We start from the raw sequence: 112,311 nt of genomic DNA, 5'->3' as shown, positions 1-112,311 counted from the left end.
TGCAGGTCCGCACCGACTGCCGTCCACCACGTCAATCGGTAGGAGTTACCCATGCCCGAGGCCGTCATCGTTTCCCTTGCCCGTTCCCCGATCGGTCGCGCCATGAAGGGGTCGCTGGTGGGCATGCGCCCCGACGACCTCGCCGCGCAGATGGTCCAGGCGGCCCTCGACAAGGTGCCCGCACTCGACCCGACCGACATCAACGACCTCATCCTGGGCTGCGGTCTGCCCGGCGGTGAGCAGGGCTTCAACATGGGCCGCAACGTCGCCGTCCAGCTCGGCTACGACTTCATCCCCGGCACCACCATCACCCGCTACTGTTCCTCGTCGCTGCAGACCACCCGCATGGCGCTGCACGCCATCAAGGCCGGGGAAGGCGACGTCTTCATCTCCGCCGGCGTCGAGACCGTCTCCCGGTTCGTCAAGGGCAACTCCGACTCGCTGCCCGACACCCAGAACCCGCTCTACGCCGACGCGCAGACCCGCACCGAGAAGCTCGCCCAGGGCGGCCAGCAGTGGGTCGACCCCCGCGAGGAGGGCCTGGTCCCCGACACCTACATCGCGATGGGCCAGACCGCCGAGAACGTCGCCCAGATCACCGGCATCACCCGCGAGGAGCAGGACCGCTGGGCGGTGCGCTCGCAGAACCGCGCCGAGGAGGCCATCAACAACGGGTTCTTCGCCCGCGAGATCACCCCCGTCACCCTCCCCGACGGCACCGTGGTCTCCACCGACGACGGTCCCCGCGCCGGCACCACCTACGAGGCCGTCAGCAAGCTGAAGCCGGTGTTCCGACCGGACGGCACCGTCACCGCCGGCAACGCGTGCCCGCTCAACGACGGCGCCGCCGCGCTGGTGATCATGTCCGACACCAAGGCCAAGGAACTGGGGCTGACCCCGCTCGCGCGGATCGTGTCCACCGGGGTGTCCGGTCTGTCGCCGGAGATCATGGGTCTGGGTCCGATCGAGGCGTCCAAGCGAGCCCTCGCTATCGCCGGGTTGGGGATCTCCGACATCGATCTCGTCGAGATCAACGAGGCGTTCGCGGTGCAGGTGATCGGGTCGGCGCGGGAGCTGAACATCGACGAAGACAAGCTGAACGTCTCCGGCGGCGCCATCGCATTGGGTCACCCGTTCGGCATGACCGGCGCCCGCATCACCGCCACCCTGCTGAACAACCTGACCACCCACGACAAGCAGTTCGGCCTCGAAACCATGTGCGTCGGAGGCGGTCAGGGCATGGCGATGGTCCTCGAGCGGCTGTAGGCGGCTCCGCCGCCCGTGCGCCTTTTTGGTAGCTGCAACAACCAGAAAGGCGCACGGGCGCGAAGCGCCTACGCCAGGCCCGACAGCGGCGGCGGGGTGTTCTCGTCGCGCCAGGCGATGGCCTCCTTCAACGTCGTGAGGTCGTAGTCGGGACCGCCGACACCCACAGTGAAGAGGGTGACGCCGGCGTCGACGTGGGCCGCCGCGTCGTCGGCACCCGGCCACGACGTGGAGTGCTGGATGCTGTCGGGGCTGCGTCCGGCGTCGTGTGCGTATCCCGCGAGGAGCCCCGACTTCCGTTTGTACGTGTCCATGTCGCTGAAGCTGTGCCAGATGTCGCCGTATTTGCCGACCAGCGGCAACGTCTTCTTCTCGCCGCCACCGCCGATGAGGATCGGAATGTGCCGGGTGGGTGCGGGTTCCAGCTTCCCGAACCGCGCGATGATCCGCGGCAGGTACTCGCCGAGCAGGTTCAGCCGCGACCCGGCGGTGCCGAATTCGTAGCCGTACTCGTCGTAGTCGCGCTCGAACCAGCCGCCGCCGATGCCCAGGATGAGCCGTCCGCCGCTGATGTGGTCGACGGTGCGGGCCATGTCGGCGAGGAGGTCCGGGTTGCGGTATCCGGCGCACGTGACGAGCGCGCCGATCTCCACCCGCTCCGTCTGCTCGGCGAACGCCCCGAGCATCGTCCAGCATTCGAAGTGGGCGCCGGCCGGGTCGCCGTACAGGGGGTAGAAGTGATCCCAGTTGAAGACGATGTCGACGCCGGCGTCCTCGGCCCGCAGCACCGCGTCGCGGATCAGCCCGTACTCGGGCGCATGTTGCGGCTGAAGTTGGACGCCGATGCGAACTGGACGAGTCATTCGTAGCTCCTCGGAGTTAGACGGTGGGCCCTCTCGATCCATACTGCTCGCGCGACGGCCGGGCGCACAACGAACCGCCGAACGGACCGGCGGAGCGGGCGAATGTACTGCCCGACGCCTCGGATGCGCCGAACGGTACGTTCACCCGGTTGCCGTGGAAGACTGGGCGCGTGAAGGTCACCCGGCGGCCCGACCCGCCCACCGGCTTCCGGCGGGCGTTCTTCCGCGCGCCGATCTACCTCTACCGCTGCCACCTCGGGTTCCTGCTCGGCGGCCGGTTCCTGCTCCTCGAACACGTCGGACGCAAGACCGGCGCCCGCCGGCAGGTCGTGCTCGAGGTGGTCAACCACGACGCCGTCGGCGACGGGTACGTGCTGGCGGCCGGGTTCGGTCCCAAGTCCGACTGGTACCGGAACCTGCGGGCGCAGCCGAACGCGACAGTCCAGGTGGGCCGCAGGCGACTGTCCGTGACAGCCGAATTCCTCGATCCCGACACCGGCGCGGAGTTCATGGCGCACTACGGGGCGGAGCATCCGAAACTCGGGACCCGGCTTGCCGGAGTCATGGGCTTCGACGTCGACGGCAGCGCTGCCGACTTCCGGGCGGCGGGCCGTGAGATCCGTTTCGTCAGGCTGCGTCCCCACGTCTGACGGTCCTCAGTCCCGCCGCCCCGGGCGTCAGTTCAGCCGCACCCCACCCGCGAGGAGCATGGTCCGCAGGACGAACGCCGCCTCGGGACCGATGATCTCCCCGACCAGGGTGAGGTAGCGGTCCACGTATTCCGGTCCGTGCGGCGCGACCGTCGGGCAGTCGGGATCGGACGGGTCGAGGTGGTGGGCGATCTCGTGCAGCACCACGAGTTCGCGGAACGCCCAGGCGCTCCCGTTTCGGTGTTCGGGCACCGCGATTGTCGCGCAATCGCTTTCGTAGTGCGCGGCCTTGTTGCCCGACCTCGCCCGGACGTGGATCGGGGTGGCCGCCCGCGTCCACGTGGACCGCACCCAATTCAGGGCGAGAACACGATCTACGTAGTCCTGCACCGAATCGAGCGACGCGAATTTGCGTTCCACCGGCAGCGTGACCTGCGAACCCAGGACGTCCACGGCCCGCAGGCCACGTTCGTCGGCGCGGTCGAACATGGTGCGCACCAACGCTTCCGCGTCGTACACGGCGGCGCGCTGAGTGTCGCGGGGCCGCTTCACGACGGGATCTGCCTGCGTGCGCCGGGCAGTTCGGGGGAATTGCCCAACCGGGCGGTCCGGGCGGCGCGATCCCCCGCCCGCTGTGCGCTCGACGAATGTCCTGCGGACGCCCGGCCACCCCGCCAGGTGCCGCGGGCCTGCGAGTTCTCCGAGTAGTAGTCCTTCAGCTCGAGCTGCTTGTCGCGCAGGACCAGTGCCGTCTCCGCCGACGACTCCGGCACCGACACCGCCTGCTCCTCGGCCTCCTTCTTGGCGTCGGCCAGGCGTTGCCCGATCCGCGCGGCATAGGCGAGCTGGAAGTTCAACCGGGCGGTGACGCCGGCGACGGGGCGTCGCACCCGGGTCGTAACCCGGCGGCGTCCACGCGTCTCGACCTGCGCCCGCACCGTCGTCTCGTCGCGGTGTTCGCCGGACTTGATGTAGGCGTCCGACGCCCGGACCATCTGGATCAGCAGGCTCGCGTACAGGGCCTCGCAGACGTCGATGTCGCCGGTGAACCCGTACGCGTAGATGACGGCCGACGTCTGCGCGATGTCGCACTGGACGTCGTTGGCGGCGGCGATCACCAGGAACAGCTGCGCGTACGTCCGCAGACCCTTCTTGCCGGGTTCACCGATCGTGATCAGCCGCTGCGTGGGCGTCGCCCGCTTCTCCCGGCCCGCCGCGTGGGCCCGCGCCACCGCGAGGTCGATCGAGGAGGCGGTCGCGAGCCGCTGGGCGGCGGCCATGAAGGCCTCACCCTCGTGCGGGTTGTCGGTGGATTCCGCCTGCCGGAGGAGCCCACCGATGCGGGTCAGCATCTTGTCGGAACTCACCCGGGCAGGCTATCCCCCCGTGCGCCTTTCTGGTCGTCGGCGCTACCAAAAAGGCGCACGGGCGCGAAGCGCCTACAGCCGCCCGAGGTCGTCGAGGATCAGGTTTGCGCCGGTGAGCCCGATGCCGGTGATCCACACGCGGTAGTCGGTCTGGTGGACGCCCTCGCGTCGGGACGGTCCCATCTGCCCGACGAGCGCGGGGTCGATTCCCAGGTCACCCGGTGCGGATGTGTTGGCGACGAACGCGATGTCGGAGTCGATCGTGGCGACGTTCTCGAGCGAGATCTCGGACATGTCGTTCTTCGCGTCCCACGGCTGCCCGGTGATCGTGTAGCCGGCCGCGGTCAAGACCGAACCGGAGAACGTGCCGGGACCGTGCAGGCGCAGACCGTCGTCCATGACGCGGATGACGTGTGCGGTGCGGCCCCGCGTGGTGTCGCTCAGTGCTGCGGCGCGGGCGTGGAACGCCGACAGCTCGGCCTCGGCTGCCTCCGTTTCGCCCATGGCCTCGGCGAACAGGCGCACCGTTCCCTGCCAGTCGACCGCCGGCGACACGGCGAAGACGGTGGGCGCGATCGCGGACAGCGCGTCGTACAGGTCGCCGTGCCGCTGCTTGCTGCTGAGGATGAGGTCGGGCTGCAACGCGGCGATCGCCTCGAGGTTCGGTTCGGCGATCGACCCGACGACGGTGGTGCCGTCGAGCCCGCCGCCCAGGTATGCGGGCAGCGCGTCGGCGGAGCCCGCCTGCGCCGCGCCGATCGGTGTCTTGCCGAGGGTGACGACGGTGTCGATGGGCAGGCTGTCGAGCGCGACGATCCGACTGGGCCGGGTGCTCACCGTCGTCGTCCCCATGGCGTGGGTGACGGTGCGCTGCTCCCCGTCGCTGCCCGTCGCCGCGTCGGGTCGAGCGCACGCGGCGGTGAGCGCGGCCAGCGCAGCCGCTCCCAGTCCGGCGCCGAATTCGCGTCGCGTCAGGGCGTCGACGATCTGCTGCCATTGGGCGTCGGTGACATTCGGGGAGCACGTGGCGGAGCGCATCCTGGACCTCGATCTCGAAGGGGGCAAAAGATAGGTGAAGCTAACCTTATACAGTCTGTTGCGTGAGCGTGCAGACGACGAGGTCGCCCGACGGGTGGACGCCACCGGCCTGCGCGGCGCTGTCACGGTCACTCCAGGAGCCGTTGTGCGGCACCGCGCCCCGGGTGCGCGGTTGGCTGCTGATCGAGCAACCCGGACCCTGGGGCCGCGACCGGCTCCGGCAGAGCCGCCTCGACCCGGTCCTCGGCGACGCGCTCGCCGCCCGGTGTGTCGATGCGGGGGTGCGTCCGGTGCTGATCCGCACCCGGCAGCGCCGCGACCTCACCGGCGGACGGAACGTCTACCTCGCCCGACCGGGTCGCGCCGACGGCTGGGCGGAGCGACTGCTGGTGCGCGAGGACCGGGACCTGCTGAACCTGGACCTGACCCTGTCGCCAGGCCGAGGGCAACGACTCGACGCCGCCGAATCGCTGTTCCTCGTCTGCACCCACGGCAAGAAGGATGCGTGCTGCGCGTCGTTCGGACGTCCGGTGGTGACGGGTCTCGGCCATCGCGGCGGCCGGGTCTGGGAGTCGACGCACGTCGGCGGCGACCGATTCGCCGCGACCATGGTGTGCCTGCCGTCCGGCATCTATTACGGCCGGGTCACCGCGGAGTCCGCGGAACACATTGTCGCCGAGCATGATCGAGGCCGGGTCGTGCTCGAGTACTACCGGGGCCGGTGCACCGACGACCCGGTGCTGCAGTTCGCCGAGCACACCGTCCGGGTCGAGCGCTCGCTGCTCGGCCTCGACGACGTGATCCCGTTGTCGGCGAGCCCACGACCGGACGGCGACACCGACGTCCTGGTCCGGCACCCGGGCGGCACCGACCGCGTCCGTGTGCGCACGACCCCCGCCGAGCCCCGCCTGACGGCCTGCAGCGCAGGCGTCGTCGACAGTCCGGACCGGTTCGAGGCGGCTCCGCCACCCGTGCGCACTTCTGGTAGCTAGGACAACCAGAAAGGCGCACGGGGCGCGAAGCGCCCTGTGTTCACACGGTATTCACGATCCCGTTTCATTGCGGCGTTCATCCCCAGCTGTGGAGAAACCTGTACATGAATGCGACCAACATGATTCGGACCGAGGCGAATTCGTACCGGACGCCCCCACAGGTGAGTGAGAAAGTGTGTCAACAGGTACATTCTCACGCACCTGAGCGCGGCGCCGGGTAGAAGGGACTTCGACGTTCATGGCCACAGTGACCTATGACGGTGCCACCTGCCTGTTCCCCGGCTCGGACAAGCCGGCCGTCGACACGCTCGACCTGAAGATCGAGGACGGCGAGTTCCTGGTCCTCGTCGGACCGTCCGGCTGCGGCAAGTCGACGTCGCTGCGGATGCTGGCCGGCCTGGAGGACGTCCACAGCGGGCGGATCCTCATCGGTGACCGCGACGTCACCACGCAGGAACCCAAGGAACGCGACATCGCGATGGTGTTCCAGAACTATGCGCTGTACCCGCACATGTCGGTGGCCGAGAACATGGGTTTCGCGCTCAAGCTCGCCGGTGCCGCTAAGGACGACATCCGCACACGGGTCGAGGAGACGGCGAAGCTCCTCGACCTCGAGGCGTACCTGGACCGCAAGCCGAAGGCCCTGTCCGGCGGTCAGCGGCAGCGCGTCGCGATGGGTCGCGCCATCGTCCGGCAGCCGCAGGTGTTCCTCATGGACGAGCCGTTGTCCAACCTCGACGCGAAGCTCCGGGTGCAGACGCGCACCCAGATCGCGCAGCTACAGCGTCGCCTCGAGACGACCATGGTGTACGTGACGCACGACCAGGTCGAGGCCATGACCATGGGCGACCGGGTGGCCGTGCTGAAGGACGGGGTGCTGCAGCAGTGCGCGTCGCCCCGCGACCTCTACAACCGTCCCGCGAACGTGTTCGTCGCCGGTTTCATGGGGTCGCCGTCGATGAATCTGTTCACGCTGCCGATCACCCCGGACGGGGTGCTGCTCGGCGACGCGACCATCCCGCTGCCCCGGCAGCTGCGCTCGGACAGCGACGAGCGTCAGGTGGTCGTCGGGATCCGCCCCGAGCACCTGGAACTGTCCACCACCGGCATCCCGATGGAGGTGGCGGTGGTGGAGGAACTCGGATCCGACGCCTACATCTACGGCCGCAGCACCGTCAACGGTGAGACGCAGCAGTTGGTGGCCCGCGCCGACTGGCGGAACCCGCCCCGCAAGGGTGACCTGGTGAAACTGCACGTCGACCCGACCCAGGTGCACCTGTTCTCGGCGTCCGAGGGGTACCGGCTCAGCTGATCGCGGCGGCTCCTGACCGATTCAGGTCGGGGCCAATGCCGGACTTCGGCGGTGTTCCATGCCACAGTATGTTCCGACGCCGCAGCGGTGCCTCGAGATCTCGTCGCACCGTGGCGGGGTTCATCCACATCTACCTACGGGGAGACTCCATGGTTCAGATTTCGAGAGCGGTCCGGCGCGCCGCGGTGTTTGCCACCGCTGCCTCGCTGGTCACGCTCACCGCTTGCTCGAGCGACAGCGGCAGCGACTCCACGTCGGAGAACCTCGACGGTCGCGGACCCATCACGTACGTCGAGGGCAAGGACACCACCGAGACCGGTGTCGTCCGCCAGATCATCGACGCGTGGAACGCCGAGCACCCGGACGAGCAGGTCACGTTCAAGGAGCAGTCGAACGACGCCGATCAGGCGCACGACGACCTGGTCCAGCACCTGCAGGCCAAGCAGTCCGACTACGACGTCGTCGCCCTCGACGTCCCCTGGACCGCGGAATTCGCGGCCAAGGGCTGGCTGCAGCCGCTGACCGGCGAGTTCGCGGTGGACAACACCGGAATCCTCCCCGCCACGGTCGACAGCGCCACCTACAACGGCACCCAGTACGCGGCGCCGAAGAACACCAACGGCGGCCTGCTGTACTACCGCAGCGACCTGTTGCCCGCCGCACCGAAGACATGGACTGAACTTGCCGCCGCGTGTGAGGTCGCGAAGACCAACAACATCGACTGCTACGCCGGTCAGTTCGCCCCGTACGAGGGCCTGACGGTGAACACCGCCGAGGTCATCAACGCGTACGGCGGCTCGTTCGTCGGCGAGGACGGCAAGACCCCCACCGTCGACAGCCCCGAGGCCCGCGCCGGCCTGCAGGTCCTGGTCGACAACTTCAAGAACGGCGACATCCCGGCCCAGGACACCACGTTCAAGGAGCCCGAGAGCCAGAAGGCGTTCGAGGACGGCAAGGCGCTGTTCCTGCGCAACTGGCCGTACGTGTACGGCACCGCCGACAAGGATTCGTCCGCGGTGAAGGGCAAGTTCGCGGTCGCCCCGCTGCCCGGCAAGGACGGCATCGGCGCCTCGACGCTCGGCGGCTACAACGCGGCCATCAGCGCATACTCCGAGAACAAGGCGACGGCCCGCGACTTCCTCACGTTCCTGCAGGGTGAGCAGGCGCAGCGGATCATCGCGATGGGCTCGCTGCCGCCGGTCCGCGCCGCACTGTACGACGACCCGGAGATCATCGCGGCGTACCCGTTCATGCCGACGCTGAAGGTGTCGATCGAGAACGCCGTTCCGCGTCCGGTCACGCCGTTCTACCCGGCGGTGTCGAAGGTAGTGCAGGACAACGCCTACGCTGCCATCAAGGGTGAGAAGTCGGTGGATCAGGCGATCACGGACATGCAGTCCGGCATCCAGTCCGCAGGCTCGTAGAGCATCAGGAGTGAACATGGCCGTTCCGACTGGGACCACCAGTGGAGCGCCGGCCCGTCCCGCGGCCGGGGGTTCCGACCCCGGCCGCGGTTCGCGTGAGAAGAGCGCGAACACGCGAAGCAGCGGGCTGAGCGGTCGTCGCGCGTGGCTGTTGGTGGTGCCGACCCTGGTCGTGCTGGCCGTCGTCATCGGCTACCCGGTGGTCCGGGCCGTGGTGATGTCGTTCCAGAAGGACGCGGGACTCGATCCGTCGACCGGCATGTTCGTCGAGGGCGGCTGGGCCGGACTCACCAATTACACGCACTGGATTCTTCAGCAGTGCACGTCCCCGAGCGGGGTGGCGGTCGCGTGCCCGCCCGGCACGCTCGGATCCCAGTTCTGGTCGGCGGTCGGGAACACCGCGTTCTTCACCGTCGTCACGGTGACCCTCGAGGTCGCGATCGGCCTGTGGATGGCGATCATCATGGGCAAGACGTTCAAGGGCCGCGCCCTGCTCCGCGCGGCGGTCCTGATCCCGTGGGCCATCCCGACCGCGGTCACCGCCAAGCTCTGGTACTTCATCTTCGCCTACGACGGCATCGCCAACCGCCTCCTCGGCACCGAGATCCTGTGGACGTCGGATGCCTGGCCGGCCCGATTCGCGGTGATCATCTCGGACGTCTGGAAGACCACCCCGTTCATGGCCCTGCTGATCCTCGCCGGCCTGCAGATGATCCCGCAGGACGTGTACGAGGCGGCGCGGGTCGACGGGGCCTCCGCCTGGCAGCGGTTCCGGCAGATCACGCTGCCGCTGGTGAAGCCGGCGCTGATGGTCGCGATCCTGTTCCGCACGATGGACGCCCTCCGCATGTACGACCTGCCCGCCATCCTGACCGGCGGCAACCCGGCCACCACGACGGTGTCGATCCTCGTGGTCGACCAGGTGCGGCAAGGGTTCAACAGCGCGTCCGCACTCTCGACCATCACGTTCCTCCTGATCTTCGCGGTCGCCTTCGTGCTGGTGAAATTCCTCGGCGCCAACGCCGTCGAAACTCAGGAAGCCCAGCGAAAGGGCCCGAAGCCGTGACCCACCGCGCCCCGGAGCTCGAACTCCCGAGCAAACCTCCCGCCCGCAACCGTCCGAAGCGGCTCGCGTTCAAGAACTCCCGCATCTACATCGGTGTCGCGATCATCCTGGTCTGGGGGCTCGCGCCGTTCTACTGGATGATGGTGACGGCGTTCCGCGACCCGGACTACACGTTCGACACCACCCCGTGGCCCACACACGTCACGCTCGAGAACTTCCAGAACGCACTGTCGACGAGCAGCGGCAACAACTTCACCCGGGCCGTCGTCAACAGCATGATCATCGGCGGCATCACCACCGTCATCGCGCTCGCCGTCGGCATCTTCACCGCCTACGCGCTGGCCCGCATCGAGTTCCGGTTCAAGTACGTGGTGGTCGGCATCGTGCTCGGGGCGTCGATGTTCCCCGTCGTCGCCCTGGTCACCCCGCTGTTCCAGCTGTTCACGAACATCGGCTGGATCGGCACGTACCAGGCGATGATCATCCCGAACATCTCGTTCGTCCTGCCGCTCACCATCTACACACTGACGTCGTTCTTCAAGGAACTTCCCTGGGAACTCGAGGAGGCGGCCCGTATCGACGGCGCCAGCCGCGGGCAGGCGTTCCGGCTGGTGATGCTGCCGCTCGCGGCGCCGGCCCTGTTCACGACGGCCATCCTCGCGTTCATCGCGACCGTCAACGAATACCTGCTGGCCAGCCAGCTCTCCAGCGACGCCACCGAACCCGTCACGGTCGCCATCGCCCGGTTCTCCGGCAACGACCCGCACGTCGTCCCGTACGCGGCGATCATGGCGGCCGGCACGATCGTCACCATTCCGCTGGTGATCATGGTGCTGCTGTTCCAGCGTCGCATCGTGTCGGGCCTGACGGCCGGCGGCGTGAAGAGTTAGGCGCGCTCCATGCATCCGGTGGCGAAGCGGCAGCGGCTCGAGGTTCTGATCGGGATTCTCGGGTTCTTCACGGTCATGGCGTTCGTCGCCGCGGTCGTCGAGGTCTTCCGCGGCGATCCCGGCGTCACGCCCGCGCTGGTGCTGCTCGGGTGCCTGGTGCTGTCGGGGCTGGCGATCACCGCCCGGAATCGGGTGCGCTGAAACAGTCCGGTCGGTACGGATAGTTGCTGAGCGATAGCGCGCCGCACATCACACTGACGGCCATTCACATAACATACGTACGGGTGGGTGCGACGATCCTCCGTGACCGGATAACTGACCGGGAGTGTGTAAGTGAGTTCTGGCAACGACGCGACGGACAATCGTGCCTCCGATCCGGGAGACACACCGCCCGCAGACGACGGTTCGGCCGCCACGAGCACCCCACCACCGGGCGGGACGAAGACGCCTAACCGGTGGCGCACGGTCCGCCGGGTGAGCCTGGTCGTGATCGCGTTGCTGCTGGTCATCCCGCTCGTCGTCTTCCTGGTCAGCTACATCCGGGCCGAGGTCCCGCGGCCGTCGGACATGAAGACCAACCAGGTGGCCACCGTCTTCGCCGCCGACGGCACCACCGAACTGACCAAGGTGATCCCGCCCGAGGGCAACCGCACCGAGATCGCGCTCGACGCCATTCCCCAGCACGTCCGTGACGCCGTCCTGTCGGCGGAGGACCGCAACTTCTACTCCAACCCCGGGTTCTCGGTCACCGGTTTCATGCGCGCCGCCCGCGACAACGTCCTCGGCAAGGAAAGCGCGGGTGGCGGGTCGACGATCACCCAGCAGTACGTCAAGAACGTGCTGGTCGGCGCGGACCGCAACGTGTACCGGAAGATGCGGGAACTCGTGATCTCCACCAAGATGGCCCGCGAGTGGTCGAAGGACGAGATTCTCGCCGCCTACCTCAACACCATCTACTTCGGTCGCGGCGCGTACGGCATCGAGGCGGCGTCGCGCGCGTACTTCGACAAACCGGTCGGCGACCTCACCGTGGCCGAGGGCGCGGTGCTCGCCTCGGTGATCCAGAGCCCGTCCTACCTCGACCCCGAAGCGAACCTCGACCAGCTGCAGGCGCGGTGGAACTACGTCCTCGACGGCATGGTCTCGATGGGTGTGCTCAGCCAGCAGGACCGCAGCGCCGCGGAGTTCCCGCTCACGGCGCCGTCCAACCGGCCCACCGACGCCAACTCCGCGCCCGGCCCCGACGGCCTGATCCGCAACCAGGTGCTGCGCGAGCTGTCGGATGCGGGGATCTCCGAGCAGACCCTCAACACCGAGGGCCTGCAGATCACCACCACGATCGATCCGAGGGCGCAGCAGTCCGCGATCGACGCCGTCCACGACAACCTCGAGGGTGAGGATCCCGCGCTGCGGACCGCGGTCGTGTCCATCGACCCGCGCACCGGCGGTGTGCGCGCGTACTACGGCGGCGAGGACGGCGCCGGCTTCGACTACGCGCAGGCGCCGTTGCAGACGGGGTCTTCATTCAAGGTCTTCGGACTGGCCGCCGCATTGGATCAGGGCATCCCGCTCTCGGCCCGGTTCAGCAGTGCCCCGCTGACCGTCGGCAGTGTGCAGATCGGCAACGTGGAGGGCGAGTCCTGCGGCACGTGCACCATCGCGGAAGCGACGAAGCGGTCGCTGAACACGAGCTTCTACCGGCTGATGATGTCGATGGACAACGGCCCGCAGGCCATCGCGGACGCCGCCCACAAGGCCGGGATTCCGGAATTCATCCCCGGAGTGCAGGGCAAGACGCTCAGCGAGAACGGCGGCGAACCGGAGGGCGGCATCGTCCTCGGCCAGTACCTGTCGCGGCCGATCGACATGGCGTCCGCTTATGCGACGCTCGCGGCGTCCGGCGTCTACCACCAGCCGTATTTCGTGCAGCGGGTCGTGACCGCCGACGGTGTCGTGCTCCTCGACCGGGCGCCCAGCCCCGGCGAGCAGCGACTCGACGCGGCCGTCGCCGACAACATCAGCCAGGCGCTGATGCCGATCGCCTCCTATTCGCGCGGCCACGCGCTGGCGGGGGGACGACCGTCCGCGGCGAAGACCGGCACGGCCCAACTCGGTGACACCGGTGAGAACAAGGACGCCTGGATGGTCGGGTACACACCGTCGCTGTCGACGGCGGTGTGGATCGGCAAGGCCGACGCGACCGCCATCAACAACTCCTGGGGTGGGCTGATCTACGGTTCGGGTCTGCCCTCCGACATCTGGAAAGACACGATGGACGGCGCGCTCGACGACACGGACTGGGAAGACTTCCCGTGGCCCGACCCGATCGGCGGCCAGGCCGGTGTGCCGGCGTGGAGCGGTCAAACCGCCGGCGACGGAACGGCTCCCGGCACCAGCGGGGTCGTCCCGCCGCCCGGTGCCCCCACGCCCGCACCCGTCGAGGTTCCGCCCCCGGCGGCCGTCCCGGTACCGCCCGTTCCGCCGGTGCCCGCACCCGTCCCGGCGCCCACCCAGATCGAAATCCTGCCGGGCGTCATCATCCCGCTGCCGGGTTAGCCGAGGTTCTGGAACCCGCCGCGCGGCGGAGTCCGGTGCGGCAGCACCACAACTCGCAGCGCGGCGCGGAGGCTTTCCTTCGTCTTGGCCCACGCCCTCGACTCGTCCTCGCACATGTCGGCCTCCTCGGGTTCCTCCTCGCGGGCGAGTTCGGCGTTGTGACGCCACTCGATTTCCTGCTCGGAACAGAGGCGGAGGAACTCGAGGATGGTGTCGCGGTCGCGTCCGCAGATTTCCGCGACGTCGTCGGGGTCGAGGCCGCTCTCTGAGTCGAGGTGGATCAGGGTCACGAGGGCGGCGGGGAACTCGTCCGCGCATTCGTGCTCGGCGGACGAGGTCGTGGCGTCGGGTGTGGAATTGAGTTTGCCGCCAAGCTTTTCGGCGAACGCGTCGTCGACGGTGTCCACGAAATGCTCGAACATCCGGAACACCGACACCAGGTGATCGGCGACGAACGGTGATCCGTCGACGCGCATGACGGCGACCACGTTGTCGACGATGAGCAGGAACTTGATGTCGGGCCACTGGCGGTTGAGGTCGGCGAGCGCCTCCGCTGCGCGCGTGCGGTCGCTGATCATGTGGACCACGCGGGCGAACACCTCGACGCGGGCGTCCTCCTCGATCACCCGCACATACGTGGGGAGGTCGCCGACCCAGACGAGGATGTCGCCGTCCGCGTCCTTACCCGGCGCCTGCTCGAGCATGGCCTCGACCGCGGCATCGACACGGTCGCGCAAGCCGGTGCCGTCGCGCAGCTGGGCGGGGACGTCGGCGGCGCCGAAGTCGGCGGTCTCGTCCCGGCCGCCGGTGATCGCCTTCAGGAACGAGGGATGCAGAAGGTCCCAGATCTCCCGGAACACGGTGACCGTCATCGACGCCAGCAGGGGGGCGTCCTCCCGGTCGGCGTCGAGGTAGTACGACGCGGAACCGTTGCCCTCGTCGACGTGCCCGCACAGGTCGGGGAGGTTCCAGCCGAGTTCGATCAGCCGCTCGTGCTCCTCCGCGGTGAGCGCCCGCGCCGGGTGCAGGAAGCGATTGGACGGCACCTCGCACCGCACCTTGTCGCCGGCCCAGGCGAAGAACCGCACACATGCGGCGGTCTCGACGAGGCCCTCGTCGACGCTGTCGTACTGCGACTGCAGCACCAGTTCGTCGTCGTCCTCCATCGCGTGCACGTAGCCGGTCAGACGGTCCTGGAGCTCGGTCCAGGCGTCGTCGATCTCGCGATCGAAAGTGTTGTCGGACATCACGCCTCCCTCGATGAATCCTGGGTGTCACCGTAGAGGGAGGGTCTGACAAGAAATCGAACACAAAGGCGAATGCACCTTTCGTCGCCGTGAAGACGTCGAAAGGTGCATTCGCCCTACTGCTGCTGCGCGGTGTTTACTCCGCGTCGATGATGAACGCCTCGAGCTCGGCGCGAGCCTTGTCGTCCGCCATCTGGACCGGCGGGGACTTCATCAGGTACGCGGACGCCGGGTAGACGGGTCCACCGATGCCGCGGTCCTTGGCGATCTTGGCCGCGCGGACGGCGTCGATGATGATGCCTGCCGAGTTCGGGGAGTCCCAGACCTCGAGCTTGTACTCCAGGTTCAGCGGAACGTCACCGAACGCGCGACCCTCGAGGCGGACGTACGCCCACTTGCGGTCGTCGAGCCAGCCGACGTGGTCCGACGGGCCGATGTGCACGTTGCCCGGACCGAGGTCGCGGGTCAGGTTCGACGTCACGGCCTGCGTCTTGGAGATCTTCTTCGACTCCAGGCGGTCGCGCTCGAGCATGTTCTTGAAGTCCATGTTGCCGCCGACGTTCAGCTGCATGGTGCGGTCGAGCTGCACGCCGCGGTCTTCGAAGAGCTTCGCCATCACGCGGTGGGTGATGGTGGCGCCGACCTGCGACTTGATGTCGTCACCGACGATCGGGACGCCGGCGTCCTTGAACTTCGCGGCCCACTCGGGGTCGGAGGCGATGAACACGGGCAGGGCGTTGACGAACGCGACACCCGCGTCGATGGCGCACTGGGCGTAGAACTTGTCGGCGTCCTCGGAGCCCACGGGCAGGTACGAGACCAGCACGTCGACCTTGGCGTCCTTCAGGGCCTTGACGACGTCGACGGGCTCGGCCTCGGAGATCTCGATGGTCTCGGCGTAGTACTTGCCGATGCCGTCGAGGGTGGGGCCGCGCAGCACCGGGACGTCGGCCGGCGGGACGTCGGCGATCTTGATGGTGTTGTTCTCGCTGGCGAAGATGGCCTCGGACAGGTCGAATCCGACCTTCTTGGCGTCGACGTCGAACGCGGCGACGAACTGCACGTCGCGCACGTGGTACTTGCCGAACTTGACGTGCATGAGGCCGGGAACGGTCGCCGTCTCGTCGGCGTCCTTGTAGTACTGCACGCCCTGAACCAAGGACGAGGCACAGTTCCCCACGCCCACAATGGCTACGCGCACCGCGGTGCTGTTCTCACCCATGGTCGGGTTCTCCTTCTTTCTTAGGTGTTGCTGTCGATTGCTCGGCGGCGATCAGCTCGTTGAGCCAGCGCACTTCGCGCTCACTGGATTCGAGGCCGAGCTGGTGGAGCTGCTTGGTGTAGCGATCCAGCGTGCCGCTCGCTCTGCCGATCGCGTCTCGAAGCCCCTCCCGGCGCTCCTCGACCTGGCGTCGTCTGCCTTCGAGAATCCGCATCCGCGCCTCGGCGGGGGTGCGGCTGAAGAAGGCGAGATGAACGCCGAATCCATCGTCGGTGTAGTTCTGCGGACCCGTGTCGGCGACCAGTTCCTTGAACCGCTCCTTGCCGATCGGCGTGAGCTGGTAGACGCGGCGGGCGCGACGCTTGACGGTCCCCGGAGGACCTGCGTCCTCGGCGATCAGTCCGTCTGCCTGCATGCGTCGGAGCGTCGGGTAGAGGGAACCGTAGGAGAAGGCGCGGAAAGCGCCCAGGAGTCCCGTCAACCGTTTGCGTAGCTCGTATCCGTGCATGGGTGACTCGTGGAGCAGCCCGAGAATTGCCAATTCGAGCATGTCCACCCCCTGAGTCGCCCGACCTAACCGTGTGATGCGATTCAAAACTATATCGCACCGATATATAGGACGATACGCCCGCTCGATACATGGGACAAGCCGTCGCAGGTTGTCGACCCTGGTCGGGTACCGGTGGGTGCGTCGCCGAATGTCGCACCGGTGCCGTCTGACTGAACGGATGTCACATTGGGCGACGGCGGGGGTGGTCGGGCGGTGGTCGGGTACCGGTGGCTGCGTCGCCGAATGTCACACCGGTGCCGTCTGACTGAACGGATGTCACATTGGGCGACGGCGAACCCCGGCGACGGCGAACCCCGGCGACGGCGAACGGCCGCCGGACTTTCAGTCCTCGTACGGGTAGATGTCGAACGGCTCGCCGTCGAATCCGACGACCATGTGCCCGCTGTTGCCGTCGGCGTTCTTCACGTGGATGGAGATGGTCGGCGATCCGTCGTCGGAGCCGGGTTCGTAGCGGAAGGACACGATCTCCACCGTCCCGTCGGGGACCCGCAGGGTTTCGGGTGCTCCGGCGAGGAGTCCGGCGATCGCGACCTGGTCGACGGTGCCGAGGTCGAAGGACCTCTCGTCGGCGGGGCGGCTGGAGGAGCTGCCCCAGTCGTCGAACTCGCCGTCGTAGAGGTAGGAGTCGGACTGTCTGGAGTTGCCGGAGGCCGGCCGGTCGACGACGGCGTGTTCCGGGTAGAGGCCGAGTTCGTCGGCGACGGTGTCGCCGTACTCGGCGCGGTACTCGGCGAGGAAGAAGTGCAGGCCGGCGCCGGTGGTCAGGTTCGGCACCGATTTCGACGGGCCGAGATCGCTGTTCGCGACGGCTCCGGCGATCCCGCCGACGGCGGCCGCGGCGACAACGAGGATCGCGGCGTACACCCATCGGCGGGGCGACCGGCGGCGGCGCGGCGACACGACGGGGCTGGCCGCGAGCCGGCTGGGGATCTGAAGGTCCCCGATCAGGCGTTCGAGTTCGCCGAACGTCTTCGCCCGCATCGCGGTGGAGGTGCGGGAGGCGTGTTCCGAGGCGGACAGCTGGCCGTCGGCCAGTGCGGCGTCGAGCAGCCCGCACGTGTCGGCGCGGTCGGAGTCGCGGGCGCGGATGCCGGCGAGTGGGGTCCTGGACATCTGCGTCCTATCGGCCGAAGGGGCGGACGCTGAGAGGTTCACCGGACGGGGTGAGTTCCATGTGTCCGCTCTCGCTGAACTCGTTGTTCACGTAGATCGACACGGTGGGGCCTCCGTTGTCGGTCTGGAACGAGATGTGACTGACTTTTCCGTCGGGGACATTCAGGCTCACCGGGGCGCCCGCGACCGTTCCGCCGATCCGGTCGAGGTTCAGCGTCGACAGGTCGAACACGGGGGTGTCGACCTTCCGGGTGGTCGGAGTTCCGGAGGGTGTGAACCCGCCGCGGTAGTCGTAGCTCACCATGCGGTTCGGCTCGAGTGGGAGCGCGCGTTCGAGGCTGGCGTGGCCGCCCTCGTGCAGGGTGAGGTCGTCGACGATCAGGTCGCCGAACTTGGCGCGGTACCGGTCGAGGAAGACTTTCATGCCCTCGGGGGATACGGGGTTCGGGGTCGCGACGACCACCGGTTCGACGGAATCGAAATCGACCTGCTGCGCGACGGGCGTCACGGAGGCCTCCGCGTCCTCGCCGTCGGCGAGGCCGAAGGCGCCGACCGCCGCCACGACCGCGACCGCGGCAACGGCGAGCGGGAACCAGGGCTTGGCGGTGTCGCGCGGGGGCCGTGCGTCCGGCGGTGCGTCGGCGGGCCGTTGCAGGTCGCTGACCAGAACGTCGAGGTCGGTCAGGGTGCGGGCCTCCGCGGCGAGTTCGGACATCGCGCGGTGTTCCGCCTCGTTGATCTGGCCGTCGCCGAACGCGGCATCGAGCAGTGCGGACGTGTTGGCTCGATCGACGTCTCGCGCGCGCGTGTTCGGTGGGTATCGGCTGGCCACCCGAGGATCTTAGAGCGCTGAGGGTGTGTCTCCCAATCCTCATTCGGCGCTCCTGGCGCCCAATCGCCGCCCTGCTGCGTTGTCGTCGGCGCCGATACAACCCGGTATCGGCTTCTCCTCCGCCTTGCCGGACGACGATTGTTTCGCCAGGTGCATCCGAGAGGGATTGGGAGACGCACCCTAGTTCGCGGGATTCACCTGCCACACGTCTCCGCCGAGTGTCGCCCGCAGATAGCCGCCGCCGGTCTGGGCCTTGTCGTAGACGTACACGTTGATGGTGGGTCCCTTGCCGCCGTCGGCGAGGAGGATGTGCCCGATGCTGCCGTCCGGGACGCCGATCAGCCGGGGTGCGTCGGCGATGAGCGCGACGAGTGCGGGGACGTCGACCTGCGCGAGGTCGACCTCGCCGGTTCCGGGGAGGCGCTGCGTGCGGGTGCCCGACGCCTTGAATCCGCCGCGGAAGTCGTACCGGTCGACCTTGTCGGGTGCGTCCGGGGCCGTCCGCGACAGGATCGCGTACTCGTCGTACAAGCCCAGTTCGTGGACGGTGAGGTCGCCGAACTTCTGCCGGTACTGCTCGAAGAGGGCGTAGATCCCGTCCTGGGTGAGGGGCTGCGCCGGGCCCACGATGATCGGCTCGACCGCCGGCACCGCGACCTCCGGCTGGGCCAGCGGCTTCTCGACCTGCACCGGGGCCGGTGTGACGACGGGGTCCGGGCCGTCCTGCTCGGTGACCGCGAGACCGATCGCGCCGACCGCGATCACCGCCCCGCATGCGACGGCGATCCGCAGCGCCCGGCGGGGTGTTCCCGGGGCCCGGACGGGTGCCTGTTCCGTGACGGCCGAGGGCAGCTGCAGGTCGCTGATCAGCAGATTCAGCTCGGCCAGGGTCTTCGCGGACATGGCCTGGGCGGACCGGTCGTGGTACTCGCCGGCACCGAGCTGGCCGTCGGCGTAGGCGGCGTCGAGTTGGCTGCATGCGTTGACCCGGTCGAGGTCACGTGCGCGAGTCTGCGGGGACGGTCCAGAGGCCACACCGGCATCGTAGTGCGGCAACCGTGTTTGACCAGCGTCACTCGACCGACCCCTTCTCTCCGAACGCGACGCACGTACTCTGGTCTCCGTGCGGATACAGCGGCAGGTGGTGGACTATGCGCTTCAGCGCCGGTCTCTCCTGGCCGAGGTCTACTCGGGCAGGACGGGTGTCACGGAGGTCTGTGACGCCAGCCCCTACCTGCTTCGTGCCGCAAAGTTCCACGGCAAGGGCAGTGACGTGGTGTGCCCGATCTGCCGTAAGGAGCAGTTGACTCTGGTTTCCTGGGTCTTCGGCGACAAGTTGGGCCCGGTGTCGGGTTCGGCTCGTACGGCCGAGGAGTTGGTGCGTCTTGCGTCCACTCAGGAGGAGTTCTCGGTTCACGTGGTCGAGGTGTGCCGGACGTGCAGCTGGAACCATTTGGTCCAGTCCTATGTTCTCGGTACCGTTCCCGCACCGAAACGGCCCAGGCGGTCGTCGCCACGGCCTCGGCCTCCGAGCCGTCGCACCGCGAGCGAGTAGACACACGCCCGAACACGGACGCGGGCCGAAGAATGCCCACCGACGTAACGCAGGACTGAAGCCGGTCCACAACCACTGGAGATTTGTACGTGAGTTCCCCCCGCAGCAACGCCCCGGGTGATCGACCGAACGGACCGAGACGACCGAGTGGCCCCCCGCCACAGGGGCGCCCCGGAGGTCCACCACCCCGCGGCGGACAGCCTGCGGGTGGACCTGCGCCGCGTCGGATGCCGCCCCCGCCCCCGCAGGGTGGTGGCCGTCCCCCCGGCCCGCCGCCGCGTCGTCCCGGTCCGCCGCCGCAGGGTGGTGGCCGTCCCCCGGGTCCCCCGCCGCGTCGTCCGGGTCCCCCGCCCGGACGTCCCGCCGGTGCGCCCCCGGTGGCGCGTAACCAGTCGGGCCCCGGCGGGCGCCCGCCGGGCCCGCCGCCGAACGGCCGCAAGACCGGTGGCGGCCGCGGTGGTGAACCGCCGAAGGGTGGAAAGAAGACGGCTGTGAAGAAGTCGCGGTGGAAGATCGTGCGACGGGCTGCGTACGCGTGTGTCGCGCTGGGTCTGATCATTCCGATCCTGCTGTTCATGGCCGCCTACGTCGTCCAGGACGTCCCGCGTCCCGGCGACCTCAAGACCAACCAGGTGGCCACGATCTACGCGTCCGACGGCACGTCGGTGCTGAGCAAGGTGGTGCCGCCGGAGGGCAACCGCACCGAGGTGACGCTCGACCAGATCCCGAAGCACACCCGGGACGCGGTGCTCGCTGCCGAGGACCGGGACTTCTACTCGAACCCCGGCTTCTCCATCGGTGGTTTCGCGCGTGCCGCCCGCGACAACGTCCTGGGCAAGGACAGCGCCGGTGGTGGCTCGACCATCACGCAGCAGTACGTGAAGAAGACGATGGTCGGTTCCGAGCGTTCGCTGACGCGAAAGATGAAGGAACTCGTCATCTCGTCGAAGATGGCCCGCGAGTGGACCAAGGACGACATCCTCGCCGCGTACCTGAACACCATCTACTTCGGGCGTGGTGCGTACGGCATCGCGGCCGCGTCGAAGGCGTACTTCAACAAGCCCGTCGACCAGTTGACGGTCGAGGAGAGCGCCGTGCTGGCGTCGTCGATCCAGCTGCCGTCGCTGCTCGACCCGGAGACCAACCCGGAGGGTGCGCAGGCGCGCTGGAACTACGTGCTGGACGGCATGGTGTCGGCGGGGACGCTTCAGCAGTCGGCCCGGTCGGTGATGCAGTATCCGCCGTACGTGCCGATCGCTCAGGTCGACAACGGCAACCAGGATTCCGGACCGGAGGGTCTGATCAAGAACCAGGTCCTGCGGGAGCTGGGTGAGGCGGGGATCAGCGAGCAGCTGCTCAACACCGAGGGCCTCGAGATCACCACCACGATCGACCCGGTCGCCCAGGCCGCGGCCGTGGATTCGGTCCGCTCGAACATGGAGGGTGAGCCGGAGAACCTGCGCACCGGTGTCGTGTCGGTCGACCCGAAGACCGGCGCGGTGCGGGCGTACTACGGCGGCGAGGACGGCGGCGGGTACGACTTCGCGAACGCCGGCCTGCAGACCGGTTCGTCGTTCAAGGTGTTCGGTCTCGCCGCGGCCCTCGACCAGGGCATCCCGCTGTCGCAGATGTACGACAGCTCGGAGCTCACGGTCAACGGCATCACCATCAGCAACGTCGAAGGCGAGGGCTGCGGCACCTGCACCATCGCCGAGGCCCTGAAGCGCTCGCTGAACACCAGCTTCTACCGTCAGGAACTCGAACTCGACGGCGGACCGCAGGCGATCGCCGACATGGCCCACAAGGCGGGCATCCCGAAGGAGATCCCGGGTGTCGGGCCGTCGCTGACGGAGCCGGACGGCAGTGGTCCGAACAACGGCATCGTGCTCGGCCAGTACCAGTCGCGGGTCCTCGACATGGCGTCGTCGTACGCCACGCTGGCCGCGTCGGGCACGTATCACGCCCCGCACTTCGTGCAGAAGGTCGTGAGCGCGGACGGAACCGTGCTGCTCGACCGCGGCGGCGACACCGGCGAGGAACGCATCGACAAGGACGTCGCCGACAACGTGACGTCGGCGATGGAGCCCATCGCCGGGTACTCCCGCAACCACAACCTGGCGGGCGGACGTCCGTCGGCCGCGAAGACGGGCACCGCGCAGCTCGGCGACACCGGGCAGAACAAGGACGCCTGGATGGTCGGGTACACCCCGTCGCTGTCCACGGCGGTCTGGGTGGGAACCACGGACGGTACGGCGCTGGAGAACAGCGGCGGCGCCATGATCTACGGTTCCGGTCTGCCATCCGACATCTGGAAGGACACGATGGACGGCGCCCTCGAGGGCACCGACGTCGAGAAGTTCCCGAAGCCGGGTGCCATCGGTGGCCAGTCGGGTGTCCCGGCCTATTCGGCGCCCGCACCGACCAAGACGTCGGCGCCGCCGTCGAGCACGTTCCAGTTGCCGACGGAACTCGTGCCGCCGGTGGTCGTGACGCCGTCGCCGGTGGAGATCCTGCCCGGCATCACCATCCCGATTCCGGGTCTGGCACCGCGGCAGACCACGCCGGCCCCCGCCGTGCCTGCGGAACCGGAGACGACGACACCGCCGAACGCCGGTAACGGCAACGGCCAGCAGCAGGTTCCGACCCGTTAACGGCGACCGGTAGCCTCGCGGAGTGGCCGACAACCGTGACGCGCACTCCGTCCCCGGCGCGGGCGAGACGAATTCCGTCTCGCCCGCGCCGCTGGCGAAGGATCGGCGTTCCGCGGACTGGCGGGACCTTCCCGGGCGCACCGACCCGCTGACCGCCGATCTGTCCGGCGTGATCGGTGGTCCGGTCGGGCGGCACGCCGTCGTCGGACGCAGCCGGTTCTTCACGCCGATGCGCGCCATCCTGTTGCTGGCGATCGTGTTTCTCGCGCTCGGCTGGTTCGCGAAGGCGCCGTGCATCCAGCAGGCTCCCGTCGGCGAGAACGGTGCGCTCGGGCTCGACTGGAGCGGCAGCAGGCAGTACGTCGCGATGTGCTACTCGGACACGGTGCCCCTGTACGGCGCGGAACGGTTGAACGAGGGCGCGTTCCCCTACAAGAAGTGGTGGGAGGAACAGGCCGGCAACGGCCAGATCCAGCGCCGCTACATGGAATACCCGGTGATCTCCGGCCTCTACCAGTACGGCGCGATGACGATCGCGAAGTCGTGGGACGCGGTGCGCTGGCTGCCCGGTGCCCTGCAGGTCGCGATCTACTTCAACGTCGTCGCGTTCGGTCTGGCACTGGCCTGGCTGGTCACCGTCTGGGCGAGTGCGCTGCTGGCCGGCCGCCGGATCTGGGACGCCGCGCTGATCGCCGCGTCCCCGCTCGTGATCGTGCACGCGTTCACGAACTTCGATCCGCTCGCAACGGCTTTCGCGGCGGGCGGGCTGCTGGCGTGGTCGCGGAAGCGGCCGGTGCTCGCCGGCATTCTGCTCGGGCTGGGCGGCGCCGCCAAGCTGTATCCGCTGCTCCTCCTCGGACCTCTGCTGGTGCTGTGCCTGCGCACCGGGAAGGTGCGGGACTGGTCGGTGACGGCGCTGACCGGGGTCGGCGCGTGGGTCGCGGTGAATCTGCCGATCGCCGTGCTGTTCCCGCGCGGCTGGGCCGAATTCTTCCGGCTCAATTCCGAACGCGGCGCCGACCCGGACTCCGTCTACAACGTCATCTCCTCGTTCACGGGCTGGACCGGATTCGACGGCGTCCTGTCCGCCGGTGAGGCGCCCACCGTGCTGAACGCGGTGTCGTTCCTGCTGTTCGCGCTCGTGTGCGCCGGGATCGGGTACGTCGCGCTGACGGCGCCCCGGCGGCCGCGGCTCACTCAACTGTGTTTCCTGCTGGTCGCGGGTTTCCTGCTCACCAACAAGGTGTGGAGCCCGCAGTATTCGTTGTGGCTCGTGCCGCTGGCCGTGCTCGCGTTCCCGCACCGGCGGATCCTGCTGGCCTGGATGACGATCGACGCACTCGTGTGGGTGCCGCGCATGTTCTACTACCTCGGCGTGTCGAACAAGGGGCTCCCCGAGCAGTGGTTCACCGCCGCGGTGGTGGTCCGCGACGTCGCGGTCGTGGTCATCTGTGCGCTCATCGTCCGCCAGATCTACCGGCCCGGCGAGGACCTCGTGCGGTACGGCTTCATCGACGATATGGCGGGCGGGGTGCTCGACCAGGCGCCCGATGCGCAGCCGCGGTGGCTGCCGGACTGGTTGCGTCCGCGGGTCCGGGTGGAAGCGACTCCCGCATCTGGCGTTTCGCCCTAGGGCGTCGAGAGCACCAGCGCGGCCCCGACCGCGAACACCGCGATCGAGACGCCGAGGGCGATCGCGCGGATCGACCACTGGCGGGCGTCGGCGGCGGCGCGCACCGAAAGGTCGTACTCGCCCCGCTCCCACCGCCGGTGGACGGTGAGCGACCGCAGAAGCGCGACGATGCCGAACGGCACGAACGCGATAATCGCGACGACGGCGAGCGGTAGACCGCTGGCGGGCGGCGGTGCGAGCGGCCCGCGGTAGTCCGCCCCGGTGTCCTGCTGCTGCGACGTCATGCGTTGCCTCCCCGTGGTCCTGCCCACGGCCGGTGGGCGACGACGTGGAGTATAGACCCCGTCCAGATGCCCGACTGTGCAGTGCCTTTCGGGCACCGGGTGGTTACGTCCCGGTTATCGGCCGCTGTCCGCGGCGGGGGGATGCGCCCGCGCCGCGACCCACGCCGCCACCTGGGTGCGGGACCCGACGGCCAGCTTGTCGAAGATGTGCTCGACGTGCCCGTCGACGGTGCGCCGCGAAATCACCAGGGCCTCGGCAATCTGCTTATTGCTGAGCCCCTGGGCGAGCAGTTCGGCGATCTCCTGTTCCCGCTTGGTGAGCGGCGACGGTTCGACGATGGTGGCCGGCGCGTCCTCGGTCCGGGTGCCGAGTGCGAGGTCGACGGCCTGGTCGATGGTGAGCCGGACCGCCGGCGCCGCGAGGTGGGCGAACTCGTCCGGCCCGACCTTGCCGGAGGCGACACGTTCCGACGTCAGCGAGTCGTCGGTGATCTGGGGGCCGAACGCCGCCACGGACGTGCCGAGCCGGTGCCACACACCTTTCGCGGCGCCGCACAGGGTCGCCGCCGCGCTCGCGTCGCCACTGGACGCCGCCACCCACGACAGCACCTCGATCGACAGGGCGGTGCAGATCTTGTCCTTGAAATCGCGTTGGATCCGCAGTGCCTGCCGGGCGGCGTCGACGGCGTCGTCGTGTCGGCCGAGATGGAAGTAGGCGACACTCGAAACCCACAGGGCGTAGGCCTTGTTCCACTTCTCACCGTGCGCGTCGGCCACCTCGATGACGTCGCGGCACGTCTCCAGTGCGTCGTCGAGGCGGCCGTCGTAGGTTTGCGCCATGCCCAATTCGAATGACGCGGTGAGCGCCGCCGCCGTGTCGCCGACGGCGCGTTGAACGGCGATTGAGCCGCGGAACAACGAGATGGCGTCGCCGGGACGGCCGGAGAACATCGCATGGCTGCCTGCCCAGTGGTCGGCGTTCGCGCGCAGCCGGTCGTCGCCGAGTGCCGTGGCGATCGCCGTGCATTCGTCGAGATGTTCGCGGGCGGCGTCGCGGTCACCCTGGATCAGCGCGGTCCAGGCGGTCACCCACAGCACGTCGCCCCGCTCCCGGGTGGGTTCGGTGAGCCGGTGGAGTATCCGCTCGAGCCGGTTCCGTCCGTCGGACAGATTGCCGCCGGCGATCCAGTGATACCGCAGCGCGACGGCCAGTTCCGCGGCCGCGGCCCGCTGCGAGTCGTCGCGCAGCGCCCAGTCGAGAGCGGCGACGAGGTTGGGGTGGTCGATCCGCAGTTCCGCGAGGATCTCGGATTGTCCTGGCCCGCACCAGTCGAGCGACGATCGGCGGGCGCGCGCCGAATAATGTTCGAGGTGCCGCCGGTACAATTCGTCGCGTTCGCCGTCGGCGTCGAGGAGTTCGTGCCCGTACTCCCGCACCGTCATCAGCTGGGAGTAGCGGAGTCGCTCGGTCGAACGATCCACGGTGACAAGGCTTTTTCCGACCAGCCGGTCGAGGACGTCGATGACCGGGGTGTCGGACAGCGCCCCGAATCCGCTGATCGCCTCGGCGGCCTCGAGATCGAAACTGCCGGGGAACACCGCGAGCCGCGACCACAACAGCCGCTCGGTGCCGGAGCACAGTTCGTAACTCCAGTCGATGAGGGCTCGCAGCGTCTGCTGCCGGGGCAGGGCGGCCCGATCGCCGCCGGTGAGGAGCGCGAAACGCTGATCGAGGCGTTCGACGAGTTGCGACGCGGACAACGACCGCAGCCTGACCGCGGCGAGTTCGATGGAGAGCGGGATTCCGTCGAGCTGATTGCACAGCTGCGCGACGGCGTGGGCGTTCGCGTCGGTGAGACGGAAGTCGGCGACCACGCTCTGCGCGCGTTCCACCAGCAGCGACACCGATTCGAACGGGGCGATGTCCGATGCGCGACAGTCTTCGATGTCACCCGGAGTGCTCAGCGGCGGAAGGACGTACGTGTGCTCCCCGGCGATCCCGAGCGGCTCGCGGCTCGTCGTGAGGATCCGTACCTCCGGCGCGGCGGCAAGGACGGTGCCGACGAATTCCCCTGCGGCGGCGAGCAGATGCTCACAGTTGTCGAGCACGATCAGCAGATGCCGCGACTGCAGGTGGTCGATCACCTTGTCCATGACCGCGCGGCTCGACTGGTCGGTGACGCCGAGGGCCGCGGCGGCCGCGGAGGGCAGCGCGTCGGGATCGCGAACGGATGCGAGGTCGATCCACCGGACCGAGTCGCGGAAGGCGCGCGCTGAGCGGACCGCGAGTTCCTCGGCCAGTCGCGTCTTGCCCACGCCGCCGACGCCGAGCAGCGACACGAGCCGGGACTGCTGCAGGCGGGCCCGGGCTTCCTCGATCTCGCGCCGCCTGCCGATGAAGCTGGTCATCGACCGCGTGAGTTCTCTCGAGCGAGTCAGTGGATCTCCCTCTTCCGAGCGGCCAGGTCGTGGCACGAACGTACCCCCATCGGAATGTGACGGCCAACACAGGTAACGAAGGGGGTGTTTTACCCCGTGTGGGGGTGATGTGACGTGGGTCATCGTGGTTGGCATGCCCCGGCTGGCCGCTCGAACGCAGCCGGAACCCATCGTTCACGAGGAGCTCAGCACCATGTCAAAGACCATTTCTTCCGCCGACGTCGATGTCGTCGTCGTGGGCGCCGGGTTCGCCGGCCTATACGCGCTGCGCAAGTTGCGCGACACGATGAAGCTGTCGACGCGGGTGTTCGAGGCCGGCTCGGACGTGGGCGGCACCTGGTTCTGGAATCGGTACCCGGGAGCCCGCTGCGACATCGAGAGCGTCCACTACTCGTACTCGTTCGACGAGGATCTGCAGCAGGAATGGCAGTGGAGTGAGAAGTTCGCCGGGCAACCGGAGATCCTGCGCTACCTCGAGCACGTCGCCGACCGCTTCGACCTGCGCAAGGACATCACGTTCGGCACCCGGGTGATCGGCGTGCACTGGGACGACGAGGACTCGGTGTGGACGGTGCGCACCGACGACGGCGCCGTCGTGCGGAGTCGCTTCTTCATCTCCGGGGCGGGCAACCTGTCCGTCCCCAAGACGCCGGAGTTCGGCGGCATCGACAACTTCCGCGGCGAGGTGCTGCTCACCGGCAACTGGCCGCGCGAGGGTGCCGACTTCACCGGCAAGCGGGTGGCCGTGATCGGCACCGGGGCCAGCGGAATCCAGGCGATCCCGTTCATCGCCGAGGACGCCGCCGAACTGGTGGTGTTCCAGCGCACCCCCAACTTCGCGACTCCCCTCGGCAATGGTCCGATCGACCCGCACGAGGTCGCCGAGATCAAGAGCAACTACGGCGAGGTCCGGGACGCGGCGCGCAACCACTTCCTCGGTGTCCCGTTCACTCAGGTGCAGCCGTCCGCGCTCGCCGTCGACGCCGAGGAGCGTCGCCGCACGTTCGACGAACGCTGGAACGCCGGCGGGTTCCGGCTGTTCATCGACTCCTACCAGGACATCCTGTTCGACAAGGCGGCCAACGACACGATCGCCGACTACATCCGGGAGCGCATCCACGAGCGCGTCCAGGACCCGGCGAAGGCGGCGACGCTGGCCCCGACGGGCTACGCGTACGGCACCAAGCGTCCCCCGCTCGAAACCAACTACTATGAGGCGTTCAACCGCGACTCTGTGAGCGTCGTCGACGTGAAGTCGACGCCGATCGACGAGATCACCGCGAGCGGAGTCCGGGTCGGCGACCGCGTCTACGAGGTCGACACCATCGTTCTCGCAACCGGATTCGACGCGATGACCGGTCCACTGATGGCCATGGACATCCGCGGCTGGGGCGGTCTGCCGCTGGCCGAGAAGTGGGAGCACGGACCCAAGACCTACCTCGGCATCATGGTCAACGAGTTCCCGAACCTGTTCCTCGTCACCGGGCCGCAGTCGCCGTCGGTGCTCTACAACATGCCCCTCGCCATCGAGGACCACGTCGACTTCGCCACCGACGCGATCGACCACCTGAACCGCAACGACCTCGGCGTCATCGAGCCCACCGCGCAGGCCGAAAGCGACTGGGGCGCACTGACCAACGAGATCGCGAGCCAGACCCTGCTGCCGGAGACGAACTCCTGGTACATGGGCGCCAACATCCCCGGCAAGCCCCGCGCCTGCATGGTCTATCTCGGCGGAGCCCCCACCTACCGGGCCACCTGCGAGGAGGTCGTCGCAGGCGGCTACTCCGGTTTCGCGCTCACCCCGGCGGAGGCTCGCGTCGCCTCCCCCGTGTCCTGACCCCGAACCCGACAGAGGAGACCGACATGGCACTCGATTCACGCGCAGCCGAACTGATCGCCGGACTACAGGCACAGGGGCTGAAGGCTTTCGAGCAGATGACCGTCGACGAGGCCCGTGCGGTGGTGGCGACGTTCACCGGGCTGCAGGCGCCGCCCGAACCCGTCGCCCGGGTGGAGGACGCGTCCCACGACAGCGGCGGAACGCAGATCCCGCTGCGGGTCTACGTGCCCGAAGGTCCCGCGCCGCACCCGGTGGTCCTGTACTTCCACGGCGGCGGATTCGTCGCAGGCGACCTCGACGTCGTCGACGAACCGGCCCGCGCGGTCGCGAACGGCACCGGCGCGATCGTCGTCGCCGCGACCTACCGCCGCGCACCGGAACACCGGTTTCCGGCCGCCGCCGACGACGCGTCGGCCGCCCTGCAGTGGGTGGCAGGCAATGTCGGGAACTATGGCGGTGACCCCGGCAACGTCGTCGTCATGGGTGACAGCGCCGGCGGCAACCTGGCCGCGGTCACCGCGCTGCGGGCCCGGGACGAGGGCGGGCCCGGGTTGCGGGGACAGGTACTGATCTATCCGGTGATCGATCCGCACGCGGAGTTCCCCTCCCGGCAGGAGTTCGCCGAGGGGTACCTGATCGGCGCGGGCGACCTCGACTGGTTCTGGGGCAACTACCTGTCCTCGCCAGAGGACGCGACCCATCCGTACGCCGTCCCGAGTCGCGCCGCGAGTCTCGAGGGACTGCCGCCCGCGCTCGTGCTCACCACCGAGAACGAGGTGGCCCGCGACGAGGCGGAGGCGTACGCCGGGTCGCTGCGGCAGGCGGGGGTCGACACGGACACGATCCGCTTCGACGGACTCCTCCACGGCGCGTTCTGGATGTCCGGGGCGGTTCCGCGCAGCAGCGAAATGCGCTCGGCCGTCGTCGAGTTCGTGAAGCGGGTGACGGCCACCGCCCCCGTCCGGTGACGTGACCCGGCCGCGTCAGCCCTCGACTCGCGCCTCGAGTCGGGGGCAGACCCGTGGCCACTCCTCGTCGATCATCGAGAACAGTGCGGTGTTGCGCCACGATCCGTCGCGGCGACGCCGGTGCTTGCGCAGGATGCCCTCGAACTCGGCCCCCAGCTTGGCGATGGCGCCGCGGGAATGGGCGTTGCGTTCGTCGGTGTGCCATTCGACGCGGACGGCGCCGAGGTCCTCGAACGCCCGCCGCAGCAACAGCAGTTTCGACTCCGGATTGATGAGCGTGCCCTGCGCGGAACGCGACAACCAGGTGTGCCCGATCGCGAGACTGCGATTCTTCGGGTCGATCAGATACAGCGACGTCGAACCGACGATCCGCTCGGCGGCGACGTCGATCTGCGCGTACGCCAACCGGGTCGGATCCTCGTCGGCGCTGCGGACGAACGCCGCGGCGTCGTCGCGGTCGGCGATGGCGACGGACGTCCAGTGGAAGATGCGGGGGTCGTCGACGGCGTCGAGCAGGCCGTCGACGTGCTTCTCGCCCAGCGGCTCGAGGCGTACGTGCCGTCCGGCGAGAGTGAGATGCGCGAACCAGGATTCGCTCATCGCACCGGCTCGGGAGATTTCAGCATCGGCTGCCTGCCGGACTCGGGGCCGGTACGCCCGCGGACGGGCGGTTGCCGCAGGGCGGCGCGCAGGAACACGAAGAACAGCACCACCAGCAGCCCCGCACGACCCCACACCCCGAACTTCACCAGCACCTCGAACGTCGACGCGTCCGCCTGGGCGGCGAGGGCGCCGAAGTATTTGAAGACGCCGATCCCCATCGACAGGTCCGCCACGAGGTACGCGGCGACGAGCCCCCACGGGACGCGCAGCAGCACGAAGAACGGGATGAGCCACAGCGTGTACTGCGGCGAGTGAACCTTGTGCAGCAGCAGGAAACCGCACAGCATGGCAGCGCTGACGGCGATCCACGGGTACACGCCGTCGCGGTGGAACCGCAGCCAGCCGAGCCGCAGGGCGATCGCGAACGCGACGCACACGAGCAGCGGCGACAGCAGGCTCACGGTCTGGTCGTACGCGGGCAGCGGGACGTCGTCGGCGACCGGACCGAACAGCGGACGCAGGCCCCAATACCAGATGGAGTTGGTGGTGAGGTCGGCCTGACGGTTCTCCTGGAAGGTGAACGAGGCCCGCCATCCGCTGTAGGAGATGAGGGCGAACGGCAGGTTCACCGCCACGACGGTGGTGATCGCGGCGACCGCGACCAGGACGGCGCCGCGCACGTCGTAGCGTCGTTCCGCGGTGCCGTTCCGCGTGAGGACGTATGCGATCAGCGGCAGCACGAACGCACCCGGATACAGCTTCAGGCAGAACCCGACGGCGAGGAGCACCGCCGCGAGCACCGCGCGGGTGCGCAGCGGTATGCGTTCGAGTGTCATGACGAAGATCGCGGCCACCGACGTCGCGACCACCGGCAGTTCCCAGTTGTGGAAGGCGTACAGCACCAGCGGCGGCGTCGCCGACCACAGCAGCGCCCACCAGCCGGCGAGCCGCCCCAGCATCCACGCCGTGAGCAGGCCGAACGGCGCGAGGATCAGCGCCGAGTGCAGCAGGAAGTCGGCGTCGGTGTGCGAACCGATGCCGCCGAGCCACATCAGCACGCCACTCAGCACCGGGTACTCCACGGTGCCGCCGGTGAGGACGCCGTCTGCGTTGATCCCGCCGGTGACGTACGGGAAGACGTGCAGGTTGACGTCGCGGCCGAGCCACAGGAACTGGATGTCGGAATAGCAGACCTGCGTGTCCTTGATGCGGTCGAAGATCAGGCTGCGCCCGACGCCGTCGAACGGCGCCCCGGCGCACCGCGCCTTCTGCAGGTAGCCGACGAGCATGGCGAGGCCCGCCAACCCGACGACGACCGCCGTGATCGGCGACCGCTGCCGAGCTCCGATGTGCATGAATCCACATTAGGGTGTGCGAGGGCCCGCGTGCGAAGCGGAAACGCTGCAGCGTGCGGCGGTCAGTCGTTCTTCCGGCGCAGAGCATCGGGTTTGTGGACGGCATCCCTTCCGCTCTTGTCGCTGACGACGCGGTACTGCGGGTCGTCCTCGGAGGCCCGCACGGTGCGGCCCGCCGCCTCGGTGTCCTCGGTGATCTTTTCCTCGACCTCGCCGGACGTCGTGGTGCCGTGCGTCTTCCACTCCACCTTGTCGCCCTGGCTCAACTTCTTGTCGGCTGCCATCGTGGACGCGTACCCACCCGCACCCCCGATCACACCGGCCGGCCTGATTTCGCTGGTCAGGGGCTCGTCGTGTACCCTGCAAAGGTTGCTGACGCAACGACCCTCCTGCCACGGACAGTCCGTGGCCGTTTTCACTAGTCCATAGGAGGTGATGAGGTCTTATGCGTCATTACGAATTGATGGTCATCCTTGACCCCAGCCTGGACGAGCGCACTGTTGCTCCTTCGCTGGATACGTTCCTCAATGTTGTTCGCCAGGACGGCGGCAAGATCGACAAGGTCGATGTCTGGGGTAAGCGTCGTCTCGCCTACGAGATCCTGAAGCACAGCGAAGGCATCTACGCGGTGATCGACATCAGCGCTACGCCCGCCACCGTCGCGGAGCTCGATCGTCAGCTCGGTCTGAACGAATCGGTGCTGCGTACGAAGGTTCTGCGCCACAACAAGTGATTTCTGTCGGTCACCAGCCCTAGGCTCGTGCCCAACCGAACTCCACATTCTGCAGGAGGAACCATATGGCAGGCGACACCGTCATCACCGTCATCGGAAACTTGACGGCTGATCCGGAGCTTCGATTCACCCCCGCGGGTGCCGCGGTCGCGAACTTCACTGTCGCGTCCACGCCCCGCACCTTCGACCGCCAGACCAATGAATGGAAAGACGGCGAAGCACTGTTTCTGCGTTGCAACATCTGGCGCGAGGCAGCCGAGAACGTCGCGGAGAGTTTGACCCGTGGCTCGCGAGTGATCGTGAGCGGCCGGCTCAAGCAGCGCTCCTACGAAACTCGTGAAGGTGAAAAGCGCACTGTCGTCGAGCTCGAGGTCGACGAGATCGGCCCCTCGCTGAGGTACGCCACGGCCAAGGTCAACAAGGCCAACCGTGGTGGCGGCGGCGGTGGAGGCTTCGGTTCCTCCGGCGGATCGGGCGGCGGACGTCCGCAATCCAATACCGGCGGAGATGATCCGTGGGGCAGCGCGCCGCAGGCGTCCGGCTCCTTCGGAGGCTCTGGTGGTGGGAGCGACGAACCCCCGTTCTGATCCGTACCTGATCGGAACATCCAGAAAAGAGCAAACAAATGCCGAAGCCGCCCTTGCGCGACAAGGTAATGAAGAAGAAGATCTGCATCTTCTGCAAAGAGAAGAACACGCAGATCAACTACAAGGACACGACGCTGCTGCGTAAGTACGTCAGCGACCGCGGCAAGATCCGCGCGCGCCGTGTCACCGGCAACTGCGTCCAGCACCAGCGCGACGTTGCCATTGCCGTCAAGAACTCACGTGAGGTGGCGTTGCTGCCTTACGCCACCGTGGCTCGCTAAGGAAAGGGAGGAAAGACATGAAGCTCATCCTCACCGCTGACGTGGACAACCTCGGTGCGCCTGGCGACACCGTCGAGGTCAAGGACGGCTACGGCCGCAACTACCTGCTGCCCCGCGGCCTGGCCATCGTCGCCACCCGTGGCGCCGAGAAGCAGGTCGAGGGCATCCGTCGTGCGCAGGAAGCCCGCGCCGTGCGCGGTCTCGACCACGCCAAGGAGCTCAAGGACGCCATCGAGGGCCTCGAGAGCATCTCGCTGACGGTCAAGACCGCCGGCGACTCGGGCAAGCTCTTCGGTTCGGTTACCGCCGCCGACGTCGCCGCTGCCATCAAGGCTGCCGGTGGACCCGTCGTCGACAAGCGCAGCCTGGAGCTGCCGAAGGCTCACATCAAGGCGACCGGCAAGCACGCCATCGTCGTGAACCTGCACCCCGACGTGGTTGCGAAGTTCCACCTGAACGTCGTCGGCGCCTAGTCGACAGTTCACACACAGGCCCCCCGGACGCCTCGGCGTGCGGGGGGCCTGTGCTTGTCGATCGCGGCTCACAGCCGCCTTTTCAGGCCTGGTTCTCGGGTGTTGAAGGCACGCAGTGGGACCGCTTCCAGCTGTGTCTGGAAGTTAGCCGCCCCGCCGACGATCTGTGAGGTGAATCATATTGCCACGCAGGGGCGACCAACTCAACACGCCCGAGTCGTCAACGCGAAAGACACGCCGAACGGGTTTTCATCCACAGTGGTGAGAAACCAAAAAACGCCTCTGAACTGGGTGTTTGGGATTGTGATATGCACTTATCCTCAGGTTATCCCCATGGGGTTAACACACGTACCCAGCGGTTTACACAATTTGTCCCCAGCTGTGTACACAGGCTGGTTTGAACACCGGGTAGCTAATCCCTAACGTCGTCCCGGCGTGTCTCGCGATCACGACGCCGGCTGCCACGACGTGGCTGGGAAGGTTGTCGGTGGGGGCGAGTACAAAGAGTTCGTAGCACCAACATCGGGAAGCTTTTCCCGGGGCGGCGCAACAGTGATGGGGAAGGTCGGTCGAGTGGCTGTAGTAGACGATCGGGGCCATTCCGAATACCCGGGCCCGCCCGACGCGGAGCCCGGTGAAGAGTTCGGTCGGCAGCCCCCTCAGGACATGGCGGCGGAGCAGTCGGTGCTCGGCGGCATGCTTCTCAGCAAGGACGCCATCGCAGACGTGCTCGAGGTCCTCCGTCCCGGCGACTTCTACCGTCCCGCGCATCAGTCGGTGTACGACGTGATCCTGGACCTCTACAGCCGCGGTGAGCCCGCCGACCCGGTGACGGTGTCCGCGGAACTGGATCGCCGCGGCGAACTCCGCCGCATCGGTGGTGCGCCCTATCTGGTGACGCTCACCCAGACGGTGCCCACCGCCGCCAACGCCGGCTACTACGCCGAGATCGTGGCGGAAAAGGCCATCCTGCGTCGCCTCGTCGACGCCGGCACCCGCATCGTCCAGTACGGCTACACCGGCGGCGAGGGCCAGGACGTCGCCGAGGTCGTCGACCGCGCGCAGGCCGAGATCTTCGAGGTCACCGAACGCCGCACCACCGAAGACTTCGTCCCCCTCGAGGAACTCCTGCAGCCCACGATGGACGAGATCGACTCCATCGCCAGCCGCGGTGGCATCTCCCTCGGCGTCCCCACCGGCTTCGTCGAACTCGACGAAATCACCAACGGCCTCCACCCCGGCCAGATGATCATCGTCGCGGCGCGTCCCGGTGTGGGTAAGGCGCTCGCCCTCGACACCCCCCTGGCTACGCCCACCGGCTGGACCACCATGGGCGACGTCCAGGTCGGCGACCACCTCATCGACGCCGACGGCAGGCCCACCCGCGTCGTCGCCGCCACCGACGTCATGGTCGGCCGGCCCTGCTACGAGGTGGAATTCTCCGACGGCACCGTCCTCGTCGCCGACGAGCAGCATCAGTGGCTGACGGACGTCGACGGCCGGGCCGCCGTCCGCACCACGGTTCAGATCGCCGGTTCGGTCGACCGCGGCCACCAGGTTGCGCACACGCGCGCACTGCAGCTGCCGACGTCCGCTGTGCGCGTCGATCCCTACGCCCTGGGAGCCTCGCTCCCCGTTCAGGCCGATGCCACGCGCATTCCGGCGGAACTGTTGCGCGGTTCGGTAGCCGAGCGCCGCGAGTTGCTCGCCGGGCTGCTCGATGTAGCGGGATCGGTCGCCGACGACGGCTCGGTGCTGTTCGAGACCGGCAACCTCCCGCTACCCGACGATGTCGCCGAACTCGTGGTCGGCCTGGGGTACGACTGCCGTCGTGTCGGCGGCGGTGTCACCTTCAGTGCCGACGATGAGGTGTTTCAACTTCATCGGAAAGCGATCCGGCACAAGGAGCTTCGCGGCGAGGTCGATGGCGCGCGCCGCATCGTCGCCGTCCGACCGATCGCGAGTGTCCCCGTGCGGTGCGTCGAGGTCGACAACGCCGACCACTTGTACCTCGCGGGCCGGTCGATGGTGCCCACCCACAACTCCACGCTCGGAATGGATTTCCTGCGCTCGTGCTCCGTTAAGCACGGCATGGCCAGCGTCATGTTCTCGCTGGAAATGAGCAAGACCGAGATCGTCATGCGTCTGCTGTCGGCGGAGGCGAAGATCAAACTCGGTGACATGCGCTCCGGCAAGATGACCGACGACGACTGGACGAAGCTCGCTCGCCGTATGAGCGAGATCAGTGAGGCGCCGCTGTTCATCGACGACTCGCCCAACCTCACGATGATGGAGATTCGCGCAAAAGCCAGGCGGCTCAAGCAGAAACATGACATCAAGCTGATCGTGATCGACTACCTGCAGCTGATGAGCTCCGGTAAGAAGGTCGAGTCACGTCAGCAGGAAGTCTCCGAGTTCTCCCGTAGTCTCAAGCTTCTGGCGAAGGAACTCGAAGTTCCCGTGGTCGCGATCTGCCAGCTGAACCGTGGTCCAGAACAGCGGCAGGATAAGCGCCCGCAGGTCGCTGACCTGCGCGAATCCGGCAGTCTCGAGCAGGATGCCGACATGGTGATCCTGCTTTACCGCCCCGACGCGACCGAACGCGACGACCCTCGCGGCGGTGAGGCGGACCTCATTCTCGGTAAGCACCGTAACGGTCCTACCGCGACAATCACTGTGGCGCACCAGCTTCACCTGTCCAAGTTCGTAGACATGGCGAGAGGTTAGGTAGCAGCAGCGAAAGCTAGTGCTCGCGCGGCGGTGTCACTCCTCATGGGGTGGCACCGCCGTTGTGGTTTGTGGCTGCTTGGTCCGGCGCTGTCATCGCCTAACGTTGCGCTATTTCCTTCTCCGGCTTGGGATGCCGTAATCGGCGACTCCCGCACCCTCCAGTATGTGCACAAGCTCGGAAAGGGGCTCGGCGGTGTCGCTGGTGCTGCACTTGGAGATTCCTTCCTTCGTGGCGGTGCAGAACCCTTCGTTATCGTGAGTCATTGATTGGCGAAATGTAATGCAGCCATTAGTAATTAACTGATTGGGAGTGTTGCGCGCGGGTGCTGTCCGCGACCATCTACCGTAAAAAATCTCAAAACCTGTTGCACCACTTAATTTTCGATACACTCACCCAAGTGGGTTAATCGAATCAGGGGGAGTGGTCATGGGTGGGGAATTGGGATCGATTGTAAGTGACCTATCGGAACTCGTATCGGAGGGATTGGGTACTTCGAGTCTAGCTTCAGGCATACCTTCATCTGCGCGTGTCTTGCGCGCCGACGCTGGTGGGCCCGTTGAATTAAGGGAGATCGCGTGTTCGATTGAGCCGCAATGTGTGTGGTCACTAAGTGAGGACCTGCGAATGGTCGCCAGACCTCTGGGCAAGGTTGTCCGTGCCGGAGTGGCCAATGTCCTCCGAGTGCATCTCGCGTCAGGTCGTCAGATCGAACTGTCGCGCGACCAGGAGTTCAGAACGGTGACCGGCTGGATTCCGGTGAGAAAACTGGAGATCGGTCAACGACTGGCCATACCGCGATACATACCCGAGCCGACTCGTGGGTCGCAACTCGCTGATGCTGAGATCATTCTGCTGGCGCACATGATCGGGGACGGATCATGTGTAAAGCGCCAGCCGATTCGCTATGCATCGATCGATGAACAGAATCTCGCAGCTGTGACTTCGGCGGCCACCCATTTCGGTGTCACCGCGATTCGTGACGAGTATCCAGCTGCGCGCTGTATCACGCTGCGATTGCCGGCGCCCTATAGGCTCGGGCACGGCAAGCGTAATCCCATTGCGGCCTGGCTTGATGAACTCGGACTCTTCGGGTTGCGTAGCTATGAGAAGTTCGTTCCCGAAGTGATATTCGGGCTTGGAAATGATCAAGTTGCGTTGTTCCTGAGACATCTGTGGGCGACGGATGGCTCGGTTCGGTGGGACGAGAAGGGAAATCAGGGCCGCGTGTATTATGCGTCGACGAGCCGTCGCCTGGTCGACGATGTCGCGATGCTACTGCTTCGGCTCGGCGTTCACGGACGGATCAAACGGGTCCGTAAGGCGGACTATCGCGATTGCTGGTTCTTGACGATTGACGGCGTCCAGAACCAGACACAGTTCCTCTCCGTGGCGGGCGTGCACGGCGCCAGGGGCGAAGCTGCGCGAAGGGTACTGGGTGAGCTTTTGTCGTTGGCTCCCAACACAAACGTCGATACCATACCGAAAGAGATCTGGGTGAGAGTTCGTGAGATCCTTGCCTCGCAAGGCGTCACCTATCGTGCATTCGCAGCAGCAATGAACACCAAATTCTGTGGATCGACCCTGTGGAAGCATTCCGTGAGTCGGTCCAGGCTCGCGAAGGTCGCCGAGGTGCTCGACGACGACGGCCTCAGGGTCCTCGCCACGAGCGACGTGTTCTGGGACAGAGTCGTCGACATCGTCAGCGCGGGTATTCGGGAGGTATTCACCTGCTCCGTCCTCGGCGCACACAACCTGGTCGTCGACGGCGTCGTGGTGCGGAAAATTGGGCAATAGGTCCACGCTGCGGTCGATCGCGGTTGTAAATCCCGCAGCTCGGTGTGTCACCTCTATGTTCATCCGACCTGCGTGACCGGCCGGTGACGGTAGAGCATGTTCGAGGCCGACCCGTCATTGCTGAGCTGCGAGACCGGTTGATCGATTTCTCACACGTGCGACAGCGCACGACACGCTAGTTTGGGGGCACCCCAACGTAGAGGAGAGCCCCGTGGGCAAGGTGGTCATGTACAGCTCGGTGTCGGTGGACGGCTTCGTCGCGGACGAGAATGACCAGCCCGGACCGCTGTTCGAATGGTTGTCCAGCGGTGACGTCCCGTTGGACGAGAGCGGCGAGTTAAAGGTGTCGCAGACGTCCTACGACTACACCCGGCCGTACTGGGACCAGATCGGGGTGACGATCGTGGGCCGTCACGTGTTCGACCTGACGGACGGCTGGGACGGGAAGCCTCCGGGCGGGATCGATCACGTGGTCGTCGTGACGCACCGGCCGGAGCCCGAGGGCTGGGATCCCGAGGCGCCGTTTCTCTTCGTCAACGGCGTCGAGGCAGCCGTGGCCAAAGCGCAGGAGCTTGCGGGGGACCGGGTGGTCGAGGTCGCCGCCGGCGACGTCGGTGGCCAGGTGCTTGCCGCGGGTCTGATCGACGAGGTCCGCATGGATGTCGTACCCGTCGTGTTCGGGTCCGGTAAGCGTTACTTCGGGTCGGTCCACGCGCAGCACTTGTTGGAGGGTCCGGACGTGGTGATTCAGGGCAACCGGGTGCTGCACCTGCGCTATCGGGTGCGCCGTTGACCGATACGAGCGGGTTCGCGAAGAAGTCCACTGCGAACAAGCGCGGCCAACGACCGCGGTGAGTCCCGTTGCACCGGAGGTCATCGAAGACACGGAAGTAGAGCGGTCAGGGCAGCGGATCTCGTGCAGGCGGGCGGTTGCAGCGCATGGTCCGGCGATCGGTTGTCGTGCTCAGGGTGGAGGTACCACACCGGCAGGTAGAGCCCAGTCGGGCGGGATGGTACCGGCGAGCTGGTCGAGGCGGGGATCGTTCATGGTGTTGTAGCGGTCGATCAGATCCCGGATGGGAACCTGCGTCGGCTGTGGTGACGGTGATGCCGGGTCCGGTGTGAAGGCGCCGAGAACGTCACTGGTGTGCTGGTCGGCGGTGCCGTAGGTGTTGGCCGATACCGAGAAATCGGGTCCGAAGGATGCGGAGGCGACGATGCTGGGCCCGTAGTCGGACCACCCCCACTTGGATCCGGTGACCGAAGGCAGCCTGCCGGTTCCCCAGTTCTGATGGGTGCCATCGGCAGCGATGGGAGCCGCGGTGGCCATCCAGTCCAGAATGCGGCTGTCCGGATCGGTGGTCTTTTTCGCTTCGAGGAAGGTCACGGTGTCCGCGGTGCTGGTGACCGCATTGCCCCAGAATTCGGCACCGTGGGTACTGGTGAGCCGGTACTCGGCGGCGATCGCGTCGATCGACTGCGGGTATTTGGCGTATGCCTGTGAGGCGGCGTTGTCGTCGCTGTCGCGGATCATTCGCTCGCCCAGCGCGAGGTCCTCGGGCGAGCCGTCACCGTGCCGGATCATGTAATCGGCGACATACAGTTTCACGATCGACAAACCCGGCCGAGCTTCCCCCTGATTCGCCGTCCCGACGCGGGTTCCGCTCGGAGTGTGCGCGAACGACAGCGCCGTCCGCCCGGGTACCTCCTCGATCCGGTCGGGCGTCGGTGCGGCGTGTGCCGTCATTCCGGACACGGAGGCGAGCAGCGCGGCCGCCAACAGTGTCAGCGCGGCGCGCCGCGGCCAGCGGCGGTGACACGCTGCATCAGGTGACGGCTCGATCCCGTGACGGCCCCGCCCCGGCGAGGCCGTCGATGCTGCGGTCTTCATCATTCCCGAGTACCCGGTTCGACGTCGATTCAGCCATCCGCCTCAATGTGCGGGCGGCCGTGCATTCGTGCCGAAGATGGCTCGTTGTTGCGGTGCGCATCGCACCAACGGTGGTTGCTCGGACTTGTCGACTCCGCGCGGTAGCATTTGCGCCCGACCCCAACGGACCGCGGACACCGCGTTTTCCGTGCGCGTGATCGCGGGTAGACGTCGATAATGGTCAACGAACACAGAACCGAGCCCGACCCGGACGATCCCCGTAAGCCGGAGTCGCCGGGAGATCTCACCAAGCCTTCGTGGTGGTATGTGATACGAAAGACCGCCCACGAGTTCACCCGCGACGAGTGCACCGATCTCGCTGCCGCATTGACGTACTACGCGGTGCTGTCGCTGTTTCCGGCCCTGCTCGCAATGGTGTCGCTGCTCGGTGTCTTCGGTCAGGGGCAGCGCACCACCGACACCGTTCTGCAGATCGTCGACGACCTCGGTCCGTCGTCGGCGGTCGATACTCTGCGTGACCCGATCACCCAGCTCGTCCAGACACCGTCGGCGGGTGCGGCTCTGATCCTGGGTCTTCTCGGTGCGGTGTGGTCGGCGTCCGGGTACATCGGGGCGTTCGGGCGCGCCATGAACCGCATCTACGAGGTGGAGGAAGGCCGGCCGGTCTGGAAGCTGCGGCCACTGCAGTTGCTCGTCACACTCGTCGGACTCGTCCTCGTTGCGCTCGCCGCACTGATGCTCGCGATCAGCGGACCCGTCGCGCGGTCGGTAGGCGACGCGATCGGCTTCGGCGATACCGCACTGACGGTATGGAACATCGCCCGGTGGCCGTTCATCCTCGGCGTCGTCATCGTCGCGGTTGCCATCCTCTATTACGTGACACCGAACGTGCAGCAGCCGAAGTTCCGCTGGGTGAGCGCCGGTGCCCTCGTCGGGATCGTGACGTGGATCCTGGTCTCGGTCCTGTTCGGGCTGTACGTGTCGAACTTCGGCAGCTACAACAAAACATACGGCTCGCTCGCCGGGGTCATTGTTTTTCTGCTCTGGTTGTGGATCACCAACTTGGCGTTGCTGTTCGGTGCCGAGCTGGACGCGGAACTCGAACGAGGGCGAGAGCTGCAGGCGGGACTGCCGGCGGAGAACACCATCCAACTTCCGCCCCGGGACACCAGGGTGTCGGACAAGAATACCGAGAAGTACGAGGAGTTCGTCGAGCAGGGGCGAGCGCTGCGGGCCAGCGACGGTGCGACCTCCGCTGTCGATACAGTCGACGTGGCCGACGACGTTCCCCGAACGGACAAAACCTAGCGCCGAGAGCGAGACGGCTCCCCCTCGAACGGCGCAGCGGTTCGGGTCCACCAGAGAGAGCGCCAGTCCGTAAGGGCGAACGCACGGGCCGCCTCTTCATCCCGGGGACCACAACGTTCCCGACGGGGCGCTACGGAGATGGCTGACTACCCGACCGGACGTGGACCCGGTTTTGAGGTCACCGTCGTTCGTCGGAGAAGTAAGTTTCTGGCGAATCCACTCGACACCGGGGTGTGGCTGCGCTAACGGGCACCCTCGGTGTCGTCGAAGAACGACCAGCCGTCGGTGTGTTGCACTTCCATCCGCCAGCCGAGTTCGCTGTTGTCGGCGCGGACGTCGACGAACCAGGCGTGTGCGTCTTCCGCGCTCTCGATGTCCTTGGTCTCGACGACAGTGCCGGTGGGATCGAGTACTCGATAGGTAGCCATGCCCGTTCGATTGCCCGCAAACGTGCAGTGTTAACCGTCGAGACGGGACGGCTCTGTGTCCGGTGACCGCTACGGTGGCGTGGATCCTGCCGGCGGCCGCGGGACTCGGGTGAATACCCTGCATCACTTGTTTCCGTCGTCGGGTGCGGCCGGTGCCAAAGGGTATGCGGACGGGGGCGAGCAAGCGCGAATGAAACGCGATACACGCGGACAGCCGGGCCGATTGCTGGTACATCGGATGCATGGATTCTCACCCGTGGATTGACACTCATGTCCATCTGGTCGACTTCCTGCAGCGGCCGGGGCGGATGCACTGCCGGTGAAGAAGAAATGGTCGACGGCCGAACCTGTGCGGCCGGACTACTACCTCGACGACAACGCACCGTGTCACTATCATTCGCTCACCGACGCGACGGTCCTCGATGTCCTTCCGGACCTCGAATCAAACGGCGTGCTCGAGGTCGCGCCGCTCGTCTGCGGGTTCGACCCGACCGATCTGCTGGCGATCGAGCACCTCGAGTTCGCTGGAGCCGGTCGGATCGGTGGGCCGGTGTCGGCGAGGTGATGTTCCGGCACGACGATCTCACGAACCTGACGTATGGGGATGAGGTGCCGTCACCGGATCACGTCGCGATGGACCCCGTTCTGGACTTCTGCGCGCAAAACGATGCGCCGATCTCGCTCCACCACGATTCGAGTTCCGTGAAAATGCCGGATCGGCACGAATACGCCGGAAGCCTCCAGCGTGCCCTCGAGCGTCATCCGTCGACCTCGGTGGTCTGGTGTCACGCCGGAGTGTCCCGGCAGGTCGTCCCATCCGGACAACTGGATCTGGTACGCGGGATGATCGAACGGCATCGCAATCTGACAGTCGAGTTGTCGTGGGTGCTGCTCGATCGTATCGCCGACGAGAGCAGCGCAGACAAGGACTGGGTGAGACTCGTTGCGCGACAACCGGAGCGGTTCGTGGTCGGTACCGACGCCGTGGCACGGGCCGACACGGTCGACACCCGGGGCCGGCAGATCCGAACCTTCCTCTCCGCGCTTCCGGCGAGTGCGGCGGAATGCGTGGGGTTTCGCAACGCCGAGGCCCTGTGGTTCGGATAGAGCGTTGGGATGGGCGCAGCATCGAAACCTGAGCTGGGTACACCGTCGACGCTGATAACGGGAAGGGGCATGCGTATCTGGTCTGACGGGTCGTCTCATCGGCGCGTTCAGCTGGCCGAATAGCGCACGCTGTCGTCCTCGGGTCGGAAACGGCGTGAGAAGTGCCATGTCGTCTGTCGGTGCCGCAAGCTAGCGTCGAGTGGTACCCGACAGCTGAGGAGCAGCAATGAGCGCGGTCACGATGAATCAACCACTCGGCACCCCCACCTGGATCGACCTGGGCATTCCCGACCTCGACCGGGCGATGACCTTCTACGGGTCGGTCTTCGGGTGGGCGTTCGACGTGGGTCCCGAGGAGTACGGGCGGTACACGATGTGTCTGCTCGGCGGCAAGAAGGTCGCCGCGCTGATGCCAAATGCCGACGAGAACGCCACCGAGTTCTGGTGGAACGTCTACCTGGCGACCGATGATCTCGATGCGACTCTCGCTCGCTCCGCAGATGCGGGTGGCACTCTGCTGGTGGAGCCGATGGATATCGCCGACCAGGGGCGGATGGCGATGGTGCGGGATCCGGCCGGTGCGCAGTTCGGCCTGTGGCAGGGGCGGGCGCACGTTGGCTGCGAACTGGTAAACGAGCCGAACACGTTGTTGCGCAACGACTTGGTGACACCGAATCCCGGCCCTGCGCGGGACTTCTACACGGCGGTGTTCGACTTCACGCTGGACGGGAACGACGACCTGCCCGGAGTGGACTTCACCTTTCTGCGCAGACCGGACGGGCACGAGATCGGTGGCATCGTGGGTGACCCGGCCGCCTCGGAATCCTCTTGGGGCACGCTCTTCCAGGTTGCCGATGCGGACGCGGCCGTTGCCGCAGCCCGGGCCAACGGGGGCACCGCGGAGGACCCGACGGACATGGCATACGGGCGGACCGCGGATGTCACCGATCCCTTCGGGGCAAAGTTCACGGTAGGTTCCCCGCTCCTGGGTGGGCAGGGGTAGAGGGGTCTCGGGGATGTAGCTATCCGGTTCGGAAAGTGCCGGCGCTGCTCGAAGCCTTGTGTCCGAGTGAGAAAGGACGTGCCGGTCTCTCGGTGATTCCCGAGGTGAATGGGCTCCGGGGATGCAGCAGTCGATGACAACCGTGATCTCACAGGTTATCCGCCGGGGCGTACGAGAATTCGATGAGCACGTCGCCTTGGCGCGAGAATGGCGCCGTGTCGACACGAATTCGTTCGAGACGGCATAAGTTTCGAAACTCCAAGGTGGTTCACTGCGAGTGTCGAAGTCGCTGTTCACGGCGGCCCGGCTCCCACCTGGTGAGTCGGGCTAGCGCGGATTTTATCGAGTGCGGTCGATCAGCCGATGCCGATACCGCCGCCGAACGTGACACTCAGCCAATTCAGGAACGCCTCGAAGGCGACCGCGAAGTCACCTCCTGCAGAACCCATTATCCCTTCACTCCTCTTTCCTATTGTTATTTACGGAATCACCGATCCCGCCTACTTGCATATCGCACGAAGGTGCGCCCGGCGTTTCACGAAACCGAGAACCAAATTTCTTTCGAAAGGGATGGAAAGCCAAGGACAACTGCTCAAAATCGGAATTGGACGACTGCTCAGAATTCTTCCGCACGGTGATCACCGCCGCCGACCAGGATAGGAGGTCTACCCTCAGCAAATGGGCAAGAACCTCCCCGCCGCCGAGCGCCGCGCCCAGTTGATCGAGGCGGCGTTGACGATCGCGGCCGAACATGGGGTCGCGGCGCTGACCACGCGCCCGATGGCCGCCGCGGCCGGGGTCTCCGTCGGGGTGGTGCACTACCACTTCACCGACAAGGACACGCTCCTGACCCACCTCGGCGAAACCCAGATTTTGCAGGTCAACGACGTAATGCGGGCGGCGTTCGGGCAGTACACCGGGTGGGCTGACCGGGCTCGCGGCCCTCTCGGATTTGCTGCGTGCGGGGATCCGCGGGCTGTGGCCGATCATCGAATCGACCCCCGATCGCCAATTGCTGACCTACGAGATCACCGCCCACGCATTGCGCCAACGCAGCGCCGGCAACCTGGCGGCCGGGGCGATCGCCGAGCGGCAGTACCGCACCATGGACGCCGAAACCGTCGCATTCCTCACCCTGTGCGCGAACCGATCCGGTGTCAGTGGACCACCCCGGTCGATCAGGTCGCCCGGTTCGCGCTGGCATGCATGAACGGGGTGGTGCTGCGCTGGCTGGTCGACCGGGACAGCGCCGCCGCCCTCACCGCCCTCGACGACCTCGTACAGATTCTCGCCACCGAGGCCGGTTGAGCGGACCTGGCCCACGCGATCCGATCGGTGGCCGAATGCGGGGCCACGAGGGGGCGAAAACCGGAGCGGAACTCGCTGCCGCGGTCCGTGTTGTGCCGCGGGGCAGCGTAGTTCGCGGGTACCCGAAACGGGGCGGGTTACGCCGGTTTCCTGCCAAGCCTGTGACCCTGCCGCGAGATTTCGCGCTCACACTCGCCGATGGACGGCGCGGGAGGAGCCGACAGGTTGGATCGATTCTCGGCGCGTGCCCGCACCGAATCATCCAGTCCCTTTCAGTTTCTTTGGCGGATTGAATTTCCGTCGTTTCGGGTAGTCCGCTAGCTGGAACGGAGTCCGCCCACGCGGAGTTCCGGCGACGGGCGGTAGAGAAGCGAGGAGCACCGCGATGACTACAGCAGGTGGCCCGAGCTCGAGCAGCTTGGCCGACGTCATCGACACCATTCTGGACAAAGGTCTGGTCATCGACGCCTATGTGCGGGTCTCGCTGGTCGGTATCGAACTGCTCACCATCGACGCCCGCGTGGTGGTCGCCAGCGTCGACACCTATCTTCGGTTCGCGGAGGCGGCGAACCGGCTCGCGATCGGCAGCGAACCGAAGGGTCTGACCGACCTCGTCTCCGACGTCAAGGGCAGCGGCAGCACGAAGTCCAAGACCAAGGGCATCCTCGAGGGGGTGGGAGAGACGCTCGGTGAGCTGCTCGGCGGATCGGATAGCGAACGTGAACCTGCACCCCGGCGCCGGCGAAAATGAACTCCGAGGACGACCACGGCGGCGACGGAACGGGCTGGGCGCGCCCTGTGGCCGATCGAGCGTCGCCGTCCCGGGGTGGTCGCGAGTGTCGTTACGCTGCCCGCGGCGCGCAGGTGGCGGTGCCTCGGCTGTGTCTTACTCGGCCATCTGAGGGACCGTGGCCGCGGGGTTGTGGACAGTGGTTCTGCGGGGTTGTGCCGCCAGAATAAGTGTCAGCGACAGGAGCAGCCCGGCGACGCTGACTGCGATCAGTGTCCCGTAGCCTCCGGTGTTTTCGATGAGGCGTCCGCCGATGAATGGGCCGAGTGCGAATCCGCCGCCGATGGCGATGTTCGCGAGGTTCACCAGCCGCCCGGACCGGTCCAGCCCGGAGAGGGTGGACATGATGTAGGGGAGGATGAAGGTCCAGGTGAACTTGAACAGCAGCGCGGCTACGGTGAATCGGAGGAGGCCGGGTAGTCCTGTCAGCAGGGCGACGGACAGGGTCATCGCCAGGTAGCCGACGAGGACGGTGATTCGGGTGTTCGGTCGCGATCCCAGGACGGTGGCGACGGCGGAGCCGGCGATGCCGAGGACGGTGGCGATCGACAAGATCACGCTCGAGGTTTCGGTGTCGATCATCGACGCGCCGGCGATACCGCCGATGAAGGTCCAGATTCCGCTGAGGCTGACGTAGAAGGCGAGCACCGCGATCAGGCCCAGGGCGGCTCGGAGGACGTAGTTCGGTGTGGGTCCGGTGTGTTCGTCACTGCTGTGCTCGGCGATCGTGTTGCGTTGCGGCAGGAAGCGGACGAGGGGGAGCACGGCGATCATGAGTGCGGCGAGAACCCAGTACACGATGCCGATCCCGAAGGTGCCGAAGAAGTTCGGGAGGACGGCCAGCCCGATCGCGCCGAAGGGGAGTTGCCCCATCACCCACAGTCCGTAGACGCGGTTGCGGTCCGTGGTCTGGGCGGCGAGGGACATGCACAGGACCATCAGTGATCCCCCCGCGAGGGAGGTGAGGAAGCGCACGGCGAGCAGTGTGCCACGGCGGGTGCCATGAGAAGGAGCGTGCCGACCACGGATGAGAAGAGGACGATGAGGGCCACTCGTCCGGTGGAGTTGGGGTCGGTGCTGTCGAATGGGACGCGTCGACCGTCCAGGGCCTGGGGCATCAGTTGTTCCTTTGTGAAAGGGAAGTCGGGTAGTTCCCCAGGACCCGGGATGTGGTGTGGGGAAAGGGAATCGAATGGGTTCCCGGCGTCAGCGGAGCCCGAGCTGGGTGAGGACGGTGAGTTGGTCCCAGTAGCGTCGGGTCGAGATGATTCGGCCGTTTTCGACTCGGTGGAGGTCGCAGAAGGGAACTGACAGAGTGAGTCCGGTGGGATCGATGGCGCCGTCGGGGGAGGGCATGGGGCCGGTGTGCGTGCCGACGGCGATGAATTCGGCGACGACGACGCCGTTCCCGCCGCCGAACGTCAGCTTCTCGCAACGTCCGTCGGGGAACGGGCCGTCCCAGTGTCGATAGTTGTCGGCCATGCCGAGGTGTCCGGCGTGGATCTCCCCGGTGGGCAGATTCGTCCAGGTTGCGTCCGGGGCGAAGGATGCGACCCACTCGTCGATGTCTCTGCGGTTCCAGGCGTTGTACAGGGCGTGGACGATGTCGATGTCAGAATTGGTCATGGTGGTCCTTCTCCGTTGTGCTGGCAGGGTTGTCGGATTCGAAAACGGTGCGTCCTTCGAAGATGGTGCGCAGCACCTGTGTGTCCCCGATCTGCTCGGTGGGGATCTCGAAGATGTTGCGGTCGAGCACGATCAGGTCCGCGGCCTTTCCGGTGGCGATCGTGCCCTGCATCCGGTCGCGGCCGACGACCCTCGCGCCGCCGACGGTCAGCAGCTGCACGGCGGTGGGCAGGTCGACGGACTCGTGCCCGTGTTGCAGCATGCCCTGAAGGGCCGGGAACAGATTGGGGTTCGGGGTGATGATCCAGTCGGAGCCGATCGTCATCGTGGCACCCGCATCGAGGATCCTTCGGAACTTGAAGGCCTCCCCGTGCCCGGGGAGATCGAGATGCCAGATTGCGGGCGACATCTCGGCCACGAGGTTGAGCTGGCCGAACCGCTTGTAGTCGTCGTCGTGGATGAACGGGCAGTGCGCAATTTCGTGCGCCGGGCCGTGCGGGCCGTTGGATCGGCGGACGGCCTCGAATGCGTCGAGTGCGGCGCGCACGGAACCTTCGTCGGCGCAGTGGATTTTCACCGACAGTCCGGCAGCGTCGAACCGGCTCAGGACCTCGATGAGCTGATCTTCGGCGACGAGGATGTTCGTGGCGTCGATGTTGCCGTGGGTGTCGAGGTCGGCCTGGGTCATGTGCGGCGGCAAGGGCGATCCGTCGAGCCAGATCTTGATGCGCCCGGTGTCGAGGTGCTCGCTGGCGAGGGACTCGCGCTCGGCGATGGTGCGGTCGAGTTCGGCGGTGGTGGCCATCCCGAAGCCCTCCTCCCGCCAGACCAGGTGGGCGGCGACATGCAGGTTCAGGGCGCCGGCCCGGTCGAGGTCCCGGTAGGCGGCCAAGGCCTGCGGGGACGCGGAGGCCTCCTGGACCGAGGTGATGCCGTACCGGTGGCACACCGAGGCGGCCCAGGCGACGGCGTCGCGGTAGACCTCGGCGCGGTAGTCGGGCATGGCGCGCATCACGGGCCAGCGTGCCGTCTCGACGAGTTCTCCGGTCAGCTCGTTCGTACCGGGCCGCCGGATCAACCGGCCGCCGGGCGGGTCGATCGAATCGTCGGACAGTCCGGCGATTTCGAGTGCCTTCGAGTTCACCAGGGCGTGATGAATGGTGTAGTCGTAGAGGAACACCGGCTGGTCGGGGAAGGCGTCGTCGAGGAAGGCGCGGTCCAATTCGCCTTCGGTGAATGCGGCGGGGAGGAATTCTCCGCCGACGATCCAGGGTTCGATACCGTCCTCGACCAGTTCGGCGCACCGGCAGTGGTGAAGGTCGTGCACGATCTCGGCCTGGGTGCCGCCCGATGGCAGGCGTGCCTCGTAGCGAAACTTCAGCCCACTGAACAGCAGGTGGGTGTGGGCATCGTGCAGCCCGGGCATCGCCATCCGGCCGCCGAGGTCGACGAACTCGGTCCCGTCCGGTGCGGCGGCGCGGACCTCGGCGTCGGTGCCGACGACCGTGAAGGTGCCGTTGTCGATCAGCACGGCCTCCGACCAGGGGATGGCCGGGTCGACGGTGTAGATGCGGCCATTGAGCAACGCGGTGGACATCGATTCTTCCTTCACTCGTGGAGTAGGGAGGTTGGATTGGCCTGCTCGAGGGCAGAATTGGAGCAAGGGATGAAGTCGAGGGTTCCCAACGTCCCCTGCCCTTCCCGCCGTAGATCCATAGGTATTCCTCGCCGGTGAATCGAGGGTGGTCAGGTCCGGTCCGCGGTGAGCGAGAACCGCGGATCGAAGGCGACGGTGCCCACATCGACCGCGCTGTGTCCGCCGTCGACCGGCAGTACCGCGGCGTTGACGTACGACGCCGCCGGGGAGAGCAGCCAGGCAACGGTGGCGGCCACTTCCGCGGATCGCGCCGGACGGGTCAGCGGGACGAAAGCCGAGGCGAGGGAGTACGCCTGCTCCGTGTCCAGGCCACGCTCGCCGCCGAGTTCGGCCATTTCCTCGTCGGCCATTTCCGTGCGGGTCCAGCCGGGGCACACCACGTTTGCCCGGACCCCTTGTGGTCCGTAGTCGATGGCGACGGACTGCAGCAGCATGGTCAGGCCCGCCTTGGTGGCGTTGTAGCCGCAGCTGCCGCCCGAGGCGCGCAGTGCACTGACCGAGGACACCCCGACCACCGCACCCCGGGATTCGATCAGGTGCGGAAGCGCCAGACGCAGCAGCCGGTAGGGCGCGGTGAGGTTCGTCTCGACCATGGCCGACCAGTCGGACTCGGACAACTCGGCCACCGGACCGGGCCGGACGATGCCGGCGTTGAGTACCACCCCGTCGAGGCGGCCGAAGCGGTCAACGGTGTCGTCGACCAAGGTCCGCACGGCGTCGGCGTCGGTGGTGTCGGCGATCATCGGATGGGCTCCGGAGATCTCGGCTACGCGCTCGAGGGCGTGCGCGCGGCGTCCGCAGATGACGACCGTCCACCCGGCGGCGGTCAGCGCCTGCGCGGTGGCCGCACCGATGCCACTGCCACCACCGGTGACGAGGGCGACGGCGCCACCCGTGTCGCGGGGACGGGACGCGCGATTGTCGGACATGGTGGGTGCCTTCCATGCAGTGGGAGCAGATGTGGAGTCGTCGGCGGAGTGATTCGCGATCGGGAACATCCGGTGCTGCCGTCCGGGACGGTGCCGGCGGGAGTACCGGCTCGTCGGCCGCTCCACCGAAATATCCAGTTGGATAGATGTGACCGGTGGCACAAATATGCCCGACCCTGTACAACTAGTCAAGTGGATAGATGTCGCGTGGCCGTGAGTGCAAACCGCCCAGTTGAGACCGAGGAGACATGACCGCTGTCGACCCCACCCCGACGGGAAGTTCGCCGAGGTATGGCGAGGGCCGTCGCGCGCTTCTGGCCGCCGCGGTCCACGTCGTTGCCGGCCAGGGCTTACGAAATCTGACGTACCGGGCCGTGGCCCGGGAGGCGAAGGTGACCCACGGTCTGGTCGCACACCATTTCGGCACCCGCGACGCCCTGCTCGAGGCCGCGCTGGAGTTCTCGGTGGAGAACAGTGTGGCCTCGATCAGCACCCGTCCGGGCACCGGTGACATCGACGCGATCTTTGCCGGCCTGATCCAGATGGTCGAGGAGAATCCGGACGACCAAGCGTTCCAGTACGAGCTGATCCTCGAATCACGGCGCCGCCCGGAATTGCGCCCGCACGTCGAAGCGCTCTACCGCACCTACCGAGGCGCCCTCCGCGAGGAACTGGCTTCCGGTGGAATCGACTGCGACGAGTCGATGGCACACGCGTTCATCGCGGCGGCGGACGGGCTGATCTTCCAGCAGCTCACCCTCGGCCAGTCCGACTTCAACCAGGCCGCCCTCGTGCACCTGCGCCGATTCCTGACAACACTGGCCGGGTCTGTGAGCTGATGATCAGAGGGGGCTGACCGCGCCGGCGGGCATGTGGGTGGCTTCGATGTCGAGGTTGTCGAGCAGTTCGACCATCGCCAGGAATTTCGGCAGGTTTGCCGCGTCGGCGTTGGCGGTCTTGGCAGCCTCCTCCGTTTCGTAGATCCACACGTCCACCCACCTACCGTCGGCGCGGCGCGAGCACATCGGCACCGACCACAACTTCGGGTGTGCCGCCTTGACCTCCTTGATCGCGTCCTGGCGGCGTGCGAGGAAGGTGTCGACGTCGGAGTCGGCGAGGGTGAAACGGACGATCTCTGCGCAGTAGGACATGGGTCAGTTCTCGCTTTCGAGTTCGGTGATGATCTGGCGGGCGGTCTGCATGCCGGATTCGATGGCGCCGTCGATGAAGCCGGCCCACCCGCGGGCGTAGTCGCTGCCGGCGAACCGGGTGCGCCGGGTGGTGTCGCGGGCCGCGTGGGCGACGGCGTCGAGCTGATTCGGGGCCAGCATCGGCCACGTCTCGCCGGAGAGGGGATCGGCGGTCCAGTCGTGGGAATCGACGGCGACGACCTCGAGATCGGGGCGCCACTTCCGCAGTTCGGCCTCCACGGCGCGGGGATCGTCGAGGTCGATCAGACCGGAGCGGGGGCCGAACGCGACGATCAGGCTGTCCCCGTCGAGCGGGTACTCGTACTGGACGAAGTTCAGCACCGCGTTGCTGTCGGCGAGGGCGGCGAACCTGCCGACGTCACCTTTGACCCGGATCCAGACCTTCACGCCGCTCGACGCCTGCCCCTCGGCGGCGAGCGCGGACAGACCGTGACCGAGGGCAGGGGTGACCGCGATGGTGCCCAGGATGTTCAACGGGACCGTGAGGATCACCCGTCGGCCGTGGAGGGACGTGCCGTCGCTGCAGGTGACGGTGACGCCGTCGGCGGTTTCGTCGATCCCGGTGACGGTGGTGTTCAACCGGATATCAGCGGTCGGGGCGTCGGCGGTGATGGCGTCGAGCAACGATTGGGTGCCGCCGGCGAGTTTGTAGGTGGCACACGCCTCGAACATCAGCTTCCAGTCGCCGCCGGAGAGCGCGCACCAGCGCAGTGCCTGGGTGTACGCGGCGCGGGTTGGGTCGCCGCTGAAGTTCACGGCCCACATGCCGTCGAGCAGTGCCCGCTGCTGTGGGTCGAGGTCCTGTTCGGTGATCTTCTCGGCCACGCTGATCTGATCGAGGGATTTGATCTCGTCGGACAGTGGGAAGTAGTCGTACGGTTGCGGCAGGACCCGCCGGGCGTCGGCAAGCACCGCGGTCATCGAGGCGTCGAGCAGGTCGATCATCGCGTCTGCGGTGCCGGTGTGGACTTCGTCGCCGGCCCGCCAGTAGGCGGTGTCGAGTTCGGGGCTCGCGACCAAATCCAGTCCGTAGCGGGTGATCTCGGCCCATACGTGTGGCTGGATCCAGTGCACCCAGGTGCCGCCCAGGTCCAGTTCGCGGCCGAGGGCGGTGTCGCGGGTCCAGGTGCGTCCGCCGAGCCGGTCGCGGGCCTCGAGGATGGTGGCGCCGATGCCGCGCCGGGTGAGTTCGCGGGCGGCGGTGATTCCGGCGAAGCCGCCGCCGACGATGATGACATCGGTGTCGTGGTGCATGTCGATCTCCTGAGAAGGCATGGACGTGATTGGAGAGCCGTCGGTGGCGCGGACGTCAGACCAATTGGGCTTGGAAGTTGATGCCGGGACGGATTGAAGCCCAGGTGAATCCGAGCGCTGCGCAGAGTGGGATCAGCAGCAGCAACCAGCGGGCCACTCCTCCCTGGCCGCCGAGGAGGACGTCGTAGTTGGCGACGGCGAGGTAGGCGACCACACCGAATCCCAGCAGGGCAAGTGCGGGTGCGATTCGGGTCGTCCAGATATTCGACTCGACGCGGGTCTTGGCGAAGAACACGATGATCGACGCCGAGGTGAGGGTGAGGATCGCGATCAGTGAGACGGTGCCGAGGGAGAGCAGCCAGCTGAAGGTGACCGTGATCGGGTCTGCCCCCGCCAGGGTGAAGCCGGCCAGGATGACCGCGAGGGCGAGGCCGACCGTCAGGGCCGCGGTGGCCGGGGTTCCGGTCTTCGGGTTCGCGGATCCGAGCCGGTGCGGGAGTACGTTCGCGCGTCCGAGCGCAAACAGGTAGCGGGCGAACATGTTCTGGAATCCGATGAGCATGGCGATGAAGCTGGTGACCACGAGGATTTCCATGGTCGTGGCCAGCCAGGTCCCCACCTCCTGTTCGGCGATGGTGAACACGAACCCGGCGGGGTCGGCGGTGGCCGCCTCCTGCACGGCGGCGGCGCCGACGGAGTTGCCGAGCGCCCAGGTGGTCAGGGCGTAGAAGAGTCCGATGAACGCGATCGAGTAGTACACCGCCCGCGGGATGGTGCGGTGCGGGTCCTTCGCCTCCTCGGAGAAGACGACGGTCGCCTCGAACCCGGTGAAACACGTGATGCAGAACAGGAACGCGATTCCCAGACCGGGGCCCACCAGCGCGGACGGGTCGAACGCGGCCGGCGAGTTCCCGGATATTCCACCCGAGACGATGATGACCACATCCAAGACGACGAATGCGGCGATCTCGAGGAACACCAGGAAGCCCAGGACCTTGAGGCTGAAGTCGACGCCGCGCACCGTGAGCGCGGTGACCAGGACCAGGCCTGCGAACATCCACAGCGGACTGGGGAGGTCGAGGCCGAGCTTGCCGGCGGCGAGGTCGTGGGCGAACACCGAGAACTGGGACCACAGCGCCGCCTGCAGGGCCGTGTAGGTCAGGATCGCCAACCCCGCGGCTGCGGTGGCGAGGCGGGCGCCGAACCCCTGCGCGATGTAGGCGACGAAGCCTCCGGCGTTGGTGATGTGACGACTCATCGCCACATACCCGACCGAGAACACCGCGAACAGCAGTGCGGCGAGGAGGTAGGTGGCCGGTGCTGCAACCCCGTTGGCGGAGAACACGATCGGGGAGGCGCCGACGAGGGCGGCCATCGGGGCGACAGTGGCGACGACGAAGAAGACGATGGCGCCCACGCCCAGCCGGCCCGCCCGCAGGCCGGACCGCGGCGAGCCGCCGGGGTGATCATCGGCGGGCTGTGGAGGGAGGTGGGATTGGGCCGGGTGGGGTGGGGTGGTCGACATGGGAATTCTCCACTTCGTGGTGATCGAGCGTGGCGGCGCAGTGATGCACCGGGTGGGTACCGACTACGCGGACACCTGTCCGTCGAGCAGGTCGGCGGCCGGGCCGGTCGGAGCCGGGCATGCGTCATCGACGGTGGGGGTGCGTTCGAATTCCTGGGCGTAGGAACCCATGGTGATGTTGACCAGATCGCCGGTGGGCTGGTCGATGCCGAACTGGATGCCGACGGTGCGGTAGGCGTTCAGATCGATCAGAACCATGCCCTCGACGCCGACGTTCTTCTCCAACCAGGAGAACAGGTAGGTGTTCGCGCGTAGCTTCCAGTAGGTGCAGCTGTCCGTGTCGCCGACGCCGAGTTCGGCGCCGCCGAGGCACAGCCAGGTGAACAGGTTTTCGTTGAGATAGACGTGGTCGTAGACGTCGTCGTGGCTGTAGGCGTACCGGATTCGGCGACCGATCAGCTCGTCGGTGACCGGGTGGGCCCCGGCCGCGGTGGCGTCGGTGCCGTCGATCTGGCCCTGAAACCACCGCTGCCGGGCCCGGTGCGGGGCGGGCTCGAGTCCGAGGGCGCCGAGTGCGCCGGTGACCTGGCCGCTGGTGAGATCGAGGGCGGCGCTGACCACCACCGGGTGGGTCTCGGCGTTGCGGCGGTAGTGCAGGTAGAACAGGCCGGGCTGCATCTCGAACAGTTCGTACGCTTCGGTCCCGGACCGGGTCCCGGCTGCGTCGTCGAGCGTCCAATGCAGCTCGTCGCCCTGGAAGGTCTGGGTGAGGGTGAACTGTTCGGCGGTGTCGACATAGTGGCCGACGGTGGTGAGGGCTCGGCCGTCGAGGGCGCGGCTGTAGGCGGGCCGGTATTCGTCGAAGCCGTCGGCCATTTCGCTCATGGATGCCCAGTCGTCCTTGTTCCAACTGAAGGCGGGTGCGGAAGTGGTCATGGTGTCGGTGTTCCTTGTAGATCGGGGAGCAGAGGTCATGGCGTAGGGGGAGTGTGTGGTTCAGGCGAGATTGACCCACACGCCCTTGGTTTCGGTGAATTCGTCGATGGCATCGGAGCTCATCTCACGGCCCCAGCCGCTGGCACCGAACCCGCCCCACGGGGCTGCCGGGTCGAGGAAGGGGAGCATGTTCACGAAGACCGAAGATCTCCTCCTTGGCGATGGCCATCTGGTCGGTGACCCCGGAGAAGACAGTGGGGGCGAAGAAGTTACCGGCGGCCAGCGCACCTCCGGGCCGGGATCCACCGGTGACCAGTTGTGCGCCTTCGGCTTTCCCCGCCTGTACGAGGCGTTCGACGTGCGCGACGTGCTCTGCGGAGGCGAGCGGACCGATGACCGTGTCGGGGGACAGGCCCGGACCGATCGGCAGCGCGGCGGCAGCAGCGGCGATCTTGTCGGCGAACTCGTAGACCCGCTTGGTGTCGACGAAGAACCGGGTGTAGGCGGCGCAGACCTGCCCGCTGTTGAGCAGTGCACCTTGCAGGTTGCCGGCGACGGCGGCATCGATGTCGGCGTCCCGGGCGATCACGCTCGGGGCCTTGCCTCCCAGTTCGAGGGTCACGCGTTTGAGGTTCGAGGACGCGGCCACGACGATCTTGCGGCCGACCTCGGTGGAGCCGGTGAACGAGATCTTGTTGATCTCCGGGTGTGCGCTCAGCGCGGCACCGGCCTCGGGGCCGCCGGTCAGGCAGTTCACCACCCCTGGTGGGATGCCGGCTTCGACGCACAGCCGGGCCAGCGCCACGGTGGTGAGCGGGGTCTGCTCCGCGGGCTTGAGGATGACGGTGTTCCCGCAGGCCAGCGCCGGGGCCAGCTTCCAGGCGGCGATCATCAGCGGGAAGTTCCACGGCGTGATCAGCGCACACACCCCGATCGGTTCGCGGCGGGTGTAGTGCATCGTGTTCGGGATCGAGACCGCGGAGGTGTGGCCCTCGATCTTGGTGCACCAGCCGGCGTAGTACCGGAACACCTCGGCGGCCATCGACAGGCTCACCGTCTTCGCGACCCCCAGCCGCTGACCCTGATCCCGGGTTTCCAGTTCGGCGAGTTCGTTGGCGTGCAGGTCGATCAGATCCGCGACCTTCCACAGCAGACGCGCCCGCGCCGGCGACCACGCCGAGCACCTCACCGGTCGCCGGATCGTGTGTCTTGAATTCGGCGCCGGATGCGGCGTCGATCCAGCGGCCGCCGATCAGCAGCCGTTCACGAAACTCCATCGAACATCTCCCTCGCACGGGTTGACCGCCTCCGAGTCCGTGACACCGACCCCACTGTTTGCGCAGATCGAAGCGGTATCGAGAGCCCGGAGGGATATCCCTCGTCCTGTGACTCGGATCGACCCGCGCGGCGATGCGCCCGAGTCGATCGCGACAACTATCCGGGTGGACAGTTGTGACTGACAGCACAAAGAATGCATGAAATGAGGAAACTGGTCAAGTGGTCAGCGAGAATCAACTGTGAGTGATCCAAGGCGCCCGGGTGGGTCACTCTGGGGACCCGGCGATCGACACGTGGAGTCGGAGTCCGCCGCAGCGAAGCCGGGCAGCGCAGAGGGGAATCATGCCGAAGACCACTTCCGGGACGGAGGGCGCCCGTTCGTCGCCCCGGTACGGCGAAGGACGCGCGGCCCTTCTGGCCGCGGCGGTGCACGTGGTGGCCGAGCAGGGGCTCCGGAACCTGACGTACCGGGCCGTGGCGCGCGAAGCAGGGGTGGCACACGGGTTGGTGGCTCACCATTTCGGCACCCGCGACGCGCTACTCGAAGCGGCACTCCAGTTCTCCCTGGACAACAGTGTCACGTCCATCAGCACCCGGCCCGGAAGCGGCGACCTCGACGCGATCTTCGACGGCCTGGTGGCGATGGTCGAGGCCAACCCGGACGATCAGGCCTTCCAGTTCGAACTGATCCTCGAATCCCGACGCCGTCCGGAATTGCGCCCGTACGTCGAATCGATCTACCAGGCCTACGTCGATGCCCTCCAGGCCGAACTCGACTGCGCAGGCATCGACCCCGATCCGGCTCTGAGCCACCTGATCTACACCGCCGCCGACGGCCTGGTATTCCACCAGATCACGATCGGCAGCCCCGAGCTGACCGAAAGATCACTCGCGTACTTGCGGACGCTTCTGCAGCAGCACAGATCCCAGCGCACGGCGGCCCCCTCGGTCACGCTTCCGGACTAGAGCCGATCGGGTAGGCCTCGCGGTCGGGCTGTGTGATGGAACCGCAGCGACGGTCGGCTCCGGGACCGCGAGAGGCTCAGGACGGCCCGGCTTCGGGGGCCGCGCGCGGCCGAGGAGGGCGGGCGAACACTCGGCCTCGGTCCGTGCGCGGCGGGGCGCTTCGCTGCGGCCAAGGGGTTCGAAGGCCGGAGCGGAACTCGCCGCCGCGGTCGGTGTTACGCCGCGGGCAGCGTAGTTTGCGGGTACCCGGATCAGGCCGGGTTACGCCGGTTTCTCGCCGAGCCCTTGACCCTGCTGTGAGGGTCGGCCCGGGTGACCCGGCGGCGAGGCGTAGGAATGTCGTCGGAGCGATGGCATCGCCACGTGGATCCGAGCAGGTGGCCCGATCTCGCACGGCCGGGCCGACGTCGTCGACACCATTCCGGGCAAGGGCTCGATTGAGCATCGCCGACCTGGGGTAGTCGGCGGAATGCGCCCGCACCGCGCAGGATCCGATCGCAGACCGCCGCCGGCGCCGAGGTGCACCACTTTCACTCGACAAAGGGGTTGGGCGATGACAAGCAAGGGTCAGATGGCGTTGGCCGTCGGTGCGGGATACATGCTGGGCCGCACGAAGAAGATGAAGTTGGCGTTGATGCTGGCCGCCGGCGGGGCGTCCAGACAATTTCCCTCCGGCGGGTCGTTGGGTCTTCTCAACGAGGGCCGCAAATTGCTCGCGGACTCCCCCGAGGTCGCCAAGCTCGGCAAGACGGTCCGCCACGAGCTGCTGAACGCGGCGAAGACCGCCGCGGTGACCGCGGCCAGTCAGCGCATCGACTCGCTCAACACCCGGCTGCAGTCGGACGGCGAAGACCCCGACGACAGCGAGACCGCAGGAGGAAAGAGATCCAAGCGGCATCGCGACGCGGAACCTGAAGACGACTACGAGGACGCCGAGGTCGAGTGGGAGGAATCGGACGAGGGCAAGGAACCGGACGAGGACACCGAGGAGAAGCCCCGGGCCAGGAAGCGCCCCGCCGCACGCCGCCGGTCCTCGAACAGCGGCACATCCCGGCCCCGCCGGTCCCGGTCAAACGCCAACGACGATGACGACGAACTCGCCCGGGCCCGCAGGACGCGCGCGGAGGCCAGCACCGATTCCACCCCCGTACGACGCACCGGGAAGTGATCAGCGATGACTGCGAATCTCGACAGCGCGGCGAAGAAGCTGCGCAAGAACGTATCCGGGGCATCCGGTAAGGCCGCGTCGGTCTCACCACTGCAGAAAGCGGCGCAGAGCCTGCTCGGCACCGTAACCGACAAGGCGGTCTCCACCGTCTCCGACAAGGTGCAGGGTGCCACCGGCCGTCTCAACGACTACGCCGAGGGCGGCGGCGGAAGCCTGCTGTCCGCGATCACCGGTAACGACGACGGGGACGGGAACGACGACGGCAAGTCGCCCCTCTCCGGGCTGACGGACACCGTGAAGGAGAAGGCGTCCGACCTGAAGGACAAGATCACCGGCGGCGGTGGCGGCAAGGGCAAGAAGCTCAAGCTCACCAACATCGTCGAAACGATCGATGTCGGGGTCCCGGTCCAACTGGCCTACAACCAATGGACCCAGTTCGCCGACTTCCCGTCGTTCATGAAGAAGGTCGAGCGGGTGGAGCAGGAGGCGGATGAGAAGCTCGAGTGGAAGGCTCAGATCTTCCTCTCGCACCGAACCTGGGAAGCGTCGATCATCGAGCAGGTTCCCGACGAGCGAATCGTGTGGCGATCGAAGGGCGCCAAGGGGTACATCGATGGTGCGGTGACGTTCCACGAGGTGACCCCCGATCTCACCCGCATCGTTCTGATCCTCGAGTACCACCCGAAGGGGTTGTTCGAGAGGACGGGAAACCTGTGGCGGGCGCAGGGGCGACGAGCGCGCCTGGAACTGAAGCACTTCGGACGCCACGTCATGACGCAGTCGGTCCTCCATCCCGACGAGATAGAGGGCTGGCGCGGAGAAATCCGGGACGGCAAGGTAGTCGAACCCGAGGAGTCCGAGGACTACGACGAGGAACCGGCCGAGGACGAGCCCAACGACTCCGCCGAAGACGACTCCGCCGAGTACGAGGACGAAGAGCCGGAGGGCGAGGACGAAGAGCCGGAGGGCGAGGGTGAGGAGCCGGAGGACGAGGGCGAGGAGCCCGTCGACGAAGCCGCCGAGGGCGAGAGCGGTGAGGAACCCGACGAGGCGGACCAGGAGCCCGAACGGCCGCGGCGCCGTCCCCGCAAGGCGGCCGCGAAGACGACCACGCGGTCCGCGGCGAAGAAGGCGCCTGCGCGCAGCAGGAGAGGGGCACGAGCATGACGACGGCAGGTGGGCCCAGTTCGAGCAGTCTGGCCGACGTCATCGACACCATCCTCGACAAGGGCCTCGTGATCGACGCGTACGTGCGGGTCTCGCTGGTCGGCATCGAACTGCTGACCATCGACGCCCGCGTGGTGGTCGCGAGTGTCGACACCTACCTCCGGTTCGCGGAGGCGGTGAACCGGCTCGAGATCGGTAGCGAGCCGAAGGGGCTGTCCGAAATCGTGTCGGGCGCCACCGAGGGCGGAGCCAAACACAAGACGAAGGGTGCGCTCGAGTCGGCGGGGGAGAAGCTCGGCGGCCTACTGGGCGGCGGGGAAGAAGAGGAAGAACCGGAGCGGGAACGGGTGTCGCGCAAGTCGACTCGAGGTGACAGGTGATGGCCGCATCGGAGAAGACCCCGAAATCGGAGAAGTCCGAGAAGGGGCGGACGACGGGTGTGTACGTCTACGGCATCGTCCCCGCGGACGTCGAACCCGCAGCGGACGCGACCGGTGTCGCGGACGGCACGGTGAGCGTGGTCGCGCAGGGGGAGGTCGCGGCACTGGTGAGTGAACTGTCGGTCGACCGCGCCCTCGGCAAGCCTGAGGACCTGCGGGCCCATGCGAACGTTCTGGACGGGACGGCCCGGGTGGCGCCGGTGCTGCCCCTGCGGTTCGGCGCAGTGCTCAGCGACGCCGACGCGGTGAAGGAGGAACTGTTGTCGGCGCATGCGGACGAGTTCGCGTCCGCACTCGAACAACTGGACGGGAAGGCCCAGTACGTCGTCAAGGGCCGGTACGTGGAGAAGGCGATTCTCCGGGAGATCGTCGACGAGAGCGACGAGGCGGCGAAACTGCGGGATGCGATCCGCGGCAAGTCGGAGGACGCAGGCCGCGACGCGCGGATGGCGCTGGGCGAACTGGTGAGCAATGCGATCGCCGCCAAACGCGACGAGGACACCCGCAAGACCGTGGAGGCGCTCGAGGATCTCGTCGAGTCCGTCAATGTGCGGGAACCCACGCACGAGGAGGAGGCCGTGCAGGTGGCGGTGCTCGCCGACGTCGAGCGGCAGGAAGAACTCGAAAAGGCCGTCGGACAACTCGCCGACGACTGGGACGGCCGGGTGGAGATGAAGCTGCTCGGACCTCTCGCCGCGTATGACTTCGTGGTGACGCAGAAGTCGGAGGGGTAGGGCTGACGATTCCGATATCCGCAGTCCGCGACTGGGCCCGCGCCCACGGCCTTGCCGTCTCCGATCACGGACGGCTGAGCGCCGAGGTCTGGGCGTCTTACCACGCCGCCAGCCACCCCGAGAGTTGACTCTGGGCGCTGCGCCGACCCGGCGAGCCTTCGTGTGTCGCCGAGAAAGATTCAGACGAATTCGCGGCTCCCAGCCGCAAATGTGGTGTCGTGCGGGCAACGCTGTGCCGCCACCGGCCATCTATCCCGGCCCCGAGTCCAGTTTCATTGCGACCGGGCCGCTGTCGTGCCTATGCATCATCATGTCGGCGACCGCTTTCGCGAGTTCCGCGTCGATCAAGCCTCCGGTACGGGCGATCGGAGTGGGTGCAACTGTCTCGGACTCGTTCCCGCAGCCACCTTCGATCTGGTCCGCGGGTCCGGGATCGGCACTCTCATCCGGTGCGTCGCGGCGCGGTCGTGACCGGGTCGGCCCCCAGGCCCCGCGGGCGGCGGGCGCCGCCGGACAGTGGTGGCCTCACCTGTCCGGTGTGGGCGGCAGTGAAGGCGTCCGCGAGGGTGTCGAAGGTGCGCACCTTGTCCATGCCGACCCGGGCGATGATTCGGCGCAGAGGAGCGGGTGCGGCGACGGCCAGGTGGCCCCGTTGCTCGTGGATCCGGGGGCCGGCGTCGGCGAGCGCGGTCAGGGCCGCGCATCCGACGAAAGTGGTGCCGAGCAGGTCGACGACGGCGCTGCGCCCGTGCAGCACGACCTCATCGAGGCACGCGGTGAGTATGGGTGCGGTAAGCGCGTCGACGTTACCGGTCAGGCGCAGCACGATTGGACCACCGGTGGGTTCGTCGATCTTGAGGGTGAACTGGCAGTTGTCGGTAGCGGTTCGATCCCACTCGGCGGTCTCGGACAGGCACAACCGCAGGCGTTGCGGGGTTTCGATAACGGATCGGAGGTAGGTCATGGTTACTCCCCGGGGATCGGCCGGTGAAGCGGCCAACCTCCCGCGGATAACGCGAGGAGTCGGTGCGCGCACAGCGGCCGAAGGCTGGACTGATGCGGCTGCTGGCTCAACCTGTGCCCACGACGGTAACCCCGCTGCGACTGAAACGAAACCCCGCACCGTGAGGTCGACGTTTGCTGCGGCTGTCGAGGACCGGGAGAGGTCGGCCGGCGTCCGGCCGAGGGCGGCAATCGATCGGGGTCATCATCAGATCCCGGTGTCGGGTGCGGGCGTTCAGGTCAACACCGCCGACAATTGGCTGCACTTCGTCCTCGGCCTCGGCGTGATCGCCGCCGGTATACTGTTCGGCCGCCGCACCGTCGCCAGCACGGCACCGGACGCGAGTCCGGGTATCGTCCGATAACCGTCGGCGTCGCCGCGCGGCGGTGAGCGAAGCCATGCCGGCCAGCGGGCGCCCGAGACTCACAGCCGGAAGGCATGTGTCTCGTCCTCTTCCCGACGATTCTCGGGTTACCCGCCGCTCTCTCCCTCCGAGTGGGTTCGGATGGTTCGTGGAGTTCTACTTCGTGGCGAATGTCGGGAACCGTTGAGCGGCATTACCATTCCATAGACCTTGGAGTAAAGACACCGGATCCCACCGACGTGGGGCGGATCCAGTTCCGGAGGCGCCTGTGCCACCCACGGCGGTGAGGCCGACGAGCACGAGGAGGGAGCGGTAAGAGCCGAGGACTGCGGCGGATGATGGTCGACGACGTCCGGGATGCTGTCGAGGTCGTGGTAGACCCCAGGGGTAGGTGGGTTCGTTCTTACGCGATCCGGGGCGGACGCCGTCCTCAGTGGCGCTCGCCGGTCGGGATTTCCTGGGTGCCCGGTGGTGGGGTCTCGGTGTGGGCGAGTTCGGCTACGCGGTCGGCCAGCTTACCGGTCAGCGTCGTGTCGGGTTCGGTGCTCGCGGCGTCCGCAAGCCAGGTGGTGACGGGGGTGGTCGCAGGGTCGGCGGTGTCGCTGGTCGGGGAGTGCCCCAGTTGATGTGAGGTCTCGATGTCTTCGAGGTGCTTGGCGAATGAGTCGGTGTCGAGTTGGTGGGCCGCCTTCTCGTTCAGCTCGGCGTTCTCCGCGGTAACGGTCCGAGGGGCGGACTCGGCGATGAAATCCGATGGGCGGGGGTCGTCAACGTCGCCTGCGGTGCCGGAGTCCGAGTTGCTGCGTGGTGGGGCGTCGGCGCCACGATGGGCCCGGTCCTGGTGGCCCAGAACCGTGCCGACGGCACAATCGAGCAGTTCGAGGCCGCCTCGGTACAGCCGTCGGCCCGGTGCTGTGGGCGCCAGATGTGCGATGACCTGTTCGTCGATCAGGTGCAGGGGGTATCGCACGATCGTGTACTGCACGCGCAGTACGGCCAGGGGGAGTGCGGTGATGGCGTTCATGAGGCCCCAATGTCAGGTGAAGGTCAGGACGGGCTGAGGGTCTACCGGTGCCGTGGAGCGGTCACTCCCTTCGTTCGCCGTGACGTCGAATCGGGTTGGGGCGGAGACTATCGGACATCACCCGTCGCCACCACAGGTCCAGCGGACTCGGATCCGGCCACCGGATCGGATCGTCTTCCGATCCGGCACCGGCAGCATTGCCGCTGGCGGGGTCTTCGATGCGAGGCACGATCTGCACACCCTCTCGGTCAGACGCATCCGATCGGTCGAATGCACATCTTCAATTCAGGTTCGACGTCGGCCCGCCGTTACCGTTCCTCGTCGTCGGCAATCGTTTACCCGGATCCGCGTCCGATTACCCATACCGTGATGCGAGGGCGGGCGCCGCTTGCCAGGCGCCTCGATGACGAAATCTGGCCGATAGGGTAATCGGGGCGGCACGGCGCCCGATAGTCGGAGACCCGCCGGGTCCGGCGCAGCGCATCGACGCCGAGTGCCTGCTGCAGCCGCGGCAGCGAGCATGTCCTCCTCGGCGCGGCCATCGTGGCGGAATAGGTCGGTTATCCGGGTGAAAAGTATTGGCCGGCGGGACCAGCACGCCTGGGTGTTAGCGAGTGGTGCGGGGTGGGTACTGCGTAAACGAGGTCCCCTCCCGGACTGTTCCATCCGATTCCCCTGTGTGAGGTAGTCATGTCGACTGATGCGATCGTGATTCTGAAGAATGACCACAAGGAGATCCGGAAATTGTTCCGGAATTTCCGCGGTGCGGGACCGGACGCCGAGGAAGAGAAGGGCCGCATCGTGAACAAGATCATCGAAGCGCTGACGGTGCATACCTACATCGAAAATGAGGGAATGTATCCGAAGGTGCGCGACCTCGTCCCGGATCTCGAGGACGACATCCTCGAATCCTACGAAGAACATCATGTCGCGGACATGTTGGTCGTCGAGCTGGCAGCGATGAATCCGGGGGACGAGCGGTTCGACGCGAAGACCGCCGTACTGATCGAGAACGTCGAACACCACATCGAAGAAGAGGAGCAGGAGTGGTTTCCCACGGTGCGAGAAGAGTTGGGACGGAAGAAACTCCAGGAGATCGGTGCACGGCTGCTCGAATTGAAGGAGAAGGCGCCCACCTCGCCCGCCCAACCGTCGGCGTTGAAGAAGACCGTCGACGCCGTCCTGAAGTAAGGGTGAGTGCGGACAGAAAGCAGCGGCTCATGCCTCTGGCGCAGCGGTCCCTCGATACCGCACGGACACTGGTTGTGGGGATGCCGTTTCAAGCGGCCGCCGCGTTGCGGGGCGGCTGCCGGGTTTTCCATCCGCGTGGCCTGGTGGTAACAGGGCACGTCTGCCTGGACTCGCCGCGGTAGACGCTCCACGAGAACACCGGTCGACGTGGTGGCCACACTGTCCGGGGGAGTGGGAACCCCGTCGGGAGTACCGGACGTGCTCGGCCTTGCCTTGAAGATCCCACTGGATTCACGTGAGACCGAGTGGCATCTGCTGCCGGGCAGCACCGGTACCTCGGCGGTGACCCGGATTCTCCCGTTCCCTGCACGAGGGTGGAGCAGCGCCCAGTGCAGCAGCCTGGATGCGCTGAGGCAGTCCCTCGTTGACGCGCCGCTGAGGTTCCGGCTCGACCGTGCCTACCGGCGGAGCGCCTCCTCGAGCAGGAACAGTGCATGGGCGGTGGTCGCCTCCACCACATCGCCCGGATCACCGTCGAAGTGCCGCAGTTCGGTGCGCGCCACGCCGCCGGCGACAACCCCGAACCATACTGTGCCCGGCGGTTGTCCGTCCTGAGGATCCGGTCCGCCGGCACCGGTGACCGCCACCGCCAGATCTGCGCCGAGCAGATCTGCCACCGAAGTCGCCATCGCGCGAGCACTGGGCTCGCTGACCACCGGGCCGTCGGGGACCTGCAGCAATCCATGTTTCACGGAGCTGGCATAGGCGACGATGCTGCCCCGGTACCACTCCGACGCGGACGGTGCGGCACCGAGAACGGCGGAGATCCTCCCACCGGTCAGCGATTCCGCGGTGGCGACAGTGAGTTGCCGATCGCGGGCTGTCGCCGAGATCCGTTCCGCACGCTCCTCACAGCTACTCATTCGCCGTGCCCCGGCCGATGCGGTGGAGCGTGACGGCACTCGCCGTACCGCCTGCGGGCATGATCACCAACAGCAGCACGTTGACCATCTGACCTCCACTTCATGCGGAGTGCTACCCGGCTCGCCCGGACTGTAATTCCCGTCGCGGGACACCGCTGATCTTTCATTGATCGCCGACTCCGGACGAGTGCGGCGACCTCTTCTGGGCGGCCCCGCCGGCTACGGGCTTAACCGGGGAGCCTGGCCGTCGCCGCGTCCGGACACGACGAGGGCGTGAGTATCGAAGTACCCTGCGGTGAGCGAGAGTAATCCTGTGGCGTAGCAATTGCTCCAACCTTGTGAGGGAGTCGGGTCATTACCGCCGGTTCGCCTGACTGATTGCACCGTCACCGCGTTCCGTTCCGTTCTGTTCGGCGGCGCCGGACGTCATGTCGACGAGTTCCTGTGCGAGCCGGGCGAGTTTGACGTTTCTGTGTTGTGAGCTGACGACAAGAAAATCGAAGGCGGCGTCCGCGGACACGCCCCCGGTGGCCATGACGATGCCCTTCGCTTGCTCGATGATGCTGCGAGACTCCATGGCTTTGATCAGGCCCGCGACTTCCTCACGCGCGTCCCGGCCCTCTCGTGCCAGGCGGATCGTCGACGCGATCAGGGTGGTGTACACGCCGAGCAGGGCAGCGTCGAGTTCCGAGAAGGACTGGCCGACACGACTGTAAAGATTCAGCGATCCTGTTCCGTCTCCCACCGGCAGCGGCGCACACAGAAAACTGCCCGTCTCGAACCCGGCTGTTTCCGCCGCGGAAGCGAAAGCCGGCCACCGCGCCACCACCCCGCCACCGAAATCACCGACCAGCACGGTGCCCGTGTCCGTCGCGGCAGGACCCGGCCCCTCACCGGTCCGTATCTGAGCATCCTCGAGCGTGGCGACACCAGGGTCCGTGCACGCCACCGACCCACTGCCGCCGGTGCCTGCCGGAAGAAACGCTGCGGCCACCTCCGCGCCGACGAAGGCCTCGACGGCCCATTCGGACAGGCGTTGCAGGAGAATCTGTCTGGGGACGTCTTCTTCGAGAAGCCGACGCAAGGCGTCGAGTGCCTTTTCGGCCGCCTCGATATCTGTGTCGACACTGCTGTACTCGGACACGATCTCCCCTTCCTTATTCGTTCGCCCGAATTTATATTCGTTCGCCCGAATTTATCTCTAGCAAACGCTGAAGATATTTTCGGCTCCGGCCACTCGAGTGCAAGGCTGTGTGGGCAATGCCCCGCCTGCAGTGCGCGCCCGGCTCGGCCGATCGGGGAGGCGCGAGGGCGGTTGGGTGTGCGACTGAACGTGAAGTGGCCCCGGCCTGTCCAGCGCGAGAGGGGCAGGCCGGGGCTATGGATGGACGAGGGTGAGGATCATGTGTCTGCGCGGCCCGTCCACCGGTTGTCGCCACGCGGTGGCGGGGCGTTCGGTGTGCCGATCGGCTGCCCGTTCGGGGAAAACGGAACAGGCGACACCAGAGTCGTGGGTAGCGCAGTAACTCCTCGGAGGTTGTCACGCGTGAGACATCACCTGCCTTCGATGGTTCTCCGCTGATCGTCCCTCTTCACGATGAGGTGGGGAGCGTTGAGTGGCACCCACTTCCGGGTTGGGACTCCTCCGTGGTGCGGCGGTCCCCGACTCGCGCAGCGGAGTCCTCGTGCTCCCGCCGGAGATGCGGGTTGCTGTCACGGTCGGTTCCCCGTCGATGCGGACGGGTGCGAGCGCGTCGGCGAAGATCAGGTCCACCTCGGCTGCCAGCAGTCGGTACTCGAGTGCATCCCAGAGGCATTCGCTCTGTGGCAGATCCGGTTCCACGATCAGTGTGCTGTCGTGTACGTCCACCATGGTGTTTCACCCCTCCCGTAAGTGGTGTGAGTCGGCACGGATCAGGCGTTGACAGCCTTCCGCTCCTCGGTACGGGCGATCTCGATTCTCCGGGCCTTGGCGCGTTCGGCCATCGGGATCGTCAGCCGGAGTACACCCGATTCGTAGGTCGCGGCGATCCGGTCGGTGTCGAGGTTGTCGCCGAGGAACAGCTGACGGCTGAACACTCCCCTCGGCCGCTCCGAGGCGACCATCTCCTGGCTGTCAGCGCGCCCGGGACGTTCGGCATGAACGGTCAGAACGTTGCGTTCGACATCCAACTCGACCGTGTCGGCGTCCACCCCGGGCAGGTCGAACTCGACCACGAACTGTTCGCCTTCGCGCCACGCGTCCATCGGCATTGCCGCCGGTCGTGCCGTGGTGCCGAGGATTTGCTGAGCCAGCCGGTCGAGGTCGCGGAACGGGTCAGTGCGCATCAACATTGTGTCCACCTCCAGAAACCTGAATCGTGATAGGTAACCTTCAGCAAATGCTGTAGATTCGTTATAGCAAACGCAGTAGTCCGCCGCAAGGGCTTGTGCGCACTCGATATGCAGGAAGGACGCGCGATGGTGGTCGACGACGAGTCGCGAGCACGACGGGGCGTCTACGGCATCACCGTAGCGTCCGAGCTCTCCGGATTCGGTACCCAGGCGCTGCGCTTCTACGAACAGCACGGCCTGATCACCCCGTCTCGTACCAGCGGCGGTACCCGCCGCTACAGCGACGACGATCTGGTCCGCTTGCGGCGCATTGCCGAGTTGATCACGGAGGGTGTCAACCTCACGGGTATCGCCCGGGTCCTGGACCTCGAGCACGCCAATTCCGCGCTCGCGGGCGATAACGAGCGACTCCTCGAGATCAACAACAGACTCGAGAGCGACAACGCGGAACTCAGAAAACACCGTCCGGCAGCAGTGACCGGCGATGTCAGGACGCAACGGGGAGGATGCCGGTAGAACCCGGCGACGGACGCGGGCACGGCGCCGGAGTGCAGGTCTGGGCTCCGTGAGCCGATGTCGGCGGCTCACGGAGCCCGGTTCAGCCCGACGTGCAGGGCGCGCTGAACATGTACAGATGTACCCTCAGTTGACGTGAAATACGCCGGGCAGCCTGACGGACCCACGTGATTTCACCGGGGCGGACGAGGGGAATCGGGTCTCACAGTTGCGGAGACAGAGCTCTGGGGTCATCGCAGATCTCGTTGCTGCAGTCCTTCCACACCACCGTCAGCAGGTCGGTGGTGCCGGCGGTGAACGCCGACCCGCGGGCGTGTACCCACAGCCAGTCCCCGCCGCGGTGTCGAAGCCGGAAGTAGGTGCTCCGAGAGCCTCTGCTGTGCAGGGTTTCTCGCACGAATCGGCGCCACCGTGGGGTGTCGGAGGGCAGCAGCAGCCAGTCGCACTCACCTGCGAGTTCGTCGAGGGGGTATCCGAGGAGTGCGGAGTAGGTGGGGTTGGTGAACAGCACCCGTCGCCGGTCGTCGTGGACGGTCAGCGGCAGGGGGAAGACGGTGAACAGGGCATCGAGCACCTCGGTGCGGGATGGGGCGCTCTCGACGCAGTGGAGTGGGGCCGGGGCGACGTCGTCCGCAAGTATTACTGCTGGGGGAGCGCCTGATTCGATCCCCTGAGGCGGGATGGGCGGTGTGGCATCGGCGGCACCATCTGGCTCGAGCCCGGTCAGGGTGGGGGTGGGGTGTTTGTCCACTGCGTGTGCTCCTTGTCGCCGACCGATGTTGCTCGAAGTTACGGTGTGCCCGCCGCCCGGGGTTGTCGTTGTGGTGCCGGGTTGCCATGACACGGCGGACTGGCGGGGATGGCGGATTCGCTGGTGTGCTCATCGTTGTCCGCCGCCCGGGAATGCGAGGGGAGGAGAATCTGGTGTTGTAGGGCTCTGGTGTGGCGTCTGCGGTCGTTTTCGGCAAGTCCGCCCCACGTTCCGTACGGTTCGGCGACATCCAGGGCGTACTCGCGGCATGGACCGATGACGGGGCAGTCGTGGCAGATGCGTTTGGCGTCGGCCTCGCGGCGGGCCCGGTCGTGGCCGCGTTCGCCCTCTGGGGAGAAGAAGAGCGACGCTGGGGCATTGCGGCACGCCGCCCGGATGCGCCAGTCTCCGGGGTTGTGGGCGCCGGTTGGGACGGCCCAGGGCGAATTCGCGCGGCGGGCGGCGGTGGTGCTTGCGGCACTGGCCGGTACGGGGCTCATCGGTGCGCTCATTTACTGTGTCGGGTGCTGCGGGTCCGGGTGGTGTGAGGTTCGCGGCCGCTGCGAGTGCGGACGAGGGCATGCCGCCGGCTACCCACCTGACCGCCAGCAGGTGCCCGCCGGAACCGTCACTGGACGGTGCCGGAGAGGGCCGTGAAAGAGCAGTTCAGCGGTTGTGAGTGGCCGAGGATCGGCGGATCCGCGTGAGAGGCGTCCGCGGAAGCCCGTGAACGTGCGGCGCGGAAGGCGTCGGCGAGGGTGTCGAAGCAGGGCATCGCCGCCGCGATGCCGATCCGACCCAGCATGGCGTGCACTTCCGGGGATGCGGCCATTGTCAGCCGCCGCCGTTGGGCGGTGTGGTGCACTGCTTCGATGCCGGCGCAGCCGAGGAACCGGACACCCAGCAGGTCGATGACCACATTGTGGCCAGTGTGTAGAGCCTGGTCGAGGCACGCCGTGAGCACCGGGGCGGTGACAGCGTCGAGGTCGCCGGACACGGCGACCACCACCGGACCGCCGGTGGGTTCGTCGATATCGATGCGAAATCCGCCCTCGACTTCGGCGGCGGCGTGGGGTGACTGCCAGGTATCTGACGGCGATATGTGCACGCGCTTGGGCGAGTCGACGAGGGAGCGAAAGGTGGCCATGGTGTTCCTCCGGGGTGTGACCGGCCGGAAAGCCAACCCTGGGTGGTCTCGAGTCGAAGCGAGTTGCGCCAGCCGGTGACGGACGAAGTGTCTGCCAGGCTGTGATCTCAACCTCTCCTGAGAAACATACGCCCATTCCGGCAGCGGGGCACCCGCCCGGACCAGTCGGACGTCGTGGGCGCCGCGCTTCGCTATTGCAACCCCGTCTGCGCCGACGTCACTGGCCTGCGTGTTTGCCGGAGTGTTCGCTCGGTGCGAACGCGGCCCGGTTGCTCTCTGCTGGCTGAGATCGGACGACGCCCTCGGGCAGGCTCGGTCCACGGACTGGGCACGGAGCGGGCCGCCGGGTCACAGATTGGGCAGTGCGGAGACGAGGAAGATCAGCCCGGCCGCGATGCCGCACACCCCGGCGAGCATGCCGAGCAGTGCTTCCAGGGAGGTCGACTCGTGGTCGGCGATGTCGGGATGCCGGAGGGCCAGTGCCCCGGCGACGAGGGCGGCCGCGCCGAGGGCGATGCCGAGTCCGAACATCCAGAAAGTAGCGATGGATAACGCCCCGAACATGATCGCCGCATCGGACAGGCGCGTCGCGGGGCGCGGGCGCGCAGGCGGCGGGGAAGTCCGGACGGGTTCGGCGGGAAACGAGCGGGCGGGGGTAGTCATGATCCTCCTTGATCGGACCGAAGGAATGGGGGAGCACCGACACCGCGATGACACGAAACGGCTGAAAACGCCCGGGGTCGACCCACCCTGGCGCTAATAGAGTTACTTTTCAGCCACCATGTGCTCGGCCGGATGCGGGATTGAGCCCCGAAGGTGGTTCGGGAACCTACTCTGCGCCAGAAATATTCGTGTCACTTACGCGTCGGTGTGGCAACTCTAGCACTCTCCAATTTGGAGTGCTAGCTTCGGCGCGATGGTGCAACATCTCGGCAAACTCTGGCACTGCCGGTGACCGAGTGCTAATTTCTTGTACTGCACAGTGACGGTGCTCGTCGGGGACGAGCGCAGGAGTCGAGGGAGGTGCATTGCTGTGCGCAACGACAATCGACATCAACACGAGTCCAGTGGTCCCACTACCGACGATCCGCTCGTGGTGGGCGAGCCGGTGCGCTGGCCGGATCCGAGCCCGCTGGCGAACTGGTGGCAGCAGATAGTCTTCGGCAACCGGAGGGCCGCGTGAAAACCGTGCGTGTACCGCGGGCCGTTTTCGCGTGTAGCCGCTGCGATCGGGGCTATCGATCCCGGGAGGGCGACCGACCGGGCCTGGTTGCTTCGGTGGCCCGGCTCAACGGCTGGGAGATCGGCGAGACCGTTCTGTGCCCCGGGTGCGCCTCGATCACCATCATGGCTTCCGGGGCAGCCGCGTCCGAGTCCGTGGGCGGTGTCCTGACCGGGTTTGCAGAAGTGGTGAGGTGACACCGACGGCAGCGGACGGTCGAGGCTACCGATGGCTGTGGGCGGCGCATCGGGGTCCGGACTCAGCTGTGCGAGGGGGCGGTGGGGAACAACGACGGTCCCTGTCGGTCCGGCACGTACCGTGACCACGCGTACGTGCTCTCACGAGTGTTGTTCTCGCGGTTCGGGTCCCAGTTCGATGATTTTCGCGGCGATAACGGCCACCGGGGTGTTCGACTCCTGCGACAGCGTCACCAGCATCGCGAAGGCCTGGTCTGCGCCGACGGCGAAGATCGCGATCGCGGCGTGCGCGGCCAGCACCTCGCCGATGGTGACGGACTCGGCGTCGAATGCGTGTGCCCGGATCCCGAGCACGTTCAACGCGCCGGCGACCTCGGAGTGGGTGTAGAGCCGGAACGAGACCATGCTGTGCACCCCCGCATTTACGGCGGCGCGTCAGAAACGCGGCCACCGCGGTTCGGCGGCGAGATCGTCGCTGCGGGTGACGAACCCGTCGACGGCCGCCGAGACGCACGGCCCCTCACCGAAACGGGCCTGCAGCGCATCGAGTTCGGCGGGCAGCGCCGAGGTGGACGCGTGCGAGTGATACCGGCCGTGGCCGGGGATTGTCAGGATGTCGGCGCTGTCCGCGCCCGAGATCAACTCCACGGCGGCGTCGGTGACCCCGCGCAGGGTCGACTCCGCGTCCGCCGGGGCGGTCCAGGAGCGGGCCAGCTCCGCCATCAGGGGCCCCAGGCCCTGATGATCGAACGCGTTCATCGCGGCAGGCCCTCCGTGTCGAGAGCAGTGTCGGTGCCCTCGAACGCGTCGACGACAACTCTCGTCGAGCGGGCCTGTGAAACAAGAAAACACCGAAGGCGGCATACGCCTCACCTCGAACCCTACGCCGCAATGACCGGGATGGGCGCCGACCGCGCGCCGACGCCGTCGCCGCCGCGCTCCATCACCTGAGCGGGCGCATCGACACCGAGTGATCGGCTTTGATATCGACCGGTACCGGTGTTCGAGGGACGTGCGTGCCGCGTCCTGGCAGCTGGCCGGGTTTGTCACGCTTTCGACGCGCGAGTGCCCGGTCGAGCGCCCCGGCAAGGGGAATGTCACCGACCTGGGTCAGCTGGGTGCGTGCCGACGGGTTTCGGTGTGACGGCGCGGGAAGTGGATGTCGACCGCGGGCTGCGCGAGGAGTTGTTGCCGGCGCCGCGCCGCGCGCCCCTTCGTGGCGGCGTAGCGGAGGCGATCTCGCCGTTGACCGACTGCTGCGGGTCGCCGGGCGCCGGTGGCGGCGTCGTGCCGCGGTGGCTGACCCGGGCGATCTCACGTGTGAGAAGTTCACGAAAGTAGTCGATGTTCGTGGGGGCGACCAGGCCGGGTAGGAGCAGGTCCCAGGTGGTCGTCAGCCGGACGGACAGATCGCCGAGGCGGTCGGTGGCCGCGGCCAGCACACGCGCCCCGGTGAGGGTTTCGACGAGAAGCAGGGCAATCGCGTCCGGGTCGGCATGGTGAAGGTCGCCTTCGGTGACGGCGCGGCGGGCGAGTTGTCGGTAGTCGGACAACCAGGTGGTGAGCAGCGGTGTGCCGGCACCTGGGCGGTCGGGAACTTCGGTAATCAGGCGGAACGTGGCCCCGAGGGTGGCGTCGTTGACCACAGGATCGAGCAGGGCGCACGAGATGCCGATCAGCGCTTCGAATGCGGGACTGCGGGTGCGAAACGGGCTGCACGCGATCTCGAACCGGGTGCTGCCGGCGTCGATGACCGCGCGCGCGAGTGCTTCCTTGGAATTGAAGTGCTCGTAGAGCGCGCCCTTGCTGACGTGAGCACCGGTGGTGATCGTGTTCAGCCGGGCATGGGCATAGCCGACCCGGGTGAAAACTACCGCCGCGGCCTGGAGCAGGGCAGCACGAGTGAGTTCCGCCCTCTTCTGCATCACTGATCACCCCGCTCGAGACCGCCGCACTACCTGAATCGGAATCCGGACCCGGCCCCCCGGCTCCCACCCGAGTGCAACAACGCGAGAACAGAGTCCGACTGGTCTGTTTGATTCTCCTCTCCTCAACTGCGGGTGTCAGCGTTGGTTCGCCGCGCTAAGCACTCATGGAACGAGCGCCTCTACGCCGACCGCATCACCATCGGATCACGCATCAACATCCAAGACTGATGCGTGCCCCACGCGGATCCTGGGCGCTCTGACCATCGGGGCGTTGCGGCCGGTGTCCTGGTCTCCGAAGGCTTCGTCGCCGAACCGAAGTCACTCGTCGCGGGCATGCCTCGCAAAGTTCGGCGCACCTGCACCCGGACGAACTCGAACAGATCCGGCGCAACGAGAGCGACGAGGCCGCGAAACTGCGGGACGCCCGAGAGTCCCCGGAGTTTCCTCCGGGGACTCTGTCGGTTGGGGCCGAAGCCCGAGGGCGTCAGCGCGTCGAGGGGGTGAACGTGATGGGTAGTTTCTCGCAACCCCGGACCTGGGACGAATGGAAGACGGCCGGACTGTCCGGTACGAGGGCGTAGTCGGGAATCCTCCGGTGGATTTCCTCCAGCGCCAGCCGCAGCTCGAGTCGTGCGAGGTGGGAGCCGAGGCAGCGGTGGGGGCCGGCGCCGAAGCCGATGTGGCGGTTGGGATGCCGTTCGATCTGCAGTTCGTCGGCACCGTCGAACTCGTCCTCGTCGCGGTTGGCAGCGGTCATCACCACCAGCAGCTGGTCGCCCGCCCTGATGGTGACATCGCCGATCTCGACGTCCCGGGTCGCGCGGCGGCCGCTGCTCGTCGCGGTCTCGATGCGCAGAATTTCCTCCACCGCCGACGGGATCAGCGTCGGGTCGTCGATGATCGCCGCGCGCTGCTCGGGATTGCGCGACAGGTGGATCAGTCCCCAGGCGAGAGCACCCTGGACGGTGTGCAGTCCCGCCACCAGGAGCAGGAAGAACATTCGGCACAGTTCCTCGTCGGTGAGTGGTCGGGGCTCTCCTCCGACGTCGAGCGAGGTGTTGATGATCTGCGCCGTGAGAGTCTCCGCACTGTCTTCGCCGGATCGCACCCGCGCCACGACCCGGCCGAAGTACTCGTAGATCTCGGCGGCGGCCTTCGCGCGGGCCTCCGCGGACTCCTCCTCGCTCGCCCCGGGGATGCCCTGGAGCGTGATGTCGGTCCACTCGGTGAATTGCGGAGCGTCGCTCAGGGGCCATCCCATGAGCGCGAGGAAGATGCGAGTGGGCAGTTCGTGCGCGAACTCGGAGATGAACTCGCATTCGCCGGCCGCTGCGAATCCGTCGATGAGATCGGTGATGATCCCCCGGATCTCCGGCTCGAGGGCCTTCATGCTCTTGGGGCTGAACAGCGGCTGCAGGGCCCGCCGGTAGTGGCTGTGCTCGGGCGGGTCGAGTTCGAGCGGGAGGAACCTACCCTGGGCCGCATTCAACAGGTTGTTGGGGAAGCTCGAGAACGTCTCCGGATCCTGGAGAACCTGGAGGGCTTCCTTGTACCGCGTGACCACCCAGTGACCGCCGTGCTGCGGCGACCAGAGGATCGGTCCCTGCGCGCGCAGTGCGGCGACACGCTCCTGGAACACATCCGTGGGCGATGCCAGGGACGGGTCGTACACATTGAAGTCGGTGATCAGGTGACCGGGAATTTCGATCTGTGTCGTGACCATCGGGGATCCTTCGCGAGGGGAGAAGTCCGGTACGTCGCCTCGGGCTGGAGGTGACGCTTCCGGAGGGTCGGATGAGCTCGCGCTGCCGTGAACCAAGGCGAGGGCTGAGGTGAGAAAGGCGACTGCCTTGCGACGAAGGTAGATCAGCGGCGTCGGCGCGGTCAACAGTGAATGTGTTCTAACCCCGTATGACGCATGGGATTCAGGAGCCGTTCCGTGCCACCTCTTGACCAATTAACCGATAGCATTTAGATTAACTCACGTGATCCGCGACACAGTGGTGAATGTGCAGGTGGTGCGGCGCACGGGCGTGTGCGGCAACCCCGGGCAGTAGCGGCGCGAAAGCGTTGCGGAACAGAGGATCTCACCAGGCCTGAACCATTCGAAACAGCCCCTCGGTCGCGTTTCTCTTGTTCTTCCCTCCCAGTAGCTTCTTCCGAAGGGGCAATCATGAGCTTTCGCCGCGTGATTGTTGCCGAACAGAACGGTTCGGCTGTGCTCGTTGACGACAGCAAGGTCGCAAGGCTGGACGCCGAGGGGATCGACCCCATCTGGCGTTCCGACTCCGTCCCCGAGGTGCCCAATCCCGGCCGTATTTCCGACACCGTCGGCTTTCCCGGTCCGGGTGGGGTCTGGGTGATCGGCTGGGTGCTCGAACCGGGACGGATCGGCGACAGCGACAACGGAATAGTGGTCATGGACGAGGAGATGCCGGGATTCCATCGCACCGATTCCGTGGATGTGCACGTGCTTCTCGAGGGCTCGCTCGTGCTCGAACTCGAGGACGGCACGGAGATCGGGCTCGGCGCCGGCGACACCGTGGTCGTCAACGGCACCAGGCATCGATGGCACAACCGAGGAGAGCAGACGGCTCGGGCCCTCGTCACCATCTGCGGCGCATCACGCACCAACCGACAGGAGATCTGACATGGAATCTACAGTTGTGAACAATGCGCCGGCCGGGCGGACTGCACCGCTCCGGTGCGGAGTGTTCCTACCGCCGTATCACAACCCCCGACGCGACCCCACGATGGCGATCGAACAGGACCTCCGGCACGTCGAAGATCTCGATCGGCTCGGATTCCACCAGGTGTGGTTCGGGGAACATCACAGCGGTGGATACGAGGTAGGGCCGTCACCGGAACTGATGATCGCGGCGGCGGCGCAGCGCACGTCCCGCATCGAACTCTGCAGCGGCGTCATCTCCCTTCCTTACCATCATCCGCTGATGGTTGCCGATTGAATCACATTCTTGGACCACATGACTCGTGGACGCATTCGGATCGGTGTCGGACCGGGTGCGCTCGTCGCCGACTCGCAGATGATGGGCATGGACTACAACCTGCTGCGGCCGCGGATGGAGGAATCCCTGGACGCCGTCCTCGAACTGCTCAATACTCCCGGGCCCGTCGACCGGAAGACGGAATGGTTCTCGCTCGAGGACGCCCGAGTCCAGCTGGGCCCCTACTCGTATCCCGGGGTGCCGATCACGGTCGCCGCCGCAATGTCGCCGTCGGGCCCGAAGCTGGCCGGAAAGTACGGGCTCGGTCTGCTGTCCATCGGCGGCACCAGCGCGAAGTCGGTCGAATTGCTCGCACAGACGTGGGACATCACCACCCGCGAGGCGAACTCCTACGGGCAGACGGTGGATCGCAACGACTGGGCCATCGTCGGCAACATCCACATCGCCGACACCTTCGAGCAAGCGGTCGAGGACACCCGTTACGGGCTGCGCGACTTCATGGACTACCGCCACGTCGTCACCCCGATGAAGATGATCGAACCCGGTGAGGACATCGCTCACGAGGAACTGGTCCGGCGGGTCAACGAGTCCGGCTACGGCTGCATCGGCGACGCGAACGACGCCATCGCCTACATCCAGAAGATCATCGACCGCACAGGAGGATTCGGCACCTTCCTGGCGACGGCCCACGACTGGGCCGACACCGAGGCCACGTCGCGCATGTACCGCATTCTCATGCGTGACGTCATGCCGCGCTTCACCGGAACCTGCGAGCCGCTGCTGAACTCCTACCACTGGACTCAGGCGCGCAAGGAAGGCTTCAGCGAACGCTTCGCGACCGGCATCAGTCAGGCGACCCAGGACTACGAACGCGCGAAAAGCGCACGGTAATTCCAACCCTTTCGAGTATCAGGAGTATCGATGACGTCACTCGACGGAAAAGTAGCAGTCATCACCGGCGGAGCGCGAGGGCAGGGGCGTTCGCACGCGCTCACCCTGGCCGCTGCCGGCGCCAAGATCGTCGTGTGCGACATAGCCGCACCGATCGAGGAGGTGCAGTACGCACTCGCGGCACCCGAGGATCTCGCGGAGACGATCCAGCTGGTCAAGGAGGCCGGCGGCGAGATCGCCGGCATGCAGGCGGATGTCCGGAGCAGTGCGGACATGCAGGCCGTCGCGGACCTGGCGGTGTCGCAGTTCGGACGGATCGACATCCTGCTGGCGAACGCCGGTATCCACGATCATTGCGAGTCGACGATCGAGATCGCGGACGATGCGTGGCAGACGATGCTCGACGTCAACCTCACCGGGGCGTGGAAGGCCTGCAAAGCTGTTGTCCCCGTGATGATCGACGGAGGCCGCGGCGGATCGATCGTGATCACCTCGTCCGTCGACGGACTGCGCGCTGCACCGTCGTGGGGGCACTACGGAGCGGCGAAGCACGGACTTCAGGGACTGAAGGACACGCTCGCATTCGAACTGGGCCAACACAACATTCGGGTCAACACCGTCAACCCCACGGGCGTCAATTCGCCCATGGCGGCCGGTCTGTCGCAGGTGCTGCCGCACGTGGTGCGGAAGTGGAAGGACAACGACCGCACGAACCTGCTGGACGTGATGATGCTCGAACCGCAGGACATCTCCGACGCCGTGTTGTGGCTCGTGTCCGACGCTGCGAAGTATGTGACCGGGATCGATGTGCCGATCGACGCGGGTTACCTCACCAAACACTGATGCCAACTCACGAGAGTGGAGATGTGATGACTCCGAGTGCGGAGCTGGCCCGCGAGTTCCCGGCGACGGCGCTGGTCGGTCCGTACGCGGACGGCCTGGACCTGCCCTACTGGGAGGGTCTGCGGGCGGGTGAGCTTCGCCTGCAGAGGTGCGGCGAGTGTGGGCTGTGGATCTGGGGACCACGCTGGATGTGCGGGCGGTGCCAGGTGTTCGACCCGGACTGGGTGGCTGTGGAAGCGGTCGGACGGGTCTTCTCGTGGTCTCGGACCTGGCACTCCTTCGTCCCGGAACTGGCGGGCGAACTGCCGTTCGTCACGGTTCTCGTCGAATTGCCGCACGCCGGGGGACGCCGGGTCCTCGGCCTGCTGACGGAGGACGGAGCCGCCGACATCGCCATCGGTGACGCGGTCAGGGGGATCATCCAGCAGCCCGCCGACTCGCCCTGGCCGCTGCTCCGCTGGCAACGCGCGAGCACCTCGTCCGAGACCGAGCGGGGCGAACACCGATGACCGATACATTTCTCCGCGGGGCGGCCGCCGTGGTGGGCGTCAGCGAGTTCCACTACAAGCGAGGAGAATCGCCCGACAGCGAACTCCGGATGACGCTGCGGGCGATCGTCGAGGCGGCAGCCGACGCCGGCGTGCCACCACGCGAGATCGACGGCTTCGTGTCGTACGGCGGCGGCGAGAACGACGGGACCGTCGTGGGAGCGTCGCTCATGTCGCACCGGATTCGATGGTCCAACATGATCTGGGGAGGCGGCGGCGGTGGCGCGGCCGCGGCGATCACGAACGCGGCGATCGCCATCGCTGCAGGGCAGGCGCGCTGTGTCGTCGTCTATCGCGCAATGGCGCAACAGGATTCCGGCCGCCTCGGTTATGCCAGGCACCACTTCGACGGCCACATGCTCCCGCACGGGGTCGGGTCACCGGCGCAAGCCTGCGCGCTGCGCACCCGGCGGATGCTCGAACACGACGGTGTCCCGGAATCCGCGATGAGGTCTCTGGTGCTCGCCGACTACTTCCATGCCCAGCGAAATCCGTCTGCCGCGGCATTCGGCCGTCCCCTCGACGAAGCCGGCTACGAGGCGTCCCGGATGATCGTCGAACCGTACCGGCTCTACGACTGCTCACGGGAGAACGACGGCGCGGTCGCCTTGATCCTGGTCTCCGCGGATCGCGCCGAGACGCTGGGACCGAATCCGGCGTACGTGCTGGCCGGTAGTCAGGGCGCGGTGGGCGGCTATGCCGTCGACACCGAGAACGATCTCGACTACACCTCGGCCGGATTCTCCGGCGCCGCCGGGGTCGCGGAGACTCTCTGGGCGGACGCCGACCTCGGTCCCGACCAGGTCGATGTCGTCCAGGTCTACGAGAACTTCAGCGGTTCGGGAGTGGCCGCGCTGATCGATCACTCGCTGTGCCCGCGGGGTGCCGAAGCCGGCAAGGTCATGACCGTTGACAACCTGACCGCGCCGCACGGGTTGCTCCCGGTGAACACCAGCGGTGGAAACCTGGCGGATTCCTTCGTCAACGGCATGGGTCTGGCCGTCGAAGCGGTTCGCCAGGTGCGGGGTACCTCCACCAACCAGGTTCCCGACGCGGCGGTATCTCTCTTCATCGGCGGGCCGATGGCCGCACTCTCGAGTTCGGTCCTTCTCTGTACGCGCGACGTGCTGTGAGCTGAAAGGAAGCAGGACATGGCAGTGACAGGAGAGAAACCGGCGATGAGCCCCCGGTCCGACATCCCGATCGCGGACCGAATCGTCGGGTCCTGGGAACTCGTCGAGTACTCGACGACGTCCGACACGGGCACCGTCGGCCATCCGCTCGGGCCGGACGCTCGCGGACTGATCATCTACTCGGCGGACGGGTTCATGTCGGCGCAGATCATGCGCCCCGGCCGGACCCTGTACCGGTCGGCGAATGTGCACCGCGGCGAGACGAGTGAACGCGGCGAGGCGGCCGGCGGCTACCTGGCGTATTCGGGCCCGTACCACGTCGACGAGACGAACTCCGCCGTATGGCACGAGATGGCGGTATCGCTGTATCCGAACTGGATCGGCGACAACCAGAAGCGTCATGTGCGCTTCGACGGCGACCGGATGACCCTCTCGTCGGATCCACTGGTGTTCCGCACGACCACCCTGCTGCCCGCGCTGGTCTGGCGGCGCACCGCGCCGATGCCGGCCGGCTCCCGCCCCCACCACGGAGAAACGGAGAACCATGCGCATCGTCGTCGATAACGTCCCCGGGGAGCCGCAGATCCGGCTCGAGGACGCCGGCGAGTTCGGCTCCCTGCACATCGAAACAGCCGACCCGTGGCACGTGGTCTCGCCCGAACACCTGTCAGCTCTCGGCCGACCGTCCGGCGCATACCAGGTGTTCGTCGATCCGGACACGATCCGTGCCCTCGCGGGCGAACGGGCGTCCGACGAGTCGTGGTCCGCGGGATTCGAGGCGATGATCGACTACGCCGACCGCCGCGGATGGCTCAGTCCCGCAGGCGAGATCAGGGTGCACATCGCACCGACCGTATGAGAGGACGAGACGTGTCGACGCAATTGGACGGTGTGAACACTCGGGCGCTCCGTGACGTCCTGGGGCATTTCTGTTCCGGCGTGACGGTGGTGACGGCAATGGACGGGGACGAACCGGCGGGGTTCACCTGTCAGTCGTTCTCGGCGCTGTCGCTGGATCCGCCCCGGGTATTGCTGTGCCCGAGCAAACGCTCGACGAGCTGGCCCACGATCCGCACCGCCGCGACGTTCTGCATCAACGTGCTCGCCGCGGGGCAACAGGGCCTCAGCGACCGCTTCGCGGTATCGGGAGGGCCGAAGTTCGACGGAGTGCCGTGGCACCCGGCCGAGCGCGGAGCGCCGATCCTGGAGGGTGCGGCGGCCTGGTTCGAGGTGGCACTCGATGTGGAGCACGACGGCGGCGATCACCTGATTGCCGTCGCCGCGATGCTCGACTTCGGGGCCGACCCGGCTACCGAACCTCTGCTCTTCCATCGGAGCCGATACAGGGGGATCGTGGATTCGAGCCGCTGATCGTGCCGAATCTGGGCACAGCCGCACGAACGGGCGTATCGACGGGGTTTTCGATCGAAAGTGGGAATGATGGCACGACCGGCAAGGCCGCTGATCAGTCGGGGTTCGACGATCGCGGCCAGCATCGAGATCATCGACACCGAAGGAATGGATGCGTTCAGTCTGCCGCGCGTCGCCAAGCATCTGAACGTGAGTACGTCGTCGCTGTATCACCATTTCGCCGATCGTCGTGAACTCATGACCGAGGTGGCGAAGGAGATCATGCTGGAAGCGGTCGTCCCCGACCATGTACCAGGCAAGGACTGGGTGGAGTGGTTCGTCGACCTCAGCCTCAATTACCGCGACGCGATTCTCCGCCATCCCAACGCCGCGCTCGTGCTGGTGCAGTTCCTTCCCCGGGACATTCTCACGAGCACATATGAGAAGTGCGCTCGAATTCTCGATGACTCGGGTGTACCGGCGTCTCTGCACGTGGTGATCTTGGATGGGCTGGAGAAACTTTCGCTCGCGACCACCCTCACCGACCTGATGCGCCACCCGTTCGAGAACAGGGAGATCTTCCCGAACGTCGATGCGCGCAGGCATCCCACGCTCACCCGCGCGCTGGCGACGAACCGGTGGTCGTCCCGTGAGCTCTTCGTCGTCACGATCCGCAGCTTCCTTGCCGGTGTGGTGAGTAGGGAGCCGGCGAGCGTGAGTGACGTGAGCGGACGGAATGTCGTCGGGTCCTGAGTATCGACACCGAAAAGCGTTGCAGACGAGATGGTTTGAAATGCAAGAATCGCAAACGTTCTTGACAGTTCGTTATCTATAATCATAAGGTAAAAGTACTTACTGATGATGCCGGGAGCGTAACTGCCGGGGCATCCTCTGCGAGCTGCCCGATCGATTTCGATCTACCCGATGATGCGGAGTGAGCCATCGTGAAATGTGATCTGTACGTGGACGGCACATGGACTGCCTCCGCGAGTGCCGAGCGTATCGACGTGGTCGATCCGACCACCGAGGAGCGGATCGGGGACGTGCCCGCCGGATCGTCGGAGGATGTCGATCTCGCGGTGGCCGCCGCGCGACGGGCGTTGCCGTCGTGGTCGCAGACCGAGCCGAACGTTCGGGCCGAGTTCGTCTCGCGGCTGGCCGACGAACTGGAACGACGGCAGGACCAGATCACGGACATCGTCGTCGCCGAGGTCGGCACCCCGCGCAGGGTTGCCCGCTGGGCGCAGGTCGGACTGGGCATCGTCGACCTGCGTGAGGCCGTGACCGCTGCCGAAAACTTCCCGTTCGAAGAAGCGCTCCGCAATTCTCTGATCGTGCGGGAGCCGGTCGGTGTGATCGGGTGCATCACGCCCTGGAACTACCCGTTGCACCAGATCACCGCCAAGCTCGGCGCGGCGCTCGTGACCGGGTGCACGGTGGTCGTCAAGGCCAGTGAGGTCGCGCCGTTCACCGCCCGGGCCCTCGCCGAAGCGGTCGACGCGGTAGGCATCCCCGCCGGCGTGTTCAACCTCGTCCACGGATACGGACCGATCGTCGGCGAGGCGATCGCCGTGCACCCGGACATCGACATGGTCAGCTTCACCGGATCGAATTCGGTCGGAAAACGAGTCCTCGAACTGGCCGCGGGAACCGTGAAGCGAGTGTCGGTCGAACTGGGCGGCAAGAGCGCGGCGGTGCTGCTCGACGACCTCGATGCCGACGACTTCGCGAAGGCGGTGCAGCACACCGTACGTGCCTGCTTCATGAACGGCGGACAGTCCTGCAATGCACAGACTCGGATGGTCGTACCGCGCTCTCGCCTCGCCGAGTCCGAGGAACTCGCCGCAGAGGCGGTCGCCGCCTATATTCCGGGCGACCCGACCGACGGCGACACGAAGCTCGGCCCCATGGTCACGGCGGCTCAGCGCGAGCGGGTTCTCGGCTATATCCGCACCGGAGTCAAGGAGGGCGCGAAACTCGTCGCCGGCTCCGTCGACGCGCCCACCGGCACCGGCTATTTCGTGGAGCCGACCGTGTTCTCCGAGGTGGACCCGGATGCCACCATCGCGCAGGAGGAGATCTTCGGTCCGGTGCTGTCGATCATCCCGTACGACACACCAGGACACGCGGTCGAGATCGCGAACGGCAGGATCTTCGGCATCGCCGGTGCTGTGTGGTCTTCCGACCCGGAGCGTGCGAAGTCGGTCGCGCGGAAGCTGCGTGCAACGCAGATCGAAGTCAACGGCGGAAAGTTCAACGGTGCAGCGCCGTTCGGCGGGTTCAAGCAGTCCGGCCACGGTCGCGAGGGCGGATCGTTCGGCCTCGAGGAATTCACCGAAATCAAGAGTCTCCAGCTGTAGCGACGGACGTGCGGGCTCTGACGGGTCCGCGAAGGAGTAGCACGATGGTTTATACCGATCTGCCGTACGACGAGGCGACGAAGACCGGGTTCGCCCGAGCCATGTTCGATCACCTCGATGGCGGCACCACCGACATGGCGCCGGAGATCCTCGAGGTCGATCCTCGCGTCTACACCGATCCGGAACTCGCGGCGCGGGAGCGCGCCGAACTGTTCGGATACGTTCCGATCATCGCCGCGCACAGTACCGAACTTCCCGGCAAGAACGACTTCCTGACCGTCCAGCTGCCCAACAATGAAGTTGTCCTGGTTCGGCAGGCCGACGGCGGCGTTCGCGGTTTCGTGAACACCTGCCGCCACCGTGGCGCCCGGCTCGTCCCCGACGACGCGGGCACGAGGCGGATATTCTCGTGCCGCTATCACGGGTGGGCGTACGGGAGCGACGGCAGCCTGCGCTCGATCGCGGACGAATCGACATTCGGATCGGTCGATCGCAGCTGCATGAGTCTGTTGGAGATTCCGGTCGAGGAGCGGCACGGGTTCATCTGGGCCGTCGACTCCGCGGCGGGTGATCGCAAGATCGACGTCGCGGAGTGGCTCGGCCTGGAGTTCGACGAGTCCCTCGCCGCCATGGAGATGGACAAGTACACCTGTTACGTAGCCCAGAACTTCGATGTGGACATCAACTGGAAGGTCCTGATGGACGCCTTCCTCGACGGCTACCACATCACCTCGACCCACGCCGGAACTGTCGCCCCCTACTTCTACAACAACGCGCAGTTCTGGGAGCCGATGGGCAGGCACGGGCGGATGGTGACAGCGCGCAAGAGCATCGACACGGTTCGAGGTGAGGCGCCCGACGCCGCGTCGATCGATCGGCACATCACCGTTGCGCACTTCCTGATGCCGAACATGACCGTCCTGCGCCAACCGGATCACCTGGAGGTTCTCAACTTCGTCCCCGCGCCGGGTGCGGCCGTCGGAACCCGGATGCAGATGCGGCTCCTCACGCGGGAACCCGCGGTGACGGACGAGCAGAAGGCGCGGTGGGACAAGAACTGGAGCATTCTCCTGGCCGTGCTTCGCGACGAGGACCTCGTCGTCAACGAAGGCCTGCAGAGGGCCGTCGCGAATACCGACATCGGACCGCTCTATTTCGGACGCAACGAGATTGCCAACCAGCACTTTCACGAATGGATGGCGCGCGCGTTCGAAGATCCGCGCAGGTGGGGCTGAGCTCCCGCGCGCCCCATCGAGTCCCCACATACCCAACCCGAAGGAATCGCATGTCGCACAACTCCGGTCCGGTGAAAGACAGTACCGCCTCGGGTGCCCGATCCGTGGTCCTGACCTGCCTGGCCATCACGATCCTCGACGGTGTCGACCTCATCATGTTCGGAGCCGTCCTGCCGACGTTGCTGGAGACCGATCAGTGGGGAATCACCACCGCAACAGCGGGATTGATCGGCAGCCTGTCGCTGTTCGGTATGATGGCCGGCGCCATGCTGGCCGGCTACATCACCGATCTCATCGGCCGGCGACCCGTCGTACTCGCCTGCATCGTGAGCTTCAGCGTGTTCACCGGGCTGTGCGCCCTGGCCCCGAATCTGGAGGCATTCGGACTGTTCCGGCTGATAGCCGGCCTGGGCTTCGGCGGTGCACTCCCCACCCTGATCGCGCTCACACAGGAATACGTCAAGATCGATCGACGGCAGTTCTACAACGGCGTCATCCAGACCGGCTTCCCCATCGGAGGTGTCCTCGTCTCCATTGCTGCCATCTTCATGATCCCCGCCTTCGGATGGAAATCGATGTTCGCGGCGGGTGGGATCCTCGGCGTCGTCCTGTTCGTCATTGCATTCCGGTATTTGCCGGAATCGATCGCCTTCCTGACGAGCAAGGGTCGGCACGACGAGGCCCGTACGCTGGCGCAGCGCTACTCGGCCGATGCGGACGCCGAGTCGGGAATGGCTCTCGAACAGTCGGGAGGCGCTGATACCGAGCGGAAGTCGGGACTGAAGCTTCTCTTCGCGCCGGGCTACCGGATCGCGACGATCATGTTCCCACTCATCACCTTCTTCGGACTCCTCGTCTCCTACGGCATGAATACGTGGATTCCGCAGATGCTGCGAGCGTCCGGCTACGACCTCGGGTCCGCTCTGACCTTCCTGCTCGCATTCAACCTCGGCAGCGGGTTCGGCATGGTGGTCATCACGGGTCTGGCGGATCGGCTGGGATCGCGCCCGGTGATCTCGGTGAGCTTCATCGGTGGTGCGCTCGCAGTCTCCGCGCTGACCCTGCAGCCGGCACAGGCGCTCGTGTTCGCGCTGGTTCTACTGATCGGTTTCTGTGCTTCGTCCACGACGGGTGTCTACGGATTCGTCGGGGTCTACTACCCGGCTGCCGCGCGTGGCACGGCGCTCGGGTTGGCGGTCGGCCTCGGACGGCTGGGTGGCGTGTGCGGCCCCATCCTCACCGGCCTGATCATGAGTTCGGCCCTGGGAGCGAACTGGGCCTACTACGCGTTCGCATTCGCCGGAGTGGCTGCCGCAGTGCTGGTGTCGCTGGTTCCCCGATCCACTCGAGCCGCGGTCACAGCGCCCGCCACCGTCGAGAAGGCTGCGGAACTCGCATGAGTCCGACTCATACCTCCCGCAGAAATCCTCGACTCGAACCGAGGTACGTGGTGACACAGAAAGGTCGTCCGAAATGAAGATGAAGACAAGATTGACGTGCCCGTGTGGAGTGGCGATCACCGGCACGGACGAAGACGACCTGGTTGCGCGGACGCAGGCGCACCTGACCGAGTCGCATCCGGGAATGGAGTACTCGCGAGACGAGATCCTCTTCATCGCGTACTAGATCTGACACATGGTCGAACAGAGGAGTATTCATGAAGCTCGAAGGTAAAGTCGCGCTGATCACCGGTGCCGGATCCGGTCTGGGCCGTGAGGCGTCGCAGTTGTTCGCATCGGAGGGCGCGAAGGTCGCGGTGGTCGATATCGATCCCGAGCGGGCGAAGGGCACGGTCGCGCTGGTGGAAAAGCACGGCGGCACAGCTGTCGCGATTACCGCCGACGTCCGGATCGAGCAGCAGGTGATCGACGCCGTCGCGGCGACGCTGGCGGCGTTCGGCAAGCTCGACATCGCCTGGGCCAACGCGGGAATCATCTCACGTGGTGGAGTTCCGTCGGTCGCCGGAGGCGAGCAGGTCGAGTTCCAGGATCTGACCGACGCGGACTGGCAGGACGTGATCGGTGTCAACCTGTCGGGTGTGTTCTACACCGCGAAGGCTGCGGTGCCTGCCCTGCGGGCCAACGGCGGGGGTGTCATCCTGGCGACGTCGTCGGCGGCGTCGTTCGTGGCCTACCACAGCATCGCTGCGTACTCGGCGACGAAAGCCGGTGTGAACGGGATGGTTCGGGGTTTGAGTCTGGATCTGGGAAAGTACGGAATCCGAGTCAACGCCATCGCGCCGACGCACGGTATGTCCCCGAACTTCCTGGCTCCGGCAGGCGCGCCGGTGGTCGGTCGGTCCTATGAGCAGGTAGCGGGACCCTGGAATCCCGAGGTGTCGCCGATTCCGCTGAAGCTCAACCGCCCGCCGTCGTTGGCGGACAACGCGCGGGCCGCGCTGTTCCTGGTCTCCGACGAGTCGGCCTACATCTCGGGTGTGACCCTGCCGACCACCGACGGCGGCACATTGTCCCGCGTGGCGATGATGTTCCCGGAGGACGGCAACAACCCTCCGCCCATGGTCACCGGCGACGAGTGAACATCATCCTGTAGTCGGGATCGGGCTCGTGGTGCTCCTTGCCGGCATCTTCACCATCCTCGACAGCGCCGGGTGCGGCGAACCAGCAATGGAAACATGTTGAGGTCGTTGTTCGCCGATGTGTAGTCCGGTCATCTTTCGTGAACCGACTCGCCGTGCGCTCTGGCCGTTCGGTTATCACGGTCCGGGGGGAGTTGGAGCTTCGGCGGAATCGGTGCGGGGCCGGACAAGCAGGACGCCGGCCAGGATCAGCGCCATGCCGGCTGCCGTGAGGACGGTCAGGTGCTCGCCGAGGACGAGTACTGCCAGTACGCCGGCGACCACGGGTTCGACGGCCGTCGATACCCCTGCTGTGGTGGGGTGGACACCCCGGTGCAGTCCGGTGTAGTAGGCGATAAACCCGAGAAGGGTCGACACGAACGTCAGCAACGCCAGTGCCGTCCAGGCCGTCGGCGTCATTGTGTCGAAGGCGACGCCGCTGGCGGCTGCCCACGGCATGCAGAGGATGCCGGCGATGGTGAATGACACCCCGACGAGGACCTGTGACCTCAGGCCCGGGACCGGTCGGCTGTGGACCAGAGTCTGGGCTCCGAAAGCGAGGCCCGACAGCGTCGACAAGGTGATTCCGATAACGAAGTCGCGCCCCTCCGCCGGCGAACACGACCGAGCACCCAGCGGTGAGCAGGATGGTGCGCCAGGTCCGCCAGTTGTGGTGCAAACGGCGGAGCTCACCGGTGACGCCAGCGAGGGCGAGCATCGCCAGCCCGCCCACCGCCATCCGCAGGGCCACGATTGCAGCCCAGGACATCTCGCTGTGGGACGCGGTCAGGGCGCCGGTGACACCGTTGCTCCCCCACAGCATGGCCCCGATGAGGACGAGGGTGAAGCCGCTGCGGCCGTGGGCGGGGGGATGGACCGCCGCTCTCGACGGTCGTCGCTTCTCTCGGAGCACAGGTTTCCTCAGTGATGGAGTGGAGTGCATCGCAAGTCGGTGCGACGCCGAGCCGGTCCTGAGACCTACTGGTTCGCAGCACAACCCGATATCAGGCGCTGACCACCCGTACCGCTTCATTGTCGGCGGTCGTGCTCATGACACACGTGAGGGCGAACTTCTCCGGCGGCGTCGGTGGTGCCGTCTCCTCGAGCGGTCCGACCGAGTGCGCGCTCGCGGCGTCCTTCGTCTCGATGAACGGGTCACCCTGTCCACCCCGGCCACGGTCGACGCCGTACGCCGCAGGCAGTCCGGGGCTCGGTGCAGGTATGTGCGAGTTCGAGTGCCGGCTCGCGTGGGACGAATCACAGGACTCGGGGGAGTCCGACGATCGGACGCCACTCGTGCACCGTGGTGCTGAAGGCATCGCCGATGCGTGATTCGTGACGATGCCGGCATGGCGGGGCTGCCGAGAGGGGCTGCTCGTTCCCACCCGCCGGGATCCACGCGACCGTGCGAGGGAACGGGCCGCTGTGAAGGGGGAGGGCCCGCGCGCGACGCCGATCAGCAGCGCGTGTGCGCCGACGAGCGCCCATACGAAACTCGCTGCAGCGCTAGGCCATGCGCCGTACAGGACCGAGGCCGTGCCGCTGAGCACGCCACCGACGGCATTGGCCATGGCATAGCGGCGAGAGTTGATCGACAACCGGCCGCGATTCGCCAACAGGTACGCCATCATTGTGCCGATCGTTCCCACCCACCCGAGCACCGCCGCGATCACGGCCTCCTCCTCTCACGTTCTCTCACGATGTCACCGGAAGTATGTGGGGAGCCGGGTATTCAGTACAAGTGAAATTCTCTGTATCCAGGGTTTAGGATTTGTGAATGGAGATCGATCCGCGACGGTTGCGTTACCTGCTGGCGGTGGCGCGGGCAGGTGGGATTCTGGCGGCCGCCGACGAGCTGCACATGACCCCTTCGGCGGTGTCGCAGCAGATAGCGCGGCTCGAACGTGAGACCGGTCAGGTGCTGATGACGCGAACCCCGCAGGGCTCGGTGCTGACGGAGGAGGGGACGCTGCTCGCGGAGGCGGCCCAAGATATCGAGCGAACACTGGCCGGGGTGCGGTCACGGCTGCAGCGGGGCGACGCGGAGCTCCACGGCCGGATGCGCATCGCGTGCTTCCAGAGCTTCTTGTCGGTCGTGATCGCCCCCGCCCTACCGCAGTGGCGCAGCAAACTGCCGGGGGTCGCGTTCGACCTCGTCGAGACCGAACTGGAACCTCATCTGCGGTCTCTCAAGGACGGCGAATTCGACGCCGCCATAGTCGAACTCGATGCAGAAGCGTCCGCGACCGCTCCGCCCGCCGGCGTCGCCGAGGTTCCTCTATTCGACGAGCCCTGGAAATTGGTGGTTCCGGCTGGAACGCTGATCACCGACATCACCGACCTCGAACGCACACCCCTGCCGTGGCTGGGTGAGCCCAAGGCTGCGACCGCCTTCCCCGCGCGAAGACTGCGGCATGTAGCGGGCGGCACCAAGTACATCGTGCACCGCTACTTCGGAAGCCAGACCGCACTGGCGCTGGTTGCCGCGGGGGAGGGGATGACCGTGCTGCCGGCACTCGCGTTGCAGGGGATGCTGCTCGAGGGCGTCGATGTCATCGACGTGCCCGGACTCGGCACCCGTCGGGTCGTGCTCCGCAGCTACCCCCGAGGAAAGACCGCCGACAACCTGGTGGCCGCGGTCACCACCTTGCTTCGGGAGGCCACGTCAACTCTGGACTCCGGCAGCCGAATTGATTTCACAGGGTGATGGTCGTCGGCCGAGCGTCCTGGCGGATCTGGGCAGTTCCGTCAGATGATGCCGGTCGACGGTCGTCAGGCCTTGGTGTCCCGCGCGGGGAACTTCCGCGGGGTCCGCTCGCGGGTCAGCCGATCCTGGCGCCGTACACGTGGTGCACCGTCATCGTCATGAGCACCCTGCGGTCGGACACCATCACGGACCGGTACTCGTCCCAGTCCGGGTGCTCACCGGCGGCGGCGCGGTAGTAGCGCACCAGGGCCTCGACCTCGGGGCCTCGGGGGTCGGTCCCAGGTCCGGTGAGCAGGGCAGTGCCGTCGGCAGTAGCCCAGGACCGGCCGTCGGGGGCGGTGACCTCGAGCGTGGAGCGCGGGTCCCGGCGCAGGTTCGCCGTCTTGGCCCGTCCCTCGGTCATCGAGACGTAGAGGACGTCGGCCTCCCGGTCGTAGAAGGGCGTGACGGGGGAGAGCTGGGGGCGGCCGTCCGACTTGATCGTCGCAAGGACGCCGAGTCGGCTTTCCGCGAGAAGCGTGCGCGGGTCGAACGGTGGAATGGTCATGTTGGGTCCAAGTTGTAGGTAGGTGCAGGGTATTCCCGTGATACGGAGCGACCCGTCGACCAGCAACTGGCCTCGATCGTTACCGATGCAGCGACGGCTCGGCCCCGGATCAGGGACTGACCGGGGCGGGTGCCCGGTGCGCGCAAAAGTAGGTAGTCGTGGCGTGTAGCGGCGATCTATGCATCTCTCATGGTCACTGCCGACGTCAGGTCGCGACTGCCCCACCCTGGTAGGGGGCAATCGATCAGCACTTGGTGGCGAAGCAGATCCAGAGGCGCAAGGGTGTATCGCAGGTCACTCGGAGGTTGTTCGCCCCTGCGCTCGGCGTCGGAGCTCAGATCGGCGGCTCTGCCGCGTGTCGCGGCGAAGTTAAGTATCTTGAGACACCTCAGTATGTTTAACCGAAGGGACACCATGACCCGCACCATCGCAGTGGTCAACCATAAGGGCGGCTCGACCAAAACCACGAGCACGGTCAACCTCGCCCAGGCCCTTGTCGAAGCCGGCTACACCGTCCGCGTCGTCGACCTCGACCCACAGTGCAATGCCACCACCTGGCTCGGCGCCACGCCCGAAGCAGTCGACAACGATGTCCTGTCGGTGCTCATGATGGTGGCGAGCATCGAGGACGCCACCACGATCACCGCGTCCGGGATCCACCTCGTTCCCGCCACCAAGGAACTCGATTCCGTCGGGCCCTACTTCCTCAAGAAACCCGGTGCGCACGGCGTCCTGCGCAAAGCCCTCGCCGGCGCACCCGACGTCGACTTCAACCTCCTCGACTGCCCCGGCGACTTCGACCACCTGACCATCAGCGCACTCGTCGCCTGCAGCGAAGTGCTTGCCGCCGTCATGACGGGAGCGATGGAACTCGAGGCGCTCATGCGCATCGAGAACTACATCACCGAGCAGGTCGAGTTGCTCAACCCCACTGCCCGGCTCAATCACATTCTGTGCGGCCGCGTCGAACTCGGTCAGGTCATCGACCAGCAGGTTCTCGCCGCGCTCCGCGAGACCTACCCCGACCAGACGATGCGCACCATCATCCCGAAGTCCGTTCGTGTCAGCGAAAGCTACAGCGCCGAAGAACCCGTCGTCCGGTGGGCACCGTCCTCCTCCGCTTCACGCGCCTACCGCGACGCCGCCCGAGAACTCGTCGAAAGGATGCCCCGATGACCGCGACACGTAAGCCCGGGCTCGCCAACAACCCCCTCGAGCGCCGCCAGTCCCGCGCCGGGGCCCACTCGGACGGGACGTTCGCGAGAACTCGTCGCAGGGAACTGCTGGTCGGCGTGACACGTGAACCCGGGCCCGCCGGCAACCCCCTCGAACGCCGCAAGCCGCGACTGCCGAACCTGGTCGAGCAGTGCGTGGACGTCGCACAGGTCGCACAGGGTGCAGCCCTCGGCGAGGAGAAGAAGCCTGCAAAAAGGGCCCCCGCAGGCAAGAAGCAGGAATCCGTCTACATCGAGCCCGCCAAGGTCGAACACGGCAAGGATGCCGTCGCCGCCATCAGTCACATCGCCGGCGCCCCCCACACGTGGCCCGATCTCGTCGACGAAGCCCTCGCCCACTACCTCGCCGTTCTCGAACGCAGGTACAACAATTGCGAACCCTTCCCGCCGCGCGACGCCGAACTCGTCCGGAGACCACGCGTCAAGTAGGCCGCTGGGAGCAGCCACCACGACGACACCGGAAACCACGCCGGCGTGCCATCCCACCGGTAGCAGCGAGTGCGCACCTGGGACAGTGACGCCGCAACAGCCGTGTGCCCATGCCCGACGGAACGGCGTCGGAAAAATTCTTCGAAGAAATCCGGGAGGCGGTGTCCGATCCGGGCGGTCGCGTTCGTTGAGGGGGTGAGGCCGCCCACCGGGGGCGGCGCCAAGGTATAGGAACCGCGACCATGAAGCTCACAACCATGACTCAGGTCACCGTCGACGGAGTGGTGCAGGGAAACGGCGGCGCGTCGGACGAGGACCGCCGAAACGGATTCGAGCGCGGCGGATGGGCCCTGGGTAGGGGTGACGACGCGACCCACGCGTTCATCAAGCAGACCTACCAGCGCGCCGACGCGTTCCTGCTCGGCCGGCGCACCTACGAGCTGTTCGCCGGCTCGTGGGGATCTGCGACGGAGCAGGATGTCCCCGGATGGGAGCCCGTCATGCGGGCGCTGAACACCCAGCCCAAGTACGTGGCATCGACCACGCTCACCGATCCCGAATGGTCGGGCACCACCGTCCTGTCCGACGACCTCGCGGCCGCCATCGCGGACCTGAAGGCCGAACCGGGGGGTGAGCTGCAGGTGCACGGCAGCGGCACCCTGACCCGGTGGTTGCTGGAGAACGATTTGATCGACGAGATGACTCACATCGTCGTTCCCGTCGTACTCGGCCAGGGCGCGCGGTTGTTTCCGGAGGCCGGCCCGGACCTTCAGCTCGACCTGATCGAGTCGCGGGTCGACTCGAAGGGCGTCACGATCCAGGTCTACCGGCCGGCGGGCCGCCCGCAGTACGCGGCGGCGTGAACTCCCCCGACCGGTACACCACCAGAGGAGAGGATCTTGACATGCAGTATCTGGTTTCCGTGATCGACGACAAGAACAATCCGGGCAGCACGGACCGGCAGCCTGCCATCAGCGAGTTCAACGAGCGACTGATCGCCGACGGCTACTGGGTGTTCGCGGGCGGACTCGCCGACACCACCACAGCCACCGTCATCGACAACCGCGGCGAGCAGGCGGTGTTCAGCGACGGGCCGTTCGTGGAGTCGAAGGAGTACCTTGCCGGCGTCTGGGTGTGGGAGGCCCCCGATCTGGATGTGGCGCTCGCGCTCGCCGCCGAGGCGTCGAAGATCTGCGATCGGAAGATCGAGGTGCGGCCATTCCAGTGAGCGGCGCCGCCGAAGCGGTCACCCGGGCGCACCGCGAGGAGTGGGCTCGGGTGGTCGCCGCCCTGACCGGGCGTTTCGGCAGCCTCGACGTCGCGGAGGAGGCGACGGCCGAGGCGTTCGCGACCGCCGTCGAGCGGTGGCCTGCCGACGGTGTGCCTCCCAACCCCGGCGCCTGGCTGACCGCGACCGCCAACCACAAGGCCATCGACCGGATCCGCCGCGAGAGCAAACGCGAGGACAAGCACAAGGAGGCGCAGGTGGTGTACGACGACCCGCCCGAGCCTCCCGGCGCCATCGACGACGACCGGCTCCGGCTGATCTTCACCTGCGCTCACCCGGCCCTGGCGATGGAATCCCGCGCGGCGCTGACGTTACGTATGGTCGGCGGGCTGACCGTGCCCGAGATCGCCCGCGCGTTCCTGGCGACCGAAAGTGCCGTCGGGCGTCGGATCACCCGCGCGAAGGACAAGATCAAGGCGGCGCGGATCCCCTATCGAGTGCCGACCGCCGACGATCTCCCGGCGCGGGTGTCCGGCGTCCTCGCTGTCCTGTTCCTCGTGTTCAACGAGGGTTACCTGGCGACCGGCCCCGACACCGATCCGGTACGTCACGACCTGACCGCCGAGGCGATCCGGCTCACCCGGCTGATCCGAGACCTGCTGCCCGACGACGGGGAGGTGGCCGGGTTGCTGGCGCTCATGCTGCTCACCGAGGCCCGCCGCACCGCCCGGGTCTCGGCCGGCGGCGAACTGGTCTCTCTCGCCGAGCAGGACCGTGGGGCCTGGGACGCAGCGCTGATCGCCGAGGGCCACCGGCTGGTGCGCGAACGCCTGGCCGCTGCCGCCGCCGGGGTGGCTCCGGGGCGCTACCAGATCCTCGCCGCGATCAACGCCGTCCACACCTCCGCCCGCGACACGCGCGACACCGACTGGTCGCAGGTCCTCGCCCTCTACGACCAGCTCGTCCGCATCGACCCCTCGCCGATCACTGCCCTCAACCGGGCCGTCGCGGTCGCCGAACTCGACGGCCCGGAGGTGGCACTGGCGGCTGTCGACCGTCTCGAGCACACGTTGGCCGGCTATCACGCCTATCACGCGACCCGCGCCGACCTGCTACGCCGGATGGGCCGCAGTGAGCAGTCACGCGCCGCCTATGACGAAGCCATCGACCTGGCGGGCAACACCGCCGAGACCGCCTATCTGACCCGTCGCCGCGACCAACTGCGGTAGGACTGCGGCCCAACAGTTTTGCCACCGAGGTCGGATGCACCGGCCTCCGCGAGACCCGCACCGCGGTGGAGGTCGCGAGTCTTGACACGGCGTCGTTCCCGGCGATTGACTGGTCATAGCTCGTGGCATCTCGCCGGATCGTGTTCTGGGAGGTTGACTTATGCGCAGCACAGGTTCGGCGGGTCACGGACCTCGACGCGGAGCAATCCGCCACCGCAGGACGTTCTCGGCACTGGCACTGATGGGAGTGTGCCTGCTCACCCTGGCAACTGCCCGGACCGCCGGCGGCGAACCGGCCGTCGACACCGGGTTCTCGATCCCGTTCTCCGGGGCACCCGGCTACGAGCGCCTGGCCCCGACGCAGCTGACGAGTCCGGGTCAGCTCAACGCGCCGCTCGGTCAGCAAACGGCAGACGAGATCGCCGGTCAGATAGGGCTCGACAGGGCCGACGTGCTATCCGAGCAGCAGTATCAGGACCTCGTCACCGGCGGTGGAGTCGGAGGTAACAGCGACGCCGCCGAGGTGATTGTGGCGTGCGCCCGGATCCTCACCAATACGAACGACCGTCCCCTCTATTCCGACGTCGACGGCCGGAACACACCGTCCGTCCTGGCCAGTTACGGGCTCTACGTGAACCCCGACGGACTGCTGGAGAGCCCGGCCAACGCGGACGCGCCGACGAGACAGGTGAACTCGTTGCTCGCTCCCGGCGGCTTCGTGGGAACCTGGTTGCGGAACAACGGTGCGACGCACACCCTGGTAGCGCTGTACGAGTCGGCGTACACGGTGCAAGCAGCATATGGCTTTGCAGCGCAACAGATTTCGGGTGCGGCTCAACTGGTGACCAACACCGAGGGCGGCGTGAGTGCGGAGGTCGGCATGTCGATGGCGCCGCCGCTGTGGATCGTGAACTTCGCACTGCTCTACATACTGCAGCCGTCCCTGGCGGCCGCGATGCCTGCCTACTGGGCTCCCATTCCTCCGGCGGTTGCCGACGCCGTACGGTCGAGCCCCACGGGCCAGGTTCCCTTCCGTGACTATGCGTCCTACTTTCAGTGATCCATCGCCGGATTCGGCAGCCGAGCCCGGTCGCGGGGGTTGGTCGCGTCGCTGCGAAACCGGATGCTGGGGAGGTACCTTGGTCGGAGGCGCGCGTGAGATGAAAGTGACGGCTCCATGTCTCCCGGTGACAGGACGAACGGGGGAAATCTTCCCCATGAGCTGACGAGTTTCGTCGGTCGTCGCCGTGAACTCGGCGAGGTTCGCCGTCTGCTGTCGGTGTCGCGGCTCGTGACGTTGACCGGCATCGGGGGCGTCGGAAAGACCCGGCTCGCGCTGCGGGTCGCCGCCGATTCTTCCCGCGCGTTCGAGGACGGTGTGTGGTTGGTCGAGTTGGGGGAGGTGTACGAGCCGGGCGCGGTCGTGGACGCGGCGCTGTCGGCGTTGGGTCTGCGCGAGGGCGCGGGCGCCGCACCCGAGGCACTGCTCGCCGATTTTCTCGAGCCGCGGAAGCTGCTGCTCGTGCTGGACAACTGCGAGCATCTCGTCGAACCGGCCGCCGACCTGGCCCGTCTCCTCCTGCGCGCGTGCCCGGAGCTCCGGGTGCTCGCGACCAGCCGGGAACCCCTCGGAATCGGGGGCGAGGCGGTGTTCCGGGTGCCACCCCTGACCATGCCGGACCCCCACCGCGAGAGCCGGGCCGGCTGCGTACTCGACCACTACGAGTCGATGAGCCTGTTCGCCGAACGCGCGGCGATGGCGGTCCCGGGCTTCGCCATCACCGAGACCAATCAGGACGTGGTGGCCAGGATCTGCCGTCGACTGGACGGTCTGCCGCTCGCGATCGAGCTGGCGGCGGTGCGGCTGCGGGCGATGTCGGAGGATCAGATTCTGCGACGGCTCACGGACCGGTACGGCCTGCTGACCACGGGCAGCCGCGGCGCGCCGGTCCGGCAGCAGACCCTGGCCTGGTGCATCGACTGGAGCCACGAGTTGTGCTCGCCCGCCGAGCGGGAGCTGTGGGGCCGGCTGGCGGTCTTCTTCGGCAGCTTCGCGCTCGACGCGGTCGAAGGCATCTGCGCCCACGCCTCGGCGGCGGACCAGGTGGTCGACGTGGTGGGGTCGTTGATCGACAAATCGATTCTGATCCGGGAAGAGGCCGGGGGAGTGGTGCGGTACCGGCTGCTCGAGACGTTGCGTGACTACGGTACGGAACGGTTGCAGGAGACCGGGGAGTTCGCCTCGCTGTTGCGACGGCACCGGGACTGGTACGAACAACTGGTGCTGCGGGCGGAGGCCGAATGGATCAGCTCGCGGCAGGTGGCCTGGCTGGCGCGGCTGGACACCGAACTACCCAATGTCCGTGCGGCGCTGCAGTTCTGCCTGACCGGTCCGACCGAGGCGGGTGCGGGACTGCGGATTGCGGCGGCGCTGTACCCGTACTGGCGCGTGCGGGGCCGGCTGCGGGAGGGCATGCGGTGGCTCGCGCAGCTACTGGCGATCGAGGGCGGCACGGCAGGTGTGGAGCGGATCAAGGCGCTGTACGTGCTCAGTGCGCTGTCCGGGCTCAACGGCGACCCGGATGCGTCGGCGCTGTACGCCGAGCGCGGCGCCGCGATGGCTGCGGAGGTCGGCGATCGGGTGGGCGAGGCGCTGATGGCCGACGCCGCCGGTTGGCATGCTCACTTCACCGGCGAGTCCGCGGCAGCCTGCGAGTATTTCGAATCCTCGCTCCCGGTGTTCCGGGCGGACGGCAACCCGCTGTATCTGATGTGGTCGCTGCTCGGGCTCGCGCTGGCCGGTGACGCGGCCGGAGACCGTGCCCGCAGTGAGGAGTGTCAGCGGGAGATTCTGGCGGTCACGGAGTCGCGGGGCGAATCCGTGTACCGGGGATGGTCGCTGTGGGGCGCGGCGATGGGAGCGTGGCGGCGGGGCGAGGCTTCCCGCGCGAAGGAGTTGGTGACGAGCGGGTTGCAGCTCGCGCGGTTGGTGGACGACCGCATCAGTGCGATGGGGTGTTTGGAGCTGCTGTCGTGGATTGCGGTGGACGACGGGGAGCCTCGGCGCGCGGCCCGGTTGATGGGAGCCACGGAGGCCCTTGCCCGCACGGTGGGGAGTCAGAGCACCATCTTCCCGAACGCGCACCTTCAGCACGCCCGGTTCGAGGGGGAGGCCCGGCAGGCGATCGGTGACCGCGGGTTCGAGTCGGAGTTCCGGCAGGGCCTCGGAACGCGGTTCGACGAGGCCGCGGCGTACGCCCTCGAGGAGACGGGTCCCTCCGACGGCCCGGCCGAGCCGGGGTCCACGAGCCTCACCCGGCGCGAACAACAGGTCGCCGAACTCGTCGCCGAGGGCCTGACGAACAAGGCAATCGCGGCCAGGCTGGTCATCTCGCAACGCACCGCGCAGGGGCACGTGGAACACATCCTGTCCAAACTGGGCTTCAACTCCCGTGCGCAGATCGCGGCCTGGAGCATCGAGCAGAGGCGCGGCGAGTAACGCTGTGATGAGGGGGTTGTCGGCACCGCCTACGATTCTCCGGGTGACCGATTACGACGATCTCGACATGTTCGGTGGCCTCGACGCCTCCACCCTGCCCTCGCGCCAGCAGCGGATTCTGGCAACGATCCGCGACTGGGCCGCCACTCACGGCTGCTCGCCGAGCACCCGGCAGATCGGGGACGCCGTGGGCCTGCGGTCGACGTCGTCGGTGTCCAAGCACCTGAAGAGTCTCGAGGAAAAGGGCTTTCTCCAGCGGGGCTCGGCGATGGCCCGGCAGTTGGACGTGCGCCCGTTCCTCTCCGAGACGAAGCAGGGGCGTTCGTCCGACAACAACGTGACGGTACCGGTGGTCGGCGACATCGCGGCCGGCGCACCGATTCTCGCGGAGGAGCACGCAGACGAGATGCTGACGCTCCCTCGCGAACTCGTCGGCTCCGGCACCGTGTTCGGGCTTCGGGTGCGCGGCGAGTCGATGATCGACGCCGCGATCTGCGACGGCGACGTCGTCGTCGTGCGCCGCCAGGACGAGGCCCATTCCGGTGAGATCGTCGCCGCGATGATCGACGGCGAGGCCACGGTGAAGGTGCTCCGGCGCCGCGACGGCCACGTCTTCCTCGAGCCCCGGAACCCCGCCTACACCGTCATCGACGCCGACGACGCGGTCATTCTGGGCAAGGTGGTATCCGTGATGCGGCGGATCTGAGCCGTCGACAACGCTATCGCGTTGCCCCTGTTCATCGACCGCCGCGAACTCCTTGCGCCCGAACCGGATCGGGCACGGTTGGCAGCGGGGCCCCGCGACAGACGTCAGATGCCGCCGCGCGACACCAGCTGCGAGACGATGACGTTGCGCTGGATCTCGTTGGTGCCCTCGCCGACGATCATCAGCGGCGCGTCCCGGAAGTACCGCTCCACGTCGTACTCGGTGGAATAGCCGTAACCACCGTGGATCCGAACGGCGTTGAGGGCGATGTCCATCGCCACCTCGGACGCGTACAGCTTCGCCATGCCCGCCTCCATGTCGCACCGGTCACCGCTGTCGTACTGCTCCGCCGCATGCCAGGTCAGCTGCCGGGCCGCGGTCAGCTTCGTCGCCATGTCGGCGAGGTAGTTGCCGATCGACTGATGCTTCCAGATCGGCTGACCGAAACTCTCCCGCTGCTGCGCGTACGCCAGGGAATCCTCGAGCGCCGCCGTCGCCACCCCCAGCGCCCGGCAGGCCACCTGGATGCGGCCGGTCTCGAGGCCCTTCATCATCTGACCGAACCCCTTGCCCGGGGTGCCGCCCAGAATCGCCGACGCCGCAATGCGGTAGTTGTCGAACGACAGCTCACACGTCTCCACCCCCTTGTAGCCGAGCTTGGGCAGATCCCGCGACACCGTCAGACCCGGACCGTGCTCGACCAGCACGATCGAGATCCCCCGATGCTTCGGGGACGCCTGCGGGTCGGTCTTGCACAGCAACGCGATCAACCCGGACCGGCGCGCGTTGGAGATCCACGTCTTCGACCCCGAGATCACCAGATCGTCACCGTCCGCCTTCGCGGTCGTCGACATCGCCTGCAGGTCCGAACCGCCCCCGGGCTCGGTCAACGCCATCGTCGCCCGGATCTCACCGGTCGCCATCTTCGGCAGGTACTGCTGCTTCTGCTCCTGCGTGCCGTACAGCGACAGCAGCTTCGCGACGACGGTGTGCCCACCCATCGCCCCGGCCAGGCTCATCCACCCGCGGGCCAGCTCCTGCGTCACCTGCGCGTAGCAGGGCATCGACACCGGCGATCCGCCGAACTCCTCCGGGACCGCCAGACCGTAGATCCCGATCTGCTTCATCTGCTCGATCCACTTCTCGGGGTACTCGTTCGCGTGCTCCACCGCCTGCACCGTCGGCTTCACGTCGCGGTCGACGAACTCCCGGATCGTCTTGACCAGGAAGGTTTCTTCTTCGTTCAGCTTGCTCATGACGTATCTCTCTGTTGTCGCTGGATCGGTAAGCGGCGTGAACTACCGCAGAATTTGTACGGCCAATGTGTTCTACACGGTGGTGGTCGCGCGCAGGCCGTCGATGTCGGCGTCGGTGTAGCCGAGTTCGTGCAGCACCGACGTGGTGTGGGCGCCGCACGTGGGCACCGGGTCGAATCGTGGTTCGACCCCGGCGAGATTCGCGGGCGGCAACAGCGCCCGCACCCGTCCGCCGGGGGTGTCGACCTCGCGCCAGCGATCCCGGCCGGCCAGGGAGGGATGCGCGAGGAAATCGGACACCGAGCCGAGCCTGCTGTTGGCGATCCCGATCTTCTCGAGCAATGCGAGTGCTTCGTCGGTGCTCATCTGGCGGGTCCGAGCGGCGATCAGAGCGTTGCATTCTTCGCGGTGGGCAACTCGCATCGAGTTGCGGCAGAAACGCGGATCGGACTCGACTGCCGGATCGCCGATCACCTCCGCGCAGAACGCCGACCATTCCCGGTCGTTCTGCACCGACAACAGCACCGTGCCATCGGAAGTCGGGAAGGCGCCGTATGGGGCTATGGTGGCGTGTTCGGCACCGACCCGGCGTGGTTGCGTGCCGCCGTACTCGGTGTAGTAGGCGGGGGAGCCCATCCACTCGCCCAGCGCTTCGAACAACGCCACCTCGACCGCCCGCGCGGTTCCCGTGGTCGCCCGCGTGAACAAGGCGGTCAGGATGCCGCTGTAGGCGTACATTCCGGCGGCGATATCGGCAATGGAGATGCCGACGCGGGAGGGGCACGCTTCCGGACCGGTCAGTGCCATGACGCCGGATTCACCCTGCACCAGCATGTCGTAGGCCTTGCGGTCCGACCACGGGCCGGTGTTGCCGTACCCCGACACATCGCAGGGGATGAGGGACGGATGGCGCTCCTGCAGTGACTGCGCGTCGAGGCTCATTCGCGCGGCGGCGCCGGGCGCGAGGTTTTGCACGAAGACATCGGCGGTTGCCAGCAGCTTCTCCAGGATCTCGCGTCCCGCCGCGGATTTGAGGTCGAGGGTCACCGACTCCTTGGAACGGTTGAGCCACACGAAGTAGCTCGACTCGCCGTTGACGGTTTCGTCGTAACGACGTGCGAAGTCGCCGGCCCCGGGTCGCTCGATCTTGATCACCCGTGCGCCCAGGTCGGCGAGTTGGCGAGTGGCGAACGGCGCCGCGACGGCTTGCTCGATGCTCACCACCGTGATGCCCGTGAGCGGCAGAGTGGACTGGGACGTCATGTCGGCCCTTTCTACGAAATGTACGGCCATTTTGCCCACGCGGCCCGGTGGGAGTCAATCGGTTCCCGGCGAAGCTTTACAGTCCGTTGAGGTTGGGCACCCGGGCCGAACGGATCGGTCGGCGCTCACATACGGGACGCACCGGCCGGCACCTCAACCGTGATGACGCCGATACGCCTCGACCGCGCCCGGGTGGCGAGGGATGCCCGCGGTCTGGATCAACGACCGGACGTCGAGGAACTGGGCGCCGACGGTGTCGGGGGGAATGAGGTCCTGTGCCCGGTCGATCAAGATGTCGACGAGAGCGCCGGCGACGGCGTCGGGGAGATCGGGTGAGGCGACGAGCAGGCTGGGAACGCCTACCGTCGGGGTCTCCGCGGTATCCCCGTATGCACGCGCGGGGACGGATACCGGTTCGTACATCGGTCCGTACCGTGCACGCATCTGCACGTATTCGGCGGACAGGTCGAGGAGCCGGATCCCGCCGTCGGGGCCGTGACCCGGTCGCGGGATGGCGGCGGGGGTCGGCACACCGCCCGCCCACAGCGCGGCGGCGACCGTGCCGTCCCGCAGGGAGTCGAGGACGGTGGTCAGTGACACCGGTCGGATGGTCACGTCGTCGACGGTCAGCCCGCTCGCCTCGAGGACCCGGCGACCGGTCTGGGCGGTCCCCGATCCGGCTGCGCCGAGGCTGATCGCCTGCCCTCGGAGATCGTTCATCGAACGGAAGGGCGACTGCATGGGAACTGCGCACTGGAAATAGTTCTCGTAGACCCGGCCGATGGCGAGGAGGGGTGTGGTCGCCTCGGCGGCGGAGTCGGCGAGCGTCAGCCCGACGAGTACCTCTCCCGACGCCAGCAACGACAGGTTCTCCAGGGAACCCGTGGTGTAGCGCACCGCCAACCGCAGATCCCCGCCGGCGTCTGTCGCCGCATCGGCGAGCAACTCCGCGAAGGTGGCCTGGAAGCCGTCGCGCTCGCCGGACGCGATCTCGTAGGCTCCCGCGGGCTGGGGCCGAGCGCAAGCGGCCAGGGTCGCGGTCGCAGCCACCCCGCCGAGGAACTGTCGCCGGCTAATCATCGTCCACGTTCTCCCGGTGGTGCTCGAGCCACAAGCGTACGCGCAGGCCGCCGCCGGGAGCCTCGTCGAGGGCGAGCCGGCCGCCGTAGGCCGCGGCGACGACCTCGACGATGGAGAGCCCGAGTCCGGTCCCGGTCTGATCGCTGGCACGGAAGAAGCGTTCGGTGAGTCGCCCGCGGACATCCTCCGGTACCCCCGGGCCGTCGTCTGCCACCCACACACAGATCTCGGGACGCTCCGCGGCCGGTTCGATCGCAACGCCGATCTCGATGCGCGGATGCGGTCCCGCATACCGCGACGCGTTGTCGATCAGCACGTCCAGCACCTGTGAGAGGTCGTTCTCGCCCATCCCGACTTGAAGGTGGTCGATGCCGGCAGGGACGACCGTCTCGAGGTGGGCGCCACGCTCACCCGCGGTGACCGACCAGAAGTCGACGCGGTCGGCGATCACCGACAGCGCATCGCAGACCGCGTCGGAGCGGCCGCCTCCGAAACGCGGTGTCTCCGCCGACGCGAGGGAAAGGAGCGAGTCGAGGATCGACTGGAGTCGTCGGGCCTCCTCGGTGACACTGTGATAGTCCTCGCGCGCGCTGTCCGGTATTCCGTCGTCAAGGAGGTCGAGGCGAAACTGCAAGGCCGCGAGTGGGTTCCGCAACTGGTGGGCGGTATCGGCGATGAGGCGTTGTTGCACGTCCGCGGCTCGGAGGACGGCCGAGGACATCACGTCGAACGAATGCGCGAGCCGGCGCACCTCGGGTGGGCCGCCCGCCGCGGTGGCCGGCAGGACGGATTGTGGCGGCCCCGAAGCCGGCGGCACCTTCGCGTCGGGCATGCGGCGGATGAGTTGCACGATTCCCTTGGACAAGTTTGCAAGCGGTCCGAGTACCCACCGGCTCAGGGCGATCGCGAGGGCGCCGAACGCGACCAATGCCACCAGGGCGCCGGCCGCGATCACGGCCCATTGCCGGAGGATGTCGGACCGGGCCTCCGCGGTCGAGGCGCGCAGCACGATGGTGCCGTTCACCTGCGCACCCGACCCCACGGGTTTGACGAACAGGGCCTCGTCGTCGCTCCACGGGAACAGCCGCTCGACGGTGGAGACCCGTTCGTTGCGCAGTCCGCTGCGAATCGCGGCCTCGATTCCGGGGTCGTTGCTGTCGAGCCCGACACCGAGGGTGGGCACTCCACGCGTGGAGACGACCAGCACGCCCTCGCCGTACACGTCGTCGTACGCCTCGACCTCGCCTGCGATTCGGGCCGGATCGCCGGTCCGGACGTACTCCTCCGCGAGAACGGCGAATCGCTGGATGTCTCCCTCACGGCCGAGGGTGAACTCCTGGGTCCGCGAGTCCGCGGTCGCGATCGCGAGGGGAATGGCGAAACTCGCGACCGCACAGGATCCGAGTATGGCGAGGATGAGGAGTAGTCGTCGGCGCATGTCTGGTTCAGCACACCCATCGGTAGCCGAAACCGCGGATGGTGCTGACGAGCCCGGGACGGTTCAGTTTGGCTCGGAGGGTGCCGATATGGACGTCGAGGGTACGGGAGACGGCAACGAACGCGTCGCCCCAGACGCGGTCCATCAACTGTTGCCTGCTGACGGCAGCCCCGGGATTCTCGAGCAGAATCTCGAGGAGAGCGAACTCCTTCGATGTCAGATCGACATCCGTGCCTGCGACCGTGACGGTGTGAGATTCGAGATCGACCCGGACGTCTCCGGTGACGACGGTGCGCGGTGCGCCTCCTCGGGCGGCGAGGTTGCGGCGCCGCACAACTTCGATGCGGGCGAACAGTTCGGCCATGCGCGCGGGTTTGACCAGATAGTCGTCGGCGCCGCCGCGCAGGCCGCGGACCACCGAGCGCTCGTCGTCGCGGGCGGTGAGGATGATGACCGGGATGTCGCTGACCTGGCGGAGCTGACGCAGAACCTCGAGGCCGTCCTTGTCGGGCAGGCCGAGGTCGAGCAGGACGAGTTCGACCTCGCCGTGGTGGAGCAGCAGTTCGGACCCGAACTTCATCCGGACGGGCTGATGAGCCTGGCGGGTGAGCCCGGCGACGAGGGCGTTGCCGACGCCGTCGTCGTCTTCGACCACTGCAATGCGCATAACCGGCATTGTCCCCCCGGGCCGGTGGGCCGGGGGGACAATGCCGGACGAGGTGGGATCAGACACGCTCGAGTTCGAGGTCGTCGCGATCCTCCTCGCGTCCGTCGCGTGCCTGGGTTGCAGGTGCGGCGTCGAGGGCGGTCGCGCCCTTGCCCTTGGGCATGAACAGTGCTGCGACCAGGGTCAGCGCGGAGCAGCCGACCACGTAGTAGAAAAATGCCGATTCGTGCCCGGCCTGCTTGAGGGCGAGCGCGAGCGGCTCGGCCGTGCCGCTGAACAGGGCGGCGGTGATCGCGTGCGGCAGGCCGACACCGAGTGCGCGAACCTTCGTCGGGAACAGCTCCGCCTTGACGATCGCGCTCAGCGCGCTGTAGGCGGTCACGATGACCAGTCCGGTCATCATCAGGCCGAACGCGACGAATGCGTTGGTGGTGTTGCCGAGCACGGTCAGGATCGGCACGGTCAGCACGGTGGAGCTGATGCCGAAGAAGAGCATGACCTTGCGGCGGCCGATGCGGTCGGAGATCAGTCCGGCGACGGGCTGGAGCAGCATGTAGATGAACAGCGCGGCGAAGTTGATCCAGGCCACCGTTTCCGGGGCGATCCCCGAGGTGTTGATCATGTACTTCTGCAGGTAGGTGGTGTACGTGTAGAACGCGACCGTGCCGCCGATGGCGAGGCCGAAGACCATCGCGAGTTGCTTCGGGTACTGCAGCAGCAGGCGGAGAGTGCCGCGCTTGGCCGACGGCTTCGCGCCGGCCGCCTTCTCGGCCGCGATCTCGGCCGCTTCCTCCTTGTACTGGTCCGACTCGTCCATTCCACGCCGGAAGAGCATCACCGTCACCGCAGCGACCGCACCGATGACGAACGGAATGCGCCACCCCCAGGCCTGCATCTGATCCATGGTGAGAAGCTGCAGCAGGATGATCTGGACACCGAGCGCGGCGAGCTGACCCAGAATGATCGACACGTACTGGAAACTCGAGTAGAAGCCGCGGCGGCCGGGTGTCGCGACCTCGGAGAGATACGTCGCACTGGAGGCGAATTCACCTCCCACGGACAGTCCCTGAATCAGCCGCGCCGTCACCAGCAGCGCCGGGGCGAGCATCCCGATCGCCTCGAAACTCGGTGTCGCGGCGATGATCAGCGATCCCGCCGCCATCATGAGCACCGACAATGTCAGCGCGTTCTTCCGCCCGTAGCGATCCGCGTATCGGCCCAGGATGTAGCCGCCGATCGGGCGCATGAGGAACCCGACGGCGAAAACCAGTGCCGTGGAGAGTAACTGGGCGGTCGTGCTGCTCTGCGGGAAGAACGATGCCGCGAAGAACACGCTGAACGCTGCATAGACGAACCAGTCGTACCACTCCACGAGGTTGCCGATGCAGCCGCGAACCACGTTCGCGACGACTCGCCTCTCGCCGGTCGACGACGCTGGGTTCGAAGTCGTGTGTCGCATGATGTTCCTTCCTCGACTGCTGTGATCGTGCATAGGCACTGAAACCAATGTGGCTGTCCTCACAGCGGTAGGGAAGGGAAGGGGATCGTTCCTTACATTCGCTTTAGACGACTCTCCGTTGCGTCCGGGCATCCCCGAACGCACATTCCGAACCGGCATCGAGATATCACGAACCGGCATTGGCCAGGCCCACCCATGGTTGGCGGTAGGGCGGTATTCGAACCTTGCAGTATTCGTAGCCTGAGCTACTTCTCAGACGTGGTCGGGGCAGAGAAGATCGGGCGTGATGGTCCATCCAGCGTCGGCGAGCCAGTGTCGAACCGGGCCGGCCAGCTCATTCTCCTCGGCCAGCTCAGCGATACGTATGGCATCACACGCCACGCGAGGGGCCTTTCTGGAACGGTCCGGTGTCAGCGAGGAGATTGACCGAGAGTAAGTCGGAACGACGGCCCGTTTCGCGAAGAGATGCGTAGACCGAACGCCTACCGGAGCACCGGTTGACGATCGATGACCGGGGCCGAGTGTGCCCTACATTGTGAGAGCTCCCGCTCTATACCGAAGGGTTAGCTGAAGATCGAATGCCCGACCAGGTCCAAGGCGACCACGCGGTGCCCGGTCGCCGCCAAGGCCGGCGACGTGGTAGGCAGACCTTTCAATCCTGCTCTATCGCGAGCTGAGCGCGGGCCTCCGGCGTGTCGACGTACACGCGCCACTCGGCAACCTCGTCGTGCCTGACCACCGCAGTCCACAGCGTCGGCCCAGCCAATGCCGGCTCCGAACAAACCGAATGCCCGACGGCCGTGGCGACATCACCCCGCGCGGTGACCGACGTGAAGATGTTGCGGTAGTCCGAGAACGATGCGAAGAACACCCGCCACGCGTCGAGGCAGGGCTTCTTACCCGAGATGATGCCACCCTCGGTATCGACGAAGGTGTGGTCATCGGACATCAACTCAGACAGTGCGTCGGGGTCTCGCCGATTAATGCATTCATTGAACCGAACAGCCACGAACACCGGATCCGGCGCAGGCCCGTCTGTCACGGGCTTGATCCTAGCGAGGGGGCGTTCCAATGTTCTCAGATCTCTACGTAGGGCGTCCGAATCCGGGAACCTCGAGCCATCGGCAGACGGCCTGCTCGTAGAGGTCAGGGGCCTCGACGGGAAGCAGGTGGCCGACGTCATCGATGGGTCGGGGTGTCCAGCCCGGCCGTTGGGCGTGCTGGGTGAGCGAGGTGGGGTCGACAAGGTGATCGTCCCTGCCCCACAGCACAAGTACGGGCACCGGCACGGAATCGAGTGCCTCGTTCGTCGGCCGCTGTGTGATGAACATGGCCTTGACGATCGACGCGAACGCCGTCGCCGTGCCCGCGAGCCGTTCCGGGTGCTCGCGGGCCGCCTCGAGGCCATCGAGCCACAGGTCGACCTGCGCTCGTGAGACACGGGCCGGGTCTCCACCGATGAAGTCGGTCCGGCCACCCGAGATGGAGCCCGCGTCGTCGATCGCGATTCGCTTGGCGTCCAGTATGCGCCGACCCGCCAGCCGCAGCACCATGCGTGTCGTCGGCGGGCCGACTGCGACGGCGAGGCGTCCCAGCGTCTGCCACCCGAGCGCCTCGGCTGGTGACGTCCGGCGCCAGGGCAGCGCCGGGGCCACCAAGACGACTCCCCGAGTCTTCTCGGGCATCCTCGTGGCGGCCAGCGCGGCCACCAGGGCACCCGTCGACCAGCCGTGCAGCACCACCTGGCTCTCGAGGCGGAGCTGCCCGGCGAAGGCCGACACGAAGCGCGCGTCCAGGTCCGCGCGTGGCCCATGCCGATATGGATCACCGGTGTGGCCGGCGACCGTCCCCGGGAGGTCGACGGAAATCACCGGCCCGAGCTGGCGCAAGTGCGGGACGAGATCGATCCACATGCTCGCGCTACCGGTCATCGGGGGCACCAGCAGGTGAACTGGTGCGTCGGGCGGCGCGCTCGACGCGGGCTCCGCTCGGACATAGTGCACGGGCACGCCGCACACGCTCGTCGACACGCTGCGCAGCCCCGCCCACTGCTGCGACCGGACGCCCCAGTCGTCGTATCGCACAATGATCCCTTCCTCCTTCCCATGGTATTCGGAAGCCGGAGGGGGCGACGATGGTCATAGCGGTCCATCACGAGAGCCGCGGATTCCACAATCGCGTCGCCATCGCGCCTCGTCGACACCACTTCTTATCCGGGGCGGACCCCTGTGCGCCCGGTTACCGGTAATTACGGGTTCGTGAATCGGGAACCCGCACCGGGAGGAGTCGGCACCAGGGCATGCCGCCGGCCGCCGGCGGCTCGTCCCGAAAGTGGATCGGCTAGCGGAATCCCCCTATCCGCCGGCGCGCTGTCAGCCAAACTGTCTCGCTGGTGGTTTTTCGAACTCCCGGAACTCGCGAGGCGTGGCCCTCCCCGTGCGCCCATTGGTTTGTACAGAGCTTTGCCGGTGATCTCCCGTCAGGGCTGCACCGGCCGCTGCTGATCGAGGCGCAGTCGGAGCCGTAATCTCTTGGTTGACCAGCATGTTGAGCGAGACACCCTGCTCTTCAGCTTCGATTGCCAGGGTCCGGTGCACCTGCCTTCGACAAGTATGCACGCTTACGGTTCATCCCAGACCCGGCCTATCCGGCACAAACGGAAGGCGATGCCCAACGCGATCCGACGGGGGCTGTCCGACAACGAACAGCTCGGGGTCGTCCTGGCCGAGCTCGCCCACTACACCGGCACACCTGATGACTGCTACTTCTACATCTGGGACGGGTGGCCGAGCTTCACCGCCGACGATCCGACGCCGAAGATCTCGATCCCGAACCGCGACTACTTCCTGTTCCACGGAACACTTGCCGACGTCGCCGACTGGGACGCCACCCACATCTTGGAATTTCGCATCGGGATTCTGGCCGGCAAGTGAATCCCGAGCCATATCGTCGATTGTTTGAGGCGGACGACCACCAATGATGGGTTCTTTGGGATCGGTCTCGTTCCAGTCCTCTTCGGGTGCGCTCGAGTTGTCGGTCATGGAACTGCGGTCCTTGTCGGATGGAAGTGAGGGCGCTGCGGCGTTGTTGATGAGCCTGCCAACCACAACGCCGGTGACGACGACTGCTCCGGGGGCAACCAACAGAGGCTTTCGTACGGCGACTCCTTAGGCTTCGATTGCCTACAGATCAACGTTATCCGTCGACCAGCACCCACTGGCAGAGTTCAGCGACCGCACACTGCCCAAGGATGAGGTCGACGCCCAACGCAGGCTGGCAACAGTAGGTGCTTTTTTTGCGGAACCTTCACCGGGGCGAGACAGGCGCCCAGCGCATTGCGGGCAGCAGCCGGCGCCCGTCCCGGAGCACGCTGGTCAGGAAGCAACCGTGGTTACGTCGAGGACCAGTTTCCCTCGGACGTGTCCTGCCCGGCCCTCTTCCTGGGCAGCCTGCGCCTCGGCGAGGGGATACACCGAGCTGACCGTGGGCCGCACTCTGCCGTCATCGACGAGCCTGGAGATCTTGGTCAGCGTGTCAGCGTTCGGCTCGACACTGAAGTATCGCGTCCGTATACCGCGTCGCTCGGCGTCGGCCTTGACCTCGTCCGGGACCTCTGTTGGCAGGGCGACGAGAACCCCGTCTCGCTTCAGCACGTCGAGGGATCGCTGTTGGACTTTGCCGCCGACCGTGTCGATCACGGCGTGCACCGGAGCCACCGACGTCTCGAACCGCTGCTCGCGGTAGTCGACGAACTCGTCAGCGCCGAGCGAGTTCACGTACTCCCGGTTGGAGCCGGACGCGGTTGCGACCACGTGCGCTCCCAGGGCCTTCGCAAATTGCACGGCCAGATGGCCGACACCGCCCGAGGCGGCATGGATCAACACGCGCTGCCCTGGTTGGAGACCGGCCTCGTCGACGAGTGCCCGCCACGCCGTCAATCCGGTCATCGGCACCGCCGCCGCTTGTATGTGGTCCAGGATGGGCGGCTTGGCGACGACCTGACTGGCGGGGACTGCCGTGTACTCGGCGTAGGCGTTGCCGGGTTCGGGCAGCCGAACCATTCCGTAGACGCTGTCGCCCTGCTGGAATCCGCTGACGCCGTTACCGACCACTTCCACTACTCCCGAGATGTCCCACCCCGGAATCCACGGCAGCGGAACATCGGGAAAGTGTTCGAACCCGCCCGCGCCCAGCAACCAGTCCAACACGTTGACCCCCGCAGCATGCACCCGCACCACGAGTTCGTCCTCGGCAGGCTCCGGACGGGGGGCATCCTCGTAGACGAGATTCTCCGGTCCGCCATAGGCGTGGAGCCGCACCGCTTTCATTTCTTCCATGTTCCTCTTCCTCTCCGGCCTTTGTCACGCCGGTGACGGCAGAAGAGATGTCAGGAATTTGAGACAGACATGCGGTGGCCAAACCGTGAGACAAACCAGAAACACCCTCGTCGCAGCTTCTCGAAGAAGCCACCCGCAGACCCTACAAGCGGGAACAAGTCCGGCCGTCAGTACGGCGGCGGACCAAGACGCTGGCGTCGACGGGCATTCCGAGATCCGGCGGGGGTCGGGGACGTTCGTGCGGGCACGCACCGACATCGGCGGGCTGCTGGGGCGGTAGGTCGCGGTCGCCGAAATGCTGAACGTCTTCGGTTCTGCCGGAGAAGATCGAGCATCAAGAGCGGGAGCGTGAAGCACACACGGCCGCGGAAGATTCCACTCGCACACAGTCCTGAGCGCGCCGTCTTTGGCGCGGTCGATGAACGTACTGGCCGGTCGCAGCGGTATGAATCCGCGAAAAGGGGCCGATCTGAAGTGGAACCTCAGGGTGCCTACCTGCGCAAAGGCTGGATGGGTGGGTCGACGAAGAAGAATCCTCGGCACATCGCGGCACCCGATCTGCTGGACCGGGACTACCGCCGCGACCGCACCGAACCGTATGTGGGTGGCGGAGTAGGTCTGCGGGCGATGTCGAAAACGATGTGTTCTGCTCCGTCCGGCAGTGCCCGCGCTGCCGATCGTCGGGGTGAGGCTCCGTGCTGTGATTCTGTTGTGTAGCAACGTATCCGTCTGCAGATCGAAGGGGTTCGAGCAGGCGTGGCGACCGCGGATCGTCCCGAAGCGTCCTCAAGACTGCGGAATTCTCGACGTGATGCAGCGCGGTGGCGGGTGCGGGTGTCCGCGGGCCGCAGTGCCGGTTGGTGGATCTGGTGCCGTCTCGGGGATACGGCGGTGGGGGAGCTGACCTGGCTCGCTCGGGATGTCGGCGAGGTCGCCGAGCAGTACCGCGACGACGACCACCGGTGACGGCTCTCCGCTGATTTGACGGGCTCTGGACCTGATGTGAGGACACTGGACTGAGCCTGGCGTCGGCATGGCCTGATGGGTGTTCTGCGGCCCCTGTGCCCTGTGCCCTGTGCCCTCTGCCCGGTACCAGGCGTGCTCGCCGAGGCCGGTGCTATGGGGAAGCCCACATCGTCGGTACCCAGGAATCGGCGAGGGTCGCGGACTGCGGCGAGCGATGCCGCGGCGGTCGGCAACATGACGAGTTGCACTTTGTTTTCGAAGGGGTACACGTAATCCGCCAACGCGAAGGGCTGCGTGCCATGCTCCATCAGCATGGTCGCAGAGAGGTTGTTACCCCGGGCGGCTGGCTGGCGCCGGTCATGGTATCTGGCGAGGTGCTTGCGGTTCAGTTGACTGCTGCGAATGAGCTTCGAGAAGGTGTTCGGCTTCTGCTCGTGCGGCCCGGCGAACTGCGGTGAGTGCTGCCGACGGAGAGTTGGGTGCGTAGACGAGTACAAGAGGGAGCCCCAGTCCCAGTTTCCTGTCGAGGGGGAGGAATACGATGTCGTCCCGAGTGTGATCGACGAACAGTAGTGGCAGGACGGCGACCCCGGCGCCTGCGCCGACCATCGCGAGTTGAGCCCACATATCGTCAGCTTCGACGATTCGTCTCGGGGAGCACTGATTGTCGGTGACAAGGCGCAGGAGTTCGTCGTA

Annotated in this window: 112 protein-coding genes and 4 pseudogenes (1 of these 116 only partly in view); 62 read left to right on the top strand and 54 right to left on the bottom strand. The window is 66.8% G+C overall.

All coding sequences use genetic code 11. The features are described from left to right. Positions 1–51: 51 nt before the first annotated feature. A complete protein-coding gene (locus ROP_RS16055; protein ID WP_012690452.1) occupies positions 52–1,266 on the top strand; it encodes an acetyl-CoA C-acetyltransferase in 1,215 nt (404 codons plus the stop codon). Positions 1,267–1,334: 68 nt separating this feature from the next. Here ROP_RS16055 and ROP_RS16050 read toward each other — a convergent pair whose 3' ends face one another. Then, positions 1,335–2,129 (bottom strand): LLM class F420-dependent oxidoreductase, encoded by a 795-nt coding sequence (locus tag ROP_RS16050; protein WP_012690451.1) that lies wholly within the window; start codon positions 2,127–2,129, stop codon positions 1,335–1,337. Between the two features lie 170 nt (positions 2,130–2,299). On the opposite strand from ROP_RS16050, the gene ROP_RS16045 reads away from it, so the two are divergent. After that, a complete protein-coding gene (locus tag ROP_RS16045; RefSeq protein ID WP_012690450.1) occupies positions 2,300–2,779 on the top strand; it encodes a nitroreductase family deazaflavin-dependent oxidoreductase in 480 nt (159 codons plus the stop codon). A 27-nt stretch (positions 2,780–2,806) separates the two neighbouring features. Here the strand turns inward: ROP_RS16045 and ROP_RS16040 are convergent, their stop codons facing one another. The 3 genes from ROP_RS16040 to ROP_RS16030 form a co-directional block, all read right to left on the bottom strand. Next, positions 2,807–3,331, bottom strand: a complete 525-nt coding sequence (locus ROP_RS16040) for a TIGR04338 family metallohydrolase (protein WP_012690449.1) — start codon at positions 3,329–3,331, stop codon at positions 2,807–2,809. Then, positions 3,328–4,146, bottom strand: a complete 819-nt coding sequence (locus tag ROP_RS16035; protein WP_012690448.1) for a DUF2786 domain-containing protein — start codon at positions 4,144–4,146, stop codon at positions 3,328–3,330. The genes ROP_RS16040 and ROP_RS16035 overlap by 4 nt, the downstream gene beginning before the upstream one ends. Before the next feature lie 72 nt (positions 4,147–4,218). Beyond that, complete coding sequence (locus tag ROP_RS16030; RefSeq protein ID WP_012690447.1) at positions 4,219–5,184, bottom strand: ABC transporter substrate-binding protein; 966 nt, start codon at positions 5,182–5,184, stop codon at positions 4,219–4,221. 62 nt (positions 5,185–5,246) lie between these two features. On the opposite strand from ROP_RS16030, the gene ROP_RS16025 reads away from it, so the two are divergent. The 7 genes from ROP_RS16025 to ROP_RS15995 all read left to right on the top strand — a co-directional run bounded on the left by ROP_RS16025 (position 5,247) and on the right by ROP_RS15995 (position 13,424). Continuing rightward, complete coding sequence (locus tag ROP_RS16025) at positions 5,247–6,176, top strand: sucrase ferredoxin (protein ID WP_012690446.1); 930 nt, start codon at positions 5,247–5,249, stop codon at positions 6,174–6,176. Between the two features lie 238 nt (positions 6,177–6,414). Continuing rightward, the gene (locus ROP_RS16020; RefSeq protein WP_012690445.1) at positions 6,415–7,488 is read left to right on the top strand and encodes an ABC transporter ATP-binding protein; all 1,074 of its coding nucleotides are present in this window, start codon (positions 6,415–6,417) and stop codon (positions 7,486–7,488) included. A 149-nt stretch (positions 7,489–7,637) separates the two neighbouring features. Then, entirely contained in the window at positions 7,638–8,912 is a 1,275-nt protein-coding gene (locus ROP_RS16015; RefSeq protein WP_012690444.1) for an ABC transporter substrate-binding protein, read from the top strand. A 16-nt stretch (positions 8,913–8,928) separates the two neighbouring features. Next, the gene (locus tag ROP_RS16010) at positions 8,929–9,978 is read left to right on the top strand and encodes a carbohydrate ABC transporter permease (RefSeq protein WP_012690443.1); all 1,050 of its coding nucleotides are present in this window, start codon (positions 8,929–8,931) and stop codon (positions 9,976–9,978) included. Further along, positions 9,975–10,868 carry a carbohydrate ABC transporter permease gene (locus ROP_RS16005; protein ID WP_012690442.1) on the top strand — a complete coding sequence of 298 codons (894 nt, stop codon included), beginning with the start codon at positions 9,975–9,977 and terminating at the stop codon, positions 10,866–10,868. Before ROP_RS16010 ends, ROP_RS16005 begins: the two co-directional genes overlap by 4 nt. A gap of 9 nt (positions 10,869–10,877) precedes the next feature. Further along, on the top strand, positions 10,878–11,069 hold the full coding sequence (locus tag ROP_RS16000; RefSeq protein ID WP_012690441.1) for a hypothetical protein: 192 nt from the start codon (positions 10,878–10,880) through the stop codon (positions 11,067–11,069). 132 nt (positions 11,070–11,201) lie between these two features. Then, positions 11,202–13,424, top strand: coding sequence for a transglycosylase domain-containing protein (locus ROP_RS15995; protein ID WP_043824838.1), 2,223 nt, complete (start codon positions 11,202–11,204; stop codon positions 13,422–13,424). Here ROP_RS15995 and ROP_RS15990 read toward each other — a convergent pair. The 6 genes from ROP_RS15990 to ROP_RS15965 form a co-directional block, all read right to left on the bottom strand. Beyond that, a complete protein-coding gene (locus ROP_RS15990; protein WP_043824836.1) occupies positions 13,421–14,671 on the bottom strand; it encodes a T3SS (YopN, CesT) and YbjN peptide-binding chaperone 1 in 1,251 nt (416 codons plus the stop codon). The genes ROP_RS15995 and ROP_RS15990 overlap by 4 nt on opposite strands. Before the next feature lie 136 nt (positions 14,672–14,807). Further along, positions 14,808–15,893 carry an inositol-3-phosphate synthase gene (locus tag ROP_RS15985; protein WP_012690438.1) on the bottom strand — a complete coding sequence of 362 codons (1,086 nt, stop codon included), beginning with the start codon at positions 15,891–15,893 and terminating at the stop codon, positions 14,808–14,810. Beyond that, positions 15,886–16,443, bottom strand: a complete 558-nt coding sequence (locus ROP_RS15980) for a PadR family transcriptional regulator (protein ID WP_012690437.1) — start codon at positions 16,441–16,443, stop codon at positions 15,886–15,888. The genes ROP_RS15985 and ROP_RS15980 overlap by 8 nt, the downstream gene beginning before the upstream one ends. A gap of 342 nt (positions 16,444–16,785) precedes the next feature. Then, positions 16,786–17,577 carry a DUF1707 SHOCT-like domain-containing protein gene (locus ROP_RS15975; protein WP_012690436.1) on the bottom strand — a complete coding sequence of 264 codons (792 nt, stop codon included), beginning with the start codon at positions 17,575–17,577 and terminating at the stop codon, positions 16,786–16,788. 7 nt (positions 17,578–17,584) lie between these two features. Continuing rightward, positions 17,585–18,409 (bottom strand): DUF1707 SHOCT-like domain-containing protein, encoded by an 825-nt coding sequence (locus tag ROP_RS15970; protein WP_012690435.1) that lies wholly within the window; start codon positions 18,407–18,409, stop codon positions 17,585–17,587. Positions 18,410–18,589: 180 nt separating this feature from the next. Next, a complete protein-coding gene (locus ROP_RS15965) occupies positions 18,590–19,444 on the bottom strand; it encodes a DUF1707 SHOCT-like domain-containing protein (RefSeq protein ID WP_012690434.1) in 855 nt (284 codons plus the stop codon). A gap of 88 nt (positions 19,445–19,532) precedes the next feature. Between ROP_RS15965 and ROP_RS15960 the strand changes: the two genes are divergently transcribed. The 3 genes from ROP_RS15960 (at position 19,533) to ROP_RS15950 (ending at position 24,248) form a co-directional block, all read left to right on the top strand. Continuing rightward, on the top strand, positions 19,533–19,964 hold the full coding sequence (locus ROP_RS15960; protein WP_012690433.1) for a DUF5318 domain-containing protein: 432 nt from the start codon (positions 19,533–19,535) through the stop codon (positions 19,962–19,964). A 377-nt stretch (positions 19,965–20,341) separates the two neighbouring features. After that, on the top strand, positions 20,342–22,615 hold the full coding sequence (locus tag ROP_RS15955; protein ID WP_231868931.1) for a transglycosylase domain-containing protein: 2,274 nt from the start codon (positions 20,342–20,344) through the stop codon (positions 22,613–22,615). Between the two features lie 22 nt (positions 22,616–22,637). Further along, a complete protein-coding gene (locus ROP_RS15950) occupies positions 22,638–24,248 on the top strand; it encodes a glycosyltransferase family 87 protein (RefSeq protein WP_012690431.1) in 1,611 nt (536 codons plus the stop codon). On the opposite strand, the gene ROP_RS15945 is transcribed toward ROP_RS15950, so the two are convergent. Continuing rightward, complete coding sequence (locus ROP_RS15945; RefSeq protein WP_043824834.1) at positions 24,245–24,532, bottom strand: CD225/dispanin family protein; 288 nt, start codon at positions 24,530–24,532, stop codon at positions 24,245–24,247. The genes ROP_RS15950 and ROP_RS15945 overlap by 4 nt on opposite strands. Positions 24,533–24,646: 114 nt before the next feature. After that, positions 24,647–26,941 (bottom strand): ATP-binding protein, encoded by a 2,295-nt coding sequence (locus tag ROP_RS15940; protein WP_043824833.1) that lies wholly within the window; start codon positions 26,939–26,941, stop codon positions 24,647–24,649. A 223-nt stretch (positions 26,942–27,164) separates the two neighbouring features. On the opposite strand from ROP_RS15940, the gene ROP_RS15935 reads away from it, so the two are divergent. Continuing rightward, positions 27,165–28,811 carry a flavin-containing monooxygenase gene (locus ROP_RS15935; protein ID WP_012690428.1) on the top strand — a complete coding sequence of 549 codons (1,647 nt, stop codon included), beginning with the start codon at positions 27,165–27,167 and terminating at the stop codon, positions 28,809–28,811. A 26-nt stretch (positions 28,812–28,837) separates the two neighbouring features. After that, positions 28,838–29,782 (top strand): alpha/beta hydrolase, encoded by a 945-nt coding sequence (locus ROP_RS15930; RefSeq protein WP_012690427.1) that lies wholly within the window; start codon positions 28,838–28,840, stop codon positions 29,780–29,782. A gap of 15 nt (positions 29,783–29,797) precedes the next feature. Here the strand turns inward: ROP_RS15930 and ROP_RS15925 are convergent, their stop codons facing one another. From ROP_RS15925 to ROP_RS15915, 3 genes are all read right to left on the bottom strand, one after another. After that, positions 29,798–30,382, bottom strand: a complete 585-nt coding sequence (locus ROP_RS15925; RefSeq protein WP_012690426.1) for a GNAT family N-acetyltransferase — start codon at positions 30,380–30,382, stop codon at positions 29,798–29,800. Then, entirely contained in the window at positions 30,379–31,740 is a 1,362-nt protein-coding gene (locus ROP_RS15920) for a glycosyltransferase family 87 protein (RefSeq protein WP_012690425.1), read from the bottom strand. The genes ROP_RS15925 and ROP_RS15920 overlap by 4 nt, the downstream gene beginning before the upstream one ends. Before the next feature lie 62 nt (positions 31,741–31,802). Then, on the bottom strand, positions 31,803–32,024 hold the full coding sequence (locus ROP_RS15915) for a DUF2945 domain-containing protein (protein ID WP_012690424.1): 222 nt from the start codon (positions 32,022–32,024) through the stop codon (positions 31,803–31,805). Between the two features lie 161 nt (positions 32,025–32,185). On the opposite strand from ROP_RS15915, the gene rpsF reads away from it, so the two are divergent. The 7 genes from rpsF to ROP_RS15880 all read left to right on the top strand — a co-directional run bounded on the left by rpsF (position 32,186) and on the right by ROP_RS15880 (position 39,132). After that, positions 32,186–32,473, top strand: coding sequence for a 30S ribosomal protein S6 (gene rpsF, locus ROP_RS15910; protein WP_005249677.1), 288 nt, complete (start codon positions 32,186–32,188; stop codon positions 32,471–32,473). A 65-nt stretch (positions 32,474–32,538) separates the two neighbouring features. Next, a complete protein-coding gene (locus ROP_RS15905; RefSeq protein WP_012690423.1) occupies positions 32,539–33,060 on the top strand; it encodes a single-stranded DNA-binding protein in 522 nt (173 codons plus the stop codon). A gap of 38 nt (positions 33,061–33,098) precedes the next feature. Beyond that, the gene (gene rpsR, locus ROP_RS15900; protein ID WP_005249686.1) at positions 33,099–33,341 is read left to right on the top strand and encodes a 30S ribosomal protein S18; all 243 of its coding nucleotides are present in this window, start codon (positions 33,099–33,101) and stop codon (positions 33,339–33,341) included. A gap of 17 nt (positions 33,342–33,358) precedes the next feature. Continuing rightward, positions 33,359–33,814, top strand: coding sequence for a 50S ribosomal protein L9 (gene rplI / locus ROP_RS15895; protein ID WP_012690422.1), 456 nt, complete (start codon positions 33,359–33,361; stop codon positions 33,812–33,814). Between the two features lie 573 nt (positions 33,815–34,387). Continuing rightward, a complete protein-coding gene (gene dnaB, locus ROP_RS15890; RefSeq protein WP_012690421.1) occupies positions 34,388–36,541 on the top strand; it encodes a replicative DNA helicase in 2,154 nt (717 codons plus the stop codon). Positions 36,542–37,169: 628 nt separating this feature from the next. After that, positions 37,170–38,339 carry an LAGLIDADG family homing endonuclease gene (locus tag ROP_RS15885; RefSeq protein ID WP_231868930.1) on the top strand — a complete coding sequence of 390 codons (1,170 nt, stop codon included), beginning with the start codon at positions 37,170–37,172 and terminating at the stop codon, positions 38,337–38,339. Positions 38,340–38,550: 211 nt separating this feature from the next. After that, on the top strand, positions 38,551–39,132 hold the full coding sequence (locus tag ROP_RS15880) for a dihydrofolate reductase family protein (RefSeq protein ID WP_012690419.1): 582 nt from the start codon (positions 38,551–38,553) through the stop codon (positions 39,130–39,132). Positions 39,133–39,303: 171 nt separating this feature from the next. Here ROP_RS15880 and ROP_RS15875 read toward each other — a convergent pair whose 3' ends face one another. Then, positions 39,304–40,233, bottom strand: a complete 930-nt coding sequence (locus ROP_RS15875; RefSeq protein WP_012690418.1) for a hypothetical protein — start codon at positions 40,231–40,233, stop codon at positions 39,304–39,306. 213 nt (positions 40,234–40,446) lie between these two features. Here ROP_RS15875 and ROP_RS15870 point away from each other — a divergent pair, with 213 nt between their 5' ends. Then, positions 40,447–41,538 carry a YihY/virulence factor BrkB family protein gene (locus ROP_RS15870; RefSeq protein ID WP_012690417.1) on the top strand — a complete coding sequence of 364 codons (1,092 nt, stop codon included), beginning with the start codon at positions 40,447–40,449 and terminating at the stop codon, positions 41,536–41,538. Positions 41,539–41,780: 242 nt separating this feature from the next. Here the strand turns inward: ROP_RS15870 and ROP_RS15865 are convergent, their stop codons facing one another. Beyond that, entirely contained in the window at positions 41,781–41,966 is a 186-nt protein-coding gene (locus ROP_RS15865; protein ID WP_012690416.1) for a hypothetical protein, read from the bottom strand. Positions 41,967–42,285: 319 nt separating this feature from the next. On the opposite strand from ROP_RS15865, the gene ROP_RS44155 reads away from it, so the two are divergent. From ROP_RS44155 to gvpJ (ROP_RS15845), 5 genes and pseudogenes are all read left to right on the top strand, one after another. Further along, complete coding sequence (locus tag ROP_RS44155) at positions 42,286–42,531, top strand: hypothetical protein (RefSeq protein ID WP_012690415.1); 246 nt, start codon at positions 42,286–42,288, stop codon at positions 42,529–42,531. Then, positions 42,531–43,073, top strand: coding sequence for an amidohydrolase family protein (locus ROP_RS44150; protein WP_331457978.1), 543 nt, complete (start codon positions 42,531–42,533; stop codon positions 43,071–43,073). Before ROP_RS44155 ends, ROP_RS44150 begins: the two co-directional genes overlap by 1 nt. 226 nt (positions 43,074–43,299) lie before the next feature. Then, positions 43,300–44,076 (top strand): VOC family protein, encoded by a 777-nt coding sequence (locus ROP_RS15855; protein ID WP_043824831.1) that lies wholly within the window; start codon positions 43,300–43,302, stop codon positions 44,074–44,076. 678 nt (positions 44,077–44,754) lie between these two features. Further along, positions 44,755–45,384: pseudogene (locus ROP_RS15850) on the top strand (TetR/AcrR family transcriptional regulator). 385 nt (positions 45,385–45,769) lie between these two features. Next, positions 45,770–46,135: a gas vesicle protein GvpJ gene (gvpJ, locus tag ROP_RS15845; protein ID WP_012690411.1), complete on the top strand. Its 366-nt coding sequence runs from the start codon at positions 45,770–45,772 to the stop codon at positions 46,133–46,135. A 135-nt stretch (positions 46,136–46,270) separates the two neighbouring features. Here the strand turns inward: gvpJ (ROP_RS15845) and ROP_RS15840 are convergent, their stop codons facing one another. The 4 genes from ROP_RS15840 to ROP_RS15825 all read right to left on the bottom strand — a co-directional run bounded on the left by ROP_RS15840 (position 46,271) and on the right by ROP_RS15825 (position 50,386). Then, entirely contained in the window at positions 46,271–47,149 is an 879-nt protein-coding gene (locus tag ROP_RS15840) for a hypothetical protein (protein ID WP_012690410.1), read from the bottom strand. 231 nt (positions 47,150–47,380) lie between these two features. Next, positions 47,381–47,800 (bottom strand): ester cyclase, encoded by a 420-nt coding sequence (locus tag ROP_RS15835; protein ID WP_012690409.1) that lies wholly within the window; start codon positions 47,798–47,800, stop codon positions 47,381–47,383. Next, positions 47,787–49,397 (bottom strand): amidohydrolase, encoded by a 1,611-nt coding sequence (locus ROP_RS15830; protein ID WP_063721449.1) that lies wholly within the window; start codon positions 49,395–49,397, stop codon positions 47,787–47,789. The genes ROP_RS15835 and ROP_RS15830 overlap by 14 nt, the downstream gene beginning before the upstream one ends. 149 nt (positions 49,398–49,546) lie before the next feature. Next, positions 49,547–50,386 carry an SDR family NAD(P)-dependent oxidoreductase gene (locus ROP_RS15825; RefSeq protein WP_012690407.1) on the bottom strand — a complete coding sequence of 280 codons (840 nt, stop codon included), beginning with the start codon at positions 50,384–50,386 and terminating at the stop codon, positions 49,547–49,549. Positions 50,387–50,634: 248 nt separating this feature from the next. Between ROP_RS15825 and ROP_RS15820 the strand changes: the two genes are divergently transcribed. Next, positions 50,635–51,225: a TetR/AcrR family transcriptional regulator gene (locus ROP_RS15820; protein ID WP_012690406.1), complete on the top strand. Its 591-nt coding sequence runs from the start codon at positions 50,635–50,637 to the stop codon at positions 51,223–51,225. Positions 51,226–51,228: 3 nt separating this feature from the next. Here the strand turns inward: ROP_RS15820 and ROP_RS15815 are convergent, their stop codons facing one another. The 5 genes and pseudogenes from ROP_RS15815 to ROP_RS15795 form a co-directional block, all read right to left on the bottom strand. Beyond that, on the bottom strand, positions 51,229–51,537 hold the full coding sequence (locus ROP_RS15815; RefSeq protein WP_012690405.1) for a hypothetical protein: 309 nt from the start codon (positions 51,535–51,537) through the stop codon (positions 51,229–51,231). 3 nt (positions 51,538–51,540) lie between these two features. Beyond that, positions 51,541–52,872: a flavin monoamine oxidase family protein gene (locus ROP_RS15810; protein WP_080512487.1), complete on the bottom strand. Its 1,332-nt coding sequence runs from the start codon at positions 52,870–52,872 to the stop codon at positions 51,541–51,543. A gap of 34 nt (positions 52,873–52,906) precedes the next feature. Beyond that, on the bottom strand, positions 52,907–54,376 hold the full coding sequence (locus tag ROP_RS15805; RefSeq protein ID WP_012690403.1) for an APC family permease: 1,470 nt from the start codon (positions 54,374–54,376) through the stop codon (positions 52,907–52,909). Positions 54,377–54,439: 63 nt separating this feature from the next. Further along, a complete protein-coding gene (locus ROP_RS15800; RefSeq protein ID WP_012690402.1) occupies positions 54,440–55,312 on the bottom strand; it encodes a MoaF C-terminal domain-containing protein in 873 nt (290 codons plus the stop codon). A 60-nt stretch (positions 55,313–55,372) separates the two neighbouring features. Further along, positions 55,373–56,589 (bottom strand): annotated as a pseudogene (locus tag ROP_RS15795) (aldehyde dehydrogenase family protein). A gap of 343 nt (positions 56,590–56,932) precedes the next feature. On the opposite strand from ROP_RS15795, the gene ROP_RS15790 reads away from it, so the two are divergent. From ROP_RS15790 to ROP_RS44825, 6 genes are all read left to right on the top strand, one after another. After that, positions 56,933–57,556, top strand: coding sequence for a TetR/AcrR family transcriptional regulator (locus ROP_RS15790; RefSeq protein ID WP_012690400.1), 624 nt, complete (start codon positions 56,933–56,935; stop codon positions 57,554–57,556). 553 nt (positions 57,557–58,109) lie between these two features. Next, complete coding sequence (locus ROP_RS15785) at positions 58,110–58,724, top strand: hypothetical protein (protein WP_012690399.1); 615 nt, start codon at positions 58,110–58,112, stop codon at positions 58,722–58,724. Between the two features lie 6 nt (positions 58,725–58,730). Further along, on the top strand, positions 58,731–59,891 hold the full coding sequence (locus tag ROP_RS15780) for an SRPBCC family protein (RefSeq protein WP_012690398.1): 1,161 nt from the start codon (positions 58,731–58,733) through the stop codon (positions 59,889–59,891). Continuing rightward, entirely contained in the window at positions 59,888–60,271 is a 384-nt protein-coding gene (gene gvpJ, locus ROP_RS15775) for a gas vesicle protein GvpJ (protein WP_012690397.1), read from the top strand. The genes ROP_RS15780 and gvpJ (ROP_RS15775) overlap by 4 nt, the downstream gene beginning before the upstream one ends. Beyond that, positions 60,271–61,065, top strand: a complete 795-nt coding sequence (locus tag ROP_RS15770) for a GvpL/GvpF family gas vesicle protein (protein ID WP_043824828.1) — start codon at positions 60,271–60,273, stop codon at positions 61,063–61,065. The genes gvpJ (ROP_RS15775) and ROP_RS15770 overlap by 1 nt, the downstream gene beginning before the upstream one ends. A gap of 2 nt (positions 61,066–61,067) precedes the next feature. Further along, a complete protein-coding gene (locus ROP_RS44825; protein ID WP_080512571.1) occupies positions 61,068–61,193 on the top strand; it encodes an Lsr2 family DNA-binding protein in 126 nt (41 codons plus the stop codon). Positions 61,194–61,507: 314 nt separating this feature from the next. On the opposite strand, the gene ROP_RS15765 is transcribed toward ROP_RS44825, so the two are convergent. Beyond that, entirely contained in the window at positions 61,508–62,029 is a 522-nt protein-coding gene (locus ROP_RS15765) for an STAS domain-containing protein (protein WP_148222480.1), read from the bottom strand. Between the two features lie 833 nt (positions 62,030–62,862). Then, positions 62,863–63,456, bottom strand: a complete 594-nt coding sequence (locus tag ROP_RS15760) for a hypothetical protein (RefSeq protein WP_012690393.1) — start codon at positions 63,454–63,456, stop codon at positions 62,863–62,865. 690 nt (positions 63,457–64,146) lie between these two features. Between ROP_RS15760 and ROP_RS15755 the strand changes: the two genes are divergently transcribed. Then, positions 64,147–64,647 carry a hemerythrin domain-containing protein gene (locus ROP_RS15755; protein ID WP_012690392.1) on the top strand — a complete coding sequence of 167 codons (501 nt, stop codon included), beginning with the start codon at positions 64,147–64,149 and terminating at the stop codon, positions 64,645–64,647. A 458-nt stretch (positions 64,648–65,105) separates the two neighbouring features. Here the strand turns inward: ROP_RS15755 and ROP_RS15750 are convergent, their stop codons facing one another. From ROP_RS15750 to ROP_RS15735, 4 genes are all read right to left on the bottom strand, one after another. Next, positions 65,106–65,570 (bottom strand): CinA family protein, encoded by a 465-nt coding sequence (locus tag ROP_RS15750; protein WP_012690391.1) that lies wholly within the window; start codon positions 65,568–65,570, stop codon positions 65,106–65,108. Positions 65,571–65,925: 355 nt separating this feature from the next. Continuing rightward, positions 65,926–66,714, bottom strand: a complete 789-nt coding sequence (locus ROP_RS15745) for a GAF and ANTAR domain-containing protein (RefSeq protein ID WP_012690390.1) — start codon at positions 66,712–66,714, stop codon at positions 65,926–65,928. 396 nt (positions 66,715–67,110) lie between these two features. Further along, positions 67,111–67,443, bottom strand: a complete 333-nt coding sequence (locus ROP_RS15740) for a hypothetical protein (protein WP_012690389.1) — start codon at positions 67,441–67,443, stop codon at positions 67,111–67,113. Between the two features lie 41 nt (positions 67,444–67,484). Further along, a complete protein-coding gene (locus ROP_RS15735) occupies positions 67,485–67,904 on the bottom strand; it encodes an Hsp20/alpha crystallin family protein (protein WP_012690388.1) in 420 nt (139 codons plus the stop codon). Positions 67,905–68,030: 126 nt separating this feature from the next. On the opposite strand from ROP_RS15735, the gene ROP_RS15730 reads away from it, so the two are divergent. Next, the gene (locus ROP_RS15730) at positions 68,031–68,420 is read left to right on the top strand and encodes a MerR family transcriptional regulator (protein WP_012690387.1); all 390 of its coding nucleotides are present in this window, start codon (positions 68,031–68,033) and stop codon (positions 68,418–68,420) included. A gap of 202 nt (positions 68,421–68,622) precedes the next feature. On the opposite strand, the gene ROP_RS41215 is transcribed toward ROP_RS15730, so the two are convergent. From ROP_RS41215 to ROP_RS40720, 4 genes are all read right to left on the bottom strand, one after another. Beyond that, the gene (locus ROP_RS41215; RefSeq protein WP_012690386.1) at positions 68,623–69,171 is read right to left on the bottom strand and encodes a PAS domain-containing protein; all 549 of its coding nucleotides are present in this window, start codon (positions 69,169–69,171) and stop codon (positions 68,623–68,625) included. Between the two features lie 38 nt (positions 69,172–69,209). Continuing rightward, a complete protein-coding gene (locus tag ROP_RS41210; protein WP_012690385.1) occupies positions 69,210–69,671 on the bottom strand; it encodes a WhiB family transcriptional regulator in 462 nt (153 codons plus the stop codon). A 128-nt stretch (positions 69,672–69,799) separates the two neighbouring features. Beyond that, positions 69,800–70,318: an STAS domain-containing protein gene (locus ROP_RS40455; protein ID WP_012690384.1), complete on the bottom strand. Its 519-nt coding sequence runs from the start codon at positions 70,316–70,318 to the stop codon at positions 69,800–69,802. Between the two features lie 348 nt (positions 70,319–70,666). Continuing rightward, entirely contained in the window at positions 70,667–70,981 is a 315-nt protein-coding gene (locus tag ROP_RS40720; RefSeq protein ID WP_043824826.1) for a hypothetical protein, read from the bottom strand. A 370-nt stretch (positions 70,982–71,351) separates the two neighbouring features. Here ROP_RS40720 and ROP_RS43205 point away from each other — a divergent pair, with 370 nt between their 5' ends. Then, positions 71,352–71,501, top strand: coding sequence for a hypothetical protein (locus ROP_RS43205; protein WP_158306512.1), 150 nt, complete (start codon positions 71,352–71,354; stop codon positions 71,499–71,501). A 377-nt stretch (positions 71,502–71,878) separates the two neighbouring features. Here the strand turns inward: ROP_RS43205 and ROP_RS45085 are convergent, their stop codons facing one another. From ROP_RS45085 to ROP_RS15700, 4 genes are all read right to left on the bottom strand, one after another. Beyond that, a complete protein-coding gene (locus ROP_RS45085) occupies positions 71,879–72,142 on the bottom strand; it encodes a hypothetical protein (protein ID WP_331457977.1) in 264 nt (87 codons plus the stop codon). A gap of 30 nt (positions 72,143–72,172) precedes the next feature. After that, a complete protein-coding gene (locus ROP_RS45080; protein WP_012690381.1) occupies positions 72,173–72,496 on the bottom strand; it encodes a GAF domain-containing protein in 324 nt (107 codons plus the stop codon). A gap of 338 nt (positions 72,497–72,834) precedes the next feature. Beyond that, on the bottom strand, positions 72,835–73,662 hold the full coding sequence (locus ROP_RS15705; protein ID WP_043824824.1) for a TetR/AcrR family transcriptional regulator: 828 nt from the start codon (positions 73,660–73,662) through the stop codon (positions 72,835–72,837). A gap of 487 nt (positions 73,663–74,149) precedes the next feature. Further along, positions 74,150–75,388: a cytochrome P450 gene (locus tag ROP_RS15700; protein ID WP_012690379.1), complete on the bottom strand. Its 1,239-nt coding sequence runs from the start codon at positions 75,386–75,388 to the stop codon at positions 74,150–74,152. A gap of 450 nt (positions 75,389–75,838) precedes the next feature. On the opposite strand from ROP_RS15700, the gene ROP_RS15695 reads away from it, so the two are divergent. The 14 genes and pseudogenes from ROP_RS15695 (at position 75,839) to ROP_RS15635 (ending at position 87,530) form a co-directional block, all read left to right on the top strand. Then, complete coding sequence (locus ROP_RS15695) at positions 75,839–76,315, top strand: cupin domain-containing protein (RefSeq protein ID WP_012690378.1); 477 nt, start codon at positions 75,839–75,841, stop codon at positions 76,313–76,315. Position 76,316: 1 nt separating this feature from the next. Further along, positions 76,317–77,522 (top strand): annotated as a pseudogene (locus ROP_RS15690) (LLM class flavin-dependent oxidoreductase). A 30-nt stretch (positions 77,523–77,552) separates the two neighbouring features. After that, positions 77,553–78,365 (top strand): mycofactocin-coupled SDR family oxidoreductase, encoded by an 813-nt coding sequence (locus ROP_RS15685; RefSeq protein ID WP_012690375.1) that lies wholly within the window; start codon positions 77,553–77,555, stop codon positions 78,363–78,365. A gap of 26 nt (positions 78,366–78,391) precedes the next feature. Continuing rightward, on the top strand, positions 78,392–78,874 hold the full coding sequence (locus tag ROP_RS15680; protein ID WP_012690374.1) for a Zn-ribbon domain-containing OB-fold protein: 483 nt from the start codon (positions 78,392–78,394) through the stop codon (positions 78,872–78,874). Then, on the top strand, positions 78,871–80,046 hold the full coding sequence (locus ROP_RS15675) for a thiolase C-terminal domain-containing protein (protein ID WP_012690373.1): 1,176 nt from the start codon (positions 78,871–78,873) through the stop codon (positions 80,044–80,046). The genes ROP_RS15680 and ROP_RS15675 overlap by 4 nt, the downstream gene beginning before the upstream one ends. Positions 80,047–80,064: 18 nt before the next feature. Next, positions 80,065–80,610 carry a lipocalin-like domain-containing protein gene (locus ROP_RS15670; protein ID WP_231868929.1) on the top strand — a complete coding sequence of 182 codons (546 nt, stop codon included), beginning with the start codon at positions 80,065–80,067 and terminating at the stop codon, positions 80,608–80,610. Further along, positions 80,591–80,905: a hypothetical protein gene (locus ROP_RS15665; protein WP_012690371.1), complete on the top strand. Its 315-nt coding sequence runs from the start codon at positions 80,591–80,593 to the stop codon at positions 80,903–80,905. The genes ROP_RS15670 and ROP_RS15665 overlap by 20 nt, the downstream gene beginning before the upstream one ends. Beyond that, a complete protein-coding gene (locus tag ROP_RS15660) occupies positions 80,902–81,417 on the top strand; it encodes a flavin reductase family protein (protein ID WP_012690370.1) in 516 nt (171 codons plus the stop codon). The genes ROP_RS15665 and ROP_RS15660 overlap by 4 nt, the downstream gene beginning before the upstream one ends. A gap of 69 nt (positions 81,418–81,486) precedes the next feature. After that, the gene (locus tag ROP_RS15655; RefSeq protein ID WP_012690369.1) at positions 81,487–82,149 is read left to right on the top strand and encodes a TetR/AcrR family transcriptional regulator; all 663 of its coding nucleotides are present in this window, start codon (positions 81,487–81,489) and stop codon (positions 82,147–82,149) included. Positions 82,150–82,340: 191 nt separating this feature from the next. Further along, positions 82,341–83,756 carry an aldehyde dehydrogenase family protein gene (locus ROP_RS15650; RefSeq protein WP_012690368.1) on the top strand — a complete coding sequence of 472 codons (1,416 nt, stop codon included), beginning with the start codon at positions 82,341–82,343 and terminating at the stop codon, positions 83,754–83,756. A 44-nt stretch (positions 83,757–83,800) separates the two neighbouring features. Then, positions 83,801–84,991 (top strand): aromatic ring-hydroxylating oxygenase subunit alpha, encoded by a 1,191-nt coding sequence (locus tag ROP_RS15645; RefSeq protein WP_012690367.1) that lies wholly within the window; start codon positions 83,801–83,803, stop codon positions 84,989–84,991. Positions 84,992–85,041: 50 nt separating this feature from the next. Next, positions 85,042–86,391, top strand: coding sequence for an MFS transporter (locus tag ROP_RS15640; protein ID WP_012690366.1), 1,350 nt, complete (start codon positions 85,042–85,044; stop codon positions 86,389–86,391). A 73-nt stretch (positions 86,392–86,464) separates the two neighbouring features. Then, a complete protein-coding gene (locus ROP_RS40710) occupies positions 86,465–86,617 on the top strand; it encodes a DUF1059 domain-containing protein (protein ID WP_012690365.1) in 153 nt (50 codons plus the stop codon). Positions 86,618–86,648: 31 nt separating this feature from the next. Further along, entirely contained in the window at positions 86,649–87,530 is an 882-nt protein-coding gene (locus tag ROP_RS15635; protein WP_012690364.1) for an SDR family NAD(P)-dependent oxidoreductase, read from the top strand. Between the two features lie 177 nt (positions 87,531–87,707). Here ROP_RS15635 and ROP_RS15630 read toward each other — a convergent pair whose 3' ends face one another. Then, positions 87,708–88,262 carry a DMT family transporter gene (locus ROP_RS15630; RefSeq protein WP_012690363.1) on the bottom strand — a complete coding sequence of 185 codons (555 nt, stop codon included), beginning with the start codon at positions 88,260–88,262 and terminating at the stop codon, positions 87,708–87,710. Positions 88,263–88,573: 311 nt separating this feature from the next. After that, positions 88,574–89,242: a hypothetical protein gene (locus ROP_RS40435; RefSeq protein ID WP_012690362.1), complete on the bottom strand. Its 669-nt coding sequence runs from the start codon at positions 89,240–89,242 to the stop codon at positions 88,574–88,576. Positions 89,243–89,346: 104 nt separating this feature from the next. On the opposite strand from ROP_RS40435, the gene ROP_RS15620 reads away from it, so the two are divergent. Continuing rightward, positions 89,347–90,276 carry a LysR family transcriptional regulator gene (locus tag ROP_RS15620; protein WP_012690361.1) on the top strand — a complete coding sequence of 310 codons (930 nt, stop codon included), beginning with the start codon at positions 89,347–89,349 and terminating at the stop codon, positions 90,274–90,276. A 115-nt stretch (positions 90,277–90,391) separates the two neighbouring features. On the opposite strand, the gene ROP_RS15615 is transcribed toward ROP_RS15620, so the two are convergent. Then, positions 90,392–90,823, bottom strand: coding sequence for a PPOX class F420-dependent oxidoreductase (locus ROP_RS15615; protein ID WP_012690360.1), 432 nt, complete (start codon positions 90,821–90,823; stop codon positions 90,392–90,394). A gap of 414 nt (positions 90,824–91,237) precedes the next feature. On the opposite strand from ROP_RS15615, the gene ROP_RS15610 reads away from it, so the two are divergent. The 8 genes from ROP_RS15610 to lexA all read left to right on the top strand — a co-directional run bounded on the left by ROP_RS15610 (position 91,238) and on the right by lexA (position 99,149). Further along, positions 91,238–91,999 carry a ParA family protein gene (locus tag ROP_RS15610; protein ID WP_012690359.1) on the top strand — a complete coding sequence of 254 codons (762 nt, stop codon included), beginning with the start codon at positions 91,238–91,240 and terminating at the stop codon, positions 91,997–91,999. Continuing rightward, positions 91,996–92,487, top strand: a complete 492-nt coding sequence (locus tag ROP_RS15605) for a hypothetical protein (RefSeq protein WP_012690358.1) — start codon at positions 91,996–91,998, stop codon at positions 92,485–92,487. The genes ROP_RS15610 and ROP_RS15605 overlap by 4 nt, the downstream gene beginning before the upstream one ends. A gap of 242 nt (positions 92,488–92,729) precedes the next feature. Continuing rightward, positions 92,730–93,350, top strand: coding sequence for a dihydrofolate reductase family protein (locus ROP_RS15600; protein WP_012690357.1), 621 nt, complete (start codon positions 92,730–92,732; stop codon positions 93,348–93,350). Positions 93,351–93,391: 41 nt separating this feature from the next. Then, the gene (locus ROP_RS15595; protein WP_012690356.1) at positions 93,392–93,715 is read left to right on the top strand and encodes a YciI family protein; all 324 of its coding nucleotides are present in this window, start codon (positions 93,392–93,394) and stop codon (positions 93,713–93,715) included. Continuing rightward, positions 93,712–94,944 (top strand): RNA polymerase sigma factor, encoded by a 1,233-nt coding sequence (locus ROP_RS15590; protein ID WP_012690355.1) that lies wholly within the window; start codon positions 93,712–93,714, stop codon positions 94,942–94,944. The genes ROP_RS15595 and ROP_RS15590 overlap by 4 nt, the downstream gene beginning before the upstream one ends. Before the next feature lie 160 nt (positions 94,945–95,104). Then, complete coding sequence (locus ROP_RS15585; protein ID WP_012690354.1) at positions 95,105–96,004, top strand: hypothetical protein; 900 nt, start codon at positions 95,105–95,107, stop codon at positions 96,002–96,004. 117 nt (positions 96,005–96,121) lie between these two features. Next, positions 96,122–98,443 (top strand): ATP-binding protein, encoded by a 2,322-nt coding sequence (locus ROP_RS15580; protein ID WP_012690353.1) that lies wholly within the window; start codon positions 96,122–96,124, stop codon positions 98,441–98,443. Positions 98,444–98,486: 43 nt separating this feature from the next. Further along, a complete protein-coding gene (gene lexA, locus ROP_RS15575; RefSeq protein WP_012690352.1) occupies positions 98,487–99,149 on the top strand; it encodes a transcriptional repressor LexA in 663 nt (220 codons plus the stop codon). Between the two features lie 104 nt (positions 99,150–99,253). Here the strand turns inward: lexA and ROP_RS15570 are convergent, their stop codons facing one another. The 9 genes from ROP_RS15570 to ROP_RS44145 form a co-directional block, all read right to left on the bottom strand. Then, positions 99,254–100,405 (bottom strand): acyl-CoA dehydrogenase family protein, encoded by a 1,152-nt coding sequence (locus ROP_RS15570; RefSeq protein WP_012690351.1) that lies wholly within the window; start codon positions 100,403–100,405, stop codon positions 99,254–99,256. Between the two features lie 72 nt (positions 100,406–100,477). Beyond that, positions 100,478–101,668, bottom strand: a complete 1,191-nt coding sequence (locus tag ROP_RS15565; RefSeq protein ID WP_012690350.1) for a CaiB/BaiF CoA transferase family protein — start codon at positions 101,666–101,668, stop codon at positions 100,478–100,480. A gap of 153 nt (positions 101,669–101,821) precedes the next feature. Further along, the gene (locus ROP_RS15560) at positions 101,822–102,748 is read right to left on the bottom strand and encodes a TAXI family TRAP transporter solute-binding subunit (protein ID WP_012690349.1); all 927 of its coding nucleotides are present in this window, start codon (positions 102,746–102,748) and stop codon (positions 101,822–101,824) included. After that, on the bottom strand, positions 102,741–104,186 hold the full coding sequence (locus tag ROP_RS15555; RefSeq protein WP_012690348.1) for a sensor histidine kinase: 1,446 nt from the start codon (positions 104,184–104,186) through the stop codon (positions 102,741–102,743). The genes ROP_RS15560 and ROP_RS15555 overlap by 8 nt, the downstream gene beginning before the upstream one ends. Positions 104,187–104,193: 7 nt before the next feature. Next, positions 104,194–104,853: a response regulator transcription factor gene (locus ROP_RS15550; RefSeq protein WP_043824821.1), complete on the bottom strand. Its 660-nt coding sequence runs from the start codon at positions 104,851–104,853 to the stop codon at positions 104,194–104,196. A gap of 58 nt (positions 104,854–104,911) precedes the next feature. Beyond that, entirely contained in the window at positions 104,912–106,312 is a 1,401-nt protein-coding gene (locus ROP_RS15545) for an MFS transporter (RefSeq protein WP_043824819.1), read from the bottom strand. A gap of 652 nt (positions 106,313–106,964) precedes the next feature. Then, positions 106,965–107,495: a nuclear transport factor 2 family protein gene (locus ROP_RS44820; RefSeq protein WP_080512483.1), complete on the bottom strand. Its 531-nt coding sequence runs from the start codon at positions 107,493–107,495 to the stop codon at positions 106,965–106,967. Continuing rightward, positions 107,398–108,396, bottom strand: a complete 999-nt coding sequence (locus tag ROP_RS15535; RefSeq protein ID WP_012690344.1) for an alpha/beta fold hydrolase — start codon at positions 108,394–108,396, stop codon at positions 107,398–107,400. The genes ROP_RS44820 and ROP_RS15535 overlap by 98 nt, the downstream gene beginning before the upstream one ends. A 288-nt stretch (positions 108,397–108,684) precedes the next feature. Beyond that, entirely contained in the window at positions 108,685–108,909 is a 225-nt protein-coding gene (locus tag ROP_RS44145; protein ID WP_231868927.1) for a toxin-antitoxin system HicB family antitoxin, read from the bottom strand. Positions 108,910–108,978: 69 nt separating this feature from the next. Between ROP_RS44145 and ROP_RS42620 the strand changes: the two genes are divergently transcribed. After that, entirely contained in the window at positions 108,979–109,245 is a 267-nt protein-coding gene (locus tag ROP_RS42620) for a hypothetical protein (RefSeq protein WP_231868926.1), read from the top strand. Between the two features lie 441 nt (positions 109,246–109,686). On the opposite strand, the gene ROP_RS15525 is transcribed toward ROP_RS42620, so the two are convergent. Then, the gene (locus ROP_RS15525; protein ID WP_012690342.1) at positions 109,687–110,649 is read right to left on the bottom strand and encodes an NADP-dependent oxidoreductase; all 963 of its coding nucleotides are present in this window, start codon (positions 110,647–110,649) and stop codon (positions 109,687–109,689) included. Between the two features lie 170 nt (positions 110,650–110,819). Between ROP_RS15525 and ROP_RS45260 the strand changes: the two are divergent. After that, positions 110,820–110,926: pseudogene (locus ROP_RS45260) on the top strand (FadR family transcriptional regulator); the annotation flags it as partial. A 1,046-nt stretch (positions 110,927–111,972) separates the two neighbouring features. Here the strand turns inward: ROP_RS45260 and ROP_RS15520 are convergent. Then, positions 111,973–112,311, bottom strand: the end of a protein-coding gene (locus ROP_RS15520; protein ID WP_012690339.1) for a LysR family transcriptional regulator. 609 nt of this gene lie beyond the right edge of the window; only the last 339 of its 948 coding nucleotides appear in the window; its start codon lies off the right edge, out of view; its stop codon occupies positions 111,973–111,975.

The sequence above is a fragment of the Rhodococcus opacus B4 genome, from assembly GCF_000010805.1.
In the GTDB taxonomy this organism is placed as follows: domain Bacteria; phylum Actinomycetota; class Actinomycetes; order Mycobacteriales; family Mycobacteriaceae; genus Rhodococcus_F; species Rhodococcus_F opacus_C.
This window is presented reverse-complemented; position numbering and strand designations above follow the sequence as displayed.

Excerpts from the sequence above, each read along its gene's own strand:
- ROP_RS16010 (WP_012690443.1), top strand. The coding sequence starts at position 8,929 with ATGGCCGTTCCGACTGGGACCACCAGTGGAGCGCCGGCCCGTCCCGCG.
- ROP_RS40455 (WP_012690384.1), bottom strand. The coding sequence starts at position 70,318 with ATGGCCACCTTTCGCTCCCTCGTCGACTCGCCCAAGCGCGTGCACATA.
- ROP_RS40720 (WP_043824826.1), bottom strand. The coding sequence starts at position 70,981 with ATGACTACCCCCGCCCGCTCGTTTCCCGCCGAACCCGTCCGGACTTCC.
- ROP_RS44820 (WP_080512483.1), bottom strand. The coding sequence starts at position 107,495 with ATGACGTCGGCCACCTGCTTCCCGTCGAGGCCCCTGACCTCTACGAGC.
- ROP_RS15620 (WP_012690361.1), top strand. The coding sequence starts at position 89,347 with ATGGAGATCGATCCGCGACGGTTGCGTTACCTGCTGGCGGTGGCGCGG.
- ROP_RS15695 (WP_012690378.1), top strand. The coding sequence starts at position 75,839 with ATGAGCTTTCGCCGCGTGATTGTTGCCGAACAGAACGGTTCGGCTGTG.
- ROP_RS15525 (WP_012690342.1), bottom strand. The coding sequence starts at position 110,649 with ATGGAAGAAATGAAAGCGGTGCGGCTCCACGCCTATGGCGGACCGGAG.
- ROP_RS15945 (WP_043824834.1), bottom strand. The coding sequence starts at position 24,532 with ATGACGTCGCAGCAGCAGGACACCGGGGCGGACTACCGCGGGCCGCTC.
- ROP_RS15825 (WP_012690407.1), bottom strand. The coding sequence starts at position 50,386 with ATGTCCGACAATCGCGCGTCCCGTCCCCGCGACACGGGTGGCGCCGTC.
- ROP_RS15930 (WP_012690427.1), top strand. The coding sequence starts at position 28,838 with ATGGCACTCGATTCACGCGCAGCCGAACTGATCGCCGGACTACAGGCA.
- ROP_RS15990 (WP_043824836.1), bottom strand. The coding sequence starts at position 14,671 with ATGTCCGACAACACTTTCGATCGCGAGATCGACGACGCCTGGACCGAG.
- ROP_RS15870 (WP_012690417.1), top strand. The coding sequence starts at position 40,447 with ATGGTCAACGAACACAGAACCGAGCCCGACCCGGACGATCCCCGTAAG.
- ROP_RS15580 (WP_012690353.1), top strand. The coding sequence starts at position 96,122 with ATGTCTCCCGGTGACAGGACGAACGGGGGAAATCTTCCCCATGAGCTG.
- ROP_RS15830 (WP_063721449.1), bottom strand. The coding sequence starts at position 49,397 with ATGTCCACCGCGTTGCTCAATGGCCGCATCTACACCGTCGACCCGGCC.
- ROP_RS15640 (WP_012690366.1), top strand. The coding sequence starts at position 85,042 with ATGTCGCACAACTCCGGTCCGGTGAAAGACAGTACCGCCTCGGGTGCC.
- ROP_RS15785 (WP_012690399.1), top strand. The coding sequence starts at position 58,110 with ATGACAAGCAAGGGTCAGATGGCGTTGGCCGTCGGTGCGGGATACATG.
- ROP_RS15765 (WP_148222480.1), bottom strand. The coding sequence starts at position 62,029 with ATGACCTACCTCCGATCCGTTATCGAAACCCCGCAACGCCTGCGGTTG.
- ROP_RS15570 (WP_012690351.1), bottom strand. The coding sequence starts at position 100,405 with ATGAGCAAGCTGAACGAAGAAGAAACCTTCCTGGTCAAGACGATCCGG.
- gvpJ (WP_012690411.1), top strand. The coding sequence starts at position 45,770 with ATGACTACAGCAGGTGGCCCGAGCTCGAGCAGCTTGGCCGACGTCATC.
- ROP_RS42620 (WP_231868926.1), top strand. The coding sequence starts at position 108,979 with ATGCCCAACGCGATCCGACGGGGGCTGTCCGACAACGAACAGCTCGGG.
- ROP_RS15805 (WP_012690403.1), bottom strand. The coding sequence starts at position 54,376 with ATGTCGACCACCCCACCCCACCCGGCCCAATCCCACCTCCCTCCACAG.
- ROP_RS15600 (WP_012690357.1), top strand. The coding sequence starts at position 92,730 with ATGAAGCTCACAACCATGACTCAGGTCACCGTCGACGGAGTGGTGCAG.
- ROP_RS15615 (WP_012690360.1), bottom strand. The coding sequence starts at position 90,823 with ATGACCATTCCACCGTTCGACCCGCGCACGCTTCTCGCGGAAAGCCGA.
- ROP_RS15565 (WP_012690350.1), bottom strand. The coding sequence starts at position 101,668 with ATGACGTCCCAGTCCACTCTGCCGCTCACGGGCATCACGGTGGTGAGC.
- ROP_RS15740 (WP_012690389.1), bottom strand. The coding sequence starts at position 67,443 with ATGGTGGACGTACACGACAGCACACTGATCGTGGAACCGGATCTGCCA.
- ROP_RS15815 (WP_012690405.1), bottom strand. The coding sequence starts at position 51,537 with ATGTCCTACTGCGCAGAGATCGTCCGTTTCACCCTCGCCGACTCCGAC.
- rplI (WP_012690422.1), top strand. The coding sequence starts at position 33,359 with ATGAAGCTCATCCTCACCGCTGACGTGGACAACCTCGGTGCGCCTGGC.
- ROP_RS15700 (WP_012690379.1), bottom strand. The coding sequence starts at position 75,388 with ATGGTCACGACACAGATCGAAATTCCCGGTCACCTGATCACCGACTTC.
- ROP_RS15820 (WP_012690406.1), top strand. The coding sequence starts at position 50,635 with ATGACCGCTGTCGACCCCACCCCGACGGGAAGTTCGCCGAGGTATGGC.
- rpsF (WP_005249677.1), top strand. The coding sequence starts at position 32,186 with ATGCGTCATTACGAATTGATGGTCATCCTTGACCCCAGCCTGGACGAG.
- ROP_RS41210 (WP_012690385.1), bottom strand. The coding sequence starts at position 69,671 with ATGAGCCCCGTACCGGCCAGTGCCGCAAGCACCACCGCCGCCCGCCGC.
- ROP_RS45080 (WP_012690381.1), bottom strand. The coding sequence starts at position 72,496 with ATGAACGCGTTCGATCATCAGGGCCTGGGGCCCCTGATGGCGGAGCTG.
- ROP_RS15685 (WP_012690375.1), top strand. The coding sequence starts at position 77,553 with ATGACGTCACTCGACGGAAAAGTAGCAGTCATCACCGGCGGAGCGCGA.
- ROP_RS15680 (WP_012690374.1), top strand. The coding sequence starts at position 78,392 with ATGACTCCGAGTGCGGAGCTGGCCCGCGAGTTCCCGGCGACGGCGCTG.
- ROP_RS15875 (WP_012690418.1), bottom strand. The coding sequence starts at position 40,233 with ATGATGAAGACCGCAGCATCGACGGCCTCGCCGGGGCGGGGCCGTCAC.
- ROP_RS15605 (WP_012690358.1), top strand. The coding sequence starts at position 91,996 with ATGACCGCGACACGTAAGCCCGGGCTCGCCAACAACCCCCTCGAGCGC.
- ROP_RS16055 (WP_012690452.1), top strand. The coding sequence starts at position 52 with ATGCCCGAGGCCGTCATCGTTTCCCTTGCCCGTTCCCCGATCGGTCGC.
- ROP_RS15675 (WP_012690373.1), top strand. The coding sequence starts at position 78,871 with ATGACCGATACATTTCTCCGCGGGGCGGCCGCCGTGGTGGGCGTCAGC.
- ROP_RS15915 (WP_012690424.1), bottom strand. The coding sequence starts at position 32,024 with ATGGCAGCCGACAAGAAGTTGAGCCAGGGCGACAAGGTGGAGTGGAAG.
- ROP_RS16020 (WP_012690445.1), top strand. The coding sequence starts at position 6,415 with ATGGCCACAGTGACCTATGACGGTGCCACCTGCCTGTTCCCCGGCTCG.
- ROP_RS15790 (WP_012690400.1), top strand. The coding sequence starts at position 56,933 with ATGCCGAAGACCACTTCCGGGACGGAGGGCGCCCGTTCGTCGCCCCGG.
- ROP_RS15865 (WP_012690416.1), bottom strand. The coding sequence starts at position 41,966 with ATGGCTACCTATCGAGTACTCGATCCCACCGGCACTGTCGTCGAGACC.
- ROP_RS15750 (WP_012690391.1), bottom strand. The coding sequence starts at position 65,570 with ATGAGTAGCTGTGAGGAGCGTGCGGAACGGATCTCGGCGACAGCCCGC.
- ROP_RS15655 (WP_012690369.1), top strand. The coding sequence starts at position 81,487 with ATGGCACGACCGGCAAGGCCGCTGATCAGTCGGGGTTCGACGATCGCG.
- ROP_RS16015 (WP_012690444.1), top strand. The coding sequence starts at position 7,638 with ATGGTTCAGATTTCGAGAGCGGTCCGGCGCGCCGCGGTGTTTGCCACC.
- ROP_RS16050 (WP_012690451.1), bottom strand. The coding sequence starts at position 2,129 with ATGACTCGTCCAGTTCGCATCGGCGTCCAACTTCAGCCGCAACATGCG.
- ROP_RS16000 (WP_012690441.1), top strand. The coding sequence starts at position 10,878 with ATGCATCCGGTGGCGAAGCGGCAGCGGCTCGAGGTTCTGATCGGGATT.
- ROP_RS45085 (WP_331457977.1), bottom strand. The coding sequence starts at position 72,142 with ATGGTCTCGTTCCGGCTCTACACCCACTCCGAGGTCGCCGGCGCGTTG.
- ROP_RS15585 (WP_012690354.1), top strand. The coding sequence starts at position 95,105 with ATGCGCAGCACAGGTTCGGCGGGTCACGGACCTCGACGCGGAGCAATC.
- ROP_RS16030 (WP_012690447.1), bottom strand. The coding sequence starts at position 5,184 with ATGCGCTCCGCCACGTGCTCCCCGAATGTCACCGACGCCCAATGGCAG.
- ROP_RS15855 (WP_043824831.1), top strand. The coding sequence starts at position 43,300 with ATGAGCGCGGTCACGATGAATCAACCACTCGGCACCCCCACCTGGATC.
- ROP_RS15935 (WP_012690428.1), top strand. The coding sequence starts at position 27,165 with ATGTCAAAGACCATTTCTTCCGCCGACGTCGATGTCGTCGTCGTGGGC.
- ROP_RS15705 (WP_043824824.1), bottom strand. The coding sequence starts at position 73,662 with ATGCAGAAGAGGGCGGAACTCACTCGTGCTGCCCTGCTCCAGGCCGCG.
- ROP_RS15735 (WP_012690388.1), bottom strand. The coding sequence starts at position 67,904 with ATGTTGATGCGCACTGACCCGTTCCGCGACCTCGACCGGCTGGCTCAG.
- gvpJ (WP_012690397.1), top strand. The coding sequence starts at position 59,888 with ATGACGACGGCAGGTGGGCCCAGTTCGAGCAGTCTGGCCGACGTCATC.
- ROP_RS15925 (WP_012690426.1), bottom strand. The coding sequence starts at position 30,382 with ATGAGCGAATCCTGGTTCGCGCATCTCACTCTCGCCGGACGGCACGTA.
- ROP_RS15595 (WP_012690356.1), top strand. The coding sequence starts at position 93,392 with ATGCAGTATCTGGTTTCCGTGATCGACGACAAGAACAATCCGGGCAGC.
- ROP_RS15755 (WP_012690392.1), top strand. The coding sequence starts at position 64,147 with ATGTCGACTGATGCGATCGTGATTCTGAAGAATGACCACAAGGAGATC.
- ROP_RS15885 (WP_231868930.1), top strand. The coding sequence starts at position 37,170 with ATGGTCGCCAGACCTCTGGGCAAGGTTGTCCGTGCCGGAGTGGCCAAT.
- ROP_RS44150 (WP_331457978.1), top strand. The coding sequence starts at position 42,531 with ATGTTCCGGCACGACGATCTCACGAACCTGACGTATGGGGATGAGGTG.
- ROP_RS15610 (WP_012690359.1), top strand. The coding sequence starts at position 91,238 with ATGACCCGCACCATCGCAGTGGTCAACCATAAGGGCGGCTCGACCAAA.
- ROP_RS15555 (WP_012690348.1), bottom strand. The coding sequence starts at position 104,186 with ATGCGCCGACGACTACTCCTCATCCTCGCCATACTCGGATCCTGTGCG.
- ROP_RS15660 (WP_012690370.1), top strand. The coding sequence starts at position 80,902 with ATGAGAGGACGAGACGTGTCGACGCAATTGGACGGTGTGAACACTCGG.
- ROP_RS15975 (WP_012690436.1), bottom strand. The coding sequence starts at position 17,577 with ATGTCCAGGACCCCACTCGCCGGCATCCGCGCCCGCGACTCCGACCGC.
- ROP_RS15670 (WP_231868929.1), top strand. The coding sequence starts at position 80,065 with ATGGCAGTGACAGGAGAGAAACCGGCGATGAGCCCCCGGTCCGACATC.
- ROP_RS15780 (WP_012690398.1), top strand. The coding sequence starts at position 58,731 with ATGACTGCGAATCTCGACAGCGCGGCGAAGAAGCTGCGCAAGAACGTA.
- ROP_RS15980 (WP_012690437.1), bottom strand. The coding sequence starts at position 16,443 with ATGCTCGAATTGGCAATTCTCGGGCTGCTCCACGAGTCACCCATGCAC.
- ROP_RS40710 (WP_012690365.1), top strand. The coding sequence starts at position 86,465 with ATGAAGATGAAGACAAGATTGACGTGCCCGTGTGGAGTGGCGATCACC.
- ROP_RS15760 (WP_012690393.1), bottom strand. The coding sequence starts at position 63,456 with ATGAACGCCATCACCGCACTCCCCCTGGCCGTACTGCGCGTGCAGTAC.
- ROP_RS15645 (WP_012690367.1), top strand. The coding sequence starts at position 83,801 with ATGGTTTATACCGATCTGCCGTACGACGAGGCGACGAAGACCGGGTTC.
- ROP_RS15835 (WP_012690409.1), bottom strand. The coding sequence starts at position 47,800 with ATGACCAATTCTGACATCGACATCGTCCACGCCCTGTACAACGCCTGG.
- ROP_RS15550 (WP_043824821.1), bottom strand. The coding sequence starts at position 104,853 with ATGCGCATTGCAGTGGTCGAAGACGACGACGGCGTCGGCAACGCCCTC.
- ROP_RS15635 (WP_012690364.1), top strand. The coding sequence starts at position 86,649 with ATGAAGCTCGAAGGTAAAGTCGCGCTGATCACCGGTGCCGGATCCGGT.
- ROP_RS15985 (WP_012690438.1), bottom strand. The coding sequence starts at position 15,893 with ATGGGTGAGAACAGCACCGCGGTGCGCGTAGCCATTGTGGGCGTGGGG.
- ROP_RS15560 (WP_012690349.1), bottom strand. The coding sequence starts at position 102,748 with ATGATTAGCCGGCGACAGTTCCTCGGCGGGGTGGCTGCGACCGCGACC.
- ROP_RS15905 (WP_012690423.1), top strand. The coding sequence starts at position 32,539 with ATGGCAGGCGACACCGTCATCACCGTCATCGGAAACTTGACGGCTGAT.
- ROP_RS15730 (WP_012690387.1), top strand. The coding sequence starts at position 68,031 with ATGGTGGTCGACGACGAGTCGCGAGCACGACGGGGCGTCTACGGCATC.
- ROP_RS15920 (WP_012690425.1), bottom strand. The coding sequence starts at position 31,740 with ATGCACATCGGAGCTCGGCAGCGGTCGCCGATCACGGCGGTCGTCGTC.
- ROP_RS15665 (WP_012690371.1), top strand. The coding sequence starts at position 80,591 with ATGCGCATCGTCGTCGATAACGTCCCCGGGGAGCCGCAGATCCGGCTC.
- ROP_RS15800 (WP_012690402.1), bottom strand. The coding sequence starts at position 55,312 with ATGACCACTTCCGCACCCGCCTTCAGTTGGAACAAGGACGACTGGGCA.
- ROP_RS15810 (WP_080512487.1), bottom strand. The coding sequence starts at position 52,872 with ATGCCTTCTCAGGAGATCGACATGCACCACGACACCGATGTCATCATC.
- ROP_RS15940 (WP_043824833.1), bottom strand. The coding sequence starts at position 26,941 with ATGACCAGCTTCATCGGCAGGCGGCGCGAGATCGAGGAAGCCCGGGCC.
- rpsR (WP_005249686.1), top strand. The coding sequence starts at position 33,099 with ATGCCGAAGCCGCCCTTGCGCGACAAGGTAATGAAGAAGAAGATCTGC.
- ROP_RS15770 (WP_043824828.1), top strand. The coding sequence starts at position 60,271 with ATGGCCGCATCGGAGAAGACCCCGAAATCGGAGAAGTCCGAGAAGGGG.
- ROP_RS15545 (WP_043824819.1), bottom strand. The coding sequence starts at position 106,312 with ATGCGACACACGACTTCGAACCCAGCGTCGTCGACCGGCGAGAGGCGA.